Raw genomic sequence first — 115,343 nt, forward strand, 5'->3', positions numbered from 1 at the left:
TGGTGTCCTCTGCCTGCTCCACCGCATCCGGCAGCTGCAGCCCGGTCACCAGCGCGTCCAGTTTTTCCTCCACCGCATCGGTATTGCCCGATACGCAGGCCGCGGTGATCGTTGTCTGATATTTTCCATCGGATTTCATGACCGTCTGCTGAGAATCCGTGTACTGCAGCGTTGCCATCTCCGACAGCGGTACGCCGCCCACGGACGCGTCTAAAAGCGTGCTTGCATTGGTATAAGTCCCCTCGGGATATTCCAGCATGACGCTGTATTCGTCGCCGTTGGATGTGATTTTCATGGCCTCGGTTCCGCTGATCATGCTGTAAAGACCGCCAGCTGCCTGTACCGGTGTCATGCCGTGGGCCATGGCCTGCAGAGGATCGATGAGCACTTTGATCTGGGTAGCACTCTCACCCGCATCAGAGGACACGTTCAGCACACCGGGGATATCCCAGGCATTTTCCTCCACAAGAGCTACCGCCTCTTTCAGATCGTCCAGGTTCGTTGAGGACAGCGTCACGGAAGCGCCCGAACCGGTGGCCATCATGGAAGACATCTGACTGCTGACGCTAATATCCAGCTGGATACCGGTCATATCCTTTGTCTCCTCCATCCACTGGTCTGCCACCTCCTGGCTGGACATTTTCCGCTTATCCTTCAGATTGACGGAAATACTGCCGGAGCCCTTGGAGGATGTCAGGGTGTAGCTCTCCACATCCGGGTGGGCGGCCACCATCGCTTCCAGCTCCTGCATCCGGGCATCCACCTCAGATACTTTTGTACCGGAACGGAAGGTTGCCTCCACAGAGACCATCCCTTCATCTATGGAAGGCATCAGTTCCACCTTCATGAGTCCTACCAGGGCAAAGGCTGCCACCAGAAGAAATACCGCCACTGCCATACTCAGCTTTTTCCGGTACAGCAGTTTTCGCTCCATTTTTTCATATTTTCCCTTGATCCGATCCAAAAGACTGTTGATTTTCAGTTCTTTCTTTTCCCTCGGCTGGAATATCCAGAAGAACAGCGGCACCAGAGTAAGTGCGGACACCAGGGATGCCAGCATGGCAATGATGATCGTGTAGCCCAGCTGTCCGAAAATCTGTCCTGCCAGACCGTCCTGCAGACAAAGGGGCAGGTACACAACTACCGTGGTGATGGTAGATGCCACGATGGAGCTGGCAACGCCCTGGGCGCCCACCAGCGCCGCATCCTTGAAATGCAGCTTTTTATCCTTCGACCGGAAGCAGTTTTCCAGCACCACACTGGAGCTGTCTACCATCATACCAATGGCAATAACCAGTGCCCCCAGGGTAATGATGTTCAACGAAAAGCCTGCCACTGCCATGACGATAACCGTCACCAGCAGAGAAATGGGCATGGCGCTTCCGACAATGAGGCTGGCTTTCCAGTCGCCGAAGAAAATGAACAGTACGATCATGGACAGGATCACACCCATGAGCAGCGTACTCCCCACGGAGCTTGCCGACTGTAAAATCATGTCGGATGCGTCATAGGAAGCAGTGGCCACCAGACCGGGGTGACTGTCCTCCATCTGCCGCATCACGTTTTTCACATCCCGCACCATGCCTAACGTGCTGGCGCTCTGGTTCTTGGTAATGCTGACGGTCAGTGTCTCTTCTCCGTTGTACCTGCTGATACTGTCGGGATCTTTTTCCGCCCACTGCACCTCTGCCACATCAGACAAATGTACCAGACTGCCGGTGGAGGTAAACAGCGGGATGTTTTTCAGATCCTCCACATTCTCCACATCTGCTGAACTGATGGCACTGATAGACTGACTGCCCTGCTCCAGAGAGCCGATGGGGATGGTAAAATCTGTCGTCGCAATATACTGGGCAATGCTGCTCATGGTCAGGCCATACTGGTTCATTGCATCCTCATCCAGCAGCACCTGCACATAATTTTCCCGGCCACCGCTGACCTCCACGCTGGCAACAGAACCGATGGCTTCCAGCTCCGGCACGATATCCTCATTGGCCAGGGAAACCACATCACTGCCGTCCGTGGTACTCAGAGAGTACATGATGCTGGGCATGGCATTGACATCCATTTTCATGACGACAGGTGTCTGGCAGTCATCCGGCAGCGATGTCTCTATGGAATCCAGAGCCGCCCGCAGATCCAGATACGCGTCGTTGGTATCGGTGCTGTAATCATACTGTAACAAAACCATGGAGCTGTTTTCCTGGGAATAGGTTGTCACGGAATCCACACCACTCAACGATCCCACTTTTCCCTCAATCTGGGAGCTGACCAGCTCCTCCACCGACTCCGGATCCGCTCCCGGATAAATGGTCATTACAAGCATCATCGGCATATCCATGTCCGGCATCAGCTCCAGCCGAAGTCCCATCAGGGAGGAAATACCGAATACGGCCAGCGCCAGCACCACCAGAAGCGTTGTGACAGGCCGTTTTAAGGAAAATTTTGTCAAATCCATACTTACTCCCCTGCCTCCGCATCTTTCCGGTCACTGTTGCTGTCATCTGTACCTGTCCCGGCTGCGGCGTTACTGTTGTCAGTATCGCCGGTTGCAGCGTCACCGGCTGCGTTGTCTGCTGTGGTGTCTCTGTCTGTGGTAGCTGCGTTGCTGCTATCTGCGCTGTCTGTAGATGCAGTATTGCTGCCGTCTGTGCTGTCTGCACCGGATACAATGGTGACTTCCGCGCCGTCACGCAGCTTGGAAGACCAGGTGGTAACCACCTGACTGTCCGCTGTCAGCCCATCTGCAATAGACACCTGGGTGTCGTTCATCAGCCCTACCGTTACCGGGGTCTTCACCAGCTTGCCGTCCTCCACGCAGTACACATACGCATCTCCCGCAGAAAAATAAACCGCATCGTAAGGGATGATCAGATCTCCCTCTTCCCGCTGGGTTGTGGCATGTACCTTTACGGATACGCCGCTGGGCAGCTTGTCGCTGACCCCGGGAATGGTCGCTTTGATCTGGAACAGCCTGGTCTGGGCCCCGGCCATGGTGCCCACCTCTGTGATGGTGCCGCCAAAGGTCTCATCACCCCGCTCTACAGTAATAGCATCTCCTACCTGCAGCTGATCCTTCACTTTTTCAGCTACCTGAAAGGTCACCGTCATGGAATTCTTATTGGAAATAACAAAGGCAACGTTACCGGCTGCCGCCATGGCATCCTTTTCCACGGAAACCGTCTCTACCTGGCCGGAAATGGGTGCCGTCACGGTGTAAAAATCCAGCTGATACCGGGCGGATTTCACCCCAACGCCCGCCTGTGCAAGCTGTGCTGCATAGGTGGCATCAGTCTGGGGATACACCTCATCCTGCGTGATGTCGTAGGTCTCCTGCGCAGTTTTCAGGTTGTCTTTTAAGGTCTCCTTCTGGGACTTGGCTGTCTCCAGGGCAGATTCCAGCTGGGATTTGCCGGAGGTCACCTGAGAAAGACCCGACTGGGCATCGGAAAGAGCGCCTTTTGCCTGTTGTAATGCCAAATCCGCTTTTGAAACCGTATTTGCCTGAGTTTCGATTGCCAATCTTGTTGCATCATCAAGCGTTTTTAACACATCCTGATCATCTGATCCGTCTGCCTTCAATACGCCAGCTTCCTCTTTTATTCTCTGTAACTCTGCTTTTGCATCAATCAGTGCCGTTTCCTGTGTGCTGACCGCACCCTGCGCACCCTGCACAGCCGCTGTCAGCTGCTCCTGCTGCTGTCCCAGCGTATCGATCTGCCCCTGCATATCCGAAATGCTGCTGCGCACCTTATCCAGACTGTCCTCCAGCGTATCAATGCTCTGCTCGGTCTGGTAATTTTGCAGATGCCGGGATCCACCGGTGGCCGCAGTTACCCCTGCAGCGGCCTGACTGTAAGCGGCTTTCGCACTGCTCATCTGCAGCTGTGCCGCCTCATCGTCAATCTTAAACAGGACATCGCCTTCCTGCACGGTATCTCCCACAGCATAGTTCACCTGCGTCACCGTTCCCGATACGAGGGGTGTCACATACACCTGCTGCTCGGGAGAGACCGTTCCTATATAGTCCGTATCCAGTGCCACTTCACCGGATCCCGGGGGCTGTACCTCTACATTTACCTTCTCTGCTGTCTCTTCGGTCTGTTTCTTGCTGCTGCATCCCGTGATGGATACCCCCAGCACGATCACCAGCCCCAGTGCCAATACACGTCTGTTTTTCATATTGGACCTCCTCTTTTTCATAAAGCACACGCAACCGTTTTCCCCGTTATGCGTTATTTTCTGACATCTCCTGTGAGTCTGGATTTTCTCCCCTTCCCACAGAAACAAGAATCCGACCGACCAGTCGGTCGGTCGGAAACTGTCTCCTATTATAGGGTTCCAAAAACATTCCGTCAAGCAAAAGCACCTGTAAATTTTATAAATATTTCGTTAAGAAATTTATTTTTCAATCCCCTTCGTCTTCAAAAAATCCACCCAAAGTCCGTAATTGCCGCCATACAAATGCAGCTGATCAAAGGATTCCTCAGCACTTAAATTGCCCTCCTCATCACACACCACTTCATTCATATCTATGTAAAAAATTTTCTGCCCGTCCGCCAGCTGAGCGATCCGGTCATTGCGCTCGGTGATCCCGGCATTATTGAAAATCGGATCTGTCTCTGATTTTTCTTTTCCAACCTTCATGATGGCCTCCACGTAGATAATTGCATCCGGCTGCAATTCCCCGATCCGCTGCACCGCCTCTTCATATTTCTTCATAAAGGTATCCACTGTACCCGTGCCCATCTCGTTGATACCGATCTGGAGATAAATCTTGCCAAAATGCCGGGTGGTCAGCACCTCCTCCAATGTCATCTGCTCCACGACCGGTTCCGTTGCTACCTGGGCTTCTCCAGACTGCTCTGCTCCGTCCAACGCTGCCTGCGCTTCCTCCGACTGATCTGTTCCATCCGACACTATCTGATCTTCTCCGCTGCCGTCTCCTGCGGCTTCACTGTCTGCCGTACCGTCACTTTCTGTTACCAGATTCCCCGGCGCCAGCTTCGCCGTGATGGTCTTATCCCACATGTCGTACACAGTCAGCCCCACCGATGCAAAGAAAGAGGCATTGTCCATATGCCCGTAATCCCGCAGGCCCACCGTTCGGGAATCCCCGATAAACAGGGCGTCCGCAAAATAATCGTCGCCCACCTCCACGAATTCCTTCGGTTTCGGCGGTTCTTCTGCTGTGCCCGCCGCATCTCCGTTTCCGCCTTCGCCAGGCTGCCCGGCTGCCTCCACCGTCTGATCCGAAGCGCTGCCGGGCTGTGCGCCCTGCCCCGCCGTTTCTGCCTCGCTTGCCACCGTCTGCTTCTGGGGTGCACTCCAGGGGTAGATACCGTCGTGAAGCCCGGCAAATACCAGTTCAAAATACGGTGTCGTCCGGGTATCCACCGTGTACCCGGCATACACATCATCTTTTTCCATATATCCCACCGCCGACAACACCAGCCAGCCGACGGCCAGAAGGATGCATACCTTACACCCTTTCCATCGTTTCATCCATTTCATCCCCATTATCCAATCTAATGCACTTTAAAAGCTAAAATACAGGAACGGATTATTGGCCGACACGGTCATATAGTAAACCGACGCCGCCAGCACCGCCACGATGCACACCGCACCTGTCCATTTTTCCCGGATTTTCTCAAACAGCCGGGCCGGAAGCGGCGTGGAAAACAACACGCCCACCACAAACAACGGCCAGTAGGACTGCCATTTCTGCACGTAATCCAATGGCTGCGCCCCCGCAGCACCCGCCCCGAAAAACGGAAACAGCCGCGTAATATACACGCCCAGCTGCTGCACATCCGTGATGGCAAAAGCCACCCACGTCAGCGGCAGGAAAAAGAGCACATACAGGTGCCCGATGACCTTACTTTTATCCAGGAACCGGAACAAAAACAGCTTTTCCACCAGCATCAGTGCCAGCAGCGCACCGCCCCAGATGAGAAAATTCAGCTTCGAGCCGTGCCACAGCGCCGTCAGGCTCCATACCACGATCAGATTCAGGAACGTCCGCGCCTTCCCTTTCCGGTTACCCCCCAGGGGGATATATACATACTCCCGGAACCAGCGGCCCAGGGTAATGTGCCACCGCCGCCAGAATTCTGTAACGGATTTGGACATATACGGGAAATGAAAGTTCTCCGGGATGGCAAACCCCAGCATTTTGCCGATGCCTATGGCCATCATGGAATAACCCGCGAAATCAAAATACAGCTCCAGCGAGTAGCCAAACGCCCCCATCCACGCCAGCGGTGTGGAAATGCTGGCAAAGCCGATGGTCTGGATGTCGTTCCACAAAAGGCCGATCCGGTCTGCCACCAGCACCTTCGCTCCCAGTCCCAGGATCAGCATGCGCAAGCCCTCTTCCAGCCCCTCCGCCGACAGCTCCCGTTTCCCCAGCGCCTCCCGGACTTCCCCGTAATTCACGATGGGGCCGGAGGCCAGCTGCGAAAACATGGTCAGATACGTGCCCAGCTTTAACAGCGACTGCTCCGCCGGGAACTTTTTCCGGTAGACATCGATCATATAGCCGGTGATCTGAAACGTATAAAAGCTGATACCCAGCGGCAGCGCCCCGGCCAGCCCTGTATATTTGAAGAAGATCAGCACACTGAAATCATAAGTAAGTGCAGCCCATAACCACAACTTCCTGCCCTTCTCCTGTTTCTCCATCCGGCGAGCACACCAGAAATTCACCAGCACGCACACCGCCAGCAGCGCCGCATGCTCCACCCGCCCTGAAGCGTAGAACACGAAGCTGCCCACCAGCAGCAGCGCGTTCCGGTATCTGGGCTGCGCGAGATAATATATCATGAAAAAAACCGGTAAAAACCGGAATAAAAATTCAAAACTGTCAAATGCCATTTTCTCTTTCCGTTTCCTGTCCCTGTTTCTCTACAGTGTATTCACACCAACCATATTATATATGAAAAAAACCGTTGTGGGGAACGATTTCCAAAATTTTAGAATATTGTAATATTTTTGACGAGCAAAAGTGAGCTGCATCGCAGCGGAAAGCATCGCAGATGCGGTTTTGCGAATGACGCGGGTGAACTGTTTTTCAATAAATGCGTAAAATGATAAAATTCTGTATTGACAAATACCCCCTACAGGTATATATTCATACCGTAGTAAATACCCTCTCAGGGTATATTGATCATAAAATATCAATAAGGAGCCATCATACTATGAGTGAACAAATACAATCCCCGGCAACACCGCAGGAAAAAGTCTGTTGCTGCTGCGGTGACACACACGCAAAGACAAAGGAGCGCACCGACAAGGAACGGCGCGACCTGATGAACCGCCTGAAACGCATCGAGGGCCAGGTGCGCGGCATTCAGAACATGCTGGAAAATGACGCCTACTGCGCTGACATCCTCGTGCAGGTGGCCGCCGTCAACGCAGCGCTGAACAGCTTCAACAAGGTGCTCCTTGCCAATCATGTGCGCACCTGCGTGGCTGATAATATCCGCCAGGGCAACGATGAAGTCATCGAAGAGCTGGTGACACTTCTGCAAAAACTGATGCGCTAAAATCCATCCGCAATGCAGAAAACAGCATCCCTTCCCGGCTACATGCGAGCACAAAAGGGTATGTAGATTTACGACATTTCAAGAAAGGACTGAGACAAATGGAACAATATAACGTTACAGGCATGAGCTGTGCCGCCTGCAGCACCCGGGTCGAGAAGGCCGTCCAGAAGGTGCCCGGCGTCACCTCCTGCTCGGTCAGCCTGCTGACCAACTCCATGGGCGTGGAAGGCACTGCTTCCTCCCAGGCCATCATCGAGGCGGTAGTAAATGCCGGATATGGCGCTTCCCTGAAAGGCGCCGCCAAAAATGCGGGCAGCGGTGCCTCTGACTATGAAGACATGCTGAAAGATAAAGAAACCCCGCTGTTAAAAAAGAGGCTCATCGTTTCCCTCTGCCTGCTGATCCCTCTCATGTATTTTTCCATGGGACATATGATGTGGGGCTGGCCGCTGCCGCACTTCTTTGACGGCAACCACATCGCCATGGGTCTGGTACAGCTTTTGTTCACCGTGGCTGTCATGGTGGTGAACCAGAAGTTTTTTATCAACGGTTTTAAGAGCCTGGCTCACCGGGCGCCCAACATGGACACTCTCGTTGCCCTGGGTTCCACCGCCGCTTTCGTTTACAGCGTGTATGCCCTGTTCGCCATGACCAGCGCCCAGGTACAGGGAGATGCCGAGGCAGTCATGTCCTATATGCATGAGTTTTATTTTGAGTCCGCAGCCATGATCCTGACGCTGATCACTGTGGGTAAAATGCTGGAGGCCCGCTCCAAGGGAAAAACAACCGACGCACTGAAGAGCCTCATGAAGCTGGCTCCCAAGACCGCCGTTGTTTTAAAGGATGGCGTGGAGACCGAGATTCCCATTGAACAGGTACACATCGGCGACCGTTTTGTGGTACGCCCAGGTGAAAATATCCCTGTAGACGGCGTGGTTGCCGAGGGCACCAGTGCCGTCAACGAATCCGCCCTCACCGGCGAGAGCATCCCCGTGGACAAGGCCCCGGGAGATACCGTTTCTGCCGCAACTCTGAATCAGTCCGGCCATTTGATCTGCGAAGCCACCCGTGTGGGTGAGGACACCACTCTGTCCCAGATCATCCAGATGGTCAGCGACGCCGCTGCCACCAAAGCCCCCATCGCCAAAGTGGCTGACCGGGTATCCGGCGTTTTCGTTCCTACCGTAATTACCATTGCCATCATTACCACCATCGTGTGGCTGCTAGCCGGACAAACCATTGGTTTCGCCCTGGCAAGAGGCATTTCCGTTCTCGTCATCAGCTGCCCCTGCGCCCTGGGTCTTGCCACCCCGGTTGCCATCATGGTAGGCAACGGCATGGGCGCCAAGCACGGCACCATGTTCAAAACCGCCGTTTCTCTGGAAGAGACCGGCAAGATCCAGATCGTTGCCCTGGATAAAACAGGCACCATCACCAGCGGTGAACCCCGGGTAACCGACATTCTTCCCGCTGGCGGCTATACCGAAAAAACCCTTCTCGCCAAAGCCTGCGCACTGGAAAAGAAAAGTGAACACCCGCTGTCCCGGGCTGTCCTGGCCCTGGCACAGGAGCGGGGCATTGACGGCGGAGACACCGAGCAGTTTACAGCTGTTCCCGGCAACGGCCTCACCGGTGTGTTAAACGGCCATACCCTGGCAGGCGGTAATCTTTCCTTCATCGAGAAAAATGCTGCCGTGCCGGAAGACCTGAAAGCACAGGCCAGCGCCCTGGCAGAAAAAGGCAAGACACCGCTGTTTTTCAGTGAGGATGGGCAGCTCATCGGTATCATTGCCGTGGCTGACGTGATCAAAGAGGACAGCCCCCGGGCCGTGAAAGAATTACAGAACATGGGCATCCATGTGGTAATGCTCACAGGCGATAACGAGCGCACCGCCAAAGCCATCGGCGCGGAGGCCGGTGTAGATGAAGTCATCGCCGGGGTACTGCCGGACGGCAAAGAGGCGGTCATCAGCCGTCTGAAAAAGAAGGGCAAGGTTGCCATGGTAGGCGACGGCATCAACGATGCACCTGCCCTGACCTCCGCTGACATCGGTATCGCCATCGGCGCCGGAACCGACATCGCCATCGATGCCGCTGACATCGTGCTCATGAAGAGCCGCCTGTCCGACGTGCCCGCTGCTATCCGGCTGAGCCGCGCTACCTTACGCAACATCCATGAGAACCTGTTCTGGGCCTTTATTTACAATATCATCGGTATCCCGCTGGCTGCCGGTGTGTGGATTCCGCTGTTCCACCTGACCCTGAACCCCATGTTCGGTGCCGCAGCCATGAGCCTTTCCAGCTTCTGCGTGGTTACCAACGCCCTGCGCCTGAATTTCTTCAAGATGCATGACGCCAGCCACGACAAGCCCCATAAAAACGCCCTGGGAAGCGCCCCGTTACTCAGCGGTTCATCCGATACCAGTGCCGATACAGGCGCAGTTGCTGCAAATACCAAAACATCACAGACTGCAACAGACAACAGCAACGACACCGTCATTACCCTGAAAATCAAAGGAATGATGTGCGGCCACTGCGAAGCCCATGTGAAATCCGCCCTGGAGGCATTGGACGGTGTAACAGAAGCTACTGCCAGCCACGAGGCAGGCACCGCCGTTGTGCACCTGTCCGGGGAAGTCTCCGACCAGACACTGAAAGCGACCATCAAAGAAGCTGGATATGATTTAAAGAAAGTGTTACGATAATCCTACAGGATTTTCCATCGACAACAGATTTCGAAGAAAGACAAATCAATCGATATCTGTTGAAAAAACAATTCCTGAATACATTTTAATATCCGTGTGAACATAAAACACGTTCTTCACACGAGATAAAAACAGGAATGATTTGAAACAATCAAAACCATTGTTTATCATAATAAAAAAGAAGTATAGGAGGAAAAGAAAATGACAGAAATTACAGTTGGTGTAGAAGGTATGATGTGTGGACATTGCGAGGCGCACGTAAACGATACGGTGAGAGCCGCATTCCCGTCCGTGAAGAAGGTAACCTCTTCCCACAGCAAGGGACAGACCGTGATCCTCACCGAGGAGGATATCCCGGAGGACAAGCTGCGCGAAACCATTGACAAGACCGGGTACACCGTAACCTCTGTTTCCGCCAAGCCCTATGAGAAAAAAGGGCTGTTCGGATTCCGCAAGTAATCGCAGCCACTCTGGTAAAATCATCTGCCGCGCGCACATGGAGCATCCCGACAGATGATTTCCCACAGAATGCAGCACAGTCCAAAAAGGCAGCCCCTCACACCTTTCAAAGTGATCACGGGACTGCCTTTCTTGTTTTTATTTCATTTCTATTTCCCAGAGTCCTCTCCTGCTTTCAGCTATCCCTATATACGCTCCGCATAACCGAATACTTTCCTGAACAAAACTCTGTGAATTAAACCATTTTTCTGCACACTCGCGCCGTTATCTTTCCTCGCGGAAGTACGCCAGACCGAGACTTGCCGGAGGCTGATTTTCCCGCTTGCTGCGCATGCTGGTCACCACCAGAACGACCAGAGTTACCACGTAGGGGATCATTTTATACAGCTCCTGGTATTCCATATGATCCATGCCGGTGGGCAGATACAGGTACAGGATGTACAGGCCGCCGAACAGGAAGGATGCCAGAACGCTCAAGTTCGGACGCCAGATGGTGAAGATCACAAGGGCAATGGCAAGCCAGCCTCTGTCACCAAAAGCATCGTTGGACCAAACGCCGCAGGCGTAGTCCATCACATAGTACAGGCCACCAAGACCTGCGATCATGCAGCCGATACAGGTGGCAAAGTATTTGTACTTCGTTACATTGATACCCGCCGCATCCGCAGTGTTGGGATTCTCTCCCACAGCCCGCAGGTGAAGCCCCGTCCGGGTATGATTGAGAATATAAGATGCCGCCAGGGCAATGATGACTGCCAGATATGCCAGAAAACCGTAGGACAGGAACAGCTTGCCGAATCCACCCAGTTTTCCTGCAAAGGGCAGGGATTTACTGAAAAAATTACTCGTTGCGGTCAGGGCGATAGACGGCACATCACTGTCCACCAGCTTGATCAGGGAACCGCCGAAGAAGTTACCGAAGCCAACACCAAAGGTAGTCATGGCCAGACCGGTTACGTTCTGGTTCGCCCGCAGAGTAACAGTGAGAAAGCAGTACAAAAGCCCCATGAGCAGTGCCCCCAAAAGGCAGCACAGCACCGGAATGAGCACGGCCAGCACCGGATTCATGGCTGACGCATCACCCACGGAATGCTCATAGAAAAAGGAACCGATGACACCGCTGATGGCCCCCACATACATGACACCCGGGATCCCCAGGTTCAGGTTGCCGGATTTTTCGGTGATGATTTCCCCGGTACTACCGTACAGCAGCGGGATACCCTGCACGATCGCTCTCGGAATAAATGCAAGCAAAAAACTCAACATGATTACTGTTCCTCCTTTTCTGCTTTTTTACGGAACTGCAGCCGGTAAGTGATGAAAAACTCACAGCCGATGATGAAAAACAGGATGATACCTGTCAGGATATCGGAATACGCATGGTTCAGGCCAAACGCTGTGGAAATCTCGCTGGCGCCCCGATCCATGAAAATAATAAGGAAGGTGGCAAATACCATGGTCAGCGGATTGAATTTGGACATCCAGGAAACAAGCACGGCGGTGAAGCCCTGGCCTCCCGCGATGGTCGTCGTGATGGTGTGGTTGATGCTTCCCACAAGAAGCAGACCCACCAGGCCGCACAGTGCGCCGGACAGCACCACCGTACGGATGATGACCTTTTCTACTTTGATGCCCACGTATTTCGCGGTATTTTCACTCTCGCCCACAACAGAAATGGCATAGCCCTGTTTGCTGTAATTCAGGTAAATATACATAAATACGGTGACGATGACAGCCACAAAAATGCTCAGCAGATATTTGGAACCGAACAGCTGGGGCAGCCAGCCCGCGTTGGAATTCTGGTTGATGATGCCGATCTTACCGGAGCCCTTGGGCACCTCCCACAGGATGGTGAAAAAAGCCACCAGCTGGGTTGCAATGTAGTTCATCATCAGGGTAGACAGCGTCTCGTTGGTGTTCCATTTTGCCTTGAAAAATGCCGGGATAAAGCCCCAGATGGCGCCGGCAGCCACACTGGAAATCACCATACAGATGATCACAACCACGTTAGGAACTTTTTCTCCCAGACAGATCATGCAGGCTGCAGCCGCCAGTCCGCCGATGAGTACCTGTCCCTCGCCGCCGATGTTCCAGAACTTCATCTTGAACGCCGGTGTCAGCGCCAGCGCGATCAACAGCAGCACGGACATATTTTGCAGAGTGATCCATGTTTTTCTCGCAGTACCGAATGCACCGGCAAAAACAGACTGATACACCTCTACCGGGTTAATGCCGGTGGTCAGTGTCGTGACGATGCCGCACACGATCAGTGCCAGAATGATGGCCACTGCCCGGATGCCCACCGACTGATACCAGGGAAGCACATCCCGCTTCACCACATGAAAAAACGGTTCTTTCTTTTTCTCATTCATCGCTTTCTCTTCCTCCTACCGAAGTCATCATCATTCCCACCTGATTTTTGTCGGTTGTCCGCGCATCCACGATGCCGCTGACCTGGCCGCCGCACAGCACCAGGATCCGGTCAGACAGCTCCATGAGCACGTCCAGATCCTCTCCGACGAAAATCACGGCCACACCGTTTTTCTTCTGCTCATTGATGAGCTTGTAAATCGTATAGGAAGAATTGATATCCAGGCCGCGCACGGCGTAAGCCGTCAGAAGCACGGTCGGCGCAGAGGCGATCTCACGGCCTACCAGCACCTTCTGTACATTACCGCCGGACAGTCTGCGCACCGGTGTGGTAATGCCCGGGGTCACCACCTCCAGGTTCTCCACCACGTTCTCCGCCAGCTCCTTGGACGGCTTGCGGTTGGTGAAAGGCGTATGTCCTCTGCGGAAGGAACGCAGCATCATGTTGTCGGTCAGATCCATGTTGCCCACCAGACCCATGCCCAGCCGATCCTCCGGCACGAAGGAAAGGGACACGCCCATCTGGGCGATCTTCAGCGGATCCTTTCCGATGAGCTCTTCCTTGCTGCCATCATCCTCCACGTAACGGATCGTGCCCGCTTCCGTGGGCTGCAGACCGGCAATGGCCTCCAGCAGTTCCTTCTGGCCGCAGCCGGAAATGCCTGCGATACCGAGGATCTCTCCGCTGTTGGCGGTGAAGGATACATCCTGTAATTTCAAAATGCCGTCCTCGCTTCGCACGGTCAGCCCCTGCACCTCGATCCGGGGCTTGGGATCCACCGGATCGGGCCGCTCAATGTTCAGTGTCACCGCGTGGCCCACCATCATGTTGGTCATCTCGGTTACGTTGGTATCCTTTGTCATCATGCTGCCGATATACTTTCCGGCCCGCAGCACAGCCACCCGGTCAGACAGGGATTCTACCTCATGCATCTTGTGAGTGATGATGATAATGGCTTTGCCGTCGTCCCGCATTTTCCGCAGCACCCGGAACAGCTTCTCTGTCTCCTGGGGCGTCAGCACAGCCGTGGGCTCATCCAGGATCAGAATATCCGCTCCGCGGTACAGCACTTTTACGATCTCTACCGTCTGTTTCTGGGACACGGACATATCGTATATCTTCTGCTTCGGATCCACCTCGAAGCCGTATTTTTCACAGATCTCCTCGATTTTCCGGGAAGCCTCTTTGATGTTCAGCTTCCCCTCCAGGCCGAGGATGATGTTTTCCGCAGCGGAAAGCACATCGATCAGCTTGAAATGCTGGTGCACCATGCCTATCCCTAAATCAAAGGCTGCCCTGGGGGAGCGGATGACCTCCTCCTTGCCATTGATAAAAATCTGTCCCTCATCCGGGAAATAAATGCCCGAAAGCATGTTCATCAGCGTCGTTTTTCCGCTTCCGTTCTCGCCCAGCAGTGCCAGAATCTCTCCCTTATAGATGTCCAGACTAACTTTATCATTGGCGATTACGGAGCCGAAGGTTTTTGTAACATTTTTCATTGAAACTGCGGCTATCTTGGTTTCCATCATTTGTCCCCTTTCGAGTTAGTGGCTGATCCGCCCCTTTTTCTGCCGGTCCGGGAAAGCCTTTTCCTGTCGGAATCGGTTGCCCCGGGCTGATAGAAAAAGGGCGGCGCGGCGATATACGCTGTGCCGCCCTGTGCAATCTTTTATACGGTCAGATATTGCACGGTTCGCTATTAAAATGCGGTATCCAAAAGGTTGATGTCATCAATCTTCACATCGAAGTACGGAGCAGAACGGTACTCGGACTCATGGAAGTAACCATCGCTTACTACCTCGTGATCCGGTGTGTAATCAGCATCGGTATCGATATCTGCCTCGTAGCTGTCCAGAGTCTTGCCCTCTACAGTAAATTTGGAAGTATCGAATACATGCACATTGCCAGCCTCGATGTCAGCCTTTGCTGCATCTACAGCTTCCTGTGTGCCCTCTGCTACAGCTGTGCCAAGCTCGCTGAGTTCAACAGAGCCGGTTGCCAGAGTTCCTGTCCAGTCGGTGTCGATGGCCTTGCCCTCTTCTACACACTGGATGGCATACTCAAAGTAAGGCTCCCAGTTGATTCTGGAAGATACCAGGAAGGTGTTCGGGCAAGCACTTGCTGTGCTTCCATTGTAGGAAACGTTCGGCACGCCTGCGGTCTCACATGCGGTCGGTGCACCCATGGAGTCAGCATGCTGGCTGATCAGTACGCATCCGTTCTCGATCAGTTTATTTGCGCCCTCTTTTTCTGCGGTCTCATCATACCAGGATCCTGTGAAGGTTACGTCCATGGTAACAGTCGGGCAAACAGAGCGTGCGCCAAGGAAGAAAGAGGTGTAACCGGAGATAACCTCAGCATAAGTATAAGCGCCGACATAACCCATCTTTGCCTGATCCTCTGTGATCTCGCCATTTGCGATCATCTCATTTAACTTGGTTCCTGCAACAACGCCTGCCAGGTAACGGCCGTCATAGATGGATGCAAATGCATTGTGGTAGTTGTCCAGATTCTCTGTGTGTGCTTTTGTTCCGGTAGCGTGGCTGAACTGTACTTCCGGGAACTCCTTTGCAGCTTCGATGATGTAATCCTCATGTCCGAAGCTATCTGCGAAGATGTAGTTACATCCTGCATCAGCAAGCTCGCAGGCTGCCTCATAGCACTCCTGTCCCTCAGGGATGTTTGTCTTGGTCATGTACTCAATGCCGAGTTTCTCACATGCTTCCTTCGCTGCGTTTAAGAAGTTCAGGTCGTAGGTAGAATTCTCGTCATGCAGGAAAATAAAACCTGCCTTTACGGTGGTTGCAGATGTGGTTCCCTCTGCGGAATCTGCAGTGTCCTCTGCACTCTCATCTGCTGCGGCATCCTTCGTATCAGCGCTGCTGTCGGAAGAAGATCCGCATCCTGCCAGCATTCCCACGGTCAGTGCCATGACTGCAAGTAAGCTTACAACTCTCTTTTTCATCACTTTTCCTCCTGTTTAGATCTATTATCAGTTCTCAACACTTGTCAGTATAGGCATTTTCAGACAATATTGTCAAGAGGACGTGAAAAAATTATTAATTTTCCATAAAAACGACGGCATTCTTCTTCCTTCTATTTTATATTTTATGGTAAAGTAGGGATATATTTCTTGTTTTTCACTTTTTATTTTAGGAAATGAGGGAAACTGACTTTGAATATGTATGACCTGACACAGACCAATCTGCACCTGCCGGACAGCTACGGCGGCAATCTGGGAAAACAGCGGCTTCTGCGGCTGCGGATTTTCCGCATACTCACCGGCCTGCTGGCGCTGTTTGTCCTAGCACTGATCTTTACCACCGCCGGATGGGACGACGATCCCGGCCCCCGCATACGAAGCTGTGTCCTTCTCTATCTCTGCGTCCTGGCTTCCATGGGGCTGCTCCTTTTTGCCAAGACACGTACCGAGATCCGCCGCCTTCACCGGGAAAGCTTTCAGGACTGCCACGACTACAACTATGTGCTTTACCGCACTACTTATAAAAATAACCGGGCAATGCAGATGACCCTGCTCCTGTCCATGGCAAAATATCAGCTGCTCATGCACTGCCCCGACCAAGCCAGTCAGGCTCTGCGGCAGCTCTCTCCCGAGAAACTGAACAAATCGCAGCTGAAAAGCTACTATCTTTACCGAGCAGCGGCAGAATTTCTTCTTCAGGACAGCATCTGGCGGGATGATCTGGATGCCTGTCATCTGGTACCGGTGGAAAAGGCGGCCATGAATGCGCAGGAGCTGGAGGAAGCCTTCGTGGAAGAAAATTCCGACGTCTGGGAAGGTTCGCCACTGTGGAATGTTCTGCGAAACTGGGATCAAGCGCCGCAGCCCAAGGCACCTGTGCTGATCATTTTTACCGGTATTTTGCTGCTGTACACCGGCGTCTTCGGTACTGTACCGAATCTGCTGCCTGACGGCGTGACTTATCGCCCTCTTTTTGAAACGGCATCGGTATCTCTGCTGTTCCTGCTCTGGTGTGCCCTGTCTATCTACTGGGTATACCGGCTGTTTGGGGCCATGCGCCACAAAACTGGCCTGCCCGCCATCAGTAAAGTGCTTCTTGGCATCGTACTCATCTGTCTGGAGGGTATGTTCCTGCTCTATGGCACCGGGTGTATGCTGCTGGTCTTTCTCCATGCGCCTACAGAGGAAAGTGTCACCGCAGACGGACTGATCTATATGCGGGAAGACACCTTCATGGACGGGTCCATTTATTACTATCAGCAGGCCATGGGGCCGCTGCTCTGCCGACGGCTGACTGAGGAAGAGCGGGAAAAATACCATATTGATACGTATGAGAACAAAATTACGGATGACCGCTCATTCGACGCTGATGGCAATGGTTCACCCAATGCGTCCGAAACCGGCATCCATGCTCCTGACAATGATGGAACATCAGAGTTTGGCACTAACAGTTCCAGCTCTTCTGCGTCTGCTGACTCTGAATCCGACACGGCTCTCCTCTCGGAATTCCAGGCGGTGTACCAGCTGCTGGCCGATGAGGGGCAGCTTCCCGCCAACGACATTGACACTTTAACGGTATCTTACACTGCCAAGGGTACCCCTTATGTCGTTTTCCAGGAAACGCAGTCCGGCACAGACACGATCCAGAACCGGCTCGTCTACGACCGGGTATCAAAAAACGGCGCCTGTGACCTGTTCGTATATTATCAGGACACAACGCCGTCTGATGGAGAAACCCAAACTTCGATTATGGAATTTTATGCGGTAAATCCCCGGACACTGGCCGTCACGCCGGGGGAAAAACACGCCTGGGCAGAGGTACCGTCTGAAGCGTACCGGGAAGCCACCGGAGAATAAAAAGCTAAAGAAGTTTGTCCTCCCAATCAGCTTCCTTGAAGCCCACCAGTATCTGATCTCCATTCACCACCAATGGCCGCTTCACCAGCATGCCATTGGTGGACAGAAGCTGCAGCTGCTCCTCCTCTGACATGTCTGCCAGCTTTTCTTTCAGATGCATTTCCTTGTAAAGCATCCCGCTGGTATTGAAAAATTTCCGCACCGGCAGTCCGCTGGCCGCCTGCCATGCTTTCAGCTCTTCCACCGTGGGATTTTCCTCCACAATATGGCGGTCGGTGTAAGCGATCTGGTGCTCATCCAGCCACTTCTTTGCCTTGCGGCAGGTGGAACATTTCGGATATTCGATCAATAACATTGCGCATCTCTCCTTTCACAACATTTCTCCATCATTTCTTTGATTGCAAATATTTCTGCAATACAGGGATCAGCGTATTCATATCAATGGGCTTTGCCACATAGTCGTTCATGCCCACGGACAGTGCCTTCTGCCTGTCTTCCGCAAACGCATTGGCCGTCATGGCAATGATGGGGATCTGCGCTTTGGACTTGTCCTGCAGCTTTCGGATTTTACCTGTCGCCTCGTATCCGTTCATCACCGGCATCTGCACGTCCATCAGGATCAGGTCGTAGTATCCGGCCGGTGCTTTTTCCAGCAGCTCTACACAGGCCACACCGTTGTCCGCCCGTTCCACAACCAGTCCTTCTTCTCCCAGCACACTGTGAATCTCGATCGTTCCGCCCATGAGATCCACCAGCTTTTTCACAATGCCCATTCCCAGTCCGGTGCCGTCCACGCCGCTGATGGTGGAAGAACGCTCCCGGGTAAAGGATTCAAAAATATGCTGCTGGAACTCCTCTGACATCCCGATGCCACTGTCCGCAATGGCAATGGTCATCATGCACCAGCCGTCCTTTTCCATGGGCTTCTGGCTGAGGGCACAGCGGATAGAACCGCCCTCTCCGGTATATTTATTGGCATTGCTGATGATATTGAGAATGATCTCTGACACATGGGAACTGTCCATATACACATACGGGTAACGGATATCCTTCACCATAGATAGCACCTGATGCCGTGCTTCCAGCGATACATGGAACATGAGCAGGCAGGAATCCAGCATATCCTCCACATTTGTCGCGCTTTCCTCCAGCATTGTCTCGTTGTTCTCGATCCGCGCCAGCTCCAGCACATTGTCAATGATGGACAGCAGCTTTTTGCCGCAGATGCGGATATTTTCCATGTATCCATGCAAGACCTCCGGTTCCTCCAGATGATTGCCTGCCAGCTCGGCGTATCCGATGATGGCATTCATGGGCGTCCGGATGTCATGGGACATGTTGAAAAGGAAGGTGGATTTTGCCTGATTGGCAGCCTCCGCCGCAGCCGCACTCTCCTCCAGCAGCCGCTGTTGCTCCCGCTCCTTTTTCTTCTGGGCCCGGGTATACCTGGATATCCAGGCAATGAGCAACACTGCCACCAGAACGGCCATCACTGCAAACCCCAGCGCCCGGCGGTTGCTGGTCTCGATCCATGCATAGGAAGATTCCATGTCCATCTCCACGCAGAGCGCGCCGATGATCTCATGGGAACCGTCGGTGGCACGCACCGGATAACAGGCCGTGAAAATATGTCCCCAGGTCGTATCCATGATCTCCTGGGAATAGATTGTCTCCCCGTCCAGCGCCGCGCTGATATACAGGATCATCTCCTCCTCAATGTAGGTTCCCGGATAGGCAAAATCCTCCGCCAGCAGATCCAGACCATCCACCAGATAGATGAGCCTGCCGTCCGCATCCCGTTTGGCAGTATACAGGTAGCGGGTAGAATTGAGGCTGCGCAGCTCGTTCAGGCTCTTCTGCAGCTCCTGGTACCGTTCCAGCTTCATATCCGCCCTGTCGTTGATCTCCGCATAATCTTCCCGTGTAAACTTGTTGGAGATCACCTGATGCATACCGTCGGAGCAGGAAATATTTCGTTCTACAGCCGCCTCCAGTGTGTTGTGTGCATAGCTTTTCTGCAAAATAAACGTATAAACAGCGATAGCATCACCACAACCAAAAACAAAAACACGAAATTGCCTGCGTGGCTGTATCTTTTCTTCCTTTTCCCCTGCTCCATAAATTACCCCCCACCGGATACCCGCTCGTCACAGTTCACACGCGCCATTCGCAAAATCGCATCTGCGATGCTCTCCGCTGCGTCGCAACTCCTTTTTGCTCATATGCTGGCGCTCCCTTCGAATATTCCTGCAGGCAGGCTCTCATGCAAGCATGCCGCCTGCCCACAAAAATATTCGAGTGAACTGTTATGTATATTATACAAAATATCCGAAGAAATGCATAGACATTATTTTCAGGGAGTGTATAATGGAGGTGCAGAACTATTTCTATCAAAGGGGAGTTTAAAGTATGGAAGAGGAGATTCTCAAGATATACGACAACTTATATAATGTCATTGGCGTTGCACCCCGTTCTGAGGTACACAAGAAAGGCCTGCTGCATCAGGTCGTCCATCTGTGGATGATGGAAGTAAAAAACGGCGAGAAATGGCTGTATTTCCGGCAGCGTTCCATGCACCGGAAGGATTTTCCCGGTCTGTATGACCTGATTTCCAGCGGTCACATCGATCCGGAGGAGACGTTTGAGGACGCCATCATTGAAAACACGGCAAACAAACTGGGCGTTGTACTGACCCGCGACGACATCCGCCACATCGGCAACATCCGTCAGGTGGTGGACAAGGGCGATTACCACGACAATGCTTTCTGCCAGATTTATTTCTGCCAGGTTTCCAACCCGGAATTCCATCTGCATTACGTGGAAAATGTGGTAAAAATGCGCTACGAGGACTTCCGCTCCTGGCTGCTGGGCCTGACCGACCGGGCGCCGCTGTACAGGGTAGACGGCACGCTGCTGTGCAACACCTCCAAGAAAGACTGGTGGCTCCGGGAGAAAGAATTCCTGGGCGTAGTCAGCCCCTATATTGAAACTTTATAAAAAACTTTATAAACAGCGTACATTTTCAGCGCTTCGAGGCTTTGGTTTCGGAGCGCTTTTTCAAAAGGAGAGAGACTTCTGGATACCCTGCACCGCTACGATACATCGATTTTAAAAACAGATACGGAAATAGAAACCATGGACCGAGAGGCGCTGCTTCTGGAACTGCAGAAAACGCGGCGGCTCTGCCACTGTTTTGAGGATATCATTGAAAACCTTCCCGATACCATCTATGTCACCGACGCCCAGGCCCGCACCATGCGGGTGAACAAGGCCTACGAGGAGCTGTCGGGGCTGAAACGGGAGGAGATCCTGGGCCTGCACATGGGTGATATGGAAAAACAGTACATTTCCCAGTCCGGTTCCCTCCAGGTGCTGAAAACCGGCCAGGAGGCTAATATCGAGCTGGTTTTCCAGCGCACCAACCGGCACGCCTTCATCTGCAGCAAACCCATTTATGATGAAAACGGCAACCTGGAAATGATCATCAGCAACAGCCGGAATTTTGAAGAGATCCAGCGGCTGGAAGAACGGCTGGCCGCTGCCGAACAGCTGGCAGACAAATACCAGGCGGAGATCCGTGCCCTGAAGGAACAGTTCCTGCCCCCTGCCATAGACATGGTGGCCGAGGACAAGAAAATGCTGGATGTACTCACCCGGGCTTACAAGGTGGCAAAAGTGGATTCCACCACGCTGATCCTGGGCGAGACCGGCGTCGGCAAGGAAGAGGTGGCCAAATATATCCACGAAAACAGCCCCCGGGCCAAACAGCGCTTCGTCAAGGTCAACTGCGGCGCCCTGTCGGAAAATCTCATCGAAAGTGAACTGTTCGGCTACGAAAAGGGCGCCTTCACCGGTGCCAGTAAGACGGGCAAGATGGGCCTGTTTGAGGTTGCCAATCACGGCACGATCTTTCTGGATGAGATCGGCGAACTGCCGCTGGACATGCAGGTGAAGCTGCTGCGGGTGCTGCAGGATCAGCAGGTAACACGCATCGGCGGCACCGAGCCCGTGAAGATCGACGTCCGCATCCTTGCCGCCACCAACCGGGATCTGCTGGATATGGTGGAGCACAAGCAGTTCCGGCAGGATCTCTATTACCGGCTGAACATCGTTCCCATCCACATTCCGCCGCTGCGGGAGCGGCGGAACGATATTATCCCGCTGGCGAAACGGTTCCTGGATGGTCTGAACCAGAAATATCATTTTGAGAAAAAGCTGTCCAATCTGGCCTACCAGTTTCTGACCGAATACAGCTGGCCCGGCAACGTCCGGGAGCTGAAAAATGTTATTGAACAGGCCGTCATCATGAGCGAGGACAACCTCATCTCCCTGGATGACCTGCCCCTCATCGGCTATGGCAAGACTCGCACGTTCCAGCCCGATGAAAATGTGAACTTAAAAGAGGTACTGGAGCAGATCGAATACGAATATATCAGCCGGGCCTATAACCACCACAACAGTGTACGGCAGGCCGCCCGCTCCCTGCATATGAATTACTCCACATTTGAACGAAAACGCATGTATTACGCAGAAAAATATCCCGGGGCAGCTTCACGCTAAAAAGGAACCTCGTAATACAGGGTTCCTCAGACTGCAGGTGCCTGCGGCGGGTCGCTTTTGCGATACCTTTCTATCCCGCCGCAGTGCATCTACGTTCCATTTCCATTTACTGACACTTATCTTTTAATTTTTCCCATTCCTGATCCACGTGCTCCTGGGCAGCTTCCAGCATCCATTCATTGCCGGGCTTGAAGCAGTGACGGAATCGTCCCTGTAATTTCATAAACTCTGTCACAGGGAGCTTTTTCTTCGGCTCATAATTCAGATACCATTTTCCCTCAATATATTCGTAAAGCGGCCATACACACGTCTCCACCGCCATCTTGCAGACCAGTGCCAGATCCTCCGCCGGATACTGCCAGCCTCTGGGGCAGGGGGACATGACATTGACGAAGGCCGGGCCGGGGGTGTAGATGGCCCGGTGGGCTTTTTCATGCAGATCTTTCATGTTACCAATGAACGTTGTCTGGGCCGCATAAGGGATCTCATGGGCTGCCAGGATCTCCGTCAGATTTTTCTTGTTCTGCTTTTTACCAAAGGATTCCGTGCCGATGGGCGTCGTTGTGGCATTGGCAAACCGGGGCGTAGAGGAAGAACGCTGGATGCCGGTGTTCATGTACGCTTCATTGTCGTAACAGAAGTACACCATGTCGTGACCACGCTCCATGGCACCGGACAGGGACTGGAAACCGATGTCATAGGTACCGCCGTCACCGCCCAGCACGAGGAACTTGTACGTGTCGTCAATTTTTCCTCTGCGTTTCAGCGCCAGATAAGCAGCTTCCACGCCGCTGCACGTTGCTGCCGCATTTTCAAAGGCAGAATGGATATAGGAATCCTCCCAGGCGGTAAACGGATACAAGAAGGAAGAAACCTCCAGACATCCGGTGGCGTTGCAGATGACTGCCTTGTCCTTCTCATCCAGGGCACGGGTCACCGCACGGGAAAGAATGCCCGCGCCGCAGCCGGAACACAGACGGTGCCCGCCCACAAACCGCTCGGGCTTGCTCAGCTCTACTTTATGATTATATGCCATATCAGAGCACCTCCTTTTCTGTGCTTCGCTGTCCCATGTGCAGATACCGTTCGCCGACCTGCCCGGTCTCGATGATACGGAACAGATGGTTGAATACGTTTTCCACATGGCTCACGGTGCAGTCTCTGCCGCCCAGACCATATACCACATTGATGAGCTTCGGCCGGTTTTCCAGATCATAGCAGGCCGCTGCCGTCTCCGCGTAAACCGGGCCGCCGGTGCCGGAAAAGCCTTCGCTCTTGTCCATCACTGCCACAGCTTTGACATGGGCCAGCGCTGCTGCCAGCTCCTCCGCCGGGAAGGGACGGAACACCCGCAGCTTGATCATGCCCACCTTTTTCCCGGCGGCACGCATCTGATCCACGCACGCTCTGGCCGTTCCTGCCGTACTGCCGATGAGTACGATGGCTGCCTCCGCATCCTCCATCCGGTACTCTTCGAAGAAACCGTAATGGCGTCCGAAGGTTTTTTCAAAATCCGCAGCCACGGCAAGCACTGCTTTTTTCGCATTTTTCATGGCCACTGCCTGCTGCATTTTGTGCTCCATATAATACGGGCACGTATCATATGGGCCCACCGCCAGCGGATTGTCATGCTTTAACAGATAATTTTCCGGCTGGTACTCTCCTACGAAAGCCTTTACCTTCTCATCCTCTTCCAGCAGAATATTCTCCACTGCGTGGGAGGTGATGAAACCATCCTGACAGATCATAATAGGCAGACGCACGTCCGGCGTCTCCGCGATCCGCATGGCCTGGAGATAATTGTCATAGGCCTCCTGGTTATTTTCCGCATAAATCTGGATCCATCCCGCATCCCGGGCTCCCATGGAATCGGAATGGTCGTTGTTGATGTTGATGGGGCCGGTGAGCGCACGGTTCACACAGGCCAGGGTGATGGGCAGGCGGGAGGAAGCCGCCACATACAAAAGCTCATACATAAATGCCAGACCGCAGGAAGAAGTGGCCGTCACCGCCCGGGCACCTGCCGCCTCCGCGCCGATGCAGGCAGACATGGAAGAATGCTCCGATTCCACCGTTACGAACTCGGTGTTCACTTTGCCATCCGCTACATACTGGGCAAAATACTGGGGGATCTCCGTGGAAGGAGTGATGGGAAATGCTGCAAACACATCCGGATCAATCTGGCGCATGGCATAGGCAACCGCCTCATTGCCGGACATTCTCTCTCGAATACTCATTTTTCTTCCTCCTTCACAAAATCAATGGCTTCAAAGGGACATACCTTCCAGCAGATGCCGCAGCCCTTACAATGGTCGTAGTCAAATTCACACCGTTTTCCGGCGGTTACCGGAATGGAAGAGTCCGGGCAGAAGGGGGCACACAGCAGACACTGCTTGCATTTCTCCTCGATCCATACCGGCCGGTTGGAACGCCACTCTCCCGTGATGGTCGCGCGGGCGGTTCCGCCCTCATATACCTCGCCGCCCACGGTCATCTCCTGCCAGGGTGACTGCTCATTAATGTCAGATGCTTTGATTCCCATTACGCCCGTACCTCCTTCATTGCCCGCTTCAGGCACTGCATATTTCCTTCCACCACCTGTGGTTTCGTCGCAAATTTGTGCCGGAAAGATGCTTCCATATCAGCGATAAACTGCTCCGGCTCCAGCACCCGGCTCACTTCCACGATAGCCGCCAGCATAGGCGTGTTGGGGAAATATTTTCCAAGACATTCCTCAGAAACCTTTCTCGCATCAATGGTATAGACCCTTCCCTCATAGCCTCGCAGCATGGGCCGCAGTTCCGCCGCGCTGCGCTCGGAATTGATGACGATGGCCCCCTCCGGGTTCAGTCCCTTCGTCACGTCCACCGATTCCAGCAGCGTCTCGTCCACGACCACCACGTAATCCGGCTCATAAATGTTGGAATGGATGGAACAGCGCTCCTCACTGATCCGATTGTAAGCCGTGATCGGCGCACCCATACGCTCCGGGCCGTATTCGGGAAAGCCCTGTACATATTTTCCGGCAGTAAATGCCGCATCTGCCAGCAGCAGACATGCCGTCTTGGCACCCTGTCCGCCCCGGCCATGCCAGCGGATCTCTGTCATATCTTTCATCATCTGTGCGTTCCTCCTCAACTAAAATAGAATATGGGATTCTGTAATACAGGATTAAAAAAGGCTCCCGTCCCGTAAAAGGACGAAAACCTGTGCAATCGTTATACCACCTGTTACCTGCATACCATCATATGCGCTTCTGATAACGGGGAATACCGTCAGAACCTACTGTACCGCGGCATCCGCGCTCCCGGGCACCTGCAATCTGGCAGTGCCGCATGGATCCTTTCGGACACCATTCCTGTATTTCGGCCTGAAACTCCGGAGTGATTTTCAAAAAAGACTTACTGGTACCGACTTCCACCGTGCGTCGGCTCTCTGAAACGTTCAGTCAGCTTCTACTCTCTCCATCTTCATTGTTCTCATCTGAAATTAAAACCTATGATAATCAAAAAAGCAGTATCTGTCAAGAAAAATTTCAGGCATGCCCGGACACGATCCACGGTGCCGGTTCTGTCTGGAACGTATTTCTGGACGTCAGCTTGGACACCGATACCTGAATCACCTCGGTCTCTCCGATGCCGTACTGTTCAAACAGTGCCGGAAGAGAGGCGGCACACCGGAAATCCAGCGTGTATACCACAAACTCCATATGCGGGTTCAGCCGAAGCATGCACTGGATCTCCTGCTCCATGCTGGCAGACGCCACCAAGAAGGTCAGCGTCGGCACCGGCAGATCCTTCACTGTCTCATCGGTCACATGATCAATGATCGTAATGTTGTTCAAGCCAAACTGATGGATATTCTCCTCCATCGTCCTGCGGTCATTCTGGTTGTACTCCACCGCAATGATATTTCCCTCGCTGGCCAGAATCGCAGCCTCCACCGCGATACTCTCCCCGCTGATGATACAGACATTATCCCCGTAAGAAACGTGCATCTTATTCAGGATCACAGAACGGATCTCGCTGCCCACATAATGAATCGAGCCCTTGGAAAAGCTGCTGTTGCGCATGCCGATCTTGTATGTGCTGCGCGCATTGGGATTCAGGATCAGCATTGCCGCTGACGCGTTGATGCCCCGGTCGATCATCTCTTTTACTTTGTTGTGACAGATCGGGCCCTCCGGCTCAGATCCCACATTGTACCACACGTCACACTCACCGAGGCCCACATCCCACATCCGGTAAAAAATATCCGGGTGGCCTGCCTCCGTGAACACAAGCACTGCGTCATTGGATTCCACCGTCGGAATCAGATTCTTATTCCTGCGGGTGATATCCAGGATCTTCACCTTCTCCAGATCCACCTGCGTATTATCCGCGTAATATTGAAGCCATGTTAAAATATGTGTATTGCCAAACAAACGGTTATCCATATGGCCGCCCCTTTCCACAAAGCGTAATCTTATGGTTATTATAATCTATTTTGGATGGGGCTGCAAGACATCAGTTACAGCGGGGATTTGTCCTTCTGAATCGAATCCGCAATTTCCTGTATCTTCTCCTCGCTTTCTTCCAGTGCATCCGCGATCTGCGAGATCGTCTGTCCTTTTTTCAGCTTTTTCTCCACCAGTTCAAGCATCTTTTTCTCGGCGCCCTGCTGCATTCCTTTTTCAATGCCAATTTCCAGAATGTTCATCTTCACAGCCTCCCATTCTTCTGAATCCTTTACTTCTTCCACAATATCATTCAGTTCCACGATCCGTTTATCTTTTACCAAAATATCCGGATTATTCAGCCTTGTATCTTTCATATATGATAACATACTTATCAGCTCCGGTGCGCCATTTTTGCTCTCCATATTAAAAAATATTTTCTTTGTCCCGTCATCCAGTTTTAAATCCGGTACCTCTTCACACTGCTCTGTAAACGTATATTTCGCCCGATCTCTTCCAAAAATATCTTCCTGCGTGATAAAGATGATCACGGTGGATGGCAGCATCCGATAACGAGTCTCTTTTCCGGATTTCAGGATCGGCGTGTCCAGCATTCCCTGGTAAAAACGCGAACGCTTCCGCAGATCATCCTGTCTGACATCGTTTTGCATTTCCATGTTGAACTGACGATTATCCACGGACTTCGCCCAGGCATCCAGCCGAATGGCACGCTTTCCGCTTTTATTCAACACCACCTGCTCCACCTTCACATCCTGCAGCTCAATGTCCGGCTCGTCCATAAACACACTTAACACGCAGCGATATGCCCGCGGATCTTTCATCACCGACAAAAACAAGGCGAAATCGCTTAGGTTAAACTGATAGCCCTCTAATAATTCGAAATTTTCTTCCATTCCATATCCTCCCATGATGTTTGATCTTTTTCTTTCTTCATGAAATCTCGCGGCAGAACTGCCAGATGACTTGCAGAATTTGATTTTAATATAGAAATTAAATGTTTTTCAGATAGGATAATTTTACAATAACAGGAAGCAATCGTACAAGGAATTCTTTTCGACAAAAAACGACGGCAACAGCCGCCCGCAGGAGAGAACTCCCACAGGCGGCTGTCTTGCAGCGTTTCTATGTTATTTTGCAAATGCGGCGTATTTGCTGCACACATCTGCAGCGTCCTTCACGCCGTAAAATACCAGTCCGGTTATTTTGCTCGGATCTTCCTTGTCCTTGCGCACGCCCAGCACGGTATTAGCTCTGCTGGCAGAAGCCTTGGTCTTGCAGGCATCGCCGATGTAGATGATCTCCGTTCCATCCTCCTGGATCTCGGTTCGGTAATCGGTGTTTTTGTCAATGCGCATCATATTGGCCCGCTCGTCTCCGATGACAAATGCCCGGTAATTGGTCAGCACGTAAGTGAGATCGTTCTTGATCATCTTCGGATCAGAAAAAGAATGGGCACAGAGGCTCACCGGAACGATGCATGCCAGTACACAGGCAAAGATGAGCTGGATCGGGTCTGTCTGGGTGCGGAATGCAAAAGGCAGATAAGCCACTGCAAATACCACGATATAAATGGCGCACACGATCCACAGCACCGGCAGCTTCTGTTTATACGCACCGGACAAAACAGCAAACGGTTCACTTTTGCCTTCCCATAATACGGTTTCTCCGTCTAAAAGCTCTTCTCTAAACTTGTTTCCCATAAAAAGCACTCCTTTAAATAAATGTTATTGTTTTTATGGGTTTAGAATACCAAGCTTCTGATTAAAATTGTGTTAAAAACAAATACAATTCCGTAAAGATTTAATAAAAAACATGGTTGCCGATGACAATGCCACTGATGTCCCCGGTGTTGCGCCGGAAGCTTAAGCAGCCGCCCACATTGGAGCTTCCGCCCACCGCCGCCTGAGCCGCCTGCCGACAGCTGGACGTGGCACTGCCCTGAGAAAGCGCCAGGATAAACCGACCGCTGGCCACCGGGCTGAACTGGCCGCTCTGATAAATCACGCCCATGATACTGTTGGGATAGCTGCTGCTCCGTACGCGGTTCATGACCACCGCGCCCACCGCCAGCTGTCCATCATACCCCTCCGAACCGGCCTCACAGTAAATGATCGCCGCCAGCATGTCCAGGTCACTGGCCTGCACATTGCTTGCCGCCCCGTTGTTGGTCGTCCCGGTGCTGGTGGTGGTCTGTACATTGCTGTTTTTGCTGGCTGCCGCTGCGGCTTTCTTCTTCTCTGCCTCGTCCTCTTCCTTCTTGGCCTTGGCAATGAGGGAATCCAGCGCATTCTGCTGGCTCTCCAGCTTTCCTTCATACTGATCCACCAGCTTCTGCGCCTGGGCGATCTCATTCGTGTATTCGTTGATCTTCGTTCCGGTGGACTGCACCAGATCGTTTACCTCCTGCTGCTTTTCCGTCACCTGGGCCTGCAGCGTCTCCAGCTCTTCCTTCTCCTGCTGGAGTCGGGCCTCGGTGGCCTCGATCTGCTCCTTGGTTTCCCGGAATTCCGTCAGCATCCGCCGGTCATAGGCCACCAGCTCCGACGCATAATCCGCCTGGTTTAAAAAGTCATTGATGCTTCCCGCCTGTAAAAACAGGGTCAGGTAGTCCATATTTCCATTCTCATACATGAACTGGATACGTTTTTTCATATCCGCATACTGCTGCTCTTCTTTTGCCTTCGCCTCCTCCAGATCCTGCTCCGTGATATTCAGTTCTTCCTGTTTATCTGTAAGCTGGGTCTCCAGATCATCCAACTCCGCACTCAGCTGGGCAAACTGGTTGTTCAGCTCCAGCAGATAATTCTCCAGCTTTGTTTTCGCCGCTTCCAGCTTCTTCTTCTCCGATTCCGCATCGTCCAGCTTGTCCTGCGTCTCCTGCTGCTGCTTTTTCAGGCTGTCGATCTGCTGCTGGGTCTTGGTGCTGGTGGCCTCTCCCACCATGCCTGTCTGCAAAAACAGCGCCACTGCCAGCACACACGCGGTCACAATTTTTCCCGTATCTCTCATAAATCCATCCTTTGTTGTCACTTTGGGGTCAACAGGTATATTCTCTATCATACTATATTTCCCCGTTTCCCGCCAGACTGATTTTTATAAGGACAGACAAGTTACCGTTCACACATATCATTCGAAAAATCGTATTTTCATGCTCTCCGCTGCTTTGCAGATCATAAAAGTTCCGTGAAGTTGTAAATATAGCGATCGGCCAGCTTGCGGAGCGCCGGTTCGTCCTCCACCGTGTACCGGTCAGAAATAGCAACCACCGTGCAGCCTGCCTGTACCGCCGTCTCCACCGCGTGCAGGGAATCCTCGAAAATGGTCAGATCTTCCACGGGCACACCGATCTTGGATGCCACCAGCGCCCAGTAACCGTCCTGACTCTTGCCGCAGCCCAGCTCTGAGCTGGTAAACAGCTGCTCCACCATGGGCCACATGCCCACCCGTGCCAGCGCATGTTCAATTGGATCCCGCTCGGAAGCCGTTGCCACAAAGATCCTTGTTCCCTGGTCGTAAAGCTTCTTCATGTACGCTCTGGCATCCTGCTTGTCCTCGGCCTGATAATAATAGAAATCCTTCACCGTATCCTCGATCTCCCGGGTGATCTCCTCCGCCGTTTCCGGCATGTGGTACGTCTCCTTCATATAGGCGGCCGTCAGCGGCACAGTCATCACCTTTACCTTCTCCGCCAGCTCCGGGTCAGGCTCATAGCCCTTTTTTCGCAGATAAATATCTCCAATATTGATCCACACCCCCATGGAATCCAGCAGTGTTCCATCCACATCAAAAATTGCACAGCTTATTTTTTTATCCATTGTATCCTGATCCTCCATTTTGCGCAAAAAATCCCTCCCCGGAAAATCCCGGAGAGGGGAAGTTTTATTTTACTTCATCATACTGTAGTTGCCTTGTTTCGTCAAACACATTTCCTGCAAGGCACCCCACATTTATTGTCAGGATACCCTAAATCATTCTCCTGCCTGCCACTCCACCGTCGTATCCTGCGCGCCCATGAGCCCGTTTTCCATGGCATAAAAGGTAATCAGCTGCTCCTTATCCGACGGATCATAAAGCTGCCGCTCCATATAGGAATTGCCGTCGCCGTCTGTCTTCTCGATCTCCACCAGAAGATAGGCCGCACCGCTTTCTGTCCGGAGCGTCTCCGGCAAGGTGCCGGGGTCGTAGGTCTCCCGGGAAAGCGCCTCGTTATTTTTATCCATCTGCACAACAGTGATGCTCACCGGCCGGTTCATCCATGCATAGGTAAGAGAAACGCTGCCGGAAGATTCCGGATCCCCCAGTCCCATCTGAAAGCTGCCGCCCTCCGCAGCGCCGCCTTCATTGGCAAATCCGTTGCCTGCCTGCACATACAGTTCTCCGTCCGCTGTCTCATACACCGGATTCGCATAGTAGGTGCCGCTGGCATCGTTGGAAGAAACCACGTAAATCGTCCCGCTGATGCTGATCTTGGTGCCATCGTCGGTCTCTGTCACGTTTAATCGAACGTCCTGCACCGCCGGATCACAGAGACTAAACCAGCAGTCGCCGCCATCCACCAGCGGCCAGCAGGAGCTCATCATTTTTACACCGGGAATATCTTGGAAAGAAACTTCCCAGTCGCCTGGATCGTCGCTGTCCTTCTTGTCAATGATGGCATATTTCCGCTCCCGCTCTTCCAAGGGGCGGTCATCCCCCCTCCTCAGCCGCCGGAAACACCAGATACGTATCAGTAATGAAAGCCCCCACCAGCCGGTCATCCCCGCTGGTTTTTACCGTGCTTTCTGCACTTGTCCCACCGGCTCCCGCTGTCTGGCCACAGCCGCCAGCCAGCAGGGCGGTACAAAGGCCCACCCCAAAGGCAGCCTGTATCCACTTCCTTCGTTTTTCCATCGTCTGTCTCCGTGAATTATTTCATTGCATTCTTAATTGCCGCCAGAAGATCCTCATATTTCTCATAAGCGGGCAGTTCCGGGTGATCTGCCTTGATCTTATCCGTGCTTCGGAACAGGAACCCTGCCTTGCTGGCCTGGATCATGCCCAGATCGTTGTAGGAATCGCCGCTGGCAATGGTCTCAAAGCCGATGGACTGCAGCGCTTTCACCGTGCTCAGTTTGGACTGCTCTGTCCGCATCTTGAAACCGGTGATCTCTCCATTCTCTGCCACCTCCAGGCTGTTGCAGAACAGTGTCGGCCAGCCCAGCTTCTTCATCAGCGGGGTGGCAAACTGGGTAAAGGTATCGCTGATCAAGATCACCTGGGTAAAAGAACGAAGCTCATCCAGAAATTCCTTTGCACCCGGCAGCGGATCGATCTTCTCGATGGTTGCCTGAATCTCCTTCAATCCCAGGCCATGCTCCTTCAGGATACCCAGCCGCCAGTTCATCAGCTTATTGTAATCCGGCTCATCGCGGGTCGTCCGTTTCAACTCCGGGATACCGCTTGCCTCTGCAAAAGCAATCCAGATCTCAGGTACCAGTACGCCTTCCACATCAAGACAGGTAATATACATATGTCATTCCTCCATCGCACAGTTTTTTGATGCACCCATCTTATCACAGAAGGGCCGTCTCTGTCCAGACACTCCCTTCGTCGATTTCGTGTGCATACAGCCACTCATCCGCCACCAGCAGTGTTTTCTGCTCTCCTGCGGGATTTTCCAGCGTCACCAGCACCTGCAAAGGCTCACCGGCAGGGCGCTCCTCACATCCATAGTCCGCTTCCTGGATCCGTCTGACCTTCCATTCCATAGGATTCCACCTGTCCTTCCTCGTTCCTTCATCCGGCTCGTTGTATTTTCCATTTCATCACATGCACATCCCCATTTTCCGACAAACGCACAGGCTGCGCCCAGCCGCTTCTGCGATCCGGGCGCGGGGTTTTCTCCATGCAATTCTACGGATTTTCACTCCTGCTATGCGTCTGACCGGGCGTAGCAGTTTTTCATCTGATTGCTCAGTTCAAACAGCACCTGATCCAGCGTGGTGGCTGCATCCTTTTTCAGCAGCTGTGCCATTTCCTCATTGGCCTGCTGCCGCAGCCGGGTCTGTGCCTTGGGATCGCTCTCCTTCGCCAGAAGATCGTCGTAGCGGTTGATGATGGCATGCCCCTCGGACATGACCTTCTCCTGATAGCGCTCCAGATGGAAAATGGAACCCTTATAGGACGCGTCGGCCATGGCCGCGATGAGGCGGCTCACCCAGTAAAAATTATCCGTGGAAACGTCCGCCGCCGTGTTGGATACATAGGCAGGTGTCTCCTCCACATCGGTGTAAAACGGCACCAGCACGTTGAACGCATTGGAAGCAAAAGCGATCCACTCCACCGGATTTTCGGAACGCATCTGGATCACCGACAGGAAATCGTTCCGGTTGATGCCGATGGAACGGTAAGCGCCACGCATAGAATCGTCTCCGTAAGCGGCATACGGGTCATAGGGTGTTCCCTGAAAATGGGCAGAAAGAGCATACTTTACGTCCTCTATCGTGATCTTTTTCTCCGGCACCATACACCAGGGCAGATCATCGGACTCCGGCGTATAATCTGCCAGCGGACCATCCCATTTTTTCGTGCGGGGGTTAAAATACCGCAGCAGGAACCAGGCCCGGGGCGTGTTGTATACATGATCCGCATCATCGTGGCTGCCAAACGCCGCTCTGGCGTTAAACTTTCCATCCACAGACAGATCCAGGTGGTACTTTTTAATAAATTCCCCCAGGTCGGCGGAGCACATGTGTTCCTTCTGCGCCGTCAGCGCATCCTCCAGATCAAAATCCACAATGCCCTGCTGGTTAGGCATCACCACATAGTGATCGTCCGGTACCCGCTTTGCCATCCAGTGATGACCGCCGATGGTTTCCAGCCACCAGATCTCGTCCTTATCCTGAAATGCGATGCCGTTCATCTCGTAAGTGCCATACTGTTCCAGCAGGCTGCCCAGACGCGCCACACCCTCTCTGGCGGTGTGGATATACGGAAGCACCAGATAAACGATGTCCTCCTCGCCGATGCCGCCGGGCACCTCTTCCCTGCCATCCGCGGCAGGCTGATACTCCACCAGCGGATCTGCCCCCAGCACCCGGGGATTGGAGGTGATCGTCTCCGTCGCCGTCATGCCCACATGGGCTGCGTTCACGCCGCTGGCCGCCCACACGCCCTTTCCTTCCAGCACATTGGGCATGGAGGTATAGCGCATGGGATCCTCCGGCAGATCGATCTCCACATGAGAAATCACAGATTTATATTTTCGCGGCTGCTCCTCCGGGTGCACCACCACGAATTTCTTTGGGGTAAAATGACCGGCGCCGGAGTCATCATTGCGGGCAATGATGGTGGAGCCGTCATAAGATGCTTTTTTGCCGACCAGTATTGTTGTACAGGGCATTTTGTTCTCCTCCTATTTTTTTCATTTATCTGTTCTGTATTGTACCACATCTGTTCACCACAATATAGCCTATATAACCGGCCACAATTCCAACCAAAATTCCACCCAGTATATCCGTCGGATAATGTACATATAAATACAGTCTGGAAAATGCGATCAGACACGCAAGGATCAACGCCATTTTCCACAGTTTCTTTTCTCCTGAAAAATATAATGCCGCCACTGCTGTAAAGGATGCTGCTGTATGACCTGAGGGAAAAGAAAAATCATCCGGTCTTGCAATGAGCAGCTGAACCTGTGTATTTATATCGCATGGACGTATTCTGGCAAACAAATTTTTTAATATCCCATTGCATAATATAAGATCTGCACATAACGCTGCCAGCAATACAACACCGCTTTTCCTCGTCTTTGGAATTGTCAGCAGTATGACCGTCAACAAAATCCAGATCATCCCCGCATCGCCCAGCATGGTGACAAAACACATCGCTGCATCGCCCACAGAAGTCCGTATATTTTGCAGGTAATCCAACATCTTAAATTCCATTCCCATATTTCCACATTCTTTCCTTTCCCCACTTTCTTCTTTCATCAGCTGCATTCCCACTGCCAAAGCAAACATCCGCATGCACATGCGTATTCACAGGGTCAGCCCCCATACGCCATAGCCACTGCGATCAGCAGAGACGGCAGCAGATTTGCCACCTTGATGGTTTTAGGCCACACCAGATTGATTCCCACACAAAAAATCAGGATATTACCCACCAGTGAGAGATTGTTCAGAACTGCACCCGTCATAAAGCCGGAGAGCACCACGGCAAGGGCAGTCATGGTGCCTTGCAGCACCGCCACCGGAATAAATGAGAACACACAGCCCTTTCCCATAGACGATGCCATAATGAGAACGATGATAAAATCCAGAATTGCCTTTGCCACCAGTGTGGAATGATCGCCGTAAATGCCATCCTGAACGGAACCGATGACAGCCATGGCTCCGATACTTACCGTCAGGGAGGCCGCCACAAAACCGCGGACAAATTGATTGTCACCATCGCTGCGGGTCTTATGCTTGAGCCACTCGCCGAAACGCTCAAACTGCGCATCCAGATCAATGAGTTCTCCCAGCAGTGCCCCCAGTGCCAGTGACAGAATCATCACCATAGATCCTCTGGTGCTCAAAGTCCCATCCGACCCGATGGACAGCATTTTGGAGAGCGTTCCTGCCGCTCCCAGAAACATCACAGAAAAACCTGTGGCTTTAATGATGGTATCCTGATAACGTTCCTTCAGAAAGCGTTTGAACAGGATGCCCAGCACGCCGCCCACCAGAATGGCCAGCGCATTGATGATCGTTCCCAAACCTCGCATTTTTATTTTCCTCTCTATGATCGTTGTTCCCCTGACCCGCATCTATCTTCCTGATAATTTCTTCAGTCTTAGCAGCTGAAAGCTTTTCCCGAAAAAAAGTAATGTATCAAATGAAAATATCCTGTAGTCTGGCAATCGATGCCAGCAGTTCCATATCCGTCGTTCGTCCTGTGAAAATTTGAGCTATTTCGATAAATGATGTCATCACAAATACTGCTGTCTTTCGGTATGCTACTTCACCTTATAAGAACACTTCGTTTTTGTTTCTGACGCTCTTTAAGGCGCCAAGCATCTGTTCCGTTTCCTGCTGTAATGGAAGCGGACGAATTCTCGCCTGTTCCGTACAGACATGAGTACAGGCCATACAAAGAATACATTTCTCTGCATCCGTAATCACTGCTCCATCTGAAACTGAAATAGCGTTTGTCGGACAGACCGTTACGCATTTTCCACACATCGTACAGGATGGTATAGAAATTGGTGTAACCGGCATATTCATCTCTGGTTTGTATGGACGATTGCCTGGAACATGAACATTCTCTGTAGCAGTGCTATTCTTGACAGATTCTGCAAATTTATGGATTTCTTTCTCATCTTCTCCATCTGGTCTTCCCGCTCCTACTTCAGGTGCCATGGAATGCTGCGCTACAAATGCACCTGAAGCAATTACTGTAAATCCACATTTCATCAAAATGTCATTCATTTCCAACAGAGCATCTTCATATGCCCGATTTCCATAGACCGCTATCGTTACTGCCTTTTTTCCGGTTCCTGAGAGTTTTTCTATTTTCTCACGTACAACCGAAGGAATACGGCCTCCAAAAACAGGAGCTGCAACAACAATCATTTTGCCTTCCGGCTTCTCCATCATAGGTTCCTTACTTCCCAGATCATGCCAAATTACTTCTTTTTCCATCGCATCCGCAAAAATACTACTCACTTTTTTCGTCCCTCCTGTGGGACTGAAATAGTATACCTCCATTTTATCTGACATTTTTTACCTCCTACAAAACAATTAGAATTTCTATTTCTGCTGCCATGCCATTACATAATCTTTTTCCCCGGTAGCTTCATCCAGGCCGCTATACTGAATCTCAAATCCTTCTCTCTGATAAAAAGATATGGCCGGTATATTTTTTTGATATACATTTAAAAGCAGTTTGCTCCTTGTATCCTTTACATAATTCAGCAGAATTTTGCCAATGCCCTGCGACTGCATTGCCTCAGAAACAAAAATGCCTTCTATATATTCACCATTCATTCCGATAAAGCCCTGTATCTCATAATTATCTTCATAGACATAGACGGTTGCCTGCAACAGCAGTTCTTTCACAAGCTCCAAATTTCTTTTCCAATATTGAGCAGAGATAAAATAATGGGCCTTTATATTGGTATCCAACCATATATCTGCAACTATATTGATATCTGCTTTTCGTAATTCTCTGATCATAGCGAGAGACTCTCCTTCTACTTCTGATCTAATCAATTCTCCTTCACATCTATTCCACCGCCTGCACCCCCCCCCAAATGGTTGAGTTGCCAGATTGGTTGTCAGCCCTTTTCGTTTTCCAAAAATCGTCCCAATATGCCTGACATCTAATCCACCGTCTCAAATCGTGACATCTAATCCGAGGTTACAACCTGACACACATTTTGCAGTAGATATGTTTCCACATAAAATAACCGCGCCTTTTCAGAAGTCAGGCTTCTAATCCCAACTCCCGAAAAAGCCCGGAATCTATGTTTTTTAATTTGTCTTACGCCACGCTGAATGCGCTACAGAAGCAAAGCTACCGTCTCGACATGCGTTGAGACGTCTGAACTGCTCTCTTTTTTTACCTCATCGGTTTGTGGAAACATGTCCAGTGCCTCATCGGTTTGCAGGAACTTATCAATAGTTACCGCCTCTGCTTTGCATCAACAAACTGGAATTTTCAAATTAGTCTTTGCAAATAACCTTTGAACCTTCACCATCAATTACAATTCCCTGGCGGTTGTTAATTGGGGATAGATTCAAATCCGAAAATTCAGTCATTATTTTCTCGGTAACTTTCTTAAATGGTGCTGTAAGATAATGCGGAAGAACATAGAAATCAATCAAATCAAGCCCTGCATCATCTTCTTGTGAGTAGTCCTCCGGCTTTTCATCCATTTGTTCAATATATTGGATAGTTGGAGCGCATATAATCGCACCTGCCGATTCACCGATCATCAGTTTTCCCTTTTCCAATTCCTTCTTCAATAGCTCATCCGTTCCCGTTTTACGGAGCTGGTCCATAAGGAAGAAAGAATTTCCACCAGTAAAATATATCACATCCGCATCTTCAAAAACAGACTGTATCGTTAAATAAGCCTCCGTTGAAATATCAATTTCAGTTACGGCTGCTCCCAGTTTATTGAATAGCTTTCGAGCCGAGCCGACATAACCGGTATAGCCTTCACGCAGCGAAGCTGTGGGAATAAATGCGACTTTCTTGTTATCAATTTCTTCTTTTATCAAACTTCCTACACTTGAAAAGTGCGAACATAAAAACAGTTTCATCCATATCCTCCTTAATAAATTCCGATTGAGATTTCACCTGTTTTAAGAGATTTAATAACTGTTATATTTTGTTATTAAATTCTCCGCAAACCCTTGAAAACACTGGATTTGTCGCAGGTGAGCTTTCCCTTATTTTTTCCCTTGTGTTATATCGTCCCATCAGTGTTTATGAACTCTGATAAGGGCACAAGATGTCCGGTGGACCTCTGCTCTGTGCCGCCCGGTTCACAACGTCCAGTGGACGTTGGCTCTGAACCGACCGTAGTGGAACGAAGAGCGGCAGCGGAGACAAAAAAATTATATAAAACAGTATAACATAAAATAAAAGTGACATGGTGGACTAATTGAAATGCTTCTTAATTTTTGCTACTAATGATTGATTAAATGATAAGGAGATGGGATACGATGAGAACAATATTTGCAGAATACAATCCACAACGAAACAGCATTTACATTTATACAAATGTTGGCTATATGCTTCGAGACTGTGCATTGACTTCACTTGCAGTCGATGAACCACTTGAATATGCGAGATTATATCTTGAGGGCAATTTACAGATGTGGGTAGATGCAGAAGATTCATTAGAGTTATAAAATGCAAGCAGCCTGTATGCTTCATTACACACAGGCTGCTTAATCAAATTTATTATAATTGATGAAAAATCGGTTGCATTTTGTCAAAAGTACAAAACTTTTTGAAGCCAAGTGCTTTTAATTCCTGTTATGATACTGAGGATATCCCAGCAATACTTGCTATCCCTGATACCTTATTCTTTCTACCAGCGTTTCCTTTTTCAGATTACTGCTTAAAACACAGGAAAGCACAATTTGTAGAATACCAACCAAAAGAATCATAACAAGAATCGGGATAAGAGGAACGTGATAAACGTTCATTCCAAAAATCCCATTATGCTTCGCATAGGAAAACAGTGCATAGCCAAGGGGCAGACCGGCAGCAAGTGCGACGCAGATGGTGCCAACCGTAAAAATCAAGCCCTGTATTTGTAAGCTCAGATTCAACTGCTTATTGGTCATGCCTACTAAATATCATCAGATCACTTTAAAAGATACCTTTTCAGACTGCCAGGACATATTCCTGGAAGATACCCCTTTCTTTTTCCAGCTTCTCAATAACACTCTTGACATTTCCGAGTTCATCCCTGCTGATTTTTACCATGCCTTTCACCTGACTCTGGGGCGGAAACGGACTTATCCCCTGGAGGGATTCCGCGCCGCCCTTCAGAAACAATTATCTATGTGTCTATTACCAATACAAGATTCATTATCTTATAAGAATAGGTACTCTATCCTTCTACAGAACTATTATCAAAAGTAATAATTCCATCCTGCGAGATATTTAATACGGTTTTATCTTTTATTGCATTAAATTCTTCTTCCTTCAATGTAAAGATTGGTACTCCCCGTTGATACAATTCATATCCCATAATTGACCCTAATGATATGATTGGTTCTGCCTCTATACTGATCAATGCGGCAGGCGCTGTCTGCTGCCGAATCATTTCAAGCATAATTCCTGAACCCGAACATGAGCCACGCCCAGCTGGAATTAACAGAACTTTTCCTGTCATGCATTGCCCATTTAAATCATGGTGCACATCTATCACCTCTCCTGTATGTGGATCAACGCCACCCCAAAAACTAAGAGGAACTTTAGAACAAAGTGCAGGCGCACAAACACTCCCTGCAACGACAATAGTTGCCTTTAATTCTGTCATAACTCTACTCTCCCTTCTGTTGCAGCACTAATACATTGTATAAGGCTGCCAAAAACAATCGCTGCTCCAGTTGTTCCCGGTGCATAATGTGCCATTTTACCAGAATTTGTTACAATTGTTTTGAATCCCTGGTTTTTCATTGGGAAATTATTAATACAGCTATCCTGCATAATAAAAATCCCCAAATCTTCCAATTCTTTTAAGAGTCCACTTCGCTGTGCCAAATCTTTTTCTGCCTGACCAGTCTGAAGCCAGAATTGTGTTCCTCCTTTAACTTTCCTGCCATTCATTAGATGAAGAATCTGCTGCATTTCTGAATAGGAAGCATGTGGACAACCTACTACAACAAGATCTACATGTTCATTAACCGCATTAGTTAATTCCCGTTTTGTTGCTGCAATATCCTCCGGACGAATAACTTTTGTAATTTCCGGGTTTTTTCCTTGAAGAGCTTCCTCAAGAGAAGATGCCTCTGGCGTAATTCCTACTGCATGGAATAGACCGACTGAACCACCTGCGGCAGATGCTGCTGACAAAGCTTTTAAATTATCGTGTGTAGTATGCTTGGGCAGCCCTTCGATTACAGGTATTTTAGTACCGCATGTTTTTCCAACCAAATAACCAAGCAATGCATAATCTGAACTATCCGTGAAGTCATTTCCTGAAAATCCTTCCAGCCTATACAGATACTGAGCTGCGCGATTTTCCGTTAAGTGCAATCCAAATTCAGGGACATATCCTACAATTGCACAACAAAGATCTACCAAATCAGGATACCGATTGGTGCGGGCGCCAACTACTGAGTTAATGTAATTGACTGCATTTGATTCCGACCATGCAATATTCTCACCAAAATGTGGTGTATTGGCGCATTGGTATGGCGCACACGACCAAGTTGGTATGCATCCTAACTTCACATATGCCTCTTCAATTCTTCGGCTTTTATCCGAAAAATCTGCTGGTGTTTTCAATAGCTGCCACGCTTTTGTATCACGTGCAGTAATGTTCGTAGTGGATGGCACTTCCACTTTTGTGCCAATTTTCACCAAGTATTCGACAAAATCCAAGCCTGCATCCCAGATTGTTGTGTAACAACATCCGTCCATATGTGCACTATGCACTGGAAGTAAACGCTTTGCTCCATAAAGCTCACCCATACGGGCTACTATTCGCATCGCAATTTTCTTTCCTTCCCCTTCTTTGCCTTCCAGCATTTCTTGCTGCCTTGTTGTTAATTCCATATTATTCCTCCGAACTTATACATTTTCCGTAGCGCTTACGGGTATTTCTTCTGATTTTGTACTTCTTTTTTCTTTCGCATTTTTAGCCAAAGCAATAAATACCAGAACAATAAGCAGGATTCCTATCGCGCCTCTAATAGGCATGAGGACATTGAGCATATTTGAAAAAGGAAGCACACCACCTAAACAAATTCCAATCAAAATCAATACTATCTGAAAAATCCTGCTGTTTCTTGATGTCACATTTTCTTTAAAAACCATTTCATCTACTGCAAATAAATACCCCGATATAGTTGTAAATATCCCAAGGAAACAGAGAATTGCATATGTCCATGCCAATGCTGGTACTAATTTTGTTACTGCTGCTAAAGTCGGAAACGGATTCATCTCATACGTATTCGGATCCATAATACAATCAAAATTAAACATAAGCACAATCAAGGATACACAAACGCAGAACATATAGCCTAAATTTCCAGAAAACGCACATACTACAGCTTCCTTCTTCGACTTACACCTCTGTGCCAGCATAAGCAAAAACGGGAATGATGTAAAATTGAACTCTGCCCCATAAACCACGCCGTTTATAAATGCATTATTATGTTCTGCTAATCCAGGTATCCAGCTAAACGGCGGAAGCGCAAACAAATTTATCTGCATAATCTCACCAGCTGCAACTGCTTCTTTTGCACCATATATATTATCAAGATCCGGCGTTGTTGTAGCAAGAGCTATAACTCCAAATACCACCAGATAAATTATGATAAAAACTCCAATAGACCCTAAAACCTTTTCAAGCGATTTCAATCCACCAAGAAGAGAAACGAATGTAACAATTCCCACAAGCACTGATCCTACCCAATTTGGCAGACCATATTGCTGATTAATAAGGCTTCCTGCTCCGGCAAACATCGTTAAAAAATTTAATAATAGCATAATACCCGTAAATATTTGTACGAATTTGCCAAATCCTTTTCCCCCCCACAACCCTGTAGCCTTCTTCACTTCCTCTCAGCTGCAGCTCATAACTTAAAAGATAAATTCCTATTCCACCCAAGGCAAGCACTATTGCAGCGCCTAGTACAGCCCAACCGACATCCTCCCCCATGATCCAAAAATCTGAATACATTCATTTCCCGAAGCAAAGCCAGCACCGACACCATAGGATATTACCGCACCAGTAATCGTAACGACTGTCGCAAAGCTGACACTGTTTTTTCTTGCACCCATTTTCTTTTCTTCCTCCTTTGAATTAAATATTTTTTGTCATCTTCTCACCTTTTTCATGAATTCATTGAATTTTTTAATCGCGATTCTTTGTTTTTTATATAATATCACCAAACCAGCGGAAAGCCGATTAAAATACTTGCCTCTGACACTACATTTACAGTCAAATGACCACCCGTCAAACGGGCGGTTTGCTCTGAGGCTATAAGCCTCTGTTACCGGACAGCGCCTAAAGACGCTGGCTTTCACTTTATTCAAGCCGTATTCCCTTTGACTCGCCGCTGTCCTTGAAAGGGTCTTCGTATTCTTTCACACTAAGTTTATCCATTGCAATATCATGTTATTTGCGTGTTTATCGAATATCATTAATGAACTTTTTCCTTTGAGGTATCCCATAAACTGTGATGCACTGAGTTTGGGCGGTATGCTTACCAGCATATGATTAGCGCCTATTAGGAAAACACACTGTCAAAGGGGTTTGTAGCGGGGGTTAGCCCGCTACTGCGGTATCTTCCGTAGTGTTGATTTCAATGTACTCGGCAATCTTGCGGAGCTCGTCAGCAAATTTGAATTTCACGCTGATATTGCCGTTTTCATAGACCTTGATATAGTCCACAAGTTCAACCAAGATTTCACGGTTGAGGGCTTCAATGTTCTGATACTTCATAAAGGCTACCAGTGCAGGATGCTCGTTGTCCACACCGTTTGCCAGTTCTGCGCGTTCAGCGTTCAGCCGGGTAAGCACCGCGGAAATATCAGAAGTCTGCCGTTCATAGTCAGCCTTCATATCCCGGTATTCCTGCTGGGTGATTTCACCGTCTTTCCAGTCCTGATAAAGAGATTGCTTGTAGCGTGTTATCTTTGTCAGTTCCCGCTCTTTTGCAGCTATCAGATCGTCCAGTCGGTAAGACTGGCTTTTTTTGATTGGAGCGGAATTGATCTGCGTGACGATTTCCGAGTAGGAAACAGCCAAATGTACCTGATGCTGTACAGCGAACAAAACAGCAGCCTCCAGCCGTTCATGCTTGATTGAGTGCATGGTGCAGGCTGTCCGGGAACGGTTCTTGTAGGTTGAGCAAGAATAATATACATTGTTGTTCTTGCCAACGCATCGGGTAATGGCCCGCCCGCAATCGGCACATTTCAGAAAGCCGCTGAATAAATGTACCTCACGGCCTTTCGGGGAAGTACGGGTATCACGCTGTAAGAGAGCCTGTACCTTATCGAAAGTTTCATAGTCGATAATGGCCTCATGCGTTCCAGCGACTTCTACCCATTCCTCACGGGGAACAGCTTCAATCTGGTGTACCTTGTAGCTTTTCACCCGGCTTCGGCCTTGGGCTAAATCCCCGGTGTAGGTCGGATTGGTAAGAATGGAGTGGATCATGCGGACTCCCCACATAGGATCGTCATACCCTCTTGTCGAAACAGGCAGGCCCTTTTGTACCTTGTAAGCCGAGGGGCTCGGTACGCCGTGTTCGTTCAGGTACAGCGCGATAGCACGTTTTGATGACCCTTGAATAAGCATTGTGAAAATGAGTTTGACATTTTCAGCAGCATCGGGATCAACAATCAGCCTGTGCTTGTCCTTTGGGTGCTTTACATAGCCGTAAGGAGCAAATGCTCCGATATACTGGCCGTTGCGCCGCTTGTAGTCAAATACCTGCCGGATCTTTTTGGAAGTCTGATAGCAGTAATTATCGTTCATCACGTTTGTAATGGGAACGATGATATTTGAAACGCTGTCGGGGTTCTTGTAGCTGTCCACATTCTCAGCAAGGCTGATAAAGCGAACACCCATTTGAACAAACAGGTTATCGATCAAACTTCCGGCATCGCTATAATTTCGTGCGAAGCGGGACAGGTCTTTTACTATAACGCAGTTGATTTTACCACTCATGACATCCGCCAAGAGCCGTTGAAAATCTTCACGGTTGGCGTCCGTTCCAGTATGACCATCATCCACATATTCCGTGATGCTTTCAAACTCGTCAATGTTTCGTCGGTAAAAATCGTTCAGTAGGTCACGCTGGTTCTTTACGCTGTTGCTATCGTCTTTTCCTTTTTTCAAATCTTCCTTTGAAAGTCGGATATAGATGCCCAGCCGCCAGCGGCGGATTGTGTAAGAGGGAGAGAAACTCTGCTGATACCCTCTGTTTTTTGCTCGTGCCATTGTTCCTCCTTCCCTATCACATTACACTTATATTATAACTCTGTCCGGGGAGGACAACAAGGATGCCTCCGCTTCGGGACACTTTGTCTCGAAGAAGCAAAACGAGCTGTAACCGAAGTTACAGCCCGCTTCTTTGCCGCAGCAGGAAATCCGTCAGCTTATCTTGGAGAGATGGCCCGCTTTCAGCAAATTCAATTTTCACGCCAACACCACCGATGCAAAAGCAGTATGGATTTTTGACAGTCTGCAAAAATCGAGAGATGCGCTCCTTTCGGGAAAGCGCATTGTCAAAGGTCATACCGCTCACATCAGGCAGGGACTCGGCAGCCACCGCGCCAATGTCAACGCTTCTCATTTGTTCAAGTTCCTGTGTAGTTAATTTCACGGTAAACCTCCTTCGCAGATTGATAGAACGCCCCCCGCTGTTTGGTGGGGAAACGCAACAGGCCAGCACCACCGGGATGCTGGCCTGTTGCCTTACTCCACCTTGGGACACTTTGTCTCGAGGTTTATTATAGTTTTTGAATATTAGAGAGCGCCGTACATATTTACTTGGCCTGTCCAAAGACAATCGTTATTTTCTGTGCGGCGCTCTCAACGCAAGTAAAGCGACAAGCCCGGAGGAACAGGCAGCCAACCTGTTCAGCGCCGGATCATGGGCTTGGGATGACCGGGCCCATTTACAGTGTTGGTGTTGTTCGTTCAATCTCTTTTAGGAGATGTCACTGCGCACCCACTGTCTGGCTCCCTGTACTTACTCAGGGCTGCCGTTATTCCCTTGCGTTAGGAAGAAAACCTCCTCTCATAAACCGAGACATTTTTTCATCAATTCCAAGTGGGTTAAGATGAAAAAATCAAAAAGTTTTTTTCATGCGTTCAAGGCCACGCTTGATCGACTGGCGAATAGACTCCTCATGTACGCCCTCGGCCTCGGCAATTTCCTTAATCGACTTGCCAAGAATGATATGTGCGTCAATTCTGCGGCCCTGAATCTCCGGCAGAGAATTGAGAGCGTTCCACAGACGAAGAAAGGTTTCCATTCGTTCAAGGAGCTCCTGCGGGGTCGGCTCATGCAGGCAAGCGGAATACTCAATCCCGTCATCGCAGTCCAGAGAATACTGCGCCTTGTGCCGGGAGAGCCGCCGCTGATAGGCCATCTCATAGCGGGCATCGGCCTTGAATACCTCGGCCACCTCGTCAGAAACTTCGATAAGCTGATCCTGCGTGTACCAATAATAAATATCTTTCAAATTGATAGTAGTCATCGTAAAATCCTCCATTTCAGTTTGTTCGGGGTTGGTCGGAAACGAAATGGAGTAACGGCGGAGAACGGCACCGCACCTCGGGACACTTTGTCTCGAAGTCTGGAAAGCAAAATGCGCCTGCGCGACACAAGGCCGCACAAGCGCACGAAAATATATTTTCGGTTATGTACTGTTTAATTTCACGTTCAAAGCCCGACTGCTCCAATGGAGGGGCTACGCTTTTTTTAGCTGGTGCAGATCATGGATGCTGCGAAAAAGAGAAAAGGACACGGCAAAATAACCTCCCATCGGCTACCGTGTCCCTGCAAGTCGTCATTGGTTTGTGTAAACGCAAAGAAACGGCGGCTCTGATTTCTCAAAACCGCCGTTAGGGTAATAACTTAAAATAGGCGCGCAAAATCACCTGCCCCAACCAACGGTTTTTTTTCTTTCCCCGTAGTCGGGGCAGGTTCATACGCTATCTAATTATTCTTTCGTGACTAATTCTTTCAGCCGTTCATAGGTTTCTGCGCTAATATCATGTTCAATCCGGCAGGCATCAGCCTCCGCCGTTTCAGGATCAACGCCTATAGATATAAGTTGCTTCGTTAAAAAACAATGGCGCTCGTAGATTTTTTTTCAGCCACCTCCTGGCCAAGATCGGTCAGGTGTAGATAATGGTTTTCGTCTGTTGTCAAAAAGCCGCCCTCTCGTAAAGTTCCTACTGCGTAACAAACGCTGGGTTTTGAAACCTCCATGTACCGAGCAACATCCACGGAACGCACCATACCGAGCTTCTTTTGAAGTATAAGCACGGCCTCCAAATAATCCTCTCCGGCAGTATGAAGTTTCATAGGCAGCTCCTTTCGTCATTAAGCAAGACTCCAGCCAGCCGCACTCTTTCGGATATTGACAAAATCCTGATAGATACCAGGCTGTTTCAAAAGTTCCTCATGGGTTCCTTGCTGTGCAATCTGGCCGTTGTCTATAACTAAAATCTGATCGGCGTTCTGGATGGTATTTAGGCGGTGAGCGATTACAAGCAGGGTCTTTCCCTTCACCAATTCGGAAATAGCCTCCTGAATATAGCTTTCATTGTCCGTATCTACACTTGCGGTAGCTTCATCCAAAATGACAATAGGCGCGTCTTTCAGAATACAGCGGGCAATCGAAATACGCTGTTTTTCGCCGCCGGAAAGTGTTGCACCGCCCTCACCAACCACCGTTTGGAATCCGTCGGGCAAAGCCATAATGAAATCATAGCAGCGGGCTTTTCTGGCAGCCTCATAGACTTCTTCTTCCGTGGCATCCGGCTTTCCCATGATGATATTGTTGTAAATGGTGTCCTGAAACAGATACACGCGCTGGAATACCATGCTGATCTGATCCATCAATTCCGACAGAGGTACATTGCGAATATCCACGCCCCTTATCGTCACATTGCCGGATTTTACATCCCAAAGTCGCGCCAGCAAGTTTGCAATGGTGGACTTACCGCTACCGGACGGTCCAACCAGCGCTGTCATAGAATTTTTCTTCATGGCAAAACTGATATGATGCAGAACCTCTTTATCCTGATAAGCAAATGTAACATCGTTGAACAGGACTTCCGGCTGTCCCGGCTGTGCCTGAGCCGGAATATGCTGCTTGCCGTTGTCGGAAAGTTCCGGTTCATCCAATACCGCTTCAATACGATCAAGGGCAGCGTTCATAACGGTTAGTCTGGATGCTTCTCCATAGAGAGCCTTCAACGGGCCAAAAAGATCAAATACAAATAGCAGAACACTCAACACATAAGCCAAAGAAAGCGCACCGCTCTGTTCCAACACAATAGACAGGCCGAAAATTGCCGCAATACCAATACCGTAAAGGATATTCAGCCCCATTGTCCACGGGGTCATTTTTCGTTCAAAGTCAAGCGATGTATTTCTGGAACGCTTGAAATTGCCGGACAGTTCTTCGGATTTTTCTCCAAGCAGGTTATAGCTCTTAATAACACCAATGCCCTCCACAAAAGACAGCACCGCATCGGTCAGCCGTTCACTCTGCTCCTGACGGCCTGCTGCTTCTCGTAGGGAAACTTTGTTCATTCCCTTAGATACCAGCCATGCCAAAATAGTAACTATCGCAGCGATCAAGCCAAGCTGCCAATTCAGATAAAACATGAACGCCAGCAAAACCAGCGAGGACAGCAGATAGCTCATCATGTTTCCCAGCGTACTCATAGCGACTTCTTCAATGAACACCATGTCGGTACTGAGGACAGAACTGATCTTGCCAATATTGCCGGAAGTGAAATATCCCATCGGAAGTTTCCGCAGATGGCCGCCCAATTCGATACGCTTGTCAGCGAACATCAAATATCCCGCTGCACTTTGCAGGCTGTCACTAAGATAATGGACGAGCATCTGAACCAGCACAATAGCGGCAAGGCCAAGTCCCACATAAAGGCAAGTCTGCCCGGTAATGGTCTTGTTTGCAAATCCACTCAAAACCACAAAGGCCAGAAAAATCGGCATTTTGGACAGAATGGATTCCAGAAACGCACAAACAAATGCGCCCTGAATACGGCTCTTATAACGGCCGGAAAGTTTCAATATTCTTGAAAACAAAGCAAACATTTATTTCCCCTCCTTTGCAGTGTGTACTTTCCACTCGGCGCTGTCTTGTGCCGCTTTCCACAACTTTTGATATTCAGGGCAGGACTGGATCAGCTCTTGATGTCTGCCCGTTGCAACCAGTTTTCCGTGATCCATAACACAAATCTGATCTGCGTTCATAATGGCTGGTAATTTGTGTGCAATAACCACAAGGGTCTTACCTTTTACAAGCTCTGCAATGGCGGCCTCCATCTTTTCTTCGTTTTCAGGATCGGCATAGGCAGTTGCCTCGTCAAGCACCACAATAGGAGCATCCTTTAAGATTGCCCTTGCCAGAGAAATACGCTGGCGCTGACCGCCGGAGAGCATTTTTCCTGCATCACCAGCCATCGAATGAATACCCTGCGGAAGTTTCTCAAGGAACTCTATACACTGAGCTTTCTTTGCGGCCTCCACCACTTCTTCATCCGTTGCGTTCAGCCGACCAAGCCGAATGTTTTCGAGCAGAGAGGTATTGAACAGGTATTGATCCTGTGCCACATAGGAGATACGGCTGTTGAGTGCTTCAAGACTCATATCGCATAGTTTCTGCCCACCGATGGAAATACTGCCTTTCTGTGGGTCATAATAGTGAATCAGCAGTTTCGCTAATGTACTCTTGCCGGAGCCAGATTCACCAACAAGGGCTGTTTTCTGTCCAGCTTTTGCCGTAAAGGAAATGTCATGGAGAACTTCATCCTCAATTACAACAGGCTTTCCATCCGGGCCGGGCTGTGTGGTCTGATAAGCGAAAGAAACATGGTCATAAGTAATGGTGTCATCTTTCCCGTGGAACGCACCTTCTGTCTGCTGGAGCTCCGGCGCATCCAACACCTGCTCCAATGCAGAAATTTTATAGTTAAGCTGGGGCATGGTAGGCAGGAAACCGAGAGATTTCAGCAGCGGCATACCAATACTTAAAGAAAGACACAGTACCAAGATCAAATTAGGCAGAGTAGACCAGCCAGAGAGAACGAACCATGCGCCAACAGGCAAAGTCAGAATAATGGTGCATGGAAGCAGACTGCTGTAAATTGCCATCCACGGCCACGCCGCCTTGTACCACGCCAGAGTATAGTCCCGATAATCTGATACATCTTTGCGGAACCGCTCGTAGGAATCTGCGTCCTTATTGAATACCTTGACAACTTCCATACCGTTAATGTACTCAATAATGGTATTGTTCATCTTTTGTCCGGCCATGTAGTAAGGCCCCATTTTCTTCATGCCAACGGAATACATCGTCATCATGGCAATCAGACTGATCGGAATGGATGCCAGCGACAGAAGCGCCAGTTTCCAATCCACAAAGAACATTGCCACATAAACCGCAATAGGGATCATCAGGTTTGCAATTCCCTCCGGCATGGAGTGAGCCAGCAAAACTTCCAGACTGTCTACATCATCCACGAACAGCTTTTTGACTGTGCCGGTGCCTTTATCCTGAATGACACCAAGGGGCAGCTTTTCAAACCGTTTTTGAAGTGCCGTCCGCAGACGGAGCAGCGTGTCGTAAGCGGCTTTGTGAGAAAGATTCAGCCCCCAGCCATAGAAAAGGGCTTGCAGCACCAGACACACCAAGACAAGAACCACGCGCAAAATGATAAAGGATGCTTCAATAGATTCACCCATGACCAGCGGCGCGATCACCTGATAAGCCAGCACAAAAGGCAGGACGCCCATAAGAACGCTGACCAGTACAACGACCGTGGCCACATACATATTTTTCTTATATGGCCCTGCGTACTCAAAGATTTTTTTGAACATAAGCCCTCCTTATATTGAGCCGTACTGTCTGTGCTTCAAAAACAAGAGGCCGCCAAAGTAAAGCGGCCTCTTATCATTATCTTTCTGTCCAGTCAAGGCGGCCCTGACATTCATAATTTCTAAAATTCACTGGCGGATTCGGAAAAAATCCAAAACCTTTTTACTGCCGGATTCGTCCAATGGATAGCTTTCTTTTATTTGCCCTTTTTCCATATGGACTACATACGAACATCCCGCCATCACCAACTCCGGATCATGCGTAATAACAAGAAGCGTTTTGCCCTGATCCGCGAGTGACTTCAAACTCCGCGCAACTTCCCGCATATGTTTGAGATCAAGCCCGCTGGTTGGTTCGTCAAACACAATGATCTCCCGGTTACTCACAATGGCAGATGCGATCGCTACCCGCTGTTTTTGCCCGCCGGAAAGAGAAAGCGGGTGCCTGTCTTTATATTCCAGCAGATCAAACTGTTTAAGGATTTCATCTGCAACAGTTTCATCCTCGTTGTCCATGCTCAGAAGCACTTCATCCATCACGCTTTCGGTAAATAGCTGATGGCTGGTATCCTGCATTACCATGTAGCAATGTTTGAGCCGGGCTTTCCAATCAAGGGTTTTCCCGTCAACCTGCAAAAGGCCACACTTCTTTTTCCAGTCCGCAAATACAGCGGGCCAAAGTAGATTTTCCAGCGCCATTCAGGCCGATAATGGCAATCGTTTCTCCAACAGGCAGTTCAGCACTCGGAATATGGAGGCTTTCCGGTTCCCGCTTTTTATACGCAAAGCAGAAATTTTGAAATTCCATCAGTTTAGCTGTATGCGCCTGATACTGATTCGCGGGTTTCAACTTCGAGAGAGAAAACGGCCGCAGCCCCATTTCTTTTCGAGTGCTATCCGATAAACTGTCAAATTCAGCAGGCGTGTATTCCCGTTCAATCTCCCCATCTTTTACATACAGCACACGATCTGCAAGATCGTGAAGGTAGTAAAGGCGGTGTTCTGCAATCAGAATTGTTTTGCCCTGCTTTTTCCAGAGGCTCAAGACCTGCCGCAGGTCATCAATAGCAGCCATATCCAGATTAGAAGATGGTTCGTCAAGGACCATAATTCCCGGTAGCAATACACTTGATGAAGCACAGGCTATTTTTTGCTTTTCGCCCCCGGACAGAGCAAACACGCTTCGCCCCATCAAATCTTCAATATGATAATCGGAAACTGTACGGTCAATCCTTTTCAGGATATCTTCCTGGGGATAGCCTAAATTTTCACAGGCAAAGGCTAATTCACTATCCGTATCCACGTTGAAAAACTGACTTTTGGGATTCTGGAATACAGATCCCACCATAGCAGCCAAGTCATAAAGCGGCGTATCTGATACGCTTTTTCCGTCCAGAAGGACATCGCCCTCTAAATTACCTTCGTAATAATGAGGCACCAGCCCGTTTACCAAACGGGTAATCGTTGTTTTCCCGCAGCCGGATTCTCCCGTGAGTAAAACAAATTCCCCTGTGTTTATGGTGAGATTGACATTTCTAATCCCTCCGCCGCTGGATTCTTCACCATAAGAAAAAGAAACATTTTGAAAATCTATCATGGCAAAATCCCTCCTGCGGAAATTATCGGGGAAGCAATCGCCCAAAACACTACAAAGCAACAAAACAAGATCAGCACCACATCGGCAAAATTGAATTTAAGCTGGCAAATGTTTGTGCGTTTGACAGGAGCGCCGAGGCCACGGGTAATTGCCGCAGCGGAAAGTTCCTCACCGATTTTCACGGAGCAGGTAATCATCGGAATCAGCTTATACTCCAATATTTTTGAAGGTTTTTTCCCTCCAAGTTTAATCCCACGCATTTTCATAGCGTCACTGATTGCTTCTGACTCCTGAAAGACAGTTGGAAAGAAGCGGAACATGACCGTTAAGGGGATCGTCACTTCTTGAGGCATATGGATTCTTTTCATGCCGGAAATCAATTCACTGACCGTTGTTGTTTTCACTGCATAGGCAGCAATCGCAACACTGGGAAGGATTCGGCAGAAGAATCCGGTTGTAAACAGAACGAGGAAATTCAATATCCCCGTAAGGTGCGGCAAAACATAAATTTGAACAGCATAAAAAGCAGAAAACACAGCAATATAGCCCACAGCTTTTGCACATTGTTTCGAGGTAAGCAGCAATATAGCCGGAACCGTACAAAGAACAAGGCGGATCAGCCCCATAGCTTCTCCGCCTGTTCCACCCATGACAAAAATGCTTATGATGAAGATGAGCAACAGTTTTGTACGCGGATCGAGCCGTAACCCTTGTTCTGTTTTTTTGCTGAGCAGAATTTCCCGCGCCATTATGCAATACCGGCACGCTGGAAGTGCTTTTTGCAAATAGCTTTCCCAATCACACCTCCGACAAGGCCAAACACAAAGCAGGCAACCAGCAGAATAGGCGCAATCCACATAGGCATATATGTATTAAGGGTAGCTGCATATTCAGCGCCGTATCCTTCAGTCAACATTACCATATAGCTTTCACGGTTCAGGAAAATGGGAGCAAAGTTGCCAAACACCCAGATGCTGAACACGCCGCAGGAAAGAACTGTACTCTTTGCACTTTTGTAGTCCGCCTTTTTCAGGATCACGTCGGCCAACAGGCCGCCAACGAGACCAGTTACCATAGTAAGATAGCCGTTGCCGAAGAACACCATGATTAGGCCAATCAGGAAACCCATGATTGCAGTCATCCCGAATTTTTTAGCCTTTGTAACATACAGCATATAGGGGATGCCGCCAATCAAAGGGCACAGCACCGCCATCAGCGGAATAAAAATGGGGATAAAGCCAAGCATCGCCACCAGCATAACAATCACGACATAGATGACGGTGTAGATGCCGATAGTAATTAAATCTTTTCCCTCAAGCCGGGAACTTTTTTTCTGGGAACTCATACCAGTATCCTCCTTATATCTGAGAAAATGCGTTGTGTGGTTAGAGTGTTCTAACCACACAACGCATTTTAGCAATTTCATGCCCAATATCCAACCCAAACCCGATTTCATTCTACCCAAAATCGGTATTTTTTAGGTTTAGCCAATCGTATTTTCATCTTTATAGTTCTTAGGTATTACTCCATATTTCTTTTTGAACGCAGCCGCAAAATTGCTTGGTTTTGAATATCCAACAAGCGTTGCAATCTGGCTTACGTTCAAGTCGCTTTCCAAAAGTAGCCCGGCTGCCTTTTCCAGTCTTTGATCTATGATATATGCGTGAACAGATGTCCCAAATAAAGAATTAAATCCCTTTGTCAGTTTGGAAACACTGATATTTACCTTTTTCGCCAGTTCCTCACAACTTGGTGCAAAAGCAAGCTGGCTGTCGATGATCCGTTTTGCTTCGGTAATCGAGTCCCTGTCACTTTTAGAAATACTGATATAGCTTGATGAAAGAATACTAAGTTCCAATACTTCACTCAAATACACGGACAGCAATTCAAAAACCTTACTTTCCAGAAATAAATACCCTAAACCGCCCCGGTATTGCGTAAAATCTTTTACCTCCGCAAAAATGTGCTCCATATACGGGGTAATGTTCACTTTTGAAATGCCAGTCAATAACTTCTTCTCATAAGCATCTATCTCACTATCTTCAAAGTAGTCATTCAAGATTTTGTGAAAATAGGGCATGGGAATTTTTATATTTTTGAAAAGGAAGTCTGTTTTCCCGGAATAACACAGGTATTCCATCTTACCATGTCCTCGATAAATACAAGATTCGCCTTTCTGTATGCTGACACTTTGACGTGCATCTGCAATATTCCACGATACGCCATCATTGAAGCAAAATAAAAGTTGAATATAATCTTCGCAGCTTACACCCTGCACATTCATATCAGAAAAATAGTTCATTTTCCAGTCTGATACAACAGCTCCTTGCTTTGTAACAACCTGTGAAATCTGGCCTGTTCCCATATCAGCCGGAATATCTATTGTCACTGTCTGCGGAGAGTTGGAGAGCAGATCATGGTACAGCTTCGTCATGTATTGGTTTGTCATCGTGCGCCCTCCTTTCTGGGTTAGCCAAGGCTAAGCATATAATACTTTATATTTTGATGGCAGTCAAGGTAGGGTCGCCAATTGCTAAAGTGAAATTAAATAGTCAGTAGTATGAAATAGATAGTCGTTCAAATAATATCACATGAAATGTAAAATCATATCAGGTGATGTTATGAAGATAGAACGAGATGAAAGACGCTTTGATTTTCACGATATAGGGCTCGCCATCAAGCGGGCAAGAGAAGCCAGCGGCATGACACAGGAGCAACTGGCCTATATTGTTGACCGCGCTCCGCGTACCATTATGTATAATGAAAATGATGGTCAGCATCCAAGCTTCAACACCTTTTATCAGATGGTCACAATGTTTGATATATCGGTGGATCAATACTTTTACCCGTCCCAGAATAGCGGGAGCGAGTGCAGGAAGCGGATTGATGCCATGTTGAACGCCTTGGACGAAAGAGAATTGAAAATCGTTGAAGCTACAATCCAAGCGATGAAAGCATCGAAAGAAACGGAGGAAACGTAAAAGAAAGCGTAACCTCCGTTTTTTTGCGCCATGTTGCGGGTTGCGCGTTTTGGCAAGCAATTCGGGTGTGGCCACACTCCGAAATTTTTGCAGGGCGCAGGGCCCGCAAAAATGCTTGTTGGGGAGCTCCCCAAACCCGCTGTACTTCGGGACAAATTGTCCCAAAGTCCCGGTGCGCTGCACCGTAGTCTGCGGCCCGTCACTATCGTTCCTGTGCCTTATTCTCACGCTCGTCCGTCACGCCGAGCAGATGATCAATGTTCGCTTTGATTGCCACAGCCTGCCGCATATCCGCCTGGGCCTTGCGATATTCCGCATAAAGCTCTTTCTTTTGTCCCGCCAGCTCACGGCGGGATTTTTTTAGTGCTTCAATCTTAGGGAGCTTTGCGCCGTTCAGTATGGTGTTCATGGTATCCTTTGCCGCCCGGTAAGTGGCAAGCTCTGCTTCATGCTGGGCCAGATACTTTTTGCTGTACCGCGCAGCCTTGTACCCATCAAACACCGGGCGGGTCTTGGCATAGTCCACCGTGGCAGCCATCAGCTCCGAGGTTTTGGAAAGAGCCTCCTCCGTTGTGCGGAGCTCGTCAGACAGCTTGTGAAAGTGATCCGCCGCAGCCTCGGTGCTGGCCGTCAGCGCCGCATAGTCTGTCAGATGATGCTCCTGCAAATACTGGAGTGCAGCCGCCATCTGCTTTAAGTTGTAGACCTTGGCCCATCGTTCATAGGCTGGGCCTTTGCCCTGGGCCATACGCTCTTGAATGTCGATGATGAGATTGACTCGCCGTGGCGGAACCGTGGGCTCCTCTGGCAGTTCAGGGAGCGGACGTTCCCCGGCAATTACCGCCTTGATGTCCTCCGGGTCAAATCCGGCTCCAAGTGTAGAAGCCCGGAGCCGGGTCGGTTTTTCCTGCCCGGGCGCAAGGAATGAGATGACACCGCCCCGCCCATGTTTCACCGCAAAGCCGGACTCCTCCATGAGACGAAGAAAGTCGGCAAAGTCCGTGGGCTTTTTCTCCAAAGCGGCGAGAACAGCCAGCCGTACCCGCTGCTTGGCAGAGGGCGGCTTTTCACCGATCCACTGGCCGTAGTGGAGAAAACGGCCCTTGCTGTGCTGGCGCGGATTTTGAATGACAGACAATTCATGTTCGATGCACACGCGGTCAGAGAGCCGCCGCAGGGCAAAGGACGAACCAATGAAATTATGAAATTTCCGGGAGCGATCAAAGGCCGTCGCATTGAAATAAATGTGATTGTGGATATGGGCCTTGTCGGTATGCGTACAGACGAAGAACTGATACTTTCCCTTTGTCCAGCGCATCGCCGTTTCATAACCAATACGGTTTGCTTCTTCCGCTGTAACCTCCCCGGGCAGGAACGCCTGCCGGATCTGAAAGAACAGGGCCCCGCGAGATACGGCCCGGCCTGTCTCTGCAAGGTATTGACTTTTTACCAGAAGAAACTCGGCGGGAGCCGTGTTCGGGTCGCAGAGATAGGAAGATACGGCTCCCAGCTTTTCCGGGTTCATGCCATAGGTGAAACGATCCTCCATCGTTTGAATTGCACTTTTTCCCGCCGCTGTTTTATAAGGGCGGATGTAGGTGGTCGCCGTAGAAATCCCTCCTTCCGGCAAATAGTATTTTTACTTTGGGACACTTTGTCCCGAAGTAGAAAAAGCCGGGGAGCGGTATCAACCACTCCCCGGACGGATCAAAGCTCTACCAGCGCGGAGAGCTGTTTCAAAAGATCAGACAGCGGCCCCCACAACGCGGCATAGTCCCGCTGTAAGGCTGCGAGTTCTTCGGGATAAATTGCGCCGTAGGTGTTGGCTTGAATTGCCACTTGGTTCAGATTGTTGGAGCATCGCCGCTGGAGCGAAACCAGCTCACGAACAGGCGAAAGGTCAACATGAAGCACATACCCACTCAGGGCCATTTTCCGCATATAGGCTCCCATGTTACGGATGCCAGCCTCCGCCATACGTTCTTGAATCAGGGCCTGCTCCGCCTCCGACACCATCACATGAAGATGGATCGGACGGCGGCGTTTCTTTGTCATCGTTCCTCACGCTCCCGGCTGCGGCAGGCGCGGGGCGGCTCCTTTACTTTATCCAGCGGCTTTTCCTGTTCGTCTACCGGAACAGGGCGCGGCAAATGAAATTCACGGTGCAGGCGCAGCACCTCCAGTACAGACAATTCCTGTTCACGTTTCTTTTCCATATACGCACGTATAATCCAATTATCCTCTTTTGAGGGTAATGGATTATTCCCCTTTCTCCCAATCTCTTGGGCTTTATTGAATACTCCATTATAATAATTACAGCACTGTGGATCTGTACCTATTTCATTACGGCTTTGACTGTTCCGAGGTGACTCAGACCACAGCTTTTCGTCTACTACTGGTAATTAGTTTGTTAACGCATGACGTTTGTATTTACGTGATTACGCAGCCGAATTCTCTGTGGAAGACAGCAGTGCTAAATATCTTATAAGGAGGCTTATTTCTATGACCATGTACTTTGTTGGAATCGATATTTCCAAGTACAAGCACGACTGTTGCATCATATCAGCAGCCAACCAGAAAGTTGTTTCAAAGTTTACTTTCAAAAATGATAAGTCCGGTTTTGAACAACTAAATCTTATCTTAAATTCACTCTCCACTCCTGAGGATATAAAAATAGGGTTTGAATCAACTGCCCATTATGCCCTCAATCTTGAACTCTTCCTTGAAAATGCCAACCACAGCTTCATGGAAATTAATCCAGTTTTAATCAAGGATTTCAAGAAGTCTCAGACTCTCCGACGCACCAAAACCGATTCTATCGACTGCGAGTTAATAGCCCGTTGGTTAATGACTGTTGAATACAAACCCCATTCAAAAGGATTTTACCACGCTTATTCCTTAAAGTCATTAACTCGTTTACGGGACAGGCTGGTTCGCCAGCGTTCTTTTTATCTTGTTAAAATTACAAACGTTCTTGACCACACCTTTCCAGAGTTCAAACCGTTCTTCCATGAGCGTTTATCTAAAACTGCCTTATACCTCCTTGAAAACTACGGCTCCGCTGAAAAGATAGCAAGAATGAATTCCGCATCCTATGAGAAACTTCGATCCATTTCCAGAGGAAAATTTTCTCCCCAGCAGTTTATTCGCTTGAAAGAACTTGCCGCTAATACAGTCGGTGTAAACAACTCTATCTTCGATGTAGAACTTAATAGTCTGCTGACCTTATACAAGTCCCTTGTAGATGAAATCAAAACATTAGAAAGCGAAATCAACAGACTGGTAGATGAAGTGCATCCACACTATATGTCCATTCCAGGTATCGGTCCTATATCCGCTGCTATCATTTACGCTGAATATGGTGATATTTCAAACTTCTCCAGTCCTAACCAGATGCTTGCTTTTGCCGGAATAGAACCCAGCGTACATGAGTCAGGAACTGAAGCATATAATGGCAAGATGGTAAAACACGGTTCCTCACAGCTACGATATGTGCTTATCAACTGCTGTCTGCCGTTGATACGGTTTGATGTGACATTTGCTACATACTATGCCAGAAAACGTTCAGAGAACAAGCCTCACCGGGTTGCTATCACTCATGTAGCTAAGAAGCTTGTCAGAGTCATCTATGCATTGGAGAGTCAAGATATCGACTTTGACCCAAAGAAACTTCGATGAGCTCATGTTCATAAGTTAACACCCTCCATCTGAAATACGCTATTTTCAGATGGTTTATTAAGGTTACCCTTTTTTATAAACCATAAAATTCCAAAAAAACACTTGACTGTTTATAGTTTGTCACCTCCTTATCTATCGCCACGGTCAGGCTGCCTGCGCTGGGGAGCCGGAGCCTCCGAGCCGCGATCTGCCTCCGCCAACTTTGCCGCGTTTTTCATCTGCTCGGCAATCGGACGGGGCCTGTCGGGATTATCAGGCGCAGGACGCAGCTCATAGTCGGATGCCTGTTTTTCTGTCAGGGGGCGGGTATAGGTAAGATAACCCCAAGCCAAGAACGAGCCATTTTCCACCAGGACGCGCTGATCGTAATTGAAAATTTCATCCGGCTTGTTATAGGGCGGCTTCGGGAATGTCCCGATGTCCACAGGCCGCTGGGTCGAATAATACTTGTAAAGACCGGGAGCCTCGGTCTGCCTGATCCCCACGTTATAAATACGCTGATAGTCCTGCACCCGGTCTGCAAAATCCTGCTCCATCGCGGCACGGTCATTTCCATAGTGACCCCATTCGTACTGCCGCTGGCCGTCCTTGTCATCATAGCAGGCCCATGTGACATAGCGGGATGGCGCGGTGGGATGTTCGCCCAATGCAAATCCTCGTCCATTTTCCAGCATGACCGCCTTCAAAATGGAGTAGCCTTGATTTTTGTCCATAGTACACCTCCCATCATCGAGACATTTCTTTGTTTTCTCTTTTCACAAACGGCTGGAGCTGATAGGGGCTTGTACCGTCCTCGGGCCGCAGAAAGTCTATCCGGGCCGCAGCACGGATGGCGTTCTGGTTGAGCTGCCGCTGCCATGCCCCTTGGCTGGGAGCCCACTTAAAGCCGTTGTTTTTCAGTTCCTGCCGCTGATCGGCATCGGGCTTTTCCTCGAAAATAAGCTGCAAACGGTTTTCAGCCTCGTTGATTTTGGCCTCACCTCCGGGGAATGTCCAGCCAGCAAACTCGGAGCGGCTGCTCAGTTCCTCAATGCGCTGGCGTACACGGCGGATGTTGGCGTTGTTGTTGGAAAGCAGATAGGCGGGGTACGGCTTGCTTTTGTCCAAGTGCCATGACTGCGCCATATCTGCTTTGAGCTTTTCTGTCTGCTCCGGTGTAAGCTCCGGGCAGCCGTCCAGTGTTTTGTGTTTCCGAAAATACGCATTGACCGCCTTCATGGTGGCTTGCTGGGACTCCAGCCCCTCCAGCTTTTTTGTCAGTTTTTCCACGGCCAGATCATCGTCTGCGCTGATCCCACCCATACCAACAGAGCGGATTTTATCAAGCAGCTTTGAAATCTCCGCATACTCTCCATAGTTGCGATCCCGGGCGGCGTTCTGCTTGTGCTTTTTTGTCACAGGGAAATTGCCGCCCCCGGAGATCAGAATAGAGGGCACCCGGGCATCAATCACATTGCGTTCATTCAGATTTTTCGCAAGTTTCCGGGCATAGCGATCCACCAGCGCGTCAATCTTATCATGGTACATTGGATCGACACGGGCTTTCTGGCGTTCCGCCGCTGCATACGCTTCATCGACCATTGCCCGGTAGCCCGCCGTAGCGGAGCCCGGCTGATAGTCGGAAAAGCTGTTCATATCTTTTGCCCGCTTTGCGGCTTCTTCGTTGATCGGATAATATTTCGGCATAGTATCTCCTTCCACAAAAGCCAGAACTTTGGGACAAATTGTCCCAAAGCCCCGGCAGTTAAAATGTTGACAGCATCTCACGGAAACAGGGCCAGACGTAGAAACATACGCCTCCCGCAGAAAAGGGCCTTAAAAAGCCTTGTCACAAGCGGGTTTTGGGTGTCCTAATTGTCAACACATCAGCCCCGCTTTTTTCGCATATATTCCCGCTGCTGTCTGCGGTGTGCCACCTTTGCACAGGCCGCCGAACAATAGGTTTGCCGTCCATCAGGAGCCACGGCTCTGCCACATACCGGGCAAGTCTTGAAATCCGGCCTTGGCCCCTCTGTCAGCAGCGCAGCCTCCAGCGCCGGATCAAGGGGCAGAACTGCCTCGCGGAAGTAGCGGCAATAAGCCCCCGTCCAGCATTTCCCAAACATATAGCACTCGCAATCCAGCGGCAGGCAGCCGCAGTCCCGGTCATAGTTGGCACACCATTTTGACACCAGCCTGCGGATTGCCGCTTTTTCTGTCCGGGTCAGTTCTCGGCCCACAGCATCACCTCCCGTTGCCCGGTGGTTTGAGCTGCTCCCGGTAGCAGAACACGCAGCCAATCCCGCGCCAGTAAGGGCAGCCGTCACAACGGGAGCCCTTCGGCGGCAGGCTTGGCGGCACACCCTTGAAGTAGCTTTTTTCTTTCATAAATCCCTCATAGGGGTTATTTGTAAATCTCATTCATTATCCTCGCTTTCGGTATCGTCCTCGCCCCAAGGCGGCCCATCGTCCTCGGGATCGTCATAATCAGCCAGTTCCTCACTGTAATCCTCTTCGGGTACAGCAGCTTTTTCATGCTTCGGGCGGTAGATTTTGAAGTACCAGCCTGCACCGCCGCCCAGAACAGCCACTGCCAAAATCAGCAGAAGCGTCCCGGTATTACTTTTCTGCTGGGGCTCGGGTTCCGGCTCCTCCGCAGGTTCCGTCACCGGAGCGGGTTTGGGAGCTGTGCCAGCACACTCGGTCATGTTGACCGCGCAGACCTCGCAATCCGTATGGATGGCTCCGGGCGCACATTTTTCTGTGCAGGAGCAGGCCGGAAGTTCTCCGCCAGCGGCCTCCAGTGCCGCCAGCAGATCGGCTTCATCTACCATGTTCAAAAAGTAGGTGTGATACTGTTCGCCGTCCTCGTCCACAGGCTTGTCATAGTCAATGACAATGTAAAAGGTGTTGCCGCCGCTGGTTTCCACCGTGATGAACTGTTTGTTGGTTGCGGCATCGTAGAGCAGATCGCGGGTCACAAGGTTTCCATCCTCCGAAAAGCCCTCGCCCGGGGTAATGGTAGGCGCTGGCTCCGGGGCCGGAGTTTCTTCCACAACAGGCGGTTCCTCATTCCCGCCGTCCGAATAGGCATAGGCCGGGATTGCAAAGCCGCATAAAAGAACGGCGGAGCAAAGCCCCGCCGCCAACATACGAAAATGTTTCATATTCAGTTTTCCTCCTTCTTTTCTTCTTCGGACTTCGGGACACTTTGTCCCAAAGTGCCGCCGTCCTTCAGCTTCTCAAACAGCAGCGGGAGCTCCGTAAGGGAAATGCTCATGCCGCGCACAATGTCCACGATCTCGCTGTTTTCTGCCTCCAGCTTTTTCTGTTCCAGTTCCTTGAGCCGGGCCTGCTGTTCACTGATTTTAGCCTTGACCTTATCAATCTCGGCCTGAATTTTCATGCTTTTGGTAGTTGCCATTTCAAAACCTCCTGTCACGGTAAACGCCCGTAGGCGTAAAAATGAGATTGCCAGTAGCTTGTATTCAAGTTTGCGTAGCCGATGGGATCTCCGCAATGCAGCATTTTCCCGTCACCGACATAAATCCCGCAATGGCTCACACCCGGCGTGTCATAGGTGCCTTTGAAGAACACCAGATCACCGGGTTTTGGAGAACTGGTCGGCGTACAGATGTTATAGAGTCCCTGGGCTCCCAGCCTGCCCACATTCCAGCCGGAGTGATTGATAACCCACGAAACGTACCCCGAGCAATCAAAGGAAGTGGCGGGAGAACTGCCGCCCCACACATAGGGATAGCCGATATATTTCTGCGCCTCGGCAAGCATCGCGGCAAAGGTTTCATCGTCCAGATATTCTCCGGGCACTTCGTAATCACCGGGTTTCCCGGTAATGTACTTGTTCACATAGGGAGAATCCGGAAACAGGTCAGGACGGTTTCCCAGCGTTGCCATATAGATGGCATACCGGGAAAGCTGATCCTCGCCCATAACGTACACAGGTACATGGGACAAATCAAAGTTTTCCAACGTGACCGTACAGATGTAATAATCGTAAGGCACCTGATAGGTGTCCGTATGGGAGTTGCCGTCCTCGTCCGTCCATGTGTCGGTTTCCGTGCGATACCGGGTTTCCACCACCACATCCTCGGTCAAAATGTACTGGCGGTCAAAGAGCATTTGCAGCGTTCCCTGTACCTCGCCTATTGTCCATTGTCCCTCATGGAGCGCACACAAAAGAGAAAGCAGCACATAGGGATCATGTTCGATTTCGTCCAGATCGAAGTGGTATTCGTCATAGTCATGGGTGCTTTCATAGGTGTCCAGATAATGCTGTAAATCATCTTCCAACGCACAATAGGCGGCTTCGGCGGCCAGCATATCACGATCCTCGCAAGGATAGGTGCTGGCTCCTAATGCACTGGCCCCGGCGTTCCCCAGCATAAGCATGGTAGAGGAACAGGACTGCATAGCAAACAGGAGTAACACACAGAGCACCGCAATCACGGCACCTGCGGGATGACTTTTGACAAATTCCACTGCCCGGGCAGTCAGGCGTTCTGTGGCTGTGGCAGTTTTCCCAGCCGCAGCCGCGCTCTGCTTTGCAGCCTCCTTTGCCTGCTTGCGGTATTGCCTGCGGAGCCGTTGCTTCTGCCAGTAGCGGGTAAGGGCATTTTTCGTCAGCTCCGGGTGCTCCTGTGCGGCGGTGTGAAAATGGTAGTCCGCCGTGTACTTGGTATAGCGGGCCTCCGCCTTGCGTACCACTTTTGCCGGATGTTCCCGGACTTTACGGCGCACAAAGCGAGAGCTATGCCGTAGCGCGGTTTCTCCCACAAGCTCAGAACGGTGTGCGCCTTCCGTGCCGACATTTTCCTGTTCCACTTCAAAAATCTTGCCATGCACGAAGCTGTGAACGGAACCGCTGGCAACACGGCCTATGCGTTTTACCGGGCCGGCCTTTTTCGGCGGCTTTTGCTTTGCCAGCTTCTCCCGGGCCTGTTCCAGTTTTTCGCCTTGGGACTCCATGTGGAGCTTTGCCGCCGCAGCCTGTTCCTGCTGGCTCTTTTTGCGGAACTTGGACTTCGGGACACTTTGTCCCGAAGTGTCGGAAGCCTCCGGCCCGGGCTGTTCCCCGTCAGGGGCGTGGGCGGTCTGCGACCAAGCCCCCTCCTTGGTCTTATTCGTTTTTCGTTTCATTCTTCATATCCTCCGGGCGGGTAGTCAGCAGGTCATAGATTTCTCCGCGAGGGAACCGATCCACAAACGGGATGGTCACATTTCCATAGAACAACAGGCCCTCGCCGGAATTGCTGTGTGTGATATAGGAAAGCTGGTGCTCGGAAATACCGAGCTGTTTTGCCAGAATGGTACGGTCACTCTGCGCCTGCGAAAGCAGGATCATAAAATCCGTGTTATCCAGAATGTTCTCGATTTCCCGGCTGGCCAAAAGGTCGTAGGGTAGGGTAAAGGCGCCTTGCCGCCGTTGGCGGTAGGTTTCCTACACCCTCCCTCGGAACCGGACTTACTCCTCTCGAAGTATCCGGCTCCCCATTAGTAATTAACGTATTGATTAGTGTCTGTGTATTCTTTCATGGCACTTGCTACAAACAACAAGCGTTTTCCGCCGCTTCTTTTTCATCACGGTTTCCCAATCAGAATTACCCAATTCGTTTAAGTTCCGTATAACGTGAACCTCATACAAATCGGCTTCTTTACACCCACATAGTTCACAAACTCTGGCATTGAGCCGTTGTCTAATAGTGGTTTTCCAGCTGAATTTCTTTCTCTGATAAATGATGTCACTCGCTTCGCCACGCTTACAATCTGCGATTTTAACAGGGCGAACACGTTTTGTTCCTGCTTTAGTTTCATAAGGGACAGACCATGTTTTCCCGTCTTTATACTGGCGAATGATTTTGCGGATACTGGTTTTGTGCTTATTAGCAATCGTCTTTAAGCAACTGTACTCCATAAGATAGCAGAAGTAGTCCAGCGTGTGATAATCACAAGCCAGATTGTAATAGTTGCATAATCCTCTTGCTTCGGCATTGTACTGTTCCACAATCTCATAATCCGCAAGGTTGAGAAGTCCGGCTCGGTGTATCGGCTGAAACTCCCCGTTTTCCTTTTGGCGAATGACTTTCTTTGCAAACATGAATTTCTCAATCTTTTCCGTATGGGGAACAGACAGGGCAACTTTCATGTGCAGGGTACGGGATTTTCTCCACGTTCCGTTTTTCATTCTGTGACCTTTGACTTCCTGATTTCTGCGGACGCAAATATCATATCCAATGAAACGGACTTTTTCGGAGCTGTGCGTTATCAGCGTCTTTTCCTCGCTTAGAGTTAATTTCAGCTCTGTGCTTAGAAATTCAGCGATTTCGGCTTTCAAGTCCTCACATTCCGCTTTTGTGCCGCACACACCTGCCAGCCAATCGTCCGCATAACGGACAAAAGTGAACTTCTTGTTGTCGGCAGGTTTGCAGGGCAGATTTCTCATAGCTTCCTTCTGTGCCCTATGCTGGTCAATCAGTTCTTGTCTTGCCGCTTCATCAGCGGTATGGTCAATCCAATAAGACAGTCTTTTTAATTCTTTGCTTGCCGCATGATATTCCGGTGTCTGATATGCAGACCTCGGCTTATCAAAGCGTTCTGCGATTTCCCGAAACTTTTTGTCCAGCTCATTCAGATAGATATTTGCAAGTATTGGAGAACAGATACCACCCTGCGGGGAACCGCTGTAAGTGGCGTTGTATTTCCAATTCTCGATATACCCAGCTTTCAAAAACTGGCGAATGATGTTCAGAAAACGACTGTCCTTGATTTTCCTGCTCAAAATCTCAATCAATTTTTCGTGATTGATGTTATCAAAACAACCTTGTATATCGCCCTCGATAAACCAGACCACGCCTGTGAAGTCAGAAGAAATCTGACGGAGTGCGGTATGACAGCTTTTACCCGGTCTGAAACCGTGGGAGTGGCTGTCAAAGACAGGTTCATAGATAGCTTCTAAAATCATTCTGACAACTTCTTGCAGGAGCTTGTCACGGAAAGACGGGATACCCAGCGGACGGAGCTTTCCGTTTTTCTTTGGAATATACTCACGCCTTACAGGATTGGCTTTGTAGGTTCCGTCCTTTAGTGACTGGATTAACTCTTTTACATAGAAGTCACTGAAACCGTCTGCGGTATCGTTGTCGATACCCTGTGCTGTTGCACCTTTGTTTGCATAAAGTTTCTGATAGGCGGCGTAGTAAATATCTTCACGAAGTAAGTATCTGTAAAGTCTTGTGAATACGCCGTCTTTGTGTTCGCTGGAACACTTTTCAATACGCTCTAAAATTTCAGATGTTGGTTTCATTGAGGTTTCTCCTCCCTTTCATTCTTACATTTTAGATGTTACTAACTGGCTCCCTTCGCCATGTAAGGGTCGTTATCCCTCTCGGACTACTATGGAGCCTCCGTTACCATATCCGGCAAATGAGCCAGACTTAGGCAATCCCCAGTTAGCACTGTGCATAGGTTAGTGAAGATTGTCGGATATGCTTTCGGTTCGTTGTGACGTGTTCTCACGCCTGTTTCATAACGTGTTGGCAGTTGTCCCGCCGTGAAAGATGACGTGACAGCGTTATGACATGGGTTTCAGGACTTTTCCCACACCTGCAAAAAACAGGAACTGGAACCTTACATTCGATAAACCCAATCTTATCCTCATATCTTCTTAACATTAGAAAACAGTCGCACCTAAGTCCTTTGGTGACTATTCCTTTTTCTGCCATGCGCTGTTCCCGTAAAGGATTTCTCCTTAGTCGGTAAGGCAGATTGTTTCGCACACTGCCGTGTGCGGCAGTACCTTAGACTGCTTTGCACAGCGCCCTATCTGGGCGCACTTTGACGTTCTGCGTCAAAGCAGACGGCACACATCCTTTTTTACGCAGCATTTTCCAGACCGCTACAAAGTAGCTGGCCGTCAGCGGATCGCGGAGCAGAATATGAAACTCGTCAAAGTAGCACCAAGTCGCCGCGCCCTCGTGGAAGTTCTGATCCACCGCCTGCGAAACGAACTCATTTGTGATGTGCATTGCAATCTTTCTAAGGTTTTCGCCCATGTTTTTCAGAACGATGCACACCACACGGCTGTCCGTTTTGACGTTGGTAGGATGGTTAAAAAGATTGAGGGAGCCTGTGCAATAAAGCTCTAAGGCAGTTGCCACGCGCCGGGCCTCGGGCTCTGGCTGGCGTAAAAGCTCCTCATACAAATCCTGCAACAGTGGTGTTTTTGCAGTTTCCAATCCGAGCGCCTGTTCCCGGTACACCAAACGCACACAGCGGTCAATGACCGTCTTTTCAATGGGCTGCAAGCCTTCCTTGCCGCCGACCACCAGCTCGCATAGGGACAAAAGAAAATCCGCCTTCATGGAAAGCGGGCTTTCTCCGGCGGCCATATTGAGCTCCACATCCATCGGATTGAGGTGGTGCGGGCTGTCCGGGGCAATCTCGATCACCTGGCCGCCCAGCCTTCGCACCAGTGGAGCGTATTCGCCCATCGGGTCAACCACGATGATCCGATCCTGCGGGATGGTGAGAAACACATTCAAGAGCTCGCGCTTTGCGGCAAAGCTCTTGCCGGAGCCCGTAGAGCCCAAATACATCCCGTTTGCTGATTTCAGCTTTTTGCGGTCAGCCATGATGACATTGTGGGAAAGTGCGTTCATGCCATAGTAGAGGGCCTGCCCCGCCATGCGGAGCTCCCTTGTCATAAAGGGGATAAAGATGGCTGTGGAGCTGGTGGTCATACCGCGCTGGATTTCCACCTCGTTGTAACCAAGGGCCAGCGAAGAAACAAAACCCTGCTCCTGTTGCCAGTCCAGACGGCGCAGAGCGCAGTTGTATTTCTGTGCGATGCCGCCCACGGTAAACACATCGTTTTCCAGCCGCTGGCGGGTAGGAGCAAGGTTTACCACTGTAAAGGTCAGCAGAAACATTCGCTCATTGCGGGTTTGCAAATCAGCCAAAAGCTCCGCTGCGTCCTTGCTGAATGTGATCAGGTCAGGGGGAAGAATGTCCGGGTCATAGCCGGAGCGCACAGCCTTTCTCTGTTCCTCTACTTTCATTTTTCCGATGTCCGAGATTTTCCCCTTGATGGTCTTGATTGCCTTGAGCTGATCCACGGTCTGAATGTGCATGGTCACAGTCATTTCTGCATCCAGCTCCAAGATTTCCGCCAGCAGCTTATCCGAAAGCTCTGATGCCATAATCTGCAAGTAGGACACCGCGCCCCAATACTGGCCGATACGGAATGTTCGGGACTGGCGGAAGTCGAGACTGTCCGGGGCAATAAAGTCTTTTGTGCCGAGCCCGGTCTGCGGGATGTCTTTCCACGAAAAGCGGAACGCCTCGCGGCTCCCCGGATGCATCTGGCTATGAAGCAGCGCAAGGCGGGCCCGCCCGTCCATAGGCTCCGAGGGAACGCCCAGCCGCTTAAAGTTTCCCATGACATCAGCCTCCACACGCTCCAGACGGGGCCGTGCCTCCGCAATCCCCTCGGCAGGTATGCCAAAGGTGATGTATTTTGAGCGTTCAATGCCGTTATTGCTTTTGGCAATCTGATTTTTCAGCATCCCGGTAAACTCGTCCCGGACGCTGTTATAGTTGTCATCCGCTTTCGGGATATTGACCTGATAGCGGCTGCGGGAATGAGAACGGCGGTTGATAAAGGAAAGCTGGAACGGCAGCGAACTGTCAAAGTAGTTGAGGAATGAGCTCCATCCGCTGAATATGGCGGTCTGATCCTCGGTGGATGCCACGGAGTAATTGATGTCCTCATATTCCACGGTTTTTGTATAGAGCCCGCCCGGGAGCTTGCACACACCGTCCGGGTGCATGGACAGATACGGGATTGTCTGCTGAGCAGACAGAGTCGCCCGGCCTTTACCCTTGGCGGCGGCTCCGTTTTTCTTCTTTGTGTTTTTCAATCACATCCTCCTTTCCAGCGCCCAGCCAGGCAAAGGGCGCATAAATGTTTTCGGTTCGGTAGGCCCTGATCCCCGGCCTTAGAAACTTGGCCCGGATGATGTTTCGCACAACCTTTTCAAAGGGCAAGCCGTCCTTTTCATACATCGCCAGCAGGAACGCCGGGAGCATAATTCCCAGCATGAGAAACATCGCCCCGGTATTGCCGAGGGTGCCACGGGTCAGCAGATAGGCCGGAATCCCCACTGCGCCCGCGCTGCCGAAGCAGACAAGCTGGCGTTTGGTGAGGTTGAAAGCCATCTTTGTTTTGATTTTGGATAAATCGTTTGGTACGTTTACATAGGGCATAGATCACACTCCTTTCTGTACTTCGGGACAATGTGTCCCAAAGTCCGGGATGGTTGGTGTTACTTCATTTCCCCATACAGCCCAACCGGGCGGGGTCTGCCTGGCAAAGAGCTCCACGCGGGGCAGATCGCCCATCAGGGAAATGATTTTGGCGCGGGCCTCGTCCGGCTTTTTGCTATGGGCTTCAATCGGGGAAATGATGAATTGATGAATGTTGGCAGCCTGCCGCTTTGGATGTCCCTTGGTTGCCAGCAGGCAGATTTCCGCGTTGCCCCTTGTCCAGAAGCCAAGGCCGTAAAACCAGCTATCCGCCTTCTTGTTCTTTTTCAGCCAGACGAAAGCAACGGATTTATAGGTGAAGCCCCAAGCCTCGATCAGCCGGAGCGCCTCCGGGAGCTGCGGGAAAGTGGCCCATAAAAAGAGTGCACTGTCCGGGGCTGCAAGATCAGCCACAGGCAACGCACATAACTCCTCAATGCTCATAGTGGGATAATGGTTTTCCGCCGCGCCCTGTACTTTCTTAGCCGAGTAGCGCCACGGCGGGTCAGCGTAAATGATAGAATACTGCTGGATAATTACACTCCTTTCTCGCCGGAGCTTTTTACTGCCTGCGCCGCACGGATGCGCTCACTGGCGGCGGCATAAAAGGACGGGGCCGTTTCAAAGCATACAAAGCGGCGTTCTGTGTTGATGGCTGCAATCGCGGTTGTGCCGGAGCCCGCGCAAATGTCCGCGACCAATTCGCCGGGGCGGGTATAGGTGCGGATCAGATACTCACAAAGCTCCACGGGCTTCTGTGTGGGATGGATGCCGCCGGACACCGTAGGCACAAAAAGTACATTTCCGGGATAGCGGCGGCCATCGTTGGACTCCGATCCCTTCCGTTCAAATTTCCCATAGTTGGAGCTTGTACCGCTTCGGGAATGTACGCGGGCATAAGGCTTGCCATAAGTAAACTGTGGATTGTAGACCGGGGACTTCTGGTAAAACACCAAGATATTCTCGGACTTCTTCAGTGGAGCCCGGTTTGCATTGAGAAAGCCCGTTCCGCGCTCTTTGTACCAAATCCACTCATAGCGGAGCATGGCGAGGTTGGATGCGCCCAGCACCTTGTCAAAGGGGCACTGTGCGAAAAACAGCACTGCGCCATTCGGCTTGACCGCCCATTTCACCGCCTCCCACAGCTCCGGGAGCGGCAGGGGCACATCCCAATAATTCCGGGTTGTGCCGTAAGGCGGATCAGTCAACAGCATATCCACGCTATGTTTTGGCAAAGAACGCAGGCCCTCGATGCCATCCATGAGAAACAAGCCCTCCTTCGGGACACTTTGTCCCAAAGTGCGGCTATCGGTCATTACGGGCCTCCTTTGCCTTGGCAGACGCAGGCCGGGCGGCGTTTTCTTTTCCAGCTTGTTTCGCGGCCTCGGCCATCTGCTCCTTGATCGGGGCAGGCCGTACCGCCTGGGCCCGTGCAACAAGCTGTTCCACCGCCGCATGATACGCCTCCACACCAGCCGCATTGATCCGTTCCTGTGTGGCTCGGTCAGGAATCCGAACCGTAGCCCGGTATCCCGTCCGGCTGGCAGGATCAGGTTTAGAGGGAGCGCCGAGGAAAATCCCGTTTTTCCCGTCCACAACCTTAAAATCGTCGATGACCACACCGCCAAAATTGACGCTGGCGAAACCGATCAGTTTTCCCTGCGGCTCAATCGGGCGGACAGATACCGTGATCGGAACAACCGCCTCCTGCAAGACGGCATCTGTCCGCATTTTTACCGCCTCATCAATGCTAACGCCCTTGACTTCTGCAAGCTCCGCGATGGGAGCATCAAACAGCCAGCGCCGTTCCTCCGCAGCAATCTGCTCCGGGGTCAGCAATACATCGTCTTTCTTACTCAGATAAAATTCCTCCTTTCCGCTTGCCGGAGCAGGCTGGGCGGGGTCGTCCATCAACTCTTTTTCTTTGCAGGACGGCCTCTGTTTCCGCCATAAAGCGGTAAGCGTCTGCCTCAGTAAACTCCTCCGGCGTTTTTCCATTCCATAAGCGCGTTCCGTCTGCCCCGTATCTTCTCGGCATAAGCACCACCTCCTGTTAATGAGCGCCAAAGATACGCTGGGCAATGCTCCCGGTCTTAAAGAGCATGAAGCAAAGCAGAACCGTGTAGCCCACAGTTCCCCAAATCGCCCCAATGGGATCGCCGCCTGTTGCGATGCCTTGAATGAGCACTGCGTAAATTGCAACACATACAAGGATCAGCAGCCCTTGAAAGCCCACGGCAAACAGGGACTTGATGTAGTTCTGCCCGGTGCCACCAAGCTCCCGGTTGGAAAGCGTAGCAACGGGGATGGGGGCCAGACTGGTCAGCAGTAGGGTAAGAACCCGGCGCCTTACCATATCACTATGGCAGGTTTCCGAGAACTCCCCTCCGAACCGGACTTACACCTCTCGATGTATCCGGCTCTCCAGATGTCAGTCTAACTTTCCTGCGTGTAACTTATCGTGACAGTCAATGCAGAGTGCCATTGTCTTGCGCTTACGCCCAATCATGGCGATTTCCCATTGTTTTCTGCCACTTAAATCTTTGAGTTTTCGTATATGGTGTATTTCAAGCGGCACATTCTCTGCGCCACACCACTCACACCTGTTTGCTTGCAGTCTTTTTATAAGGCTATTACGCCCATAATTCTCAAAAATTCTTGCTACTATATCAGGATTTCCGCTTTCTACTTTAGTGTCCCGGCGGAACCCATTATTGTAAAACAATACCTTTCCGACCTTGCCGTTTTTCTTCGGATATTCCACAACAAAATCTTTTCCTTGACGGTACTTGCGGATAATTCTGCTGATTCGTGTCCGATATTTTCCAGCAAAGGTTTTGAGCATACTGTATCTCATTACATAGTAGAAGTTATTGAGTACAGACACGTTGTTTGCAAGTCGGTAGTAGTTATACAATCCACGGATTTCTGCGTTGTATTGGTTTAGGATTTCCAAATCGTCCAAGTGCAACAGGCGAGTGCGCCGGACAGGCTCCCAAACCTCTTTGTTTCCATTTTGTTTGTCATATTTAATCTTGAGGGCATTGTAGGAGAACAATCGTTTTACCCACTTATCATGGGGAACATAAAGTAAGACTTTTCCATTGTTTACCCGTCTGGTAGCCCCGGTTTTGGTCTTTTTGTTGTGTTCGCCTTTGGCGATTGTGACCTCATATCCCAAGAACTTCGCAGCGTCGTGTCCATGAGTAATCAATGTCTTTTTCCTCGGACATTTCCAGATGGAGTTTGTCCCGGATAAAGTAGCCTACATCTTGTTTAATCTGTTCTGCGTCCTCTTTGCTGCCGATAACTCCGATTAAGAAATCATCGGCGTATCGGATATAGCAAAGCCGTTTATAGCTATCGTCCATCTGGTCGCTATACGGTATAGATTTCAGACTACGCCGAAGTTCCCGGATTTCTGCAATTAAGCCCTCTTTTTCTTCCACGCTCATTTTAGAGATATTTCTTTTAAGCCTTTGTTCTTTTCCTCGGCAGACATCCAATTTCTTCTTGAACGCAGGATTGATTTTACGGCGGTTTCCGCCGTTGAATTTCTCTGCATACTCTGCCATATAACTGTCCAGTTCGTTCATGTAGATGTTTGCCAGGATAGGGCTGATGATGGAGCCTTGCGGAGTTCCGGAATAAGTATTGTGGTAATTCCAATCCTCCATATATCCAGCTTTCAAGAACTTCCAGAGCAGACCGATGAAATATTCATCTGCAATCCGCTTTCGCAAAATAGCAATCAACACATGATGGTCTACGTTGTCAAAACAGCCCTTTATATCCCCCTCAACGAACCACTTTGTCCCCGTAAAATATTTCTGCACATATTTGAGTGCCGTATGACAGCTTCTGTTTATACGGAAACCGTGGGAATAGTCGCTAAAGGTTGGCTCATAAATACTCTCCAAGATGAGCCGCACCACCTCCTGTATCAGTTTATCGTCGAATGACGGTATCCCCAGAGGACGCATTTTCCCATTGGATTTCGGGATATACGTTCTCCTTGCCGGGTTAGGCTGATAACTAAAATCCCGCATCTTTTCAATGAGGGCGTTTATCCTTGCCATTCCCATTCCGTCAATGGTTTTGCCGTCTGTTCCGGCTGTCATGTTGCCTGGTTTCGCCTGTATCCGCTGATATGCCAGCAGATAGAATTGTGGATTGTACAGGTTGCGGTATAACCGCTCGTACTTGTAACTCTTGTTACACGCCTTGGATTTTAGGCTTTCCAACACATTTTCAGGACTTCTCATAATGCCTCACGCACCTTTCCTTTTTATGAATTGGTTGACATCCTGCCTCCCTTCGCCATGTAGACGGCTTTCCCGCCCTCGGACTACTACGGAGGCTCCGTTGCCATGCCGGATATTCAGCGTCATCTTTCTTGGGTTTTTACCCCTTGAAATTTATCGCCTTGCGGCATTACGCATAGCCGGATAGTTCCGGCGTTCCGGTTTAGGCAATCTCCAGTTAGACACTTTGGGATAAGCGTATTGTGATGTCGGTAGTGGGTTTTCGTCCTTTTCCGCTTACTGCGGCTGGCTGTCATAAGTATCGTGCGGTCTGTGTTTACCTGTCACATTCCGCTATGACATACGGCGAATACAACCATCCTGCGCCGCCGGGTCGAGTATCCCGCCTCGGACTACCCTTAAAGCAGTTTAGCCTTGCTCCTCATTCACAATGTTGCGTCTTGCCGCTCAGTCGTGGGTAGATGGTTTTCCCAACTCGCGATTTTTCCGATACGCTATTGTCCCCCTTGTGGTTTCCCTCCGGGGTAAATCGGATGACGCTAAAGTGACGCGTTTCACGTCTTTGATACTTTTCTTTACCGGCTTGCTAAAGCCGGATTCCCAAAATGTCCGCGCACCGCCTTTGGATGAAAAGCGGCGCTTCTGGACGCGCGATAGATTTCCAGCATCCTGCCATACACCAAAACGAAAATGATAATTCCCATCGCCTTCATCGTGAAGCCAATGAGCGCAGACTGCAGCCACAGCCCCAAAAGCGGCCCCAAGTCCATCGCCTCCAGCGAGGTTTCCAGTTCAGCAAGCATATCCGCCGAAACATCGGTAGAGCCTTGAATGAGCCCGCCTGCCTGCGCGATGACGCTCTGCGAGACATCGAACACGGCCATGACGATATTGAATGTGTTTGACAGGATCAGGATTGCACAGGCTGTTTTGAACATCCATTTATAGAGGTTCGCAACGTCAACCTCGTGCATATTGTTCTTTTCCAAAAGCATCTGTATGAGCTCATAAGTGGCAACAAAGGTCAGCACCATTCCGGCAATCGGCAGGATCACCGTTTCGGAAAGCTGTCGGATCAGGGAGAAAACCCCGGCGTGCCACGCCGCCGGGGTAGTCCCTACCTGTGCCGCAATCTCTCCGACTTGGGTATTGACAGTATCAAAAAGCCCTTCGAGGTTTCCCATGATCCCGCCAATCAGAAGCTCTTTGAGCCAGTTTGTGAGCCAGTCGGTGAGAAAATCCATAAGCGCCTACCTTAAAACAGGCCAGACAGCAGAGGGATCAGTGTGGTGCCAATGACGATGATGCCGCCGCCCGCCATGAGCTGTTTCATCCCCAATTAGGTGTAAAAACTCTGCTCGATGGCGGGCGGCGGCGTACAAAAAATCTATATGGTGTTGTTAAGAGAACCGTCCCGGCGGGACAGGTCAGGCAGTGACCTGTTCCACCTCCGGGATGGGTTTGAGATTAAAATGAATTTCGATAGAAATGTGTCTTGTTTTATCTTCGTCAATGCGCTCATGCACAACGATTTCTTTGATTAAGCGGTTGAGGGTGGCTGCGTCCAGCTCTGTGATGTTGGCGTATTCCTGAATGGCTTCCACCCATTGTTTTGCATCATTGGCAAGCTGGACTTCATCGGACAGCCGCTTTCTGCCCTCGGACACTTTTGTTTTAAGCTCCGTCTGCTCGGTCTGTGTCTTTTCCAGCATGGTGTTGAAATTCTGCTCACTGATACGCCCTGCAATCATATCCTCATAAAGCCGCATGACCATTTTGTCCAGAACCTCAATCCGTTCCTCGTCCCTTGTAAGGGAGCGTTCCATTGCTTCCCGCTGTTCCCGCTGCTCGGCTTCACAGGTATTGGTCAGGCGGTCGGCAACCGCTTCCCCGTCCATCAGGGCAGCTCTGGCACATTCCCGGATTTTCCGCAGCACATGGCTGTAAAGGGTGTCATAATCAATCCGGTGCTGGGTGCAGTGGTTCTTTCCAAAGGCATTGTAGGTCTTGCAGGAGTAAATCCGCTGGGGATGTTTAGCGTTTGTGTAGCGTACCGTCAGCGACTTCCCACACTCGCCGCATTTTAACAGTCCGGCAAACAGGCTGATTTCATTGGTCTGCCCCGGACGCTGGCGGGATTTCAGCTTGTTCTGCACAATGTCAAAGCTCATGCTGTCAATCAGCGGTTCATGCTGTCCCTCCACCACAATCCAGTCCTCCGGCTTCTTTTCCCCAATCGTGCCGATTTTGAAGCGGTAGTCCTTTTTCTGGGAAGCAATCGCCCCGGTGTAGACGGGATTCATCAAAAGGTCTTTGATAACGGAGAAGTCCCACATATACCGCCCGTTTTCTGGGTCTTTCTTTTCCCATTTGGTGCGGGTATTGCGAAGCCCCCGTTCCCGGTTCCACCATGTAGGGCAGGGGATTTTTTTCTTTCTCCAGCCGTCTGCGGATATAGTTCGGACCATGACCGTTCAGGGCATATCCGAAAATCAGCCGCACAATCGGGGCGGTTTCCTCGTCAATGAGCAGATGGTTTTTGTCCTCCGGGTCTTTCCGATACCCAAACGGGGCAAGACACCCGGTAAACTGTCCTTTCTGCGCTTTCAGAAGATAAGAGGAATGGACTTTCTTGGAAATATCCTTGCTGTACATCTCGTTCAGGATATTCTTGAACGGGGCAATGTCGTTGTTATCCCGCAGGGTGTCGATGCCGTCATTCATGGCGATATAGCGGACACCGTTTCTTGGGAAAAAGTCCTCAATCAAATGCCCGGTTTGCAGATAATTACGCCCCAGTCGGCTGAGGTCTTTCGTGATGACAAGGTTGATCTGCCTGCGCTCAATGGCTCTCAACATTCTCTGTAGGTCAGGACGCTCCATGTTAAGACCTGTGAAGCCATCGTCCTGATAGACTGCCACAACCTCCCATCCCTGCTTTTCGCAGTATTTTTCCAGCATATCACGCTGGTTTGCGATACTGGCACTTTCGCCTTGCAGGTCATCGTCCTTTGACAGCCTGCAATAGACCGCCGCACGATAACCCCCGGCAAGTGCCGAACCGATTGTTCTGTATTCCATTTCGTTCATCATAGCCATTTACCCACACAATCCAGACGGTATCTGGCTCTTTTGAACCTCATCTTCATTATAGCCTATATCTTTCTTTTTAGCAAGATATTCTTTTGCATTTGTCTTTCCGTATTTCTGGGAAATCAGGCTGACGAACACATCAGTGGCGTCAAGCTCCCCGTCAAATACAGTGGTCACATGAATCTCTGTTTTGTTTTTTGCCATAGGCAGTTATCCTCCATACATGAAAATAGCCAGACAGAGGGTGTCGGCAACGAAGTCCGGCAACGGACTTCAAAAGACCTTGCAAACAATCTCAATCTGGCGATGGTTACTATTTATACTTTTCTTTTATTTTTTTGTTGTTTTGGTTGTTATAAGGGAGAAAAGCCCGGAAATAAGGGGTTTTTCCCGGCAACCGGCTCGGCAACGGGATAACAACAGGGGGTGCAACGGGCTGTCCTTTTCAGAATGGAAGCTCCATCTGTTCTGTGACCTCCACAAAACCGTCCATCGTTTTTTCAGACGGGTTGCCGGAGTCCGTTGCCGGGTTTTCACGCTCCCAGCCCTTTTGTCTGCCATATTCGGAAAACATTCTTGGGTTTGGGAAGTACCGCCAGCTGGAAATGCACTGGTTCATAATCTCGTTGATTTCCCGGATTTCCCATTGCTTCGGCTCGTCAAAAGCATGGTTCAAGGCTTCCTTATAGAGCTGCTTGGAGCAGACCATGCTCCCGGTGTATTTATCAAGATACGCCTGTATCATCCCGGCTTTGGTGTCCTCCGGCATAAAATCCCGCTGGTGTTCTTTGAGATACCGCTGCATGGCGGGGCTGAAAGCCAGCTTGAACCTGCCGCTTTTATAAATCTCCATCGCTTCCGCCCACATCTGCCCGATATAGGCTCTGGAAGCGGCTTCATCCTCCAAAATGTGAACTTCCGCCTGCTCCGGGTACACCATGACCGGGATAAAGCGGCGGTTGCCGGAACGGTCAAGGGGCAGGAAGTCAAGGGCATTGGAAGTGCCGCCAAACACGCACTGACGGGGGCGGTCTGCCGGGTGGGTTTCATAAGGTATCTTGTAGACCTCTTTCTGCCGGCTTAAAAATGACTTGATTTCCTCAATGCTCTTGGCGTTGGCGGTTGCCATCATTTCCGACATTTCAATAATCCAGTGACCTTGCAGCTTGCGGTACACATTGTCATCGTCCAGCTTCCGCAAATCATCGGAGAACCACTCGTCCCGGACTGCCAGCAGCCGGAAGAAGGTGGACTTTCCAGCCCCCTGACCGCCTACCAGACAGAGCATGATTTCAAACTTGCACCCCGGCTGAAAGGCTCGTGAGATTGCACCCAGCAGGAACAGCTTCAACGCTTCATAGGTGTAATCGTCTGCGTCAGCCCCCAGAAAGTGCCGCAGGCAGAAGCGGATTCGCTCTGTCCCGTCCCACACAAGGGTATTGAGATAGTCCCGGATGGGATGGTACTTGTTTTCATTCGCCACAATCCCGATGGCGTTATCAATCTTTTTCTCATTGGTAAGCCCGTAGGTTTCTTCCAGATAAAGAAGCAGATACTTCATGTCCGTATCGTTCAGGGCGGTGCTTTCTCTGTGAAAACCGATGGGCTTTATGATGTCCTTGCGGTCAGTCAGGATGTTGTATGCGATAGCCCCTGAAAGCAGAGGGTCACGTTGGAATACGGTCAGGCAGTTCCGTATGCTCTGACGGACACCGCCTTTCTCGGTGGTTTCCAGCCCCGCCTTGATTTCCTCAACGCTCTGGGGCGGCTGCATGGCGTTCATAGTGTTTTTTAGTTCTTGCTGCGTCTGCGGCTGCAAGTTCTGCCATTCGCTGTTCAAGCTGTATCACATCCTTTCCGTAGTCCGTAATCAAATCCGCTTTTTCCTCTGTTTCCCCGAACAGCAGCACATCCAGCAGATATTCCACTTGGGCTTGCTTCTGTAAGGCTTCCACAAACCGGGGATGAAAGGCTTCCTCCGGGGAGTGCGGGGCGTAGTCCGTTCTCCATGCCATCAGCAGATGGAGATAATCGGCAAGAATACGGAAGCAGCGATTCTTTGCTTCCTGAAACTGTTCCTCCGGGGATTTCTGCCGGGTCTTGGGCTTTTTTACCTTTCCCGGCGGTTTCCAGTCCTCATAGGAAAGCCCGAAGTCCTGTGCCAGCTGTACGGCGGCTTCTTTCTTTCCCAGCCCATACAGGGCGGCGGCAAAATCAATCACATCCCCATCCGCACCGCAGCCGAAGCAATGGTAACGCCGATCCAGCTTCATGCTTGGGGTTTTATCGTTATGGAACGGGCAGCAAGCCATCCCGTTCCGACCTACATGGATTCCATAATACTCCGCAGCCTGTCTTGTTGTGACGGACTGCTTCACAGCTTCGAATACATTCAAATCTATCCCTCCTTGAAAATAAGAAAAGCACCTGACATTCTCTAATTGAAAATGGCAAGTGCCTGTTAAAGTTCCATATCCTGTTGTCTGTGTTTCTCCTGTGCCGGGGCGGTTCTTTGTGCTTTTTTCTCGTCAGTCTTATCCTGCAAGACTTCTTTGATGGGCTGCTTCTTGGGCGGCTCTTTGCTTTCCTCTGTGCCGGGTGTGGCTTTCCGTACCCAGTAGCGGATGTCCCGCAGCTTCTTCAAATCCTCCTGTACCTCGGTCAGTGGTACTTTCAGCTCTGCGATTTCGCTGAGAAGCGTTTCCTGCTCCTGTTGCAACTCATTTTTCGTTTTATCCTTATCGTCCGGGTGCTTGGCAAGGTAGTCAGCGGCTTTCTCATACCGGGCAACCTCCGGGTGTTCCTGTTTGAATTTCCCCTTTATTTTCTTAAAAAATATCTTCTGGTACTTCTCATAGACAGCCTTACATTCCTTGCAGTCTGTCCGGCTGGCAAGAATCCCGTCAATCACTTTGCTCCGGGCTTCCTTTGGCTTCATCTGATTGCGGTAATCTGCGGCTGATTTCCCGGAAGATTCCAGAAACGCTTCTAAGTCCTCCACAGTGGAAAGCCCCTTTTGCCGGAGATAGGACAGGGCTTCGCTGACTGCCTTTAAGTCCTGTGAAGTTCCCCGGTTCTGTCCAGCCCTTGTCCAGTCCTTCCGTTCTTCCTTTCGTATCTCCATATACTTCATCAGCAGATTGGGAAGAAGTGTCGCTTCCTCCGCCGCCTTTTGTGCAAGCAGCTCCTTCCGTTTTTCTCCCAGCTCGGTAATCCAGCCTTTGAGGTTTTGGATAAGCTGCCGGATGGACTTCATCAGGCGGTTGGCGGCTCTGATTTCCCGGTTCAGGTTGCCGATATTCGTCTGGATACCTCGCTTTTCCATCTGCCGGACAGCAGTCCCCTCATGGACAGTGGGGACTATATCAAGCCCCTGTCTGGCATAGGAACGCAAGTCCACACGCTCCGGGCGGTCATTGGCGTCCAGATAGCGGTTCTGGATAACCTCCCATTCATGCCGCCAGATTTCACAATACTTCTGGTCGTTCCAGTCCACCGTATCCTCCTTGTGGCTTTTCCATCTGCCGGACGGAAGTTTGATCCGTTCCCCATTCTCGTCAAGGTCATAAACCTTGCGGCTCTTGGGAAGCCATTTCCCATGTTCGTCCATTGCCCTCATAGTGAGCAGGACATGGGCGTGGGGATTGTGTCCCGGCGGATGGGGGTCATGGATGGCAAAGTCAACAATCATTCCTTTGGAAACAAACTGCTGCTCACAAAACTCCCGTACAAGGACAGCGTACTGGTCGGGCGGTATCTCTCTGGGAATGGTAAGCACCCACCGCCTTGCAAGCTGGGAGTTCCATTGCTTTTCCACCGCTTCGGCGGCATTCCATAAAGTATTGCGGTCTGCATATTCCTGTGGAGCATTTGCCGGGAGCAGGATTTCATTGTGGACGATACCACGCTTTTCCGGGTAGTGCTTTACTTGCTGGTCGTATTCACAGAACAGCTTTTCGCCGCTTTGGTAAGCAGCGGCGGCAACCGCAGACTGCCGCTGGCTGCGCTGAACAATCGTGATTTCGTTGTGTGGACAAGGCATTTCGTGTCCCTCCTTTCGCTAATTGGTGGATGGGGTGGCGTTTTACCACCTCATTTTGGGCAGAAAAAAAGCAGGAGACCTTTTTCAGATTTCCTGCTCGGTGTGCCACTGTGTGAGCGGCGGGTATTTAGTTGTAAAAGTTCGGGACAAGTTGACCCGATGTAAAGCTAACAAACTGGAATTGCACCAAAACAATCTAAGACAACAACGCTGCCCTACTTGCGATTTTTTCTTGTACTGCGGAAACAGTTTCTTGAATGGAATAAGTGGTCGTATCTATAACATTCGATTCATATATTCCCAGATTGCAAAATTGCTCCCACATGGTTTCTACCAATTCGATATTTGTCTTTCGGTCTAACTTTGAGCGTTCAACAGCTCGCTTCAAGGTTTCTTCCTTACTTGCCCTTAAAATAATATAATGCACCTCATAATGTTCCCGAACAAGACTTTGCCACGGCTTTAAAAACCACGGTCCGATAATACCGTCAACAATTACATCATATCCACCACGAGCATATCGCTTCGCAGCTTCTAAAAACGCTTCAATGACAATCAAATTTTGCTCATTTGATTCTGGCAAATGCGGTGGTATTGCCCCTTTACTCAAATAATGATAAAAGTCATCTGTGTGCATATGCACAGACTTTTCCAAATCTGATTCTTTTGCAACAGCAGATGCCGTTGTAGTTTTTCCTGTCCCCGGCGCACCTGTGATTACAATAATTCTACCTTGATTCATCTATATTTTACCTCCACAAATTACGATTTTCTTAATTCTACAAACTGGAATTTGAGTCTCTGTAAAGCTGGAATTAACCCATACAATTATTTTAATTTAGAGGTTCTTACGCAATTATCCGTATTTTGTAATTTTTCAATACTGGAATGCCAGTGTAAATCAGCATTCTCCATTTTTATTAAAGCGAAAAACGTAAAATTGCGGAAGAACCAATTTAGATATTCACAATTTTACTTGCCACAGTATCTCGAAAAACACTGTCATGTTCTACCAGGAGCATGGTCGGGGCAAACTCCGTTATGAGTTGTTCAATCTGCATACGTGAGTACACATCAATAAAGTTGAGCGGTTCATCCCATACATACAAGTGTGCCTTTTCACAAAGGCTTTTCGCAATTAGGACTTTCTTCTTTTGCCCGCCAGAAAAGTCTTTAATATCCTTTTCAAACTGTACACGCTCAAAGTCCATTTTCCTAAGAATTGCCTTGAACAAACTTTCATCAAGGTTGTTTTCTTCTGCAAACTCGGAAAGGGTTCCACATAAATACGATGTATCCTGTGGCACATAAGAAATTACAAGCCCAGAGCCAAGTGTTACTGTACCCGTATAATCTATGGACTGCCCGACTACCAACTTTAACAGGCTACTTTTGCCACTGCCGTTCTTTCCATCAAGCACAATGCGTTCTCCCTGTCTTATTTCAAACGAAACGGGTTCACAAACTGAAATGCCATCATAATAAACTACTACATTCGATAATGATGCAAGCAAATCTGTATGGTAATTAAGCGGTTGTATCTTGAGGGCTTCTGCGGTTTCCATATTTTTCAGCAATGCTGATTTTTGTTCGATTGTCTGTTGTTGTCTCGCTTCTATAGATTTTGAACGCTTCATCATTTTGGCGGCTTTATGACCGACATAACCTTTATCTGCTGCCCCAATTTTGGAAGCTTCTACACGTTCAGACCATACTGCAGCGCGTTTTGCCGACTGCTGTAATCGTCTGATGTCCTTTTGCAAACGTTCGTTCTGAGCCAGTTCAAATTCTTGCTGTCGCTCAAAATTTGACATCCATGATGAAAAGTTTCCTCTTTGCACTTCGATATTCGCTCGGTTAATCGATAGAATATAGTCAACACAATCGTCAAGAAAGCGACGATCGTGAGAAACTAAGATGAATCCCTTTTTCTTTTTCAGATATGCCGCCACACTTTTTCTCGCTTTGGCATCCAAATGGTTGGTAGGTTCATCAATCAGTAGGAAATGCCCTTCATTAAGAAAAAGAGCGGCAATCAAAACCTTTGTCTGCTCTCCGTTGGAAAGTGTTTCAAAAGGTCGCCAAAGCACATCGACATCAACATCAAGATAAGAAAGTTCTCGCATAAGTTCCCATTCTTCCGCAAGTGGGCAAATCTCCTGCAATATATCCTCTGTAATACGATTCTTATCTGAAACGGGATAAGGAAAATAATCAAACTGTACGGATGATAGGATTTTTCCACTATACTCATATTTCCCAAGCAGAAGATTCAGAAAGGTTGTTTTACCTCGTCCGTTTCTGCCCACAAAACCAAGCTTCCAATCGGTATCAACCTGGAAACTGACATTTTCAAAAACATTATCATAACTTGTCGGATATGAAAACGTAAGGTTTTCAATTTTAATCATTGACATAAATATTATCCTCCTTTGCATGTCATACGATACAAAGTCGGTTCGGTGAATGTTTACTACGTATAGATTTCACCAAAAGGAACCGACACTATACGGAGTGAATCATGTGTAACTATCTGTTCTGCACTATTCATAAAGCACCTCCAAAACAAAATAAGAGCCACAAGAAAGTTTATCCTTGCAGCTCGTCATAGCATAAAATAACACCACTAAGCAAAAGTGGCAACAGCACTATATTGAGTAAGATAGACATATAACTTTCTTGCAATAGACACAATAATGCCAAAGTATAGCACTACCGCATATTTTGATTTTATTTGCAAGAAAAGTTAATCATCTTCCCACCTCTTTCTAAATTTCAAAATATTATACCATAAATCGCAGGCAAATACAAGTGGTTATAAAAATTTAACAAATCGCTTATAATACAATCATATAACTTTACGCATTCCTTACTGACCGTAAAATTCCGATTTATTGCTGACTTTATTATACTTTATTGCCTATCGAAAAGATAGCATATTTTATGAAACTTGTCGGCTGGGAACAGCTTGCAACGCAAGGTGTCCCCAGATGACAAGTCCACAAAAAGGGTAGCTGGCGGTAGCCAGCGCAGGGGAAGCGTAGCGTCCCCTGTATGATTTGGAGCAGACCATGACTGCGAAAAATCACAGCCCTCCGGCAAGGAGCCTTCGGAGAACGCAATGCACCAACCTTTGGGTGGTGTATAATTGCGCCCTTAGTAAACTAAGGGGTTTCCGGCTTCTCACGTTCCAGCAGTTTCTTCAATAGTTCCTGCGTGTCCTGCCTGTGAAAAATGAGTGTCAACAACAGCATGACATCATCATCTGTCAGGCGTTCCGGCTCTTGCAGAAAACTTTCCAGCATACCGCCACGAGTACAGAGCCGGTGTGTCCGTTCTTTTCGGGTAAGCTGCTTTAGCTGGTGCTGCAATGCCTTTTCATCATTGATGGCTTTCCGCAGTTTCTTTTCACTCTTTTCCAACTCTCGGTTGAGCTTTTCCAGCTTTGAGGTATCAGGCAAGGGCAGCGTCCTCCTTTCCCGGTATCAGCACATAAATCCTGTTTGGTTCTCCAACGCCCTGACGCACTCGCATGATCAGTCCGGCGGTTTCCAGTTCATTCAGAGAACGCTTGACCGTCATGGGGCTGCGGAACAGGACTGCGGCAATGGCTGTGACAGGGAAGCAGATAAACAGGATTCCGTTCTCGTCCTCCTGTCCGTTGGATAGCATAGCGTCCAACATCCGGCAGTACATGACCTTTGCGGTGCTGCTGACTGGAAATCCTGTCAACGCTCTGGGAAAGGGCATACAGGGCGGCAACGGTGTGCCTATCGTCATAAATTCAAAATTCATTCGGTGTGTTCCTCCTTTTTCTTTGCTCTTTTGGATAAATAACGGGGGCAGTCAACCACAACCGCCCGGAAGCTCTGCTTGCACCCATGCTTGCATTTCCGGCATAATTCGTTGTAAGTGACACGCCCCCGGTCATTGAGGTAAAAAAGAAAGCTCATGCTTCCTCTTTTTGCTCATTCTCGGCATATTGCGTTTCCTCCCGTTTTAGTGTATAGTTTCGGGGCGATTTTCGGCAAAATTACGGTCATAGAGCCGTCTAAAATCTCCAGAAGTATCAGCAATAGGGTAGACTATCCCCCTATCAGATTGTCGTGTTTCGGTATCATTTCGGTATCAGTTCGCCAGTTCTCCCCGGTGTCGTTCCTCCCCTGAATCTCACAGCGGCGTATTGCTCCCTTTGGTACGCTCGTTTCGGTCAGGGTTCCTCCATATCCCTGCCAAAAGTCATGGCGCTACATCGCCGGGGAAGCATATCCCACACAGGCTGGTCATTCGATTGGAATAATCCATCGATGAACTACCTGTATCATAGAACATTTTTGTGCCCTGTGCCGTATGTCCACAAAGTAGGAATTAAGGGTAAAAATCAGAAATTTCCACGATTGCGGAAAGTATGATATAATCCAGTTAAGCGGCAGTAATGAAACCGCCGGAAAGGAGCGTGCGCCCATGAAAGGAGCGACAAGCATACAGGAACGCCTTTGGGAACTCCGCAAGGACAAAGGCTTAAATCTGGAAGAATTATCAGAGCTGACGGGCATTTCCAAATCAGCTCTTGGCAGTTATGAAAAAGAGGATTATAAGGAAATCAATCATGGCAACCTTATCACGCTGGCAGACTTCTATGGGGTTTCCGTTGATTATCTGCTGTGCCGGACAGAGAACCGGGAGCAGATCAACACGCCACTAACAGAGCTGCATTTGAATGATGAGATGGTGGCACTTCTGAAAGGCGGTCGGATTAACAACCGTCTGCTCTGTGAGCTTGCCACTCATAAGGACTTTATCAAGTTTCTTGCGGACATTGAGATTTATGTAGATGGGATTGCCACCATGCAGATTCAAAACCTCAACGCCCTTGTCGATACTGTCCGGCATGAAATCATTGAACGGTATCGCCCCGGCGAAGACGACCCGCATTTGAAAGTGCTGCAAGCCGCCCATATCAGCGATGATGAATATTTCAGCCACATGGTTCTTGATGACCTCAATCTCATTATCCGGGATATTCGGGAAGCCCACAAAAAGGACAGCGAGAGTGCGCCCCAGACCACCGTTGCCGATGAATTGAAAGAAAATTTGGAAGCGGTTGAAAATTTCAAGGGCAGTCGGGATGAAAAGCTGGTTGTCCTTTACTGCAAGCAGCTCGGCATCAACTATAAAAATCTGTCAGACGAAGAATTTCGCTGGCTCATTCGGATTCTACAAAAATCAAAGAAAACAGGAACTCCTATCAGTCAAAGGAAAAAACGGTAAAGAAAAACCGCTGTTGCATGGTTGTGTTTGCTTCCATGTAGCAGCGGTTGGTGCTATACTTATTCAGTTAAAATTTCAAAGCGATAAAGTGGAATTTATCTTAGAAATTACAGCAATGTTATTTTGATAAACTTTCAAGAATTGAAATATCATGCTTATCTTTATCTCTTAATTCATAACCTGAATGGAAAACTCTTTGGCCTTTTAAGGATATACAAGGAATTGTTTTTCCTTCAAAAAAAGCACTACCAAAGTAATCTTTTTCAAACTCATACCAGCCACCCTCTAAATCAGCTTGTTTTGAAGTTCCGTCCTCACTTAAAACGAACGGGTGAATGTCTAAGTAACCAAGTTCATCACTATATAACTCTATTCTAACCGGTTTCCAGTCTGTATCAATTTTATAGCCCAGATTCAAAAGCACATTTAACAATTTTTCCGTATGTTGAGCATCAAAATTTATATCTATATCTCTATGAATTCTTGTTTGTTTACCAGCTAAAATATCTACACCCCATCCGCCATCCAACCAGTATGTAATTCCAGTATTTTCGAATAATTCTATTACTTTCATTAAATCTTCTTTTGTTGTTATTTCTTTTCTACCCATACAAAGTCTCCTTTACAACTTCTAATTGAACAAAATCGCTGCGCGATGGCCTGCCAAGGCTATGGCGCAGTTTTTCTTTACACTTTAATAAAAAGCAGTGGAAACCAAGTCCTACAAGTAGTATTGTTAAGTCACCACAACCAACAATCAAACAGGATCGACATCCCCACTGCCTATGATAAGAATACCATTGAGCTGCCTTTCTGGCAAGCAGTTTTATTATGCTAATGCTCCTCCATGTAAGCAGTGTTTATACATTTACGATTTACTTTACATGGAGGATTTTATTATGTACGAAGAAATTTTTAATCAGATTAGATCTGCTGCGAATAAACGGAATCTCAAGGATTCCACAATTCATGCATACTGTACCAGTGTTGCTCATTTTTTGAACCACACAGCCAAGGATATAGATGCATTAACAACTGACGATGTTGATACATTCCTAACTGAAAAGAAACTTTCCGGGATTTCACCAGAAACATACAATCACTACCATTCAGGAATCCGCTTCTTTTACAAAAAAGTATTGAAGATGAATTGGGATGATGATGACATACCTCGTATGAAAAGGGACAGAAAGTTACCAGCGGTGCTTACAAAAGCAGAAATATCAGCTATTCTTGATGCTACACCAAATCTGAAGCATAAAGCTATGATCGCTACTATGTATTCAGGTGGACTTCGTGTTTCAGAAGTCACACACCTTCATTATGATGATATTTCACGCACGAACAAAACCATACACATCCGCGATGGAAAAAGCCGATCTGACCGTTATACTTTGCTTGCAGACCGGACGCTTGAAATATTGACAGAATACTGGTTTCAATGTGGCAGGCCAAGAGGGATTCTGTTCCCAAGTTCATGGACAGGGGATTATCTTACAAAAGATAGTGTCATTCAATTTTTTTCGTGAAAGCGCCGAAAGAGCAGGCATTCAAAAACACGTCTCCACACATTGTTTGCGTCATAGTTTTGCAAGTCATCTGTTTGAGTCAGGCTGCGATATAAAATATATTCAGGCTCTTTTGGGACATCGTGATCCAAAATCAACAGAGATTTATCTGCATGTAAGCAATAAAACTCTGCTTGGTATTAAAAGCCCATTTGATGAGATGGGTGGTGAATGATTATGGATAAATCATGTACGATACAGGATGTATTTGAACGGTTCTATCCTTCCTATGAAAAGAGGAGTAACCCTCCTGCTCATCACAGAAAAACGGCTTATCACATCAGAAACTGTAAAACAGGAGTTTTTGGTGTAAATATCAGTGTTTGTGAGGACTGCGGATGTATCAGTGTTCACAACAACTCCTGCAGAAGCAGATGCTGTCCCATGTGCCAGGAGTTTCCGAAAGAGAAATGGATTGATGCACAAAAAGAGAACGTATTGGATGCACCCTATTATCATGTAGTATTCACAGTTCCTGAGGAATTGAATTCCATTATTTACAGCAACCAGAAGCTGTTATATGATGCACTGTATCATGCTGCTTCAGCCACATTGAATGAATTGTCAAAAGATGCAAAGTATCTGGGAGCTGATATAGGGTATATCTGCATTCTTCATACCTGGGGCTCTGCAATGAATTATCATCCTCATATTCATACCATTGTTCTTGGAGGTGGGCTTGATGATGAAAATAAATGGAAAGACACAGGTGGAAATTTTTTTCTCCCATATGGTGTCATCTCAAAAGTGTTCCGTGGAAAATATCTGGATGAGTTAAAAAGCCTGTGGAATGATTCTAAGCTTAAATTTCATGGTACAGCAGAGAAATATCAGAACAGCTATCGTTTTAAAGAACTTCTTGATAAGTGTTATGAAAAGAACTGGGTCACTTACTGTAAAGAAACTTTCAATGGTGCACAGTCGGTTATCAATTATCTTGGAAAATATACCCACAGGATAGCAATCAGTAATCATCGAATCAAATCCATGACGGATACGACAGTTACATATGCAGTAAAAGACTATAAAAACGAAGGCCACTGGAAAGAGAAAACAATTTCAGGAGAAGAATTCATCCGTCGATTCATGATGCATGTTCCACCCAAACGATTTGTCAGAATCCGGCACTATGGTCTGCTATCATGTAGAAACAAGAGAAAAAAGATAACTCTCTGCAGAAACCTGCTTGGATGCAAGAAATACATTTCTACATTAAAAAATCTAAATGCAGTAGAAATGATAAAGGTTTTGTATCACATTGATGTATGCAAATGTTCTTCTTGCGGAGGGAATATGGTATCACCCCGCAAAGATAAATACAGTTCTTCTTTTCATGCACATATGAGATGTTAAAATCTACAATTGCATAGAATAAATGGCTTCCGCATAGGAGGTTTGTTTGTCATGCCTGAAATTGATTTCTTGAATAAAAAAACTTTTACCAAAACACCCAGTATGATAAACTTAAGGAAAAGAGCAACGATTGAATCCCCATAGCTATCGGCTAAAGGGACGCGACTTTGTTCACCAAGGTAAAATCGAAATTGATGTAAACGAAAGGGCAGTTTTTATCAGAACTCAAGGCTGCTTTTTCGTTTACACCAACTCCGATTGTTTCCTTAACAGTTTGTAATAATCATTCTACCATACCGTTATGAATAAATCATCTCATGTAAAACAATTTCTTCTGCCCGGTTGTGAATGTTATTGCAACGCTGCACCCATTCCATTTGACGGGTACGCTTCAATTCCTCGGTCACGCCCTCGGCAGCTTTCATCTGCTCCATGATGGTGTCTAACCGTTTCTGTGCCTGTTCGTTCAGGTCTGCAAGATATGTCCACAATTCCCCGGTCAGGGTCAATGTGTGTAATCTGGCTGGGCAGACTTCTCTTAAATATTCCCGGTGCATCCGTCCGTACTTTCCGATGGGGCGGTGTTCCTCCGGCAACTTCAAGTCCGGGATGTAGTAATCTCCAACAAGGATATAATCAATTCCGTTTTCTTTTATTCTTGGTTTCAATTCGCTCATGTTCCTTACCTCCTGTGGAAGCAGGCTCGTCTGGTACTAACTCAATCACATCGGTAATCTCACAATTCAGCGTTTCGCAGATACGGGCTAATGTATCCATGCTGATGTGCTTTCCCTCTTTGCTCATGTTGGCAATCATATTTGTTGTCATACCAGCGGCAAGCCTTAAATCCTCTTTTCTCATATCACGCTCTAACAGTGTGTGCCAGAGTGGTTTATAGCTGATGTGCATATTGTTTTCCTGCCTTTCTATCCATACCACCGGAGCGGCTGCCCCGGCAGGAACTTTTCTCTTATTATAGCACCAATCTTGTGAAATCACAATTTATTCTTGTAGCCTGCCGCTGATACCGTCTGGATTGGCTTTTCCTTTCTTTTTGTTCCCTTTAATTAGCCATGAACTGCTTCATGCCCTGGGACTTTGCTGATGTGTGATAAAGAAGTAGTAGAAGTGTAAAAAATTTTGCCGTTCCTATCCGGCGTTTGCGCATTGCGCCGGATAGGTCGGGCGGTCATTCGGGCAGGTCTACCTTGCCAACGAAAGAGTAATAAATATCAATGTCCTGTCTGCGTGTGCCGTTCTCGTCATAGCTGCACTCATGCACAACGATTTTCTCCACAAACTCACGCAAAAGGGTAGGGGTAAGTTCTTCAAAGCTGGTGTACTTGCGGACAACATTCATAAACTTTTCTGCGTTTACCGTGGCTTCCTGCGCTTTGGAAAGCTCTGCCCGGATAGCGGCGGCTCTCTCTTTCAGTTCTTTCTGCTCGGCTTCATAGTCTGCCGACAGCTCCGTGAAACGCTCGTCTGAAATGCGCCCGGTCACGCTGTCCTCATACAGCCGCTTGAAGATAGCGGATAACTCGCTGATACGCTTCTCGGCGGCTTCCAGCTCCTTTTTCCTTGCGGCGTTCCTGCGCTTGCCCCCGTCCTCGTTCTGCTCGATCAGCAGCTTCATAAACCGGGCTTCGTGCTTCGCTGCATAGCTGGTGACTTTCCGCAGATTGTCGGTCACTCCGGCGGTCAACAGGTCGGTGCGGATAAAGTGCGCCGTACAGTCACGGGTACGCTTCTTGTAGCTCCCGCAGATATAACAATCCTGCTTGCGGGTGGCGTTCTGGTAACGCTGCTGGTAAAGGACGCTGCCGCAGTCGGCACAAAAGAGTATGCCGGAGAATAAGCCCACTTCATCATAGCGGTTCGGGCGTTTGCGCTGCTTGCGTAACTCCTGCACACGCTCCCACATCTGGGTGTCAATGATAGGCTCATGGTGGTTCTCGAAAATCGCCTGTTTCTCAATGGGGTTCTCTACGCTGTGCTTGGTCTTGTAGGACGGCTTCTCCGTCTTGAAGTTTACCAGACAGCCCGTGTACTCCCTGTTTTCAAGGATATGTACCACGGTATTGGTCGCCCACTTGCACTCATAGCCGGGGTGGTAGCGGCGGGTGCTTCCCGTCCGACGGTATTCCAGCGTTCCCGGCGTGGGGATCTCCTGCTCTGTGAGCATACGGGCTATCTTGGTCGGCCCGTTCCCGGCAAGGCACAAGCTGTAAATCTGCCGCACAACAGGGGCGGCTTCCCCGTCAATGATAAAATTTTCGTCCTCGTCCATAAAGTAGCCGTATACGGGTTTGCTCGTGACGGGCTTCCCGCTCATACCCTTAGACCGTTTTACTGCTTTGATTTTCTTGCTCGTATCTCTCACCAGCCATTCGTTGAACATACGCTGTTCGGGAAGGCGAAACGTAAACAGCAAAAAAATCCAGTATTCATGCGTGTTTGCGGCGAGATGGCTCTCGTTTGGATAGCTCTCTTTCGGACGGACGGGAGGCTGAAAATCACAATCACACATCTGTTTTCTGGGAGAATGACGGTCACAGGCGTTCATTCTCCCTTTTGCGTTTCCTGCCGCATTTTACAGGAGGAAACGAACATGGAAGAAGCAAAAGCCCCGGTGAGGCGGGGCGCAAAATCAGCGAAGGAGGCTGCGCCGCTTCCGCAGGAAGAACGGATCGTGAAGCTGCCCCTGACGGCGCTGCACGACTTCCCCAATCACCCCTTCAAGGTGCGGGACGACGAGGCCATGCTGGAAACGGCGGAGAGCATCCGGCAGTACGGCGTACTCGTCCCTGCCATCGTCCGCCCCCGCAAGGACGGCGGATATGAGATCGTGGCGGGACACCGCCGCAAGCATGGCAGCGAGCTGGCGGGGCTTCAAAATCTGCCCTGCATCGTCCGTGAGATGGACGACGACACCGCCACCATCCTCATGGTGGACAGCAACATCCAGCGGGAGAATATCCTGCCCTCTGAACGGGCGCAGGCGTATAAAATGAAGCTGGAGGCTATCCGCCGCAAGGCTGGCAGACCGGCAAAAACAGAGGAAAAGGCGGATGAAAATAATTCGCCGCAAGTTGCGGCGAATTTCCGGGCAGATGACACAGTTGCAAAAGATGCCGGTATCAGTGGCGACACCGTGCGCCGCTACATCCGCCTGACAGAACTTTCCCCGGAGCTTCAGCAGATGGTGGACGAGAAAAAGATCGGCATGACCCCTGCCGTGGAAATCTCCTACCTCAAGCCGGAGGAACAGCAGATGCTACTCACCGCCATCGATAGCGAGCAGGCCACGCCCTCGCTCTCACAGGCGCAGCGGATGAAGAAGCTCTCCCGCGAGGGAAAGCTCAACGACGATTCCATGCTGGACATCATGATGGAGCAGAAAAAGCCGGAGGGGTATAACGTCGTCCTCTCGGCGGACAAGCTCCGCAAATACTTCCCGCGCTCCTATACGCCCCAGCGGATGGAGGAAACCATCCTCAAGCTGCTGGACGCATGGCTGCGCAAGCGCCAGCGGGAGCAGAGCAGATAACCGAATACACCATGACACGACCGGGCAGAGAGCTTTCTTTGCCCGGTTTTGTCATATCCAAAGGACCGAACAGGAGGCAAACCATGTATATCAATACCTTCAAATACAATCCGGAGGACGTTGCCTGCGTCCTCTGCGCCGAATACGTTAAAAAGCTGGGATGCACGGCGCTGTCCTGCCCCTGCCTTGCCGAGCGCATGGAGGCAGGGGTCGTGGGCTACGCGGAGGCCGTGGCGGAACTGTTCCCGCTGCACCCCCGCCTGACGCCGCGCATCCTCCGTCTTGTCGCCGGCTTCCCCGGCTCGCTGTGGCAGGACGAACAGCACAAGCGCCGCTTCACCTCTCTCCGCACCCTGCTGGGCTACCGGAAAAAGCGGGATACGCCGGTATTCCTTGGCGCGCTGTACCTGCTGACCTCCAACAAGGAGATCGGGGACAGGAGCTTCAACTGCTTCACCAAGGGCGGCATCGACTTCCGCTACGCCCGCCGGCGCGGTATTTCCCAGCACGACTACACGCTGCTTATGGGGGCAAAGAGCCTCTACTGCGGCACAGACGAGGTGACGAAGGGCGACCTTGCAGAGCCGCAGATCGTCGGTGACGAAGCATTTCGGCTGCTCATCAACGCCCTGCTCATCGCGCGGTACGGCGAGGACGCCCTTCGGATCGCATCGCAGCAGGGGCAGCGGGAGTTCATAAAGCGCCGCGCGTTCCGGCGCGGCGGCTTCCTCCCTTCTGCGCCGCTGACCGGGAGGTGAGGACGGTGGCCGTTTTTCGGGTAGAAAAGAACCACAACTACACCGTCATGTCAAACTACCACCTGCGGGACACCGCCCTGACCCTCAAGGCCATCGGGCTGCTGTCCAAGATGCTCTCCCTGACCGACGAGTGGGATTATACCACCCGTGGGCTTGCCGCCATCTGCAAGGAGGGCGTGGACGCCATCGGCGCGGCGCTCAAGGAGCTGGAATCGCACGGCTACCTTGTACGCCGCCAGCTCAGGGACAGCCGCGGGCGCATCACCGACACCGAGTACACCATCTACGAATCCCCGCATCCGCCCTTGCCGGATACGGCTTCACCAGATACGGAAAACCCGTATCTGGATACCCCGGATACGGCGGAGCCATATACGGAAAAGCCCGCGCAATTAAATAAAGATAGAAGAAGTAAAGAAAAAGAAATACCAAATGGATTAAGTACGGACATATCAAATCCTGATCCTATCTATCTCCCGGCCCCCTTGCAGGGCGCGGGATATGACAGGATGGGATACGAGGAAGCGCGAGAGATCGTCAAAGATAATATCGAGTACGACATTCTCGTGCAGGACCCGCAGCAGGACAAGGAGCAGCTTGACGAGGTGGTGGATCTCATGGCGGAAACCCTCTGCTCCCGCAGACAGACCATCGTGGTGGCCGGGGACGAGTATCCGGCAGAGATGGTGAAGGAAAAGCTGCTGCGCGTCAACTCCATGCACATCGGCTACGTCTTTGACTGCCTGAAGCAGAACACCACCTACGTCCGCAACATCAAGAAATACCTGCTTGCCTCGCTGTTCAACGCTCCCAGCACCATGGGCAGCTACTATTCCGCCCTCGTCAACCACGATATGTACGGCGACGGGCTGCGGGGCAAGAGCTGAATATGACCGAAAAAGGAGGGATGACCCATGCAGGAGGAAGTGGAAAACAGAGCGGTCACGCTGGTCATCAGCGCAACCAAGCTCACGGCGCGGCTGCTGAAGGCCGCCATTCTCAAATACCTTGCCAGCCGCAAGGAGAAAAAGCTAGCAAAGGCGCGCGCCGCGCCGGAGAAACCCACCGGCAAGCAGACGGTGAAGCAGCTCATCGGACAGAATCAGGGCGTGTCCAACATCGAGATCACCGACAGCAATATCAAATCCTTTGAGCGCGTGGCGCGGAAATACGGCGTGGATTTTGCTCTGAAAAAGGATAAGTCCGGGGATATTCCCAAATACCTTGTTTTCTTCAAGGCCCGCGACGCCGACGCTTTGACGGCGGCCTTCAAGGAGTACACGGCAAAGGAGGTCAGGCGCGCCTCCAAGGACCGCCCCTCCGTGCTGGAGCAGCTCCGTGCGCTCAAGGCGAAGCTGCTGACCCTCACGCCGGACAAGTCCCGGAGCAAGGATAAGGGGCTGGAGCTATGAAAACCGTAAACATCAAAAAAGCCATTCTGCCCAATCTGCCGTATGCCTTCATCGCCCTCTACGCCACCAAATTAGGGCAGGCTGCGCGGCTAAGCCCGGGCGCGGACTTTTCAGCAAAGGCGCTGCACATCATGGAGGGCTTCGCCGCCGCGTTCCAATCGGTGCTGCCCAGCTTTCACCCCATCGACCTGTGCGTGGGCGTTGCAGCTGCCCTGCTCATCCGTCTGGCGGTGTACGTTAAGGGAAAGAACGCCAAGAAGTACCGCAAAAATGTAGAATACGGGTCGGCCCGCTGGGGCAATTCCGACGATATACGCCCCTACGTCGATCCCGTGTTTGAAAACAACATCATCCTCACCCAGACAGAGCGGCTGACCATGAACAGCCGCCCCAAAGACCCAAAGACAGCGCGCAACAAAAACGTGCTGGTCATCGGTGGCTCTGGCTCAGGCAAGACGCGCTTTTTCATCAAGCCAAATCTCATGCAGTGTACCTCCGACTCCCGGCCGGTTTCCTTCGTCGTCACCGACCCGAAGGGCGGACTGATCTGCGAGGTCGGCCATTTGCTCAGGTGCAACAAGTATCGCATCAAGGTGGTAAACACGATCAACTTCAAAAAGAGTATGCACTATAACCCCTTCGCCTACATCCACAGCGAGAAGGACATTTTGAAGCTGGTCACGACCCTCATCGCCAACACGCAGGGGGACGGCAAGAGCGGCGATGATTTCTGGCGCAAAGCGGAAACCCTGCTCTACACCGCCCTCATCGGCTACCTCTGGTACGAAGCGCCGGTAGAGGAGCAAAACTTCGCCACCCTCATTGAGATGATAAACACCATGGAGGTGCGGGAGGACGATGAGGAGTTCAAAAACCCTGTCGATCTGATATTTGAGGAGCTGGCAAGCCGGGACCCCGGCCACTTCGCCGTGCGCCAATATGCCAAATACCGCTTAGCGGCGGGCAAGACGGCAAAAAGTATTCTAATTAGCTGCGGCGCGCGCCTCGCTCCCTTCGACATTCAGGAGCTGCGGGAGATCACGGCGTATGACGAGCTGGAGCTGGACACGCTGGGCGACCGGAAAACGGCGCTGTTCATCATCATCTCTGACACCGATGATACCTTCAATTTCCTCGCCAGTATGATCTATACCCAGCTTTTCAATCTCCTGTGCGACAAGGCGGACGATGTGTACGGCGGCAGGCTGCCTGTCCATGTGCGCTGCCTCATCGACGAGTGCGCCAACAGTGTGACACGTTCTACGCCGAAAACGGTGGGAATAACCGACAAAAGCGTAGCCTAAAGTCACAAATAATTTAATAAATGTGGTTTTAGAGAACTGCATAACTGAAATTTCAAATGAAGGGGTAACGCCCTGAAGGGAATTCACTAATACTCCGAATAGCGTTAGTCGGATACAGACGATTAAGGTTATAAGCTCGGGGAAGTCGTGCGAAGCACACCCTAACACTGCAAGGTGAGGAAAGGTTTGTAGAGGTACAAGCTGTGTGTGACAGTGCGGGTGGGGTTGCCATATGGTTAGAATGACCAGTAAGGCGGTCTGACAAAATTCCGAATGTACGGCTCTAAACGAATGGCTGGCAGAAATGCCAGTGTACCAGTAGGTACGCAAGTGGGGTAAAGTAAAAGTTGTTAGTATGAAATACCCTCTGTGTTTACAGGACACAGGTATCTATAAAGATAATACTTGCAGGGCTAAAGGAATGACCTAAGTGACAACAATCCTAAGTTATGTGGAACGTGGAAAGCAACCAATACGGGAACTGACTGTATCAGTGACAAAGTACCGTAGTTGTGTCGAAAAGGAAAGGTATAAAGGAATCCTTTCTACAATAAGCACATTTATGGTTGTGAGAGTAGTGGCACAGTACCGATGAAACCGTGATAATAAGCGGTGGAGGGATAGCCACAAGCCGATACTAAGATTTCCTTTATGTCTATATAGTAATCACCAAATGGAGATTTTCATAGCTGTCGAGGTGAGACGAAGAAAAAATCATTCTCCAATAAGGAGTTGGTTACTATGGCAAAACGAATTGTAAATAAAGCAGAAAGAAATGCAGAAAGATATGACGCAAAAGAAACTGGATATCAGTTATATGAAGGCAGTCTGAAAGGTAATAAATTTGACAGGCTTATGCCCCTGATAGTATCAGAGCAGAATATCATACTTGCATATCGGAATATCTGCAAAAATAACGGGAGCAAAACCCCTGGAACAGATGGGAAGACAATAACAGAAATTCAGTCACTCCCAATCGAAACGGTCATTAAAACCGTCAGAAATAAATTGAACTTTTATCAGCCTAAAAAGGTCCGGCGTGTAGAAATACCAAAAGACAATGGAAAAACCAGACCATTAGGAATCCCAAGTATATGGGATAGACTGATACAGCAATGTATTCTGCAAATACTGGAACCGATTTGTGAAGCAAAATTTCATGAACGAAATAATGGGTTCAGACCATACAGGTCAACGCAAAATGCGATTGCTCAATGCTATAAAATGGCACAGTTGCAAAATCTGCATTTTGTAGTAGATGTGGACATTGTTGGATTCTTTGACAATATTGACCATAATAAGCTGATTCGGCAGTTGTGGGGACTTGGAATACAGGACAGGAAACTGATTATGATAATCAAACAGATGCTAAAAGCAGAAATCCTGTTTAATGACATTGTAATTACCCCGGAAACAGGTACACCACAGGGGGGATTTTATCCCCACTTCTTGCAAAATGTAGTATTGAATGAGCTGGACTGGTGGATTGCTAATCAATGGGAGATGTTTAAAGTCAAAGATGGAAAATCCGGACTGGAATTTTACAGGACTGATAAGGAGGGAAATATCCTCACAATAGACAGGTCACCAAAGTGGAAAAAGCTGAGGGAAAAGACAGAACTTAAAGAAATGTACATCGTAAGGTATGCAGACGATTTTAAGATATTCTGTCGGGACTATGTAACAGCTAAGAAAGCCATGTATGCAACAAAACTATGGCTTGCAGAACATTTACATCTGCAAACAAGTGATGAGAAATCTGGAATCACAAACTTGCGTAAGAACTATACAACTTTTCTTGGAATCAAATTTAAAGTTGTTCCAAAAGGTGATAAATGGATAATCCGTTCACATATAGCCGACAAAAGTAAAGATAAGGTTATCAATAAGCTGCGGACTGTCTGGAAAGATATCAAAAATCCAAGCAAGCAAAGCGAAATTGATAAAAACATAAGTCTTTACAATTCAATGGTTATGGGTATGCACAATTATTATTGTATGGCAACAATGGTATCAGCAGATTTTGCAGAAATCGCCTATAAAGTGAATGGGAAAAGTAACGGTATGAACCACAATAACCGATGTTTTCCGATAACAAAAACGGGTGAGATAACCAGTAAATTTATCCAACAAAAGTATGGAAAGTCAAAGCAGTTCCGATGGATAAAAGGAAGAATGATTATTCCAGTAGGGTATGTGGCGTATGAATATCCAAAATACAAAAGGCGGGAAGTCAATAAATATGTGAGGAAGTATTCAGACATCGAAAACTGTATCAGTTATGATGTTATGAAATATATGATGGGAAATGCACATCTTTATCCGACCTTGGAGATGGCAGATAATGCCCTTTCAAGGTATATAGCACAAAAAAGGAAAATGTGCAGTAACACACAATGCCCTGTCAATAACAGACATGGTATGTATACACATAAAACCGTGCAAAGGTGAGCGAAATGACACATATAGGAATTTGATAATTTTATCCAAAGATGTGTCAAAATTGGTTGATGCAACAGAAAATAAAGTAATAAAGAAACTGTTGCAGAATTTAACATTGACCGTGGAAATGCAAGAAAAAATAAACAAACTCCGAAAATACAGGGAGTTGGAAGAAATACAATTCGAGGACTATATAGGCACTAAAATGTAATCTTAGTCGGTGGAACGCCGTGTGATGGGAAACTATCACGCACGGTGTGGAGTGGGGGGAAAAGCCCGAGGTGGTAACACCAGAGGCTTACCTATCACTATTCGGGCAGATTCCCAAGCTGGAGAAGCTCATGGCTACCATCCGCAGCCGCGAGATCTCCGCCTGCCTTGTTTTGCAGGCACAGAGCCAGCTCAAGGCGCTCTACAAGGACAACTGCGACACCATCATCGGCAACTGCGATAGTTCCGTGTTCCTCGGCGGCAAGGAGCCGACCACATTAAAGGAGCTGTCTGCCGCGCTGGGCAAGGAAACCATTGACACCTTCAATACCGGCGAAAGCCGCGGCAGAGAGGTTTCCCACAGTCTGAACTATCAGAAGCTCGGCAAGGAGCTGATGAGCCAGGACGAGCTTGCGGTGCTGGGCGGCGGCAAGTGCATCTTGCAGCTTCGCGGCGTGCGCCCCTTCCTCTCGGATAAATACGACGTCACCCAGCACCCCAACTACAAGTACCTCTCGGACGCGAATCCCAAGAACGCCTTTGACATTGAGAAATTCCTCTCCACAAAGCTCAAGCTGAAGCCGGAGGAGGAATTTGAGGTTTTTGACGCGGGCGCGGCCGCAGGTTCAGAATTCGCCTGATTTGGCGGATTTTTATATATAGACCAGACACCCATTCCGTAAAGGAGGACGCCGACAATGCAGCAGACACACGCGAAACGCAAAGTCGGAGGAAAGCACAACCGAAAATTTGAAAGGAGAAGCCGGAATCGACAGCCGCACACGGCGGCCAGCTCATTCCGGCTTTGCGGTTTCCATCGTAAAAACCATAAAGAAACGATTCCGGCACATAAAATATGGATTTCTTCAATAGCGCAGTCGATGTTTTGCAAACTTTGGTCATCGCCCTTGGCGCAGGTCTCGGAATCTGGGGCGTTATTAACCTGCTGGAAGGATACGGAAACGACAATCCGGGGGCTAAATCGCAGGGCATGAAACAGCTTATGGCGGGCGGCGGTGTCGCCCTGATTGGCGTCATCCTCGTGCCGCTGCTCAAGGGCCTGTTCGGTTAAGCCGTACAGTGCCGCACACTGAAACCCTTCGCCCCTGCCCGCCCTCTGCGGGCGGGGGCGGGAAAGGAGGGCCATCCCATTGGATTTGATATGGGAAAAATTCACCGAATGGCTCAAGGAGCTGCTGGTGGGCGGCATCATGGATAACCTCACCGGCCTCTTTGATAACGTCAACGCCAAGGTCGCGGAGGCGGCAGGACACATCGGCAGCACCCCGCAGGCGTGGAACGCCGACATTTACAGCATGATCCGCTCCCTCTCGGACAACGTGATACTGCCCATCGCCGGCGTGATCCTCGCCTTCGTCATGACGCTGGAGCTGATACAGCTTATCGCGGACCGCAATAACCTCCACGACATCGACACATGGGTATTCTTCCGCTGGGTATTCAAGACGGCGGCTGCCGTGCTCATCGTGTCCAACACATGGAATATCGTCATGGGCGTATTCGAGGCGGCGCAGAGCGTGGTCAACCGCGCCTCCGGCCTTATCGTGGGCAACACCTCCATCAACCTTGCCGACCATATCGCGGACCTTGAGGCGCGGCTGCTGGAGATGAACGTGTGGACGCTTTTGGGGCTGTGGCTGCAATCCTTCGTGGTGGGCTTCTCCATGTGGGCGCTGACCATCTGCATCTTTATCATCATCTACGGGCGCATGATCGAGATTTACCGCGCGTCCAGAAGCGCCGCTTTTCATCCAAAGGCGGTGCGCGGACATTTTGGGAATCCGGCTTTAGCAAGCCGGTAAAGAAAAGTATCAAAGACGTGAAACGCGTCACTTTAGCGTCATCCGATTTACCCCGGAGGGAAACCACAAGGGGGACAATAGCGTATCGGAAAAATCGCGAGTTGGGAAAACCATCTACCCACGACTGAGCGGCAAGACGCAACATTGTGAATGAGGAGCAAGGCTAAACTGCTTTAAGGGTAGTCCGAGGCGGGATACTCGACCCGGCGGCGCAGGATGGTTGTATTCGCCGTATGTCATAGCGGAATGTGACAGGTAAACACAGACCGCACGATACTTATGACAGCCAGCCGCAGTAAGCGGAAAAGGACGAAAACCCACTACCGACATCACAATACGCTTATCCCAAAGTGTCTAACTGGAGATTGCCTAAACCGGAACGCCGGAACTATCCGGCTATGCGTAATGCCGCAAGGCGATAAATTTCAAGGGGTAAAAACCCAAGAAAGATGACGCTGAATATCCGGCATGGCAACGGAGCCTCCGTAGTAGTCCGAGGGCGGGAAAGCCGTCTACATGGCGAAGGGAGGCAGGATGTCAACCAATTCATAAAAAGGAAAGGTGCGTGAGGCATTATGAGAAGTCCTGAAAATGTGTTGGAAAGCCTAAAATCCAAGGCGTGTAACAAGAGTTACAAGTACGAGCGGTTATACCGCAACCTGTACAATCCACAATTCTATCTGCTGGCATATCAGCGGATACAGGCGAAACCAGGCAACATGACAGCCGGAACAGACGGCAAAACCATTGACGGAATGGGAATGGCAAGGATAAACGCCCTCATTGAAAAGATGCGGGATTTTAGTTATCAGCCTAACCCGGCAAGGAGAACGTATATCCCGAAATCCAATGGGAAAATGCGTCCTCTGGGGATACCGTCATTCGACGATAAACTGATACAGGAGGTGGTGCGGCTCATCTTGGAGAGTATTTATGAGCCAACCTTTAGCGACTATTCCCACGGTTTCCGTATAAACAGAAGCTGTCATACGGCACTCAAATATGTGCAGAAATATTTTACGGGGACAAAGTGGTTCGTTGAGGGGGATATAAAGGGCTGTTTTGACAACGTAGACCATCATGTGTTGATTGCTATTTTGCGAAAGCGGATTGCAGATGAATATTTCATCGGTCTGCTCTGGAAGTTCTTGAAAGCTGGATATATGGAGGATTGGAATTACCACAATACTTATTCCGGAACTCCGCAAGGCTCCATCATCAGCCCTATCCTGGCAAACATCTACATGAACGAACTGGACAGTTATATGGCAGAGTATGCAGAGAAATTCAACGGCGGAAACCGCCGTAAAATCAATCCTGCGTTCAAGAAGAAATTGGATGTCTGCCGAGGAAAAGAACAAAGGCTTAAAAGAAATATCTCTAAAATGAGCGTGGAAGAAAAAGAGGGCTTAATTGCAGAAATCCGGGAACTTCGGCGTAGTCTGAAATCTATACCGTATAGCGACCAGATGGACGATAGCTATAAACGGCTTTGCTATATCCGATACGCCGATGATTTCTTAATCGGAGTTATCGGCAGCAAAGAGGACGCAGAACAGATTAAACAAGATGTAGGCTACTTTATCCGGGACAAACTCCATCTGGAAATGTCCGAGGAAAAGACATTGATTACTCATGGACACGACGCTGCGAAGTTCTTGGGATATGAGGTCACAATCGCCAAAGGCGAACACAACAAAAAGACCAAAACCGGGGCTACCAGACGGGTAAACAATGGAAAAGTCTTACTTTATGTTCCCCATGATAAGTGGGTAAAACGATTGTTCTCCTACAATGCCCTCAAGATTAAATATGACAAACAAAATGGAAACAAAGAGGTTTGGGAGCCTGTCCGGCGCACTCGCCTGTTGCACTTGGACGATTTGGAAATCCTAAACCAATACAACGCAGAAATCCGTGGATTGTATAACTACTACCGACTTGCAAACAACGTGTCTGTACTCAATAACTTCTACTATGTAATGAGATACAGTATGCTCAAAACCTTTGCTGGAAAATATCGGACACGAATCAGCAGAATTATCCGCAAGTACCGTCAAGGAAAAGATTTTGTTGTGGAATATCCGAAGAAAAACGGCAAGGTCGGAAAGGTATTGTTTTACAATAATGGGTTCCGCCGGGACACTAAAGTAGAAAGCGGAAATCCTGATATAGTAGCAAGAATTTTTGAGAATTATGGGCGTAATAGCCTTATAAAAAGACTGCAAGCAAACAGGTGTGAGTGGTGTGGCGCAGAGAATGTGCCGCTTGAAATACACCATATACGAAAACTCAAAGATTTAAGTGGCAGAAAACAATGGGAAATCGCCATGATTGGGCGTAAGCGCAAGACAATGGCACTCTGCATTGACTGTCACGATAAGTTACACGCAGGAAAGTTAGACTGACATCTGGAGAGCCGGATACATCGAGAGGTGTAAGTCCGGTTCGGAGGGGAGTTCTCGGAAACCTGCCATAGTGATATGGTAAGGCGCCGGGTTCTTACCCTACTTGTCACCAGCATCGCGCCCATCCCCATGGCCACCATGATGGGCAAGGAATGGGGCGGCATGGGGCAGAATTATCTCCGCTCCCTGTTGGCTTTGGCGTTTCAGGGCTTTCTCATCATCATCTGCATCGCCATCTATGCGGTGCTGGTACAGAATATGCTCATAGACGACAACATTTCCACGGCCATCTGGCTGTGCATGGGCTACACGGTGCTGCTCTGCTTCACCCTGTTCAAAACCAGCAGTCTCGCAAAGTCAATTTTCAACAGTCATTGACGGAGGTAAAGCAATATGGCATACGTTCCCGTACCCAAAGACCTGAACGCGGTCAAGACCAAGGTGCTGCTGAACCTGACGAAGCGCCAGCTCATCTGCTTCGGCGCGGGCGCGGCGCTGGGCGTTCCGCTGTTCTTCCTGCTCAAAGCCCATACCGGCGTCAGCACGGCGGCCATCTGCATGATCCTGCTCATGCTGCCCTTTTTCCTGCTGGCCATGTATGAGAAGAACGGACAGCCCCTTGAAAAGATCGTCCGCAACATCGTGCAGGTCTGCTTCCTGCGCCCCAAGCAGCGCCCCTACGCAACCAATAATTTCTACGCCGTTCTGGAACGGCAGGACAATTTAGACCGGGAGGTGTATCGCATTGTCCACCAGCACAAAACTCACCCGCGCCGAACGCAGGCAGATCGAGGCCGCCATCGCAAGAGCGAAGCGGCAGGATAAGAAACAGAAATCCGCACAGGACAGCATCCCGTTTCAGCGGATGTTCCCCGACGGCATCTGCCGCGTAACGGACAGCTACTACACGAAAACCGTCCAGTTTCAGGACATCAACTATCAGCTCAACCAGAACGAGGACAAGACCGCCATCTTTGACGGCTGGTGCGACTTCCTCAACTACTTCGACAGCTCCGTGCGCTTTCAGCTCTCCTTCGTGAATATGTCCGCCAACAAGGACAATTACGCAAGGTACATCACCATCTCGCCGCAGGGCGACGATTTTGACAGCATCCGTCTGGAATATACCCAGATGCTCCAGAACCAGCTTGCCCGCGGCAACAACGGCCTCATCAAGACCAAGTACCTGACCTTCGGCGTGGAGGCGGATGGGCTGAAAGCGGCAAAGCCCCGCTTAGAGCGCATCGAAACGGACATCCTCAACAACTTCAAGCGCCTCGGCGTGGCGGCGGAGCCCATGAACGGCACGGAACGGCTGCGGCTGCTGCACGGGATGCTGCACATGGACGAGCAGGAGCCGTTCCGCTTCTCGTGGGACTGGCTGGCACCCTCCGGGCTTTCGGTCAAGGACTTCATCGCGCCCAGCTCCTTTGAGTTCCGCACCGGGCGCTCCTTCGGCGTCGGCAGGCGCATCGGCTGCGCCAGCTTCTTGCAGATTTTAGCCCCCGAACTCAACGACCGGATGCTGGCGGATTTCCTCGACATGGAAAGCTCCCTCATCGTCAGTATGCACGTCCAGTCCGTGGATCAGGTCAAGGCCATCAAGACCATCAAGCGCAAGATCACGGATTTGCAGAAAATGACCATTGAGGAGCAGAAAAAGGCCGTTCGCGCCGGATACGACATGGACATCATCCCCTCGGACCTTGCCACCTACGGCACGGAGGCGAAGAAGCTGCTGCAAGACCTGCAAAGCCGCAACGAGCGTATGTTTTTGCTGACCTTCATCGTGGTCAATACGGCGGGCAGCCGCCGGCAGCTTGACAACAACGTGTTTCAGGCGGTCTCCATCGCCCAGAAGTACAACTGCCAGCTTACCCGCCTTGATTTCCGGCAGGAGGAGGGGCTGATGAGCAGCCTCCCGCTGGGGCTGAACCAGATCGAGATACAGCGGGGCTTGACCACATCAAGCGTCGCTATTTTTATCCCCTTTACCACGCAGGAGCTGTTTCAGGACGGCAAGGAAGCTCTGTACTGCGGGCTGAACGCCCTCTCAAACAACCTCATTATGGTAGATCGCAAGCGTCTCAAGAACCCCAACGGCCTCATCCTTGGCACTCCCGGCAGCGGCAAGAGCTTTGCGGCGAAGCGGGAGATCGCCAATGTGTTCCTCGTCACCGACGATGACATCATCATCTGCGACCCCGAAGCTGAATACGGGCCGCTGGTGGAGCGTCTGCACGGGCAGGTCATTAAAATCTCCCCCACAAGCCCGCATTACATCAACCCCATGGACTTGAATCTCAATTACAGCGACGATGAAAACCCGCTGAGCCTGAAATCCGACTTCATCCTCTCCCTCTGCGAGCTGATCGTGGGCGGAAAGGACGGCCTCATGCCGGTGGAAAAGACCATCATCGACCGCTGTGTGCGCATGGTGTACCGGGATTATCTCAGCGACCCGAAGCCGGAGAATATGCCGATTCTGGAGGACTTGTATAACGAGCTGCGGCGGCAGGAGGAAAAAGGAGGCGCAGTACATCGCCACGGCTTTGGAAATCTACGTTTCCGGCTCTCTCAACGTGTTCAACCACCGCACCAACATCAACATTGAAAACCGCATCGTCAGCTTCGACATCAAGGAGCTGGGCAAGCAGCTCAAGAAGATCGGGATGCTCATCGTGCAGGACGCTGTGTGGAATCGAGTGACCGTCAACCGGGAAGCCCACAAATCCACCCGCTACTACATTGACGAAATGCACCTTTTGCTGCGCGAGGAGCAGACCGCCGCCTACACCGTGGAGATTTGGAAGCGCTTCCGCAAGTGGGGAGGCATTCCCACCGGCATCACCCAGAACGTCAAAGACCTGCTCTCCTCCCGCGAGGTGGAGAACATCTTTGAAAACAGCGATTTCATCCTCATGCTCAATCAGGCCAGCGGCGACCGGCAGATTCTCGCCAAACAGCTCAATATCTCCCCTCATCAGCTCTCGTATGTCACCCACAGCGGTGAAGGCGAAGGGCTGCTTTTTTACGGCAACGTTATCCTGCCCTTCGTAGACCGCTTCCCCCGCGGGGAACTCTATGACCTACTTACCACCAAGCCACAGGAGCAGACTGCATAACAAAACAAGAAAGGAATTGCACGATGGAAAACAAACTGATGATTTTTGAAAACAACGCCTTTGGAAAGGTGCGAACGCTGAACCTCAACGGCGAGCCGTGGTTCGTAGCGGCGGATGTGTGCAAAGCGCTGGAACTGGGGAATCCGAGCATGACGGTTGAGCGTCTGGATGATGATGAAAAGGGTATCAGTACTATTGATACCCTTGGCGGGAAACAGCGCATGGCAATCATCAACGAACCCGGGCTGTATTCGCTGGTGATCACCTCCCGCAAGCCGGAGGCAAAGGCGTTCAAGCGCTGGATCACCCATGAGGTCATTCCTGCCATCCGCAAGCACGGCGCGTACATGACGAAATCCGTGTTGGAGCAGGTGCTGGAAAACCCGGAGCTGGTGCTGCTCATGGCGCAGCGGATGCTGGAGGAACAGCGGAAGAACGAGCTGCTTCAGCAGGAGCTGCGGCTGGCAAAGCCCAAGGCGGACTTCTACGATGCGTTCATCCACCCGGAGTGTTGCACCAATCTCCGCGCCACCGCAAAGGAGCTGAAGGTGCCGGAGAAAATGTTCACCGCGTTCCTCATCCGCAAGCGCTATCTCTACCGCGCGCCCTCCGGTACGCTGCTGCCCTATGCCAAGCCCGCCAGCGACGGCCTGTTCTTCGTAAAGGACTATATCGCCGTCAACGGGCATCAGGGGGTATATACCCTTGTCACGCCCAAGGGCAAGACCCTGTTCCTCTCCATGCTGGACGAGATCGCCTGACCTGATTCTACTATAAATAATGTAAAGGAGAGCATCACAATGGAAAAAGAAAATCTGTACCTGATCCACGGCGAGGACTATCTGCGCCACATCGAGGAAAAGCTGGAGCTGCTGTGGATGGCGACCATCCTCATGCACTACATCAAAAACGGAGCCGAGAAGGACAGCTATCTGGACCTGGTACGCAGATCCACCCCTCGACTTTGACGAGCGCTGCGAGGAGATGTTCAGTTCTTGGGGCATGGCGCTCAATTACCTCAAGTCCCGTGACCTTGCGGACCTGTCCGACCTCATCGAAAACGACCTGATTGAGCCGGAATACGCCGGTTATGTCCCTGCGGAAAATCCCTGCTGCCCCGGCGAACGCTGCTGCGAGTATGCCGAGCGCATGGAGCGCGAATACACCGCAGAGCGTGAGGCGGACGAGGACAATGAGGACGCCGACGTATTTGAGTATGACGGAGAACCGGCCATATCTGAGCTGACCGGCGTGTGCAGGGACATCCTCACGGCTGTCGAGGGGCTTACCTCGCTTCTAAGGGATGAGTTCGACTATGCAGGCTGACCGCATTTACTGCGGCGACGCCCTGACCGTGCTGAAAACCCTGCCGGACAATTCCGTGAACTGCTGCATCACCTCGCCGCCGTACTACGCACTGCGGGATTACGGCGTGGACGGGCAGATCGGACGGGAGGAAACCCCGGCGCTGTATGTGGAGCGCCTGACTTCCATTTTCCGGGAGGTCAGGCGCGTTCTCACGCCGGACGGAACACTCTGGCTCAATATCGCGGACACCTATGCCGGAAAGGGCAATCAGGGCGAAGCCCTCGACCCCAAGTACCCCAACGGCAGGACCGGTCAGGCGGTCGCCCTCAACGGCAAGGTGGAGGGCTGCAAGGCAAAGGACATGATCGGCATCCCGTGGCTGCTGGCGTTCGCGCTGCGCGCAGACGGCTGGTATCTGCGCTCGGACATCATCTGGATGAAAGCGAACCCCATGCCGGAAAGCACCAAGGACAGGCCAAGCCGCTGCTATGAGCATATTTTCCTGCTGTCCAAGTCCCGCCGCTACTATTATGATGCCGCTGCCATCGCGGAGCCGGTTGCGGCCTCCACTCCTGCGCGGATGAAGCGCGGATTTGGTGCAGGCAACAAGTATTCCGCGGATATTCCCGGTCAGAAGCACCAACACCTCAACGACCATCGCCCGAACGGGTACGCCGATGAGGACATCCCGCAGCTTCGCAACAAGCGCGACGTCTGGCAGATCAACACCGTGCCGTACAAGGGCGGGCATTTCGCCGCTTTCCCGCCAAAGCTGGCGGAAACCTGCCTGCTGGCAGGCTGCCCGCCCGGAGGCATGGTGCTGGATCCCTTCCTCGGCTCCGGCACTACGGCGGCGGTGGCAAAGCAGCTCGGACGGCACTACATCGGCATTGAGCTGAACCCGGAATACTGTAAGCTGGCGGAGAAACGGATCGGAGGTGTCGCGGTATGAACGCCTACACCCGGCAGGATCTGAGCGTCATGCAGGCGTGGCCGCTGGAGCGGAAAATTCGCGTGACGCAGGCGAAGATCATCGAGTGGTATCACCACTACGACGGCAAGGTAGCCGTCTCCTTTTTCGGGCGGCAAGGACAGCACCGTTCTGCTGGACCTTGCGCGGCGGGCGTTTCCCGACATTCCCGCCGTATTTGTGGACACGGGGCTGGAATACCCGGAGATACGGGAGTTTGTCAAAACCGTTCCCAATGTAATGTGGCTGCGCCCGGAGATGCCCTTTTCAAAGGTCATATCGGAATATGGCTATCCCGTCGTTTCCAAAGACGTGGCACGGCGCGTTCGCTATGCAAAGCGTGGCAGCCCGTGGGCGCTGTGCCATCTGAACGGTTTGAACGCGGACGGTACGCCCTCAAAATACAATGAACGATACATGAAATGGCGTATCCTGCTGGATGCGCCGTTTTTCGTTTCCGATCAGTGCTGTTCCGTCATGAAGGAGCGTCCCCTGCACAGATATAACCGGGAAACCGGTAGAAAGCAGATCATTGCGACCATGGCTTGTGAGAGCGCACGCCGTCAGAGCGTCTATCTCAAAATCGGCTGCAACGCCTATCACAAGCGGGACCCCACCTCGCAGCCCATGTCCTTCTGGACGGAGCAGGATGTTTTGGAATATCTCAGAATGACCGGCATCCCGTATGCCTCCGTTTACGGCGAGATCGTGGAGGAAAACGGCAGGCTGACCACTACCGGCGCGAAGCGCACCGGCTGTATGTTTTGTATGTTCGGTGTTCATCTGGAAAAGGAGCCGAACCGCTTTCAGCGCATGGCGCTGACACATCCCAAGCAGTACGATTTCTGTATCCATAAATTGGGCTGCGGTAAGGTGCTGGACTTTCTCGGCGTACCGTATGCCCTGACAGGAGGTGAAACCCCATGAGCAAACGCTCGCCCCGGCTGCTGTTCACGCAGGAGGAGCGGACAGCGCCGGAACTGAAAAAGGCCGTCAAAAAAGCGGATAAAGCCTATCAAAAGCTGGAAAAGGCCGAGGCGAAGATACCGAAGAAAACCGTAAAGAAAAAGCAGCGCGTCGTTGACCCGAAAACCGGCACGGTCACAACGCGCCTTTCCTTTGAGGAGGTGGACAAGAAACGACCGCCCTCCAAGCTCACCCACGCCCTGCGGGACGCGCCCGGTGCGGCGGCGCTGTCCGCCGTCCACAGGGAGATTCGGGAACATGAGCAGGATAATGTGGGTGTGGAGAGCGCCCACGGCGTGGAGCAGGCGGCGGAGCGCGCCGTGCGCCTTGCACAGCACGCCCACCGCTCCCACAAGGAGAAGCCCTACCGCCGCGCAGACCGCGCCGAGGCCAAGGCAGACCGCGCCAACCTCCGCGCGTTGGACAAAACGGCACAGCACCATGACCCGCAGTTTTCCAGCAATCCCTACTCCCGCTGGCAGCAGAAGCAGGCCATCAAGAGGGAGTACGCCGCCGCCAAAGCCGGAAAAAGCGCCGGGAATACGGTCAAAGCCTCCGAAGCCACGGCAAAGGCGGCGCGGAAAGCCGCGGAGAACACAAAGAAAGCCGGCGAGTTCATCGCCCGTCACAAAAAGGGCTTTCTTATCGTGGGCGGCATCGCGGCAATGATCGTCCTCATCCTCTGCACCGTTTCCTCCTGCTCCATGCTGATTCAGGGCGGGGCAACCGGCGTTAACGTATCCACCTACCCCAGTGAGGACGCGGATATGCTGGCGGCAGAGGCGCAATATTGTGCCATGGAAGCGGAATTGCAGCAGTATCTCGACACCTACGAAAGCACCCACGACTACGACGAGTACCATTTTGATCTGGACGACATTGAGCATGACCCCTATGTGCTGATCTCCGCTGTCACCGCCCTTATGGGCAGGGAGTGGACGCTTTCCGAGGTAGGCGGCATACTCGATATGCTGTTTGAAAAGCAGTACATCCTAACGGAAACCGTCACCACGGAAACGAGATACCGCACCGAAACGCGCACCGGCTACTATACCGATGCGGAGGGCAATCTGCACAGCTATGAATATACCGTGCAGGTGCCGTACACCTATTACATCTGCACAGTCCGGCTGGAAAACTTCAACCTCTCCCATGTGCCGGTCTATATCATGTCGCAGGATCAGCTCTCCTTGTATGCCATGTATATGGCTACTCTGGGCAACCGCCCGGACCTCTTCGGCGGCTCGGAGTACATCGGGAAATACTACACCGCCGACTATGAGAAGTACGAGATACCCCCGGAGGCGCTGGAGGACGCGCAGTTCGCCGCCATCATCAAGGAGGCGGAGAAGTATCTCGGCTACCCCTACGTCTGGGGCGGCAGCACGCCCGCCACCTCCTTCGACTGCTCCGGCTTTGTCAGCTATGTCTACAACAACTGCGACGTGGGCTGGAGCTTCGGCAGGCTGGGTGCGTCCGGGCTGCTGGGCATCTGTACGCGGGTGTCCGCCGCCAATGTCCGACCGGGCGATCTGGTGTTTTTCCAAGGCACCTATGACACCACTGGCGCGTCCCATGTTGGCATCTATGTGGGCAATGATATGATGCTCCACTGCGGCGACCCCATCCAGTACACAAGCCTCAATTCAAGCTACTGGCAATCCCACTTCCTTGCCTACGGGCGCGTACCTGCGCCCTGATCTCTCAGAAAGGAGCAAAAAAATGAACCCTAAGATTACAAAGCTCAAGGCTGAACGGGCGAAAAACGATGAAAAGATCGCCGCCCTCCGCTCCCGCAACCGGGAGCTTGACGAGAGCATCGTCGAGCTGGAGAATACCGACATCATCGGCCTTGCCCGCGCCACCGGCATGAGCATGGAGGAGCTGGCGCAGTTCCTCACACAGCTCAAAAGGGGCGGCGCGCCCTTTATCACACCCAATACCAAGGAGGATACGAACTATGTGCATGAAGAAGAATAACAACCGGCTGCTGCGCGGAGTTGCCGCCGTCCTTTGCCTTGCCCTGATGTTCCTCACCATGTCCGGCATGGCCATGGCGACGGATATGGAGGACGCCCCCGGCAGGCGGCGCGCCGGAAAGCACGCCGGAGATCGTGGAGGCCGAGCTTCCCGTCACACCCGAAGAAACACCGGAGTCCCCTCCGGCTGAGCAAGGGCCGGACACACAGGAACCGGCTCCCGCGCCGCCTGAAACGACGGAAACGCCGCAGCCGGAGGCGGAATATGCGCTGGACGCAGATATTCCGACAGGCTGGCACAACGCGCCGGTGACGGTCACGATCCGTATCAGGGACAAAAACAACGCGGGCTGGCAGAAGGTAGAGGCGGCGCTGCGGGAAACCGCCGAAAGAACAGACCTGACGGAGCAGCTTGCCCACGACGGCCTCGCCCGCTACACGGTGCCGGACAACGGTACCGTGTTTATCTTTATCACTGACCCCTTCGGCGCGGAGCATAAAAAGGAGCTGACCGTATCCTGTATGGACTTTGAAGCGCCCCAGCTGCGGGCGGGCGTCAGCGGTACGCTGCTGCGCGTGGAGGCCGCCGACACCCTCTCTGGCATAGCCGGGGTCTATGTGAACGATGAGCTTTATACCACGCTGCAAAACGAGGAGTTCAGCCTGCGCATTGACAAAAACACCCGCGATTCCCACTTCTACATCATGGGCGTGGACAACGCGGGCAACCGCACGGGCTATCTGGTGATCGCCAACCCCTTCTATGAAAAGGAAACGCCTGCGCCCAGCCCCACACCGGAGCAGCACAGCACCCATTGTCCCGCAGACTGCGATTGCAGGAAGCAGCCCTCCGGCAACACCGGCAGCAGCGGCAATACCGGCAGCAACGGCAGCAATACCGGTGCGGGAAAGCCCTCCAACGCCTCCGGCAGCACGGGAAAGCCCGCTGCGGAACAGACGCCCGCCGCCGCCGAGCCGGCGAAAGCACAGGAGCCCGCCGATACCGCCGCGCCTGTCGCCATTGAGAAAGGGACGGGCTTTTCCCAAAACGGCAGCGCCGTTACCCGCGACCTGCTTTACGACAAGCACACCAACAAGCAGTTCATCGCGGTAGAAACCCGCAACGGCCATACCCTCTATCTGGTGATCGACTACGATAAGCCGCTGGACGAGGACGGAGATCAGTATGAAACCTACTTTTTGAACCTTGTGGACGAAAGCGATTTGCTGGCGCTTATTGACAGGGAGGATTCTGCCCCCGTCTGCTCCTGCAAGGACAAGTGCGAGGCAGGTGCGGTCAACACCGCCTGCGCAGTCTGCAAGAACAACATGACGGAGTGCATGGGCAAGGAAAAGGTCACGGAAAAGACGCCGGAACCTGACCCGATGCCGGACACGACCGACAGCCCCGACAAGGACGGCGGCGAAAAGAAGTCCGGCAGCGGTCTTGTTGTGATTGTGCTGCTGCTCCTGATGGCGGGCGGCGGCGCGCTGTATTGGTTCAAGCTCCGTAAGAAGAAGCCCGACACAAAGGGACCTGTGGACTTGGACGATTACGACTACGGCGATGATGAGGACGAGGAATATGAAAACGAGGACGATGCGGACGAGCCGGAGGAAACGGAGGTCGCAGATGCATGACCCTTTTCACCAAAAACCCGCTGGAGCGGCTGATGATGCAGCGCCCCTATCCGGGAAAAGAGGAAACGCCGCGCACCCCTGCCCCGGAGGGGCATTTCTGCTGCGGCTGTTCCCGCTACGGCACCGTCTGCCTCCGTCCCTGCTACCGTGACACCGACCTGCGGGAGAAACTGCGGGCAAAAGCGCCGGAGCGTTAGGACCCCGACCCTTGCCGCCTTCTCCCGCCGATGCACAATGTACCCATGAGAGACCAGATGCAGCGAAAAAGGATGTGATACGGAAGCGGTGCCTTGAACGGCCCTGACTCATATACGATTAGAAAAACAGACACGAAAAGCAGTCCTTCGGGGCTGCTTTTTGCTATGCAGAAAAGGAGAAAAATGGATATGACACACCATAAATTAGTGATCGCGGAAAAGCCCGCCGTCGCCCAGTCCATCGCCGCCGTGCTGGGCGCGACCAAACGCAACGACGGCTATCTTTCGGGAAACGGCTACCTTGTAAGCTGGTGCTTCGGGCATCTGGCGGAGCTGGCGGGCGCGGACGTGTACGATGAAAAGTACGCAAAATGGCGCTATGACGATCTGCCCATCCTGCCCGCAAGCTGGCGCTTCACGCTGAAAGCGGACAAAGCCAAACAGTTCGAGCTGCTGTGGGACCTCATGCGCCGGGAGGACGTGACCGAGGTCATCAACGCCTGCGACGCAGGGCGCGAGGGGGAGCTTATCTTCCGCACCGTCTACTACATGGCGGGCTGCACGAAAACCATGAAGCGGCTGTGGATCTCCTCCATGGAGGACGAGGCCATCCGAAAGGGCTTTGCGGACCTTCGTCCGGGACGGGAATATGACGGGCTGCACCAGTCCGCCCTCTGCCGCGCCCGCGCGGACTGGCTGGTGGGCATCAACGCCACGCGCCTGTTTTCCGTCCTTTACCACCGCACCTTGAATGTTGGGCGCGTCATGACGCCCACGCTGGCGCTCATCGTCCAGCGGGAGGCGGAGATCGGGGCGTTCCGCCCGGAAGCCTTTTACACGGTAAATCTTCGCTGCGGCGATTTTGCCGCCGTGTCCGAAAAGTTCAAAGAGAAAGCGGAGGCGGACGCCCTTGCCGCCGCCTGCGCCGGTCAGCCGGTCACGGTCAGGACGGTGCAACGCACGGAAAAAACGGAGAACGCGCCCCGGCTCTACGACCTGACCGCCCTCCAGCGGGAGGCCAACCGCAGCCTCGGCTATACCGCACAGCAGACGCTTGACTATCTGCAAGCCCTCTACGAGAAAAAGCTCTGCACCTATCCCCGCACGGACAGCCGCTTCCTCACAGATGATCTGGAACCCTCTGTGCCGGAGCTTGTGTCCGTTGCTGCCGCCATCTGTGAAACCACCGCGCCGGGGCGTGTGAACGCAAGGCAGGTCTGCGACAGCCGCAAGGTCAGCGACCACCATGCCATTCTCCCCACCGCCAGCGCGGGCAAGGCGGATACCTCCGTCCTGCCGCTGGGGGAGCGAGAGATTTTGCGCCTTGTGGCAGGTCAGCTTCTCCGGGCGGTCAGCGACGCCCACCGCTATGCGGAAACCACAGTTACGCTGGAATGCGGCGGCGCTGTATTCACCGTCAAGGGCAAAACCGTCCTTGATACCGGCTGGAAGCAGTATCTCGCGCAGGAAAAGCAGGACGCCGCCTTGCCGGAGCTGTCGGAGGGGCAGGTATTGGAGTGCGCCGAAGCCGCCGTAAAGGAGGGCAAGACCACGCCGCCCAGGCACTTCACCGAGGACACGCTGCTCTCCGCCATGGAGACTGCCGGAAAGGAAGATATGCCGGAAGAAGCGGAACGGAAGGGGCTGGGAACGCCCGCCACCCGCGCCGCCATTATCGAAAAGCTGGTAGCCACGGGCTTTGTGGAGCGCAAAAGGGCGAAGAAGGCCGTCAGCCTTGTGCCTGCCCATACCGGCGTATCCCTCATCACCGTGCTGCCGGAGCAGTTACAGTCTCCGCTTCTCACCGCCGAATGGGAATACCGCTTGCAGCAGGTGGAGCGCGGCGAGCTTTCCCCGGATGAGTTCATGACCGGCATTGCGGATATGCTCACGGATCTGGTGAAAACCTATCAGGTCATCTCCGGCGCGGAGGTGCTGTTCCCCTCCGGCCGGGAGGTCATCGGCAAATGCCCCCGCTGCGGCAGCGACGTGACCGAGAGCAAAAAGGGCTTCTTCTGCGAGAAAAACGACTGCCGCTTCGGGCTGTGGCGGGACAACAAGTTCTTTGCCGCCAAGCGCGCCGCTCTGACCAGAAAGATCGCCGCCGCGCTGCTGGCAGACGGGAGGGTGAAGCTCACCGGCCTCTATTCCGAAAAAACCGGCGGCACCTACGACGCCACCGCCGTGCTGGAGGATACCGGCGAGAGCGTCCGCTTCCGTCTGGAGTTTGATAAGGGGGCGAGGACATGAAGCTCTCCAAGCTGGAGCAGGAAAGTATCATCCTCTACAACGAGGAAGAACCTACCGCCAGCATCTACACCCACGACCCGAAGCTGATACGCAAGCTCAAACGCCTTGCGGAGAAATACCCGGACAAGGTGTACCCGGATAAAGCCGTCCATGCCGGAGCGGTCAGCTACATCGTGCCGAAAAGCTGCGTCAGCGTCCGGGAGCCGTTCAGCGACGAGCGGCGCAGGGCCGCCAGCGAGCGCGCCAAAAACGCCGGATATACGCCGCCCGCAAGGAGTATATACTCCGAAAACGAATGAGAACCGAGCGCCCGCACAGGAAAGCATACCCTTGCGCGGGCGCTGCCATTTTAGGGGTAAACAGCCCATGAAATGAAAGGAAGTGCCTATGACACGAAAATCTCCGTATCCGACAAGAGCGGATTATCCGGCATTGATTGAAAATGCCAAGCCTGCGCTGCGCGAGCTGTTGGGCGCGGCCTCGTATGAACGGAGGATCGCCGTTCTCAACGAATGTTCTCTCGATGTGGTCAATACCATCTGCACGATCATGGTGCTGGGACGGCACAGCCTCTATCTTCGCCGCAAAAAGCCCTTAAAC

At 50.6% G+C, this 115,343-nt stretch carries 98 protein-coding genes and 19 pseudogenes (2 of these 117 only partly in view); 37 read left to right on the top strand and 80 right to left on the bottom strand.

The features are described 5' to 3' along the window. The 4 genes from RJD28_16740 to RJD28_16755 form a co-directional block, all read right to left on the bottom strand. Positions 1 to 2,458: the 5' portion of an efflux RND transporter permease subunit gene (locus RJD28_16740; protein WNV57810.1), read on the bottom strand. It extends 623 nt beyond the left edge of the window; the window shows 2,458 of its 3,081 coding nt (coding positions 1-2,458); it begins with the start codon at positions 2,456 to 2,458; its stop codon lies beyond the left edge, outside the window. Between the two features lie 2 nt (positions 2,459 to 2,460). Then, the gene (locus RJD28_16745) at positions 2,461 to 4,182 is read right to left on the bottom strand and encodes an efflux RND transporter periplasmic adaptor subunit (protein WNV57811.1); all 1,722 of its coding nucleotides are present in this window, start codon (positions 4,180 to 4,182) and stop codon (positions 2,461 to 2,463) included. Between the two features lie 219 nt (positions 4,183 to 4,401). Then, entirely contained in the window at positions 4,402 to 5,505 is a 1,104-nt protein-coding gene (locus tag RJD28_16750) for a GDSL-type esterase/lipase family protein (GenBank protein ID WNV57812.1), read from the bottom strand. A 33-nt stretch (positions 5,506 to 5,538) separates the two neighbouring features. Further along, positions 5,539 to 6,825, bottom strand: coding sequence for an MBOAT family O-acyltransferase (locus RJD28_16755; GenBank protein WNV57813.1), 1,287 nt, complete (start codon positions 6,823 to 6,825; stop codon positions 5,539 to 5,541). A 374-nt stretch (positions 6,826 to 7,199) separates the two neighbouring features. On the opposite strand from RJD28_16755, the gene RJD28_16760 reads away from it, so the two are divergent. The 3 genes from RJD28_16760 to RJD28_16770 all read left to right on the top strand — a co-directional run bounded on the left by RJD28_16760 (position 7,200) and on the right by RJD28_16770 (position 10,711). Further along, positions 7,200 to 7,547: a metal-sensing transcriptional repressor gene (locus RJD28_16760; GenBank protein WNV57814.1), complete on the top strand. Its 348-nt coding sequence runs from the start codon at positions 7,200 to 7,202 to the stop codon at positions 7,545 to 7,547. A gap of 98 nt (positions 7,548 to 7,645) precedes the next feature. Beyond that, entirely contained in the window at positions 7,646 to 10,252 is a 2,607-nt protein-coding gene (locus tag RJD28_16765; protein ID WNV57815.1) for a heavy metal translocating P-type ATPase, read from the top strand. Positions 10,253 to 10,453: 201 nt separating this feature from the next. Beyond that, positions 10,454 to 10,711 carry a cation transporter gene (locus RJD28_16770; GenBank protein ID WNV57816.1) on the top strand — a complete coding sequence of 86 codons (258 nt, stop codon included), beginning with the start codon at positions 10,454 to 10,456 and terminating at the stop codon, positions 10,709 to 10,711. Between the two features lie 264 nt (positions 10,712 to 10,975). Here RJD28_16770 and RJD28_16775 read toward each other — a convergent pair whose 3' ends face one another. The 4 genes from RJD28_16775 to RJD28_16790 all read right to left on the bottom strand — a co-directional run bounded on the left by RJD28_16775 (position 10,976) and on the right by RJD28_16790 (position 16,047). After that, positions 10,976 to 11,974: an ABC transporter permease gene (locus RJD28_16775; protein WNV59663.1), complete on the bottom strand. Its 999-nt coding sequence runs from the start codon at positions 11,972 to 11,974 to the stop codon at positions 10,976 to 10,978. Positions 11,975 to 11,979: 5 nt separating this feature from the next. After that, on the bottom strand, positions 11,980 to 13,083 hold the full coding sequence (locus tag RJD28_16780) for an ABC transporter permease (GenBank protein WNV57817.1): 1,104 nt from the start codon (positions 13,081 to 13,083) through the stop codon (positions 11,980 to 11,982). Then, the gene (locus tag RJD28_16785) at positions 13,076 to 14,608 is read right to left on the bottom strand and encodes an ABC transporter ATP-binding protein (GenBank protein ID WNV59664.1); all 1,533 of its coding nucleotides are present in this window, start codon (positions 14,606 to 14,608) and stop codon (positions 13,076 to 13,078) included. Before RJD28_16785 ends, RJD28_16780 begins: the two co-directional genes overlap by 8 nt. Before the next feature lie 173 nt (positions 14,609 to 14,781). Then, positions 14,782 to 16,047 carry a BMP family ABC transporter substrate-binding protein gene (locus RJD28_16790; GenBank protein WNV57818.1) on the bottom strand — a complete coding sequence of 422 codons (1,266 nt, stop codon included), beginning with the start codon at positions 16,045 to 16,047 and terminating at the stop codon, positions 14,782 to 14,784. A 210-nt stretch (positions 16,048 to 16,257) separates the two neighbouring features. On the opposite strand from RJD28_16790, the gene RJD28_16795 reads away from it, so the two are divergent. Then, entirely contained in the window at positions 16,258 to 17,922 is a 1,665-nt protein-coding gene (locus RJD28_16795; protein ID WNV57819.1) for a hypothetical protein, read from the top strand. Positions 17,923 to 17,926: 4 nt separating this feature from the next. On the opposite strand, the gene RJD28_16800 is transcribed toward RJD28_16795, so the two are convergent. Together RJD28_16800 and RJD28_16805 are read right to left on the bottom strand one after the other, a co-directional pair. Further along, a complete protein-coding gene (locus RJD28_16800) occupies positions 17,927 to 18,277 on the bottom strand; it encodes an arsenate reductase family protein (GenBank protein WNV57820.1) in 351 nt (116 codons plus the stop codon). A gap of 31 nt (positions 18,278 to 18,308) precedes the next feature. Continuing rightward, positions 18,309 to 19,943, bottom strand: a complete 1,635-nt coding sequence (locus tag RJD28_16805; GenBank protein ID WNV57821.1) for a response regulator — start codon at positions 19,941 to 19,943, stop codon at positions 18,309 to 18,311. Positions 19,944 to 20,331: 388 nt separating this feature from the next. Here RJD28_16805 and RJD28_16810 point away from each other — a divergent pair, with 388 nt between their 5' ends. Further along, positions 20,332 to 20,919, top strand: a complete 588-nt coding sequence (locus RJD28_16810; GenBank protein ID WNV57822.1) for a hypothetical protein — start codon at positions 20,332 to 20,334, stop codon at positions 20,917 to 20,919. A 138-nt stretch (positions 20,920 to 21,057) separates the two neighbouring features. After that, positions 21,058 to 22,482, top strand: coding sequence for a sigma 54-interacting transcriptional regulator (locus RJD28_16815; GenBank protein ID WNV57823.1), 1,425 nt, complete (start codon positions 21,058 to 21,060; stop codon positions 22,480 to 22,482). A gap of 106 nt (positions 22,483 to 22,588) precedes the next feature. On the opposite strand, the gene RJD28_16820 is transcribed toward RJD28_16815, so the two are convergent. From RJD28_16820 to RJD28_16915, 20 genes are all read right to left on the bottom strand, one after another. Next, positions 22,589 to 23,518: a thiamine pyrophosphate-dependent enzyme gene (locus tag RJD28_16820; protein WNV57824.1), complete on the bottom strand. Its 930-nt coding sequence runs from the start codon at positions 23,516 to 23,518 to the stop codon at positions 22,589 to 22,591. A gap of 1 nt (position 23,519) precedes the next feature. Next, the gene (porA, locus tag RJD28_16825; protein WNV57825.1) at positions 23,520 to 24,719 is read right to left on the bottom strand and encodes a pyruvate ferredoxin oxidoreductase; all 1,200 of its coding nucleotides are present in this window, start codon (positions 24,717 to 24,719) and stop codon (positions 23,520 to 23,522) included. Beyond that, positions 24,716 to 25,024, bottom strand: a complete 309-nt coding sequence (locus RJD28_16830; protein WNV57826.1) for a 4Fe-4S binding protein — start codon at positions 25,022 to 25,024, stop codon at positions 24,716 to 24,718. Before RJD28_16830 ends, porA begins: the two co-directional genes overlap by 4 nt. Next, the gene (locus RJD28_16835) at positions 25,024 to 25,599 is read right to left on the bottom strand and encodes a 2-oxoacid:acceptor oxidoreductase family protein (GenBank protein ID WNV59665.1); all 576 of its coding nucleotides are present in this window, start codon (positions 25,597 to 25,599) and stop codon (positions 25,024 to 25,026) included. The genes RJD28_16830 and RJD28_16835 overlap by 1 nt, the downstream gene beginning before the upstream one ends. Before the next feature lie 418 nt (positions 25,600 to 26,017). After that, complete coding sequence (locus RJD28_16840; GenBank protein ID WNV57827.1) at positions 26,018 to 26,917, bottom strand: precorrin-6B methylase; 900 nt, start codon at positions 26,915 to 26,917, stop codon at positions 26,018 to 26,020. A 74-nt stretch (positions 26,918 to 26,991) separates the two neighbouring features. Next, entirely contained in the window at positions 26,992 to 27,831 is an 840-nt protein-coding gene (locus RJD28_16845) for an Rpn family recombination-promoting nuclease/putative transposase (GenBank protein ID WNV57828.1), read from the bottom strand. Next, positions 27,807 to 28,100 (bottom strand): hypothetical protein, encoded by a 294-nt coding sequence (locus tag RJD28_16850; GenBank protein WNV57829.1) that lies wholly within the window; start codon positions 28,098 to 28,100, stop codon positions 27,807 to 27,809. Before RJD28_16850 ends, RJD28_16845 begins: the two co-directional genes overlap by 25 nt. After that, positions 28,066 to 28,638, bottom strand: coding sequence for a hypothetical protein (locus tag RJD28_16855; GenBank protein WNV57830.1), 573 nt, complete (start codon positions 28,636 to 28,638; stop codon positions 28,066 to 28,068). Before RJD28_16855 ends, RJD28_16850 begins: the two co-directional genes overlap by 35 nt. 100 nt (positions 28,639 to 28,738) lie before the next feature. Continuing rightward, positions 28,739 to 29,998 (bottom strand): cell wall hydrolase, encoded by a 1,260-nt coding sequence (locus tag RJD28_16860; GenBank protein WNV57831.1) that lies wholly within the window; start codon positions 29,996 to 29,998, stop codon positions 28,739 to 28,741. A gap of 110 nt (positions 29,999 to 30,108) precedes the next feature. After that, complete coding sequence (locus RJD28_16865; protein ID WNV57832.1) at positions 30,109 to 30,753, bottom strand: HAD family phosphatase; 645 nt, start codon at positions 30,751 to 30,753, stop codon at positions 30,109 to 30,111. Between the two features lie 153 nt (positions 30,754 to 30,906). Next, complete coding sequence (locus tag RJD28_16870) at positions 30,907 to 31,617, bottom strand: hypothetical protein (protein WNV57833.1); 711 nt, start codon at positions 31,615 to 31,617, stop codon at positions 30,907 to 30,909. A gap of 7 nt (positions 31,618 to 31,624) precedes the next feature. Beyond that, positions 31,625 to 31,828 carry a hypothetical protein gene (locus tag RJD28_16875; GenBank protein WNV57834.1) on the bottom strand — a complete coding sequence of 68 codons (204 nt, stop codon included), beginning with the start codon at positions 31,826 to 31,828 and terminating at the stop codon, positions 31,625 to 31,627. Positions 31,829 to 31,844: 16 nt separating this feature from the next. Continuing rightward, the gene (thrH, locus tag RJD28_16880) at positions 31,845 to 32,447 is read right to left on the bottom strand and encodes a bifunctional phosphoserine phosphatase/homoserine phosphotransferase ThrH (protein ID WNV57835.1); all 603 of its coding nucleotides are present in this window, start codon (positions 32,445 to 32,447) and stop codon (positions 31,845 to 31,847) included. Positions 32,448 to 32,490: 43 nt separating this feature from the next. Then, positions 32,491 to 32,685 carry a hypothetical protein gene (locus RJD28_16885; protein WNV57836.1) on the bottom strand — a complete coding sequence of 65 codons (195 nt, stop codon included), beginning with the start codon at positions 32,683 to 32,685 and terminating at the stop codon, positions 32,491 to 32,493. A 164-nt stretch (positions 32,686 to 32,849) separates the two neighbouring features. Then, the gene (locus tag RJD28_16890) at positions 32,850 to 34,319 is read right to left on the bottom strand and encodes a C69 family dipeptidase (protein ID WNV57837.1); all 1,470 of its coding nucleotides are present in this window, start codon (positions 34,317 to 34,319) and stop codon (positions 32,850 to 32,852) included. A gap of 25 nt (positions 34,320 to 34,344) precedes the next feature. Beyond that, positions 34,345 to 34,872 (bottom strand): phosphatase PAP2 family protein, encoded by a 528-nt coding sequence (locus RJD28_16895; GenBank protein WNV59666.1) that lies wholly within the window; start codon positions 34,870 to 34,872, stop codon positions 34,345 to 34,347. A 95-nt stretch (positions 34,873 to 34,967) separates the two neighbouring features. Continuing rightward, on the bottom strand, positions 34,968 to 35,687 hold the full coding sequence (locus tag RJD28_16900) for a DUF554 domain-containing protein (GenBank protein ID WNV57838.1): 720 nt from the start codon (positions 35,685 to 35,687) through the stop codon (positions 34,968 to 34,970). Between the two features lie 241 nt (positions 35,688 to 35,928). Beyond that, positions 35,929 to 36,681: an EFR1 family ferrodoxin gene (locus RJD28_16905; protein ID WNV57839.1), complete on the bottom strand. Its 753-nt coding sequence runs from the start codon at positions 36,679 to 36,681 to the stop codon at positions 35,929 to 35,931. Positions 36,682 to 36,711: 30 nt separating this feature from the next. Beyond that, complete coding sequence (locus tag RJD28_16910) at positions 36,712 to 37,137, bottom strand: GNAT family N-acetyltransferase (GenBank protein WNV57840.1); 426 nt, start codon at positions 37,135 to 37,137, stop codon at positions 36,712 to 36,714. A 489-nt stretch (positions 37,138 to 37,626) separates the two neighbouring features. Further along, positions 37,627 to 38,229 carry a Type 1 glutamine amidotransferase-like domain-containing protein gene (locus RJD28_16915; GenBank protein ID WNV57841.1) on the bottom strand — a complete coding sequence of 201 codons (603 nt, stop codon included), beginning with the start codon at positions 38,227 to 38,229 and terminating at the stop codon, positions 37,627 to 37,629. 405 nt (positions 38,230 to 38,634) lie between these two features. Between RJD28_16915 and RJD28_16920 the strand changes: the two genes are divergently transcribed. Next, positions 38,635 to 38,823, top strand: a complete 189-nt coding sequence (locus RJD28_16920; protein WNV57842.1) for a toxin-antitoxin system protein — start codon at positions 38,635 to 38,637, stop codon at positions 38,821 to 38,823. A 159-nt stretch (positions 38,824 to 38,982) separates the two neighbouring features. Here the strand turns inward: RJD28_16920 and RJD28_16925 are convergent. The 15 genes and pseudogenes from RJD28_16925 to RJD28_16995 form a co-directional block, all read right to left on the bottom strand. Then, positions 38,983 to 39,270 (bottom strand): annotated as a pseudogene (locus RJD28_16925) (ABC transporter permease). Between the two features lie 263 nt (positions 39,271 to 39,533). Next, positions 39,534 to 39,965, bottom strand: a complete 432-nt coding sequence (locus tag RJD28_16930) for a DUF126 domain-containing protein (GenBank protein WNV57843.1) — start codon at positions 39,963 to 39,965, stop codon at positions 39,534 to 39,536. Further along, entirely contained in the window at positions 39,962 to 41,206 is a 1,245-nt protein-coding gene (locus RJD28_16935) for an aconitase X catalytic domain-containing protein (protein WNV57844.1), read from the bottom strand. Before RJD28_16935 ends, RJD28_16930 begins: the two co-directional genes overlap by 4 nt. Before the next feature lie 15 nt (positions 41,207 to 41,221). After that, positions 41,222 to 42,193 (bottom strand): hypothetical protein, encoded by a 972-nt coding sequence (locus RJD28_16940; GenBank protein ID WNV57845.1) that lies wholly within the window; start codon positions 42,191 to 42,193, stop codon positions 41,222 to 41,224. Positions 42,194 to 42,683: 490 nt separating this feature from the next. Further along, positions 42,684 to 42,874, bottom strand: a pseudogene (locus tag RJD28_16945) (hypothetical protein). Positions 42,875 to 42,923: 49 nt separating this feature from the next. Beyond that, positions 42,924 to 44,606: a recombinase family protein gene (locus tag RJD28_16950; GenBank protein WNV57846.1), complete on the bottom strand. Its 1,683-nt coding sequence runs from the start codon at positions 44,604 to 44,606 to the stop codon at positions 42,924 to 42,926. A 118-nt stretch (positions 44,607 to 44,724) separates the two neighbouring features. After that, positions 44,725 to 44,991, bottom strand: a complete 267-nt coding sequence (locus tag RJD28_16955; protein ID WNV57847.1) for a hypothetical protein — start codon at positions 44,989 to 44,991, stop codon at positions 44,725 to 44,727. Positions 44,992 to 45,460: 469 nt separating this feature from the next. Continuing rightward, a complete protein-coding gene (locus RJD28_16960; protein ID WNV57848.1) occupies positions 45,461 to 45,871 on the bottom strand; it encodes a sigma-70 family RNA polymerase sigma factor in 411 nt (136 codons plus the stop codon). 465 nt (positions 45,872 to 46,336) lie between these two features. Next, a pseudogene (locus RJD28_16965) lies at positions 46,337 to 46,704 on the bottom strand (metal-dependent transcriptional regulator). An 18-nt stretch (positions 46,705 to 46,722) separates the two neighbouring features. Next, the gene (locus RJD28_16970) at positions 46,723 to 48,471 is read right to left on the bottom strand and encodes an ABC transporter ATP-binding protein (GenBank protein ID WNV57849.1); all 1,749 of its coding nucleotides are present in this window, start codon (positions 48,469 to 48,471) and stop codon (positions 46,723 to 46,725) included. Beyond that, positions 48,472 to 50,256, bottom strand: a complete 1,785-nt coding sequence (locus tag RJD28_16975; protein ID WNV57850.1) for an ABC transporter ATP-binding protein — start codon at positions 50,254 to 50,256, stop codon at positions 48,472 to 48,474. Positions 50,257 to 50,382: 126 nt separating this feature from the next. Next, positions 50,383 to 51,850: pseudogene (locus tag RJD28_16980) on the bottom strand (energy-coupling factor ABC transporter ATP-binding protein). Next, positions 51,847 to 52,599, bottom strand: a complete 753-nt coding sequence (locus RJD28_16985; GenBank protein ID WNV57851.1) for an energy-coupling factor transporter transmembrane component T — start codon at positions 52,597 to 52,599, stop codon at positions 51,847 to 51,849. The pseudogene RJD28_16980 and the gene RJD28_16985 overlap by 4 nt, the downstream one beginning before the upstream one ends. Continuing rightward, complete coding sequence (locus RJD28_16990; GenBank protein ID WNV57852.1) at positions 52,599 to 53,195, bottom strand: MptD family putative ECF transporter S component; 597 nt, start codon at positions 53,193 to 53,195, stop codon at positions 52,599 to 52,601. The genes RJD28_16985 and RJD28_16990 overlap by 1 nt, the downstream gene beginning before the upstream one ends. 138 nt (positions 53,196 to 53,333) lie before the next feature. Next, on the bottom strand, positions 53,334 to 54,299 hold the full coding sequence (locus RJD28_16995; protein ID WNV57853.1) for an AraC family transcriptional regulator: 966 nt from the start codon (positions 54,297 to 54,299) through the stop codon (positions 53,334 to 53,336). Positions 54,300 to 54,471: 172 nt separating this feature from the next. On the opposite strand from RJD28_16995, the gene RJD28_17000 reads away from it, so the two are divergent. Next, on the top strand, positions 54,472 to 54,831 hold the full coding sequence (locus RJD28_17000; protein WNV57854.1) for a helix-turn-helix domain-containing protein: 360 nt from the start codon (positions 54,472 to 54,474) through the stop codon (positions 54,829 to 54,831). 202 nt (positions 54,832 to 55,033) lie between these two features. Here RJD28_17000 and RJD28_17005 read toward each other — a convergent pair whose 3' ends face one another. The 3 genes from RJD28_17005 to RJD28_17015 all read right to left on the bottom strand — a co-directional run bounded on the left by RJD28_17005 (position 55,034) and on the right by RJD28_17015 (position 57,047). Then, positions 55,034 to 56,380 carry a relaxase/mobilization nuclease domain-containing protein gene (locus RJD28_17005; GenBank protein ID WNV59667.1) on the bottom strand — a complete coding sequence of 449 codons (1,347 nt, stop codon included), beginning with the start codon at positions 56,378 to 56,380 and terminating at the stop codon, positions 55,034 to 55,036. Between the two features lie 158 nt (positions 56,381 to 56,538). Continuing rightward, complete coding sequence (locus tag RJD28_17010) at positions 56,539 to 56,886, bottom strand: plasmid mobilization relaxosome protein MobC (GenBank protein ID WNV57855.1); 348 nt, start codon at positions 56,884 to 56,886, stop codon at positions 56,539 to 56,541. After that, positions 56,883 to 57,047: a hypothetical protein gene (locus tag RJD28_17015; protein ID WNV57856.1), complete on the bottom strand. Its 165-nt coding sequence runs from the start codon at positions 57,045 to 57,047 to the stop codon at positions 56,883 to 56,885. The genes RJD28_17010 and RJD28_17015 overlap by 4 nt, the downstream gene beginning before the upstream one ends. A 286-nt stretch (positions 57,048 to 57,333) precedes the next feature. On the opposite strand from RJD28_17015, the gene RJD28_17020 reads away from it, so the two are divergent. Beyond that, positions 57,334 to 58,509: an IS110 family transposase gene (locus RJD28_17020; GenBank protein WNV57857.1), complete on the top strand. Its 1,176-nt coding sequence runs from the start codon at positions 57,334 to 57,336 to the stop codon at positions 58,507 to 58,509. Positions 58,510 to 58,637: 128 nt separating this feature from the next. Here RJD28_17020 and RJD28_17025 read toward each other — a convergent pair whose 3' ends face one another. The 28 genes and pseudogenes from RJD28_17025 to RJD28_17160 form a co-directional block, all read right to left on the bottom strand. Then, the gene (locus RJD28_17025) at positions 58,638 to 59,222 is read right to left on the bottom strand and encodes a hypothetical protein (protein ID WNV57858.1); all 585 of its coding nucleotides are present in this window, start codon (positions 59,220 to 59,222) and stop codon (positions 58,638 to 58,640) included. A gap of 13 nt (positions 59,223 to 59,235) precedes the next feature. Then, complete coding sequence (locus RJD28_17030; protein ID WNV57859.1) at positions 59,236 to 60,195, bottom strand: hypothetical protein; 960 nt, start codon at positions 60,193 to 60,195, stop codon at positions 59,236 to 59,238. Positions 60,196 to 60,374: 179 nt separating this feature from the next. Continuing rightward, positions 60,375 to 60,728 (bottom strand): cysteine-rich VLP domain-containing protein, encoded by a 354-nt coding sequence (locus tag RJD28_17035; GenBank protein WNV57860.1) that lies wholly within the window; start codon positions 60,726 to 60,728, stop codon positions 60,375 to 60,377. A gap of 4 nt (positions 60,729 to 60,732) precedes the next feature. After that, positions 60,733 to 60,909, bottom strand: coding sequence for a hypothetical protein (locus tag RJD28_17040; protein ID WNV57861.1), 177 nt, complete (start codon positions 60,907 to 60,909; stop codon positions 60,733 to 60,735). Then, the gene (locus tag RJD28_17045) at positions 60,906 to 61,655 is read right to left on the bottom strand and encodes a DUF4366 domain-containing protein (GenBank protein WNV57862.1); all 750 of its coding nucleotides are present in this window, start codon (positions 61,653 to 61,655) and stop codon (positions 60,906 to 60,908) included. Before RJD28_17045 ends, RJD28_17040 begins: the two co-directional genes overlap by 4 nt. Before the next feature lie 2 nt (positions 61,656 to 61,657). Then, positions 61,658 to 61,912, bottom strand: a complete 255-nt coding sequence (locus RJD28_17050; protein ID WNV57863.1) for a DUF4315 family protein — start codon at positions 61,910 to 61,912, stop codon at positions 61,658 to 61,660. 14 nt (positions 61,913 to 61,926) lie between these two features. Beyond that, complete coding sequence (locus RJD28_17055) at positions 61,927 to 63,645, bottom strand: C40 family peptidase (protein ID WNV57864.1); 1,719 nt, start codon at positions 63,643 to 63,645, stop codon at positions 61,927 to 61,929. Beyond that, a pseudogene (locus RJD28_17060) lies at positions 63,626 to 63,901 on the bottom strand (conjugal transfer protein TraE). Before RJD28_17060 ends, RJD28_17055 begins: the two are co-directional and overlap by 20 nt. A gap of 117 nt (positions 63,902 to 64,018) precedes the next feature. Next, on the bottom strand, positions 64,019 to 65,809 hold the full coding sequence (locus tag RJD28_17065; GenBank protein WNV57865.1) for a reverse transcriptase domain-containing protein: 1,791 nt from the start codon (positions 65,807 to 65,809) through the stop codon (positions 64,019 to 64,021). Between the two features lie 493 nt (positions 65,810 to 66,302). Next, complete coding sequence (locus RJD28_17070) at positions 66,303 to 68,333, bottom strand: DUF87 domain-containing protein (GenBank protein ID WNV59668.1); 2,031 nt, start codon at positions 68,331 to 68,333, stop codon at positions 66,303 to 66,305. Between the two features lie 46 nt (positions 68,334 to 68,379). Beyond that, entirely contained in the window at positions 68,380 to 68,769 is a 390-nt protein-coding gene (locus RJD28_17075; protein WNV57866.1) for a PrgI family protein, read from the bottom strand. 3 nt (positions 68,770 to 68,772) lie between these two features. Continuing rightward, positions 68,773 to 69,327 carry an MT-A70 family methyltransferase gene (locus tag RJD28_17080; GenBank protein ID WNV59669.1) on the bottom strand — a complete coding sequence of 185 codons (555 nt, stop codon included), beginning with the start codon at positions 69,325 to 69,327 and terminating at the stop codon, positions 68,773 to 68,775. Between the two features lie 17 nt (positions 69,328 to 69,344). After that, positions 69,345 to 70,124 carry a site-specific DNA-methyltransferase gene (locus RJD28_17085; GenBank protein ID WNV57867.1) on the bottom strand — a complete coding sequence of 260 codons (780 nt, stop codon included), beginning with the start codon at positions 70,122 to 70,124 and terminating at the stop codon, positions 69,345 to 69,347. Then, a pseudogene (locus RJD28_17090) lies at positions 70,114 to 70,846 on the bottom strand (septation protein SpoVG family protein). The gene RJD28_17085 and the pseudogene RJD28_17090 overlap by 11 nt, the downstream one beginning before the upstream one ends. Positions 70,847 to 70,861: 15 nt before the next feature. Next, positions 70,862 to 71,137 (bottom strand): annotated as a pseudogene (locus RJD28_17095) (hypothetical protein). Positions 71,138 to 71,239: 102 nt separating this feature from the next. Next, positions 71,240 to 73,073 (bottom strand): annotated as a pseudogene (locus RJD28_17100) (reverse transcriptase domain-containing protein). A gap of 653 nt (positions 73,074 to 73,726) precedes the next feature. Then, a pseudogene (locus RJD28_17105) lies at positions 73,727 to 74,317 on the bottom strand (CD0415/CD1112 family protein). An 11-nt stretch (positions 74,318 to 74,328) separates the two neighbouring features. Further along, positions 74,329 to 74,409 (bottom strand): annotated as a pseudogene (locus RJD28_17110) (Maff2 family protein). Positions 74,410 to 74,500: 91 nt separating this feature from the next. Beyond that, positions 74,501 to 76,172 (bottom strand): annotated as a pseudogene (locus RJD28_17115) (recombinase family protein). Beyond that, a complete protein-coding gene (locus RJD28_17120) occupies positions 76,173 to 76,370 on the bottom strand; it encodes a hypothetical protein (protein ID WNV57868.1) in 198 nt (65 codons plus the stop codon). A 241-nt stretch (positions 76,371 to 76,611) separates the two neighbouring features. Beyond that, complete coding sequence (locus RJD28_17125) at positions 76,612 to 77,949, bottom strand: virulence-associated E family protein (GenBank protein ID WNV57869.1); 1,338 nt, start codon at positions 77,947 to 77,949, stop codon at positions 76,612 to 76,614. Further along, complete coding sequence (locus tag RJD28_17130; protein ID WNV57870.1) at positions 77,918 to 78,562, bottom strand: CHC2 zinc finger domain-containing protein; 645 nt, start codon at positions 78,560 to 78,562, stop codon at positions 77,918 to 77,920. The genes RJD28_17125 and RJD28_17130 overlap by 32 nt, the downstream gene beginning before the upstream one ends. A gap of 65 nt (positions 78,563 to 78,627) precedes the next feature. Then, positions 78,628 to 80,208 carry a MobQ family relaxase gene (gene mobQ / locus RJD28_17135; GenBank protein ID WNV57871.1) on the bottom strand — a complete coding sequence of 527 codons (1,581 nt, stop codon included), beginning with the start codon at positions 80,206 to 80,208 and terminating at the stop codon, positions 78,628 to 78,630. 196 nt (positions 80,209 to 80,404) lie between these two features. Then, on the bottom strand, positions 80,405 to 80,950 hold the full coding sequence (locus RJD28_17140) for an AAA family ATPase (GenBank protein ID WNV57872.1): 546 nt from the start codon (positions 80,948 to 80,950) through the stop codon (positions 80,405 to 80,407). 214 nt (positions 80,951 to 81,164) lie between these two features. Continuing rightward, positions 81,165 to 82,625: an Lsa family ABC-F type ribosomal protection protein gene (locus tag RJD28_17145; protein ID WNV57873.1), complete on the bottom strand. Its 1,461-nt coding sequence runs from the start codon at positions 82,623 to 82,625 to the stop codon at positions 81,165 to 81,167. Positions 82,626 to 83,372: 747 nt separating this feature from the next. Beyond that, the gene (locus tag RJD28_17150; GenBank protein ID WNV57874.1) at positions 83,373 to 83,669 is read right to left on the bottom strand and encodes a DUF3847 domain-containing protein; all 297 of its coding nucleotides are present in this window, start codon (positions 83,667 to 83,669) and stop codon (positions 83,373 to 83,375) included. Continuing rightward, positions 83,662 to 84,003, bottom strand: a complete 342-nt coding sequence (locus RJD28_17155; protein ID WNV57875.1) for a DeoR family transcriptional regulator — start codon at positions 84,001 to 84,003, stop codon at positions 83,662 to 83,664. The genes RJD28_17150 and RJD28_17155 overlap by 8 nt, the downstream gene beginning before the upstream one ends. After that, positions 84,000 to 84,189, bottom strand: a pseudogene (locus tag RJD28_17160) (hypothetical protein). The gene RJD28_17155 and the pseudogene RJD28_17160 overlap by 4 nt, the downstream one beginning before the upstream one ends. Positions 84,190 to 84,672: 483 nt before the next feature. Here RJD28_17160 and RJD28_17165 point away from each other — a divergent pair. After that, positions 84,673 to 85,479, top strand: a complete 807-nt coding sequence (locus tag RJD28_17165) for a helix-turn-helix transcriptional regulator (protein ID WNV57876.1) — start codon at positions 84,673 to 84,675, stop codon at positions 85,477 to 85,479. Positions 85,480 to 85,597: 118 nt separating this feature from the next. Here the strand turns inward: RJD28_17165 and RJD28_17170 are convergent, their stop codons facing one another. Continuing rightward, complete coding sequence (locus tag RJD28_17170) at positions 85,598 to 86,089, bottom strand: aminoglycoside adenylyltransferase (protein ID WNV57877.1); 492 nt, start codon at positions 86,087 to 86,089, stop codon at positions 85,598 to 85,600. 289 nt (positions 86,090 to 86,378) lie between these two features. On the opposite strand from RJD28_17170, the pseudogene RJD28_17175 reads away from it, so the two are divergent. Next, positions 86,379 to 87,222 (top strand): annotated as a pseudogene (locus RJD28_17175) (tyrosine-type recombinase/integrase). Continuing rightward, positions 87,219 to 88,400 (top strand): IS91 family transposase, encoded by a 1,182-nt coding sequence (locus RJD28_17180; GenBank protein ID WNV57878.1) that lies wholly within the window; start codon positions 87,219 to 87,221, stop codon positions 88,398 to 88,400. Before RJD28_17175 ends, RJD28_17180 begins: the two are co-directional and overlap by 4 nt. A 299-nt stretch (positions 88,401 to 88,699) precedes the next feature. On the opposite strand, the gene RJD28_17185 is transcribed toward RJD28_17180, so the two are convergent. From RJD28_17185 to RJD28_17195, 3 genes and pseudogenes are all read right to left on the bottom strand, one after another. Further along, positions 88,700 to 89,077 (bottom strand): TnpV protein, encoded by a 378-nt coding sequence (locus RJD28_17185; protein WNV57879.1) that lies wholly within the window; start codon positions 89,075 to 89,077, stop codon positions 88,700 to 88,702. Next, positions 89,037 to 89,399, bottom strand: a complete 363-nt coding sequence (locus RJD28_17190) for a helix-turn-helix domain-containing protein (protein WNV57880.1) — start codon at positions 89,397 to 89,399, stop codon at positions 89,037 to 89,039. The genes RJD28_17185 and RJD28_17190 overlap by 41 nt, the downstream gene beginning before the upstream one ends. 190 nt (positions 89,400 to 89,589) lie before the next feature. Next, positions 89,590 to 90,801: pseudogene (locus tag RJD28_17195) on the bottom strand (DUF4368 domain-containing protein). 210 nt (positions 90,802 to 91,011) lie between these two features. Here RJD28_17195 and RJD28_17200 point away from each other — a divergent pair. From RJD28_17200 to RJD28_17320, 25 genes and pseudogenes are all read left to right on the top strand, one after another. Further along, the gene (locus RJD28_17200) at positions 91,012 to 91,950 is read left to right on the top strand and encodes a ParB/RepB/Spo0J family partition protein (protein WNV57881.1); all 939 of its coding nucleotides are present in this window, start codon (positions 91,012 to 91,014) and stop codon (positions 91,948 to 91,950) included. An 83-nt stretch (positions 91,951 to 92,033) separates the two neighbouring features. Next, positions 92,034 to 92,708 carry a hypothetical protein gene (locus tag RJD28_17205; protein WNV57882.1) on the top strand — a complete coding sequence of 225 codons (675 nt, stop codon included), beginning with the start codon at positions 92,034 to 92,036 and terminating at the stop codon, positions 92,706 to 92,708. A 5-nt stretch (positions 92,709 to 92,713) separates the two neighbouring features. Beyond that, on the top strand, positions 92,714 to 93,595 hold the full coding sequence (locus RJD28_17210; GenBank protein WNV57883.1) for a DUF6017 domain-containing protein: 882 nt from the start codon (positions 92,714 to 92,716) through the stop codon (positions 93,593 to 93,595). A 27-nt stretch (positions 93,596 to 93,622) separates the two neighbouring features. Continuing rightward, positions 93,623 to 94,120 (top strand): PcfB family protein, encoded by a 498-nt coding sequence (locus RJD28_17215; GenBank protein WNV57884.1) that lies wholly within the window; start codon positions 93,623 to 93,625, stop codon positions 94,118 to 94,120. After that, positions 94,117 to 95,367 (top strand): annotated as a pseudogene (locus RJD28_17220) (type IV secretory system conjugative DNA transfer family protein). The gene RJD28_17215 and the pseudogene RJD28_17220 overlap by 4 nt, the downstream one beginning before the upstream one ends. Before the next feature lie 798 nt (positions 95,368 to 96,165). After that, positions 96,166 to 97,875 (top strand): group II intron reverse transcriptase/maturase, encoded by a 1,710-nt coding sequence (gene ltrA, locus RJD28_17225; protein ID WNV57885.1) that lies wholly within the window; start codon positions 96,166 to 96,168, stop codon positions 97,873 to 97,875. A 305-nt stretch (positions 97,876 to 98,180) separates the two neighbouring features. Then, positions 98,181 to 98,717, top strand: a pseudogene (locus RJD28_17230) (TraG/TraD/VirD4 family protein). A 215-nt stretch (positions 98,718 to 98,932) separates the two neighbouring features. Next, a complete protein-coding gene (locus tag RJD28_17235; protein ID WNV57886.1) occupies positions 98,933 to 99,148 on the top strand; it encodes a Maff2 family protein in 216 nt (71 codons plus the stop codon). 79 nt (positions 99,149 to 99,227) lie between these two features. Next, positions 99,228 to 99,821, top strand: a pseudogene (locus tag RJD28_17240) (CD0415/CD1112 family protein). 653 nt (positions 99,822 to 100,474) lie between these two features. Continuing rightward, positions 100,475 to 102,307, top strand: a complete 1,833-nt coding sequence (locus RJD28_17245) for a reverse transcriptase domain-containing protein (protein ID WNV57887.1) — start codon at positions 100,475 to 100,477, stop codon at positions 102,305 to 102,307. 87 nt (positions 102,308 to 102,394) lie between these two features. Next, positions 102,395 to 102,685: pseudogene (locus tag RJD28_17250) on the top strand (hypothetical protein). Positions 102,686 to 102,700: 15 nt separating this feature from the next. After that, complete coding sequence (locus RJD28_17255; protein ID WNV57888.1) at positions 102,701 to 103,132, top strand: PrgI family protein; 432 nt, start codon at positions 102,701 to 102,703, stop codon at positions 103,130 to 103,132. Further along, positions 103,053 to 105,432, top strand: a pseudogene (locus RJD28_17260) (ATP-binding protein). Before RJD28_17255 ends, RJD28_17260 begins: the two are co-directional and overlap by 80 nt. Before the next feature lie 23 nt (positions 105,433 to 105,455). After that, on the top strand, positions 105,456 to 106,193 hold the full coding sequence (locus RJD28_17265) for a BRO family protein (protein ID WNV57889.1): 738 nt from the start codon (positions 105,456 to 105,458) through the stop codon (positions 106,191 to 106,193). Positions 106,194 to 106,232: 39 nt separating this feature from the next. Further along, a complete protein-coding gene (locus RJD28_17270; GenBank protein ID WNV57890.1) occupies positions 106,233 to 106,400 on the top strand; it encodes a hypothetical protein in 168 nt (55 codons plus the stop codon). 16 nt (positions 106,401 to 106,416) lie between these two features. Further along, the gene (locus RJD28_17275) at positions 106,417 to 106,758 is read left to right on the top strand and encodes a hypothetical protein (protein WNV57891.1); all 342 of its coding nucleotides are present in this window, start codon (positions 106,417 to 106,419) and stop codon (positions 106,756 to 106,758) included. Then, complete coding sequence (locus RJD28_17280; GenBank protein WNV57892.1) at positions 106,736 to 107,692, top strand: site-specific DNA-methyltransferase; 957 nt, start codon at positions 106,736 to 106,738, stop codon at positions 107,690 to 107,692. The genes RJD28_17275 and RJD28_17280 overlap by 23 nt, the downstream gene beginning before the upstream one ends. A gap of 198 nt (positions 107,693 to 107,890) precedes the next feature. Then, positions 107,891 to 108,637, top strand: a complete 747-nt coding sequence (locus RJD28_17285) for a phosphoadenosine phosphosulfate reductase family protein (protein ID WNV57893.1) — start codon at positions 107,891 to 107,893, stop codon at positions 108,635 to 108,637. Further along, positions 108,634 to 110,376 (top strand): C40 family peptidase, encoded by a 1,743-nt coding sequence (locus RJD28_17290; GenBank protein WNV57894.1) that lies wholly within the window; start codon positions 108,634 to 108,636, stop codon positions 110,374 to 110,376. Before RJD28_17285 ends, RJD28_17290 begins: the two co-directional genes overlap by 4 nt. A 22-nt stretch (positions 110,377 to 110,398) precedes the next feature. Beyond that, entirely contained in the window at positions 110,399 to 110,656 is a 258-nt protein-coding gene (locus RJD28_17295) for a DUF4315 family protein (protein WNV57895.1), read from the top strand. A 134-nt stretch (positions 110,657 to 110,790) separates the two neighbouring features. Continuing rightward, positions 110,791 to 112,296: a DUF4366 domain-containing protein gene (locus tag RJD28_17300; GenBank protein WNV57896.1), complete on the top strand. Its 1,506-nt coding sequence runs from the start codon at positions 110,791 to 110,793 to the stop codon at positions 112,294 to 112,296. Next, entirely contained in the window at positions 112,293 to 112,493 is a 201-nt protein-coding gene (locus tag RJD28_17305) for a hypothetical protein (GenBank protein WNV57897.1), read from the top strand. The genes RJD28_17300 and RJD28_17305 overlap by 4 nt, the downstream gene beginning before the upstream one ends. A gap of 183 nt (positions 112,494 to 112,676) precedes the next feature. Continuing rightward, entirely contained in the window at positions 112,677 to 114,743 is a 2,067-nt protein-coding gene (locus RJD28_17310) for a DNA topoisomerase 3 (protein WNV59670.1), read from the top strand. Then, positions 114,740 to 115,042, top strand: a complete 303-nt coding sequence (locus RJD28_17315; GenBank protein WNV57898.1) for an immunoglobulin — start codon at positions 114,740 to 114,742, stop codon at positions 115,040 to 115,042. The genes RJD28_17310 and RJD28_17315 overlap by 4 nt, the downstream gene beginning before the upstream one ends. Before the next feature lie 88 nt (positions 115,043 to 115,130). Beyond that, a protein-coding gene (locus RJD28_17320; GenBank protein ID WNV57899.1) for a hypothetical protein crosses the window boundary here: on the top strand, positions 115,131 to 115,343 show its 5' portion. Its footprint extends 183 nt past the window's final position; 213 of the gene's 396 nt are visible here — the first part of the coding sequence; it begins with the start codon at positions 115,131 to 115,133; the stop codon falls past the right edge of the window.

The organism is Oscillospiraceae bacterium NTUH-002-81, from assembly GCA_032620915.1.
Classification (GTDB): Bacteria; Bacillota; Clostridia; order Lachnospirales; family Lachnospiraceae; genus JAGTTR01.

Coding starts and splice junctions, on each gene's coding strand:
- RJD28_16875 (WNV57834.1), bottom strand. CDS start 31,828: ATGGAAAAACGAAGGAAGTGGATACAGGCTGCCTTTGGGGTGGGCCTT.
- RJD28_16975 (WNV57850.1), bottom strand. CDS start 50,256: ATGTTCAAAAAAATCTTTGAGTACGCAGGGCCATATAAGAAAAATATG.
- RJD28_16845 (WNV57828.1), bottom strand. CDS start 27,831: ATGGAAGAAAATTTCGAATTATTAGAGGGCTATCAGTTTAACCTAAGC.
- RJD28_16790 (WNV57818.1), bottom strand. CDS start 16,047: ATGAAAAAGAGAGTTGTAAGCTTACTTGCAGTCATGGCACTGACCGTG.
- RJD28_17270 (WNV57890.1), top strand. CDS start 106,233: ATGGAAAAAGAAAATCTGTACCTGATCCACGGCGAGGACTATCTGCGC.
- RJD28_17010 (WNV57855.1), bottom strand. CDS start 56,886: ATGACAAAGAAACGCCGCCGTCCGATCCATCTTCATGTGATGGTGTCG.
- RJD28_17245 (WNV57887.1), top strand. CDS start 100,475: ATGAGAAGTCCTGAAAATGTGTTGGAAAGCCTAAAATCCAAGGCGTGT.
- RJD28_17280 (WNV57892.1), top strand. CDS start 106,736: ATGAGTTCGACTATGCAGGCTGACCGCATTTACTGCGGCGACGCCCTG.
- RJD28_16930 (WNV57843.1), bottom strand. CDS start 39,965: ATGACAGAATTAAAGGCAACTATTGTCGTTGCAGGGAGTGTTTGTGCG.
- RJD28_16985 (WNV57851.1), bottom strand. CDS start 52,599: ATGGCGCGGGAAATTCTGCTCAGCAAAAAAACAGAACAAGGGTTACGG.
- RJD28_17125 (WNV57869.1), bottom strand. CDS start 77,949: ATGAACGCCATGCAGCCGCCCCAGAGCGTTGAGGAAATCAAGGCGGGG.
- mobQ (WNV57871.1), bottom strand. CDS start 80,208: ATGCCTTGTCCACACAACGAAATCACGATTGTTCAGCGCAGCCAGCGG.
- RJD28_16785 (WNV59664.1), bottom strand. CDS start 14,608: ATGGAAACCAAGATAGCCGCAGTTTCAATGAAAAATGTTACAAAAACC.
- RJD28_17055 (WNV57864.1), bottom strand. CDS start 63,645: ATGAAACGAAAAACGAATAAGACCAAGGAGGGGGCTTGGTCGCAGACC.
- RJD28_17310 (WNV59670.1), top strand. CDS start 112,677: ATGGATATGACACACCATAAATTAGTGATCGCGGAAAAGCCCGCCGTC.
- RJD28_16885 (WNV57836.1), bottom strand. CDS start 32,685: ATGGAATGGAAGGTCAGACGGATCCAGGAAGCGGACTATGGATGTGAG.
- RJD28_16810 (WNV57822.1), top strand. CDS start 20,332: ATGGAAGAGGAGATTCTCAAGATATACGACAACTTATATAATGTCATT.
- RJD28_16910 (WNV57840.1), bottom strand. CDS start 37,137: ATGATCAGAGAATTACGAAAAGCAGATATCAATATAGTTGCAGATATA.
- RJD28_16765 (WNV57815.1), top strand. CDS start 7,646: ATGGAACAATATAACGTTACAGGCATGAGCTGTGCCGCCTGCAGCACC.
- thrH (WNV57835.1), bottom strand. CDS start 32,447: ATGTATATTACCTGTCTTGATGTGGAAGGCGTACTGGTACCTGAGATC.
- RJD28_16800 (WNV57820.1), bottom strand. CDS start 18,277: ATGTTATTGATCGAATATCCGAAATGTTCCACCTGCCGCAAGGCAAAG.
- RJD28_16855 (WNV57830.1), bottom strand. CDS start 28,638: ATGGGAAACAAGTTTAGAGAAGAGCTTTTAGACGGAGAAACCGTATTA.
- RJD28_17120 (WNV57868.1), bottom strand. CDS start 76,370: ATGGCAAAAAACAAAACAGAGATTCATGTGACCACTGTATTTGACGGG.
- RJD28_17205 (WNV57882.1), top strand. CDS start 92,034: ATGTATATCAATACCTTCAAATACAATCCGGAGGACGTTGCCTGCGTC.
- RJD28_17265 (WNV57889.1), top strand. CDS start 105,456: ATGGAAAACAAACTGATGATTTTTGAAAACAACGCCTTTGGAAAGGTG.
- RJD28_17275 (WNV57891.1), top strand. CDS start 106,417: ATGTTCAGTTCTTGGGGCATGGCGCTCAATTACCTCAAGTCCCGTGAC.
- RJD28_17165 (WNV57876.1), top strand. CDS start 84,673: ATGAAAGGAGCGACAAGCATACAGGAACGCCTTTGGGAACTCCGCAAG.
- RJD28_16935 (WNV57844.1), bottom strand. CDS start 41,206: ATGGAATTAACAACAAGGCAGCAAGAAATGCTGGAAGGCAAAGAAGGG.
- RJD28_16780 (WNV57817.1), bottom strand. CDS start 13,083: ATGAATGAGAAAAAGAAAGAACCGTTTTTTCATGTGGTGAAGCGGGAT.
- RJD28_17315 (WNV57898.1), top strand. CDS start 114,740: ATGAAGCTCTCCAAGCTGGAGCAGGAAAGTATCATCCTCTACAACGAG.
- RJD28_17000 (WNV57854.1), top strand. CDS start 54,472: ATGAAGATAGAACGAGATGAAAGACGCTTTGATTTTCACGATATAGGG.
- RJD28_17145 (WNV57873.1), bottom strand. CDS start 82,625: ATGTCAATGATTAAAATTGAAAACCTTACGTTTTCATATCCGACAAGT.
- RJD28_16745 (WNV57811.1), bottom strand. CDS start 4,182: ATGAAAAACAGACGTGTATTGGCACTGGGGCTGGTGATCGTGCTGGGG.
- RJD28_17005 (WNV59667.1), bottom strand. CDS start 56,380: ATGGAGGATCGTTTCACCTATGGCATGAACCCGGAAAAGCTGGGAGCC.
- RJD28_17235 (WNV57886.1), top strand. CDS start 98,933: ATGGATTTCTTCAATAGCGCAGTCGATGTTTTGCAAACTTTGGTCATC.
- RJD28_16890 (WNV57837.1), bottom strand. CDS start 34,319: ATGCCCTGTACAACAATACTGGTCGGCAAAAAAGCATCTTATGACGGC.
- RJD28_17295 (WNV57895.1), top strand. CDS start 110,399: ATGAACCCTAAGATTACAAAGCTCAAGGCTGAACGGGCGAAAAACGAT.
- RJD28_17070 (WNV59668.1), bottom strand. CDS start 68,333: ATGCACCCGGACGGTGTGTGCAAGCTCCCGGGCGGGCTCTATACAAAA.
- RJD28_17170 (WNV57877.1), bottom strand. CDS start 86,089: ATGGGTAGAAAAGAAATAACAACAAAAGAAGATTTAATGAAAGTAATA.
- RJD28_16850 (WNV57829.1), bottom strand. CDS start 28,100: ATGTGTGCAGCAAATACGCCGCATTTGCAAAATAACATAGAAACGCTG.
- RJD28_17185 (WNV57879.1), bottom strand. CDS start 89,077: ATGAGCGAATTGAAACCAAGAATAAAAGAAAACGGAATTGATTATATC.
- RJD28_17050 (WNV57863.1), bottom strand. CDS start 61,912: ATGGCAACTACCAAAAGCATGAAAATTCAGGCCGAGATTGATAAGGTC.
- RJD28_16840 (WNV57827.1), bottom strand. CDS start 26,917: ATGGATAACCGTTTGTTTGGCAATACACATATTTTAACATGGCTTCAA.
- RJD28_17085 (WNV57867.1), bottom strand. CDS start 70,124: ATGACCGATAGCCGCACTTTGGGACAAAGTGTCCCGAAGGAGGGCTTG.
- RJD28_17200 (WNV57881.1), top strand. CDS start 91,012: ATGGAAGAAGCAAAAGCCCCGGTGAGGCGGGGCGCAAAATCAGCGAAG.
- RJD28_16770 (WNV57816.1), top strand. CDS start 10,454: ATGACAGAAATTACAGTTGGTGTAGAAGGTATGATGTGTGGACATTGC.
- RJD28_16995 (WNV57853.1), bottom strand. CDS start 54,299: ATGACAAACCAATACATGACGAAGCTGTACCATGATCTGCTCTCCAAC.
- RJD28_16755 (WNV57813.1), bottom strand. CDS start 6,825: ATGATATATTATCTCGCGCAGCCCAGATACCGGAACGCGCTGCTGCTG.
- RJD28_16900 (WNV57838.1), bottom strand. CDS start 35,687: ATGCGAGGTTTGGGAACGATCATCAATGCGCTGGCCATTCTGGTGGGC.
- RJD28_16750 (WNV57812.1), bottom strand. CDS start 5,505: ATGAAACGATGGAAAGGGTGTAAGGTATGCATCCTTCTGGCCGTCGGC.
- RJD28_16860 (WNV57831.1), bottom strand. CDS start 29,998: ATGATAGAGAATATACCTGTTGACCCCAAAGTGACAACAAAGGATGGA.
- RJD28_16835 (WNV59665.1), bottom strand. CDS start 25,599: ATGAAAGATATGACAGAGATCCGCTGGCATGGCCGGGGCGGACAGGGT.
- RJD28_17040 (WNV57861.1), bottom strand. CDS start 60,909: ATGAGATTTACAAATAACCCCTATGAGGGATTTATGAAAGAAAAAAGC.
- RJD28_17140 (WNV57872.1), bottom strand. CDS start 80,950: ATGAATCAAGGTAGAATTATTGTAATCACAGGTGCGCCGGGGACAGGA.
- RJD28_16960 (WNV57848.1), bottom strand. CDS start 45,871: ATGACTACTATCAATTTGAAAGATATTTATTATTGGTACACGCAGGAT.
- RJD28_17215 (WNV57884.1), top strand. CDS start 93,623: ATGCAGGAGGAAGTGGAAAACAGAGCGGTCACGCTGGTCATCAGCGCA.
- porA (WNV57825.1), bottom strand. CDS start 24,719: ATGAGTATTCGAGAGAGAATGTCCGGCAATGAGGCGGTTGCCTATGCC.
- RJD28_17030 (WNV57859.1), bottom strand. CDS start 60,195: ATGCCGAAATATTATCCGATCAACGAAGAAGCCGCAAAGCGGGCAAAA.
- RJD28_16970 (WNV57849.1), bottom strand. CDS start 48,471: ATGTTTGCTTTGTTTTCAAGAATATTGAAACTTTCCGGCCGTTATAAG.
- RJD28_16895 (WNV59666.1), bottom strand. CDS start 34,872: ATGGGAATGGAATTTAAGATGTTGGATTACCTGCAAAATATACGGACT.
- RJD28_16950 (WNV57846.1), bottom strand. CDS start 44,606: ATGGCACGAGCAAAAAACAGAGGGTATCAGCAGAGTTTCTCTCCCTCT.
- RJD28_16830 (WNV57826.1), bottom strand. CDS start 25,024: ATGGGAATCAAAGCATCTGACATTAATGAGCAGTCACCCTGGCAGGAG.
- RJD28_17290 (WNV57894.1), top strand. CDS start 108,634: ATGAGCAAACGCTCGCCCCGGCTGCTGTTCACGCAGGAGGAGCGGACA.
- RJD28_17180 (WNV57878.1), top strand. CDS start 87,219: ATGATTATGGATAAATCATGTACGATACAGGATGTATTTGAACGGTTC.
- RJD28_16920 (WNV57842.1), top strand. CDS start 38,635: ATGAGAACAATATTTGCAGAATACAATCCACAACGAAACAGCATTTAC.
- RJD28_17155 (WNV57875.1), bottom strand. CDS start 84,003: ATGAATTTTGAATTTATGACGATAGGCACACCGTTGCCGCCCTGTATG.
- RJD28_16760 (WNV57814.1), top strand. CDS start 7,200: ATGAGTGAACAAATACAATCCCCGGCAACACCGCAGGAAAAAGTCTGT.
- RJD28_17025 (WNV57858.1), bottom strand. CDS start 59,222: ATGGACAAAAATCAAGGCTACTCCATTTTGAAGGCGGTCATGCTGGAA.
- RJD28_17255 (WNV57888.1), top strand. CDS start 102,701: ATGGCATACGTTCCCGTACCCAAAGACCTGAACGCGGTCAAGACCAAG.
- RJD28_17015 (WNV57856.1), bottom strand. CDS start 57,047: ATGGAAAAGAAACGTGAACAGGAATTGTCTGTACTGGAGGTGCTGCGC.
- ltrA (WNV57885.1), top strand. CDS start 96,166: ATGGCAAAACGAATTGTAAATAAAGCAGAAAGAAATGCAGAAAGATAT.
- RJD28_16815 (WNV57823.1), top strand. CDS start 21,058: ATGGACCGAGAGGCGCTGCTTCTGGAACTGCAGAAAACGCGGCGGCTC.
- RJD28_17045 (WNV57862.1), bottom strand. CDS start 61,655: ATGAAACATTTTCGTATGTTGGCGGCGGGGCTTTGCTCCGCCGTTCTT.
- RJD28_16990 (WNV57852.1), bottom strand. CDS start 53,195: ATGAGTTCCCAGAAAAAAAGTTCCCGGCTTGAGGGAAAAGATTTAATT.
- RJD28_16915 (WNV57841.1), bottom strand. CDS start 38,229: ATGAAACTGTTTTTATGTTCGCACTTTTCAAGTGTAGGAAGTTTGATA.
- RJD28_16905 (WNV57839.1), bottom strand. CDS start 36,681: ATGTCAGATAAAATGGAGGTATACTATTTCAGTCCCACAGGAGGGACG.
- RJD28_17020 (WNV57857.1), top strand. CDS start 57,334: ATGACCATGTACTTTGTTGGAATCGATATTTCCAAGTACAAGCACGAC.
- RJD28_16820 (WNV57824.1), bottom strand. CDS start 23,518: ATGGCATATAATCATAAAGTAGAGCTGAGCAAGCCCGAGCGGTTTGTG.
- RJD28_17065 (WNV57865.1), bottom strand. CDS start 65,809: ATGAAACCAACATCTGAAATTTTAGAGCGTATTGAAAAGTGTTCCAGC.
- RJD28_17305 (WNV57897.1), top strand. CDS start 112,293: ATGACCCTTTTCACCAAAAACCCGCTGGAGCGGCTGATGATGCAGCGC.
- RJD28_17075 (WNV57866.1), bottom strand. CDS start 68,769: ATGCCCTATGTAAACGTACCAAACGATTTATCCAAAATCAAAACAAAG.
- RJD28_16865 (WNV57832.1), bottom strand. CDS start 30,753: ATGGATAAAAAAATAAGCTGTGCAATTTTTGATGTGGATGGAACACTG.